The sequence below is a fragment of the Amycolatopsis sp. genome, from assembly GCF_025464955.1.
Lineage (GTDB): Bacteria > Actinomycetota > Actinomycetes > Mycobacteriales > Pseudonocardiaceae > Amycolatopsis.
In genome coordinates, this window is record NZ_JAODNM010000167.1 from 1 (window position 1) to 113,341 (window position 113,341).

The following is a 113,341-nucleotide window of genomic DNA, read 5'->3' on the forward strand; positions in this document are numbered from 1 at the left end:
CCCCCGGGCAACGCTGCCGTCTCGTGATGCGAGACCGCGGCTGCGCTTTTCCCGGTTGCAACAAGCACGCCAAACACACTGAGGGTCACCACATTGTTTTCTGGGCAGACGGTGGCAAAACAAACTATGAGAACCTCACCCTGCTATGCGGACGCCACCACCGATTAATTCACTGTGGTGGTTGGGAAGTGCGGATGGGCGGTGACGGGAGACCGGACTTCATCCCACCCGACTATCTTGATCCGCTTCGAAACCCCAGGCGAAACACCATGCACGGGTAACAAGGACAACCCGTACCAGGGCTCGTGAGTGCCGCGACCGGATCATCCGGCCGCGACACTGACGAGCCCTGACTGCGTTCCCGGCACAACAGCAACTCGCCGTCGACTTGCGAAAGCACTGCGGCAGTACTGAATCGGGGGATCCCTGGTACGAATCATTCGTACCAGGGATCCCCCGATACGAATGGAAGCGGGCGCGGCGAGCCCGCGGCAGCCTCAGTGATCACATCGACACCGGTGGTACCACCGCGTGACGGATGCGGCGCTCGGATCCGCACCGCAGTCCCTCGCCGCCCCGGTCCTTGCTTCAGTAAACGGAAGCTAGGCGCGCTCGATACCACAGCCTGACCCCACTCCGTACGTGCCTTTACCGCAACTCGCCGTCGAGTTGCGAACGCGCCGCAGGCAAAGACAGGCCAAACGCTCAGCCTTCGACTTCCTCGCGGCGGGGGGAGAGGGCGGCGCGGTCGGCGGCGGCGCGGCCGGCGCCCCAGCCGGCTTCGTTACTCACCGAGACGCGCTTTCCTACGGTGGAGGGGAACATCGTTTCGAAGGCCTGGTCGACCTTCTTCTGCTGGGAAGCCAGCACGGGGAGGAGGCGGGCGGCGTCGTGTGTTTCTTCGAGGGTGGCTTCAGCGGCGTGTTCGAGGCGTTCGCCGATCCGGGTCGCGTAGGCGACGAGGAATGACTGCCGGAACGAGCGAGTGCGGGATTGGCCGGTTTTCGAAGTGTGACCGCCGCTGGCGATCATCGCGCGGGTCGCCTGCAGCAGCAGCGACGTGGTGAGTATCTCGACGGAGTCCAGGTCGTTCTCGTCGCCGAGGATGCTGACGAACCCGTGTGCGGGATGGAAGATCGCACGGCAGCGGTTCGCCGACGCGACCACGTTCACCAGCAACGACTTCGCGTCCAGGTACGGCGTTTCGAGCCAGAGCCGCCGGGCCGACACGATGCTGATGATCGACGCGTCCGCCTCGACCAGGACCCGGTCGAGCGCGTGCCGGGTCATCAGCTCCTGCGCTTTCGCCGACAGTGCCTCCGCCTCCTCGGGGAAGGCACTCGACTCGGCCTTGGCGAGCAGCGCGCGGACGCGGCTCAGCATCTTTTCGTTGACGGAATGGTGCGCGACCGGCGCGTTCGCCCGCACCGTGCCGGGCAGCGGCAGGATCCGCTCCTGGTTCGGGAGCGTCATGAGGTTCGAGAACGTCTCGATCACCGTCGTGAGGGCTTCGTCGGTGACGAGGATGTGCTTGGCGGCCCACTGGCCCATGTGCGGCTGCTCGGACGACCACCAGACGTCGGCGCCGAGCTCGCTGACCTGGTCCAGCCAGGCCGGGTGCACGGTCGCCGGGGCATACGGGCGCATGAACGCCGCGATCCGGTCGACGACGTAGGCGACGGCGAACTCGTCGAGCTTGCGCCGGGTCACCTGGTAGAGGTCCTCGGGCAGCCAGCCGTACTCGAAAACCCGTTTCACGATCTCGGCGCCGGCCAGGTCCACGCCCTGTTCGACGAGCCGGAGCGGCAGCGTTCCCGAGGTCAGCTCGGCCACGCATTCCTTCACCGCGACGGGATACCCCTGCATGTTCGCCCGGGCCGCGGCGCCGATGGCGTTGGCGATGTCGGCGGCGGAGAACTGCGTTTGCTGCGCCGACCAGAACGCCGCGCCACCGGAGGATGAGGTACGTGCCTGGGCAGCTCGCTGCTTCGCTTTCGCCGCCCGTCGCTGACGGTTCTGCTTGCCCATGACTCCGAGTATCCCCGAAGCCCCCGAACACCCGACCGTCAGCCCTCGACCATCAAGGCCAGATAGACGTCGACCTGCGTGGTGAACTCGGTCAGGTCGACGCCGAGGATCTCACTCGCCCTCGTGATCCGGTAACGCAACGTGTTGACGTGCACGTGCAGCGCCTTCGCCGCCCTGGCCGGCGAGCCCGAGCATTCGAGGAATACGCGCACGGACCGCACGAGGTCACCGTGCTGCTCGACGTCGTAGGCCAGCAGCGGCCCGAGCACCCGCTCACGCAGCGCCGCGCGTAGTTCGTCGGGGGCGCCGGCCAGCAGAAGTCGATGGACGCCGACCTCCTCGCCGGACACCACCGCGACACGTGCGGCGTGGTTGGTGGCCGCGACCAGTGCGTGCCTGGCCTCCTCGCACGCCCCACGCAGGCCAGGGACGCCTGTCGGGCCGCCCAGTCCGAGCAGGATTCTCGACGTGCCGAGCAGCTGATCCACTGTGGACAGCGCGGTGGACGCGGTCGACGTCCAGCCCGACGGCCAGCTTTCGTCCGTTTCGGCGAGCGCGCAGGTTTCCTCGCCGATCGTCCCGAACACTGTCCTGAGTGGATGGTCGGCAAGCAGTTCCGCGAGCAGCTCGCGCCCGACGTTGGCACCGGGCGTGCGGATGAGCAGCACCCGGACGGAAGCCTGCGCGCGAAAACCGCTCGCGCTGAAGGCTGCCGCCAGGTCGGACCCGGTCGCCGTACCGTCACCGAGCAGTCGGAGGAGCGTTTCGGCGGAGTTGTCGGCTCGCTGGATCTGCTCGTCACGCGACCTGGCCAGGCCGATCAGCCCGGCGAGTTCCTCCGCGATCTCGGCGGCGGCCGGTTCGAGTTCGGCGTCGACCACCAGCAGCCACGGCACCGGGTTGCGACCGGTGATCGGCAGCTTCGTTCGCCCGGCGACCGGCGGAGTCCCGGCCACCAGCCGTCCCGTGCCCGACACCACCCAGCACGCCGCCCGGAGCTCGGCGCTCCCGTAGGCGAGCAGCGTGGGGACGGACGCGTTCTCGGTCGCGATCGACAGCAGCCGCCGCCGGGCGCCGGAGTCCCCGGTCAGCGCGAGCACAACCCGCTCGGTGACCAGCGAAAACGACACGTCGACCGGCACTTCGAGCAGCGGGATGCGGTGGCGGGCGCACGCCTCGACGACGTCGTCGGGGATGCCGCCGGAGTCCGCGCCGGACGCTGCCAGTGCCGCCGCGCCCGCCTGGACTAGCGCGGCCACGAACGGTTCCGCGTCACCCGGCCGGCGCCACCACAGCAACCCGCTCAGCACCAGCTCACCGGATGACAGGTACCGGCCGGGGTCGGGCAGTTCCGTTCCGTAGATCCTGGTGACCTCGCGGTCGAGCAGCTCGGCCCCGGTGCGCAGTCGCAAGCCGAGGCCGGGCAGGTCCAGAAGAGTTTTCAGCACTGTCATCGGACTTGTAGGAAAGCACAAAGACCCGGCTCCGCGCTGCCCCCGGTTCATACTTCGGCGCCGTTGCGGGCATGACCGCCGTCACTGTGTACTGACCCACATGGATTTCCTGCGTCCCACCACGCTGGCCGACGCGCTCGCCCTCAAAGCCGAGCGGCCGGACGCCGTGCCCATCGCCGGCGGCACCGATGTCATGGTCGAGCTCAACTTCGACCACCGGCGGCCCGCGGCGCTCCTCGACCTGACCGGGGTTCCGGAGCTGGCCGATTGGTCCTCAGTGTCCTCAGTGTCGTCGGCTGCTGACACCGTGCGGCTCGGCGCCGGCGTGCCCTACGTCCGGGTGATCGCTGAACTGGGTGACAAACTCCCTGGTCTGGCGATGGCGTCGAGGACGGTCGGGTCGCCGCAGATCCGCAACCGCGGGACCGTCGGCGGCAACCTCGGCGCCGCGTCGCCCGCCGGGGACACCCATCCGGTGCTGCTTGCGGTGGGTGCCAGCGTCGAGGTCGCGTCCGTGCGTGGCGTGCGCACCATCCCGGCCGACGAGTTCTACCTGGGGGTCAAGCGCAACGCGGTGGAACCCGACGAGCTCATCACGGCGGTCAACGTGCCGGTCACGGCCGCGCCGCAGCAGTTTTCCAAGGTCGGGACGCGCAACGCGATGGTCATCGCGGTCTGCTCTTTCGCGATCGCCCTGCATCCCGAACGGGAAGCGATCGGGGCAGCGGTCGGGTCCGCCGCACCGACGCCGCGTCGCGCGCTCAAGGCCGAAGCGTTCCTGGCCGGCGAGTTGACAGACAAGAAGCTGTGGGGCTCACGGGCACCGATCGCGGACTCCGTGCGCCGCCGGTTCGGCGAGTTGGTGGCTTCGGCGAGCGCGCCCATCGACGACGTCCGCGGCAGCGCCGACTATCGCCGGCACGCCCTCTCGGTGCTGGCCAGGCGGACGCTGACCTGGGCATGGAACGACTATCAGGGGAGTGACAGCGCGTGCGCGTGAACGTGACGATCAATGGCGAGCCACGCCAGGCCGACGACGTGTGGGAGGGCGAGAGCCTGCTCTACGTGCTGCGTGAGCGGCTCGGCCTCCCCGGTTCCAAGAATGCCTGCGAGCAGGGCGAATGCGGGTCGTGCACGGTGTACCTCGACCAGGTGCCGGTGTGCTCGTGCCTGGTCGCGGCCGGGCAGGTCGAGGGCCGCGAGGTCCGCACGGTCGAGGGACTCGCCGACGGCGACACGCTCGACCCGATCCAGCAGTCCTTTGTGGATGCCGGGGCCGTGCAATGCGGTTTCTGCACACCTGGTCTCGTCGTCGCGGCGCACGACCTGCTGAACCGCGTGCCCAACCCGAATGACGAGGAAATCCGCGAGGCCCTCGCCGGGAACCTCTGCCGCTGCACCGGATACGAGAAGATCCTCGACGCCGTGCGGCTCGCGTCGACGGTCAAGGGGGGTGCGGTATGAGGACCGTGATCGAGAACGCGGCCATCGCGACGGTCGACGCCGCGGGAACCGAGATCCACAGCGGACACGTCGTCGTCGACAACGAGGTGATCGTCGCCGTCGGCGAGGGCTCCGCCCCAGCCGGAGAAGCCGGCGAGCGGATCGACGGACGCGGCAAGCTGGTGACCCCCGGTTTGATCAACACCCACCACCACCTTTACCAGTGGGCCACGCGCGGGCTCGCCGCCGACCACACGCTCTTCGAGTGGCTGGTCGAGCTGTACCCGATCTGGGGCAGGCTCGACGCCGGGATCACGCACGCCGCCGCGACGGCCGGCCTCGCTCGGCTCGCGCTGACCGGCTGCACGACCATCGCCGACCACCACTACGTCTTCCCGCGCGACGCCGGTGACCAGGTCGAAGCGTTGGTCGCCGCCAACGACCGGATCGGCACGCGCATCCACGTCGTGCGCGGCTCGATGGACCGCGGCGAGTCCCAGGGCGGGCTGCCGCCGGACAACCTCGTCGAGGACACCGAGGCCGCGCTGCTCGGCACCGAGCAGGCGATCGACCGGTTCCACGACCGGTCCGCGAACGCCCGCGTCCAGATCGCCGCTGGACCGTGCTCGCCGTTCTCCGTCAGCGAGCGCCTGATGACCGGCGCCGCGGAGCTGGCCCGGCGCAAGGGCGTCCGACTCCATACCCATCTCGCCGAGACGATCGACGAGGAGCAGCAGTGCCTCGCCGAAGTCGGCTGCACACCTGCGGAGTACGCGGACAAGCTCGGCTGGCTCGGTGACGACGTCTGGTTGGCTCACACGATCCACCTCGCCCCCGACGCGATCCGCCGGATGGGCGCGACCCGCACCGGCTCCGCGCACTGCCCGACGTCGAACGGTCGCATCGGTGCCGGGATCGCGCCGGTCCGCGACCTGCTCGACGCCGGTGTGCCGGTCGGTCTCGGGGCCGACGGCGCGGCGTCCAACGAGTCCGGCGGGCTCGGCGAGGAGTTGCACGAGGCGTTGCTGCAGGCGCGTCAGCGCGGCGGACCCCGCGGGCTGACTACCCGCGAGGCGCTGTGGATGGGCACGATGGGTGGGGCGCGCTGCCTTGGCCGTGAAGGCGAAATCGGTTCCATCGAGCCGGGCAAGCTCGCAGATTTGGCGATCTGGGACCTCGGCGGCCTGCGCTACGCGGGTATCACCGATCCGGTCGCCGCGCTGGTCCTCGGCTCGGTCCCGCCCATACACCGGTTGCTGGTCGGCGGCCGGACCGTGGTGTCCAACGCGGAACTCCAGAACGCCGACGAGGACTCGATCGCCCGGGAACTCACCGTGGCGAGCGCGAAACTGCGGGAGACCCGATGAGTACCGCGACAGAGACGGTTACCGGCACGACGAACGGCGTCGGCGCGAGCCCGCTGCGCCCGGACGGCACGATCAAGGTGCGCGGCGAGTTCGCGTATTCCTCGGACCTGTGGCATGAGGACATGGTGTGGGGTGTGACGCTGCGGAGCCCGCATCCGTACGCCCGCATCCTCGGCATCGATATCACCGAAGCGCTCAAACTCCCTGGGGTGTCAGCGGTTCTCACCCATTCCGACGTGCCCGGCGTCAACCGCTACGGGCTGGAGCATCAGGACCAGCCCGTGCTGGCCGTCGATGTCGTCCGATATCAGGGTGAGCCGGTCGCGATCATCGCCGCGGACCACCCGGAAACGGCGCGTCGCGCGATGAAGCGGATCGTCGTCGACTACGAGGTCCTCGAGCCTGTCATCGACGTCGAAGCGGCAGTGGCCGGCGAGGGTGCGAAGCTGCATCCCGGTGGCAACGTCGTCCGGCATGTCCCCATCCGGCGCGGAAACGTCGACGTCGAAGCCGCCGTGGTCGTCAGCGGGACTTACGAGGTCGGCATGCAGGACCAGGCGTTCCTCGGTCCGGAGTCCGGTCTCGCGGTACCGGCCGAAGACGGTGGCATCGACCTTTTTGTTGCCACGCAATGGTTGCACGTCGACCAGCAGCAGATCATCGCCGCGCTGGGCCTGCCGAAGGACAAGGTGAGGCTGACGCTCGGCGGTGTCGGCGGCGCGTTCGGCGGCCGCGAGGACCTGTCGATCCAGGTGCACGCGTGCCTCCTCGCGCTGCACACCGGCAAGCCCGTGAAGATGGTCTACAACCGCGAAGAGTCCTTCTACGGCCATGTTCATCGGCATCCCGCGCGGATGTACTACGAGCACGGCGCGGACGTCGACGGCAAGCTGCTCTACGTCAAGGCACGCCTGTACCTGGACGGCGGTGCCTACGCGTCGTCGACCGGGGCCGTGGTCGCCAACGCGGCGACCTTGGGGGTCGGCCCGTACAATGTCGACAACGTGTCCATCGACTGCTGGGGCACCTACAGCAACAACCCGCCCTGCGGCGCGATGCGGGGCTTCGGCGCGGTCCAGGCCGGGTTCGCCTACGAGTCGCAAATGGACAAACTCGCCGAGGCGTGCGGACTCGACCCCGTCGAGGTGCGTGTGCGCAACGCGATGTCCGAAGGCAGTGTGATGCCAACCGGGCAGGTGCTCGACTCGGCCGCGCCGGTCGAGGAACTGTTGCTGCGCTTGCAGAACAAGCCGCTGCCGGCCGCCGAAGGCAAACTCGACCTGCGCCGGATGCCCGGCGGTGTGTCCAACACGACCCACGGTGAAGGCGTCGTCCGCGGTGTCGGTTACGCCGTCGGCATCAAGAACGTCTGCTTCTCCGAAGGTTTCGACGACTATTCGACGGCCCGCGTGCGGCTCCAGATCGTCGGCGGTGAGCCGGCCGCGATGGTGCACACGGCCGCGTGCGAGGTCGGCCAGGGCCTGGTGACGATCATGCAGCAGATCGTCCGGACCGAACTGGGCATCGAGCAGGTCACCATCCTGCCGATGGACACCACCATCGGCAACGGCGGCTCGACGTCGGCGTCGCGGCAGACCTACGTCACCGGGGGAGCGGTGCAGGCCGCGTGCCTGGCCGTGCGCGCGGAACTTTTCGCGCACGCGGAGGGGAAGCTCGGCGCGCGGGCCAGTGAACTGAGCGTCTCCGGCGGCAAGCTCGTCTCGTCGGCCGACGGCGTGCTCGCGGACCTCGTCGACGTGCTGGACACCGAGGTGTTCGACAAGACTGTCGAATGGCGCCACCGGCCCACCGAGGGCCTAGACCCGGAAAGCGGGCAGGGCAACGCTCACGTGCAGTACGGCTTTGCGGCGCATCGCGCGGTCGTCGACGTCGACACCGAACTCGGGCTGGTGAAGGTGATCTCGCTCGACTGCGCGCAGGACGTCGGCAAGGCGATGAACCCGCAGGCCGTACTCGGGCAGATCCAGGGCGGCTCGGCGCAGGGCCTCGGACTCGCCGTCATGGAGGAGATCCAGACCGTCGGCGGCAAGATTCGCAACCCGTCGTTCACCGACTACCTGATCCCGACCGTGCTGGACATGCCGCCGATGAGCATCGACGTCCTCGAGCTCGCCGACCCGCACGCCCCCTACGGACTGCGAGGTGTCGGGGAACCCCCGACCATCTCGTCCACCCCGGCGATCGTCGCGGCCATCCGCGCCGCCACTGGCCTCGCGCTGACCCGCGTCCCGGTCCGCCCCGAACACCTCACCGGAACCTAGGAGCGTATTCGTGAATTCCGACGAGCAGAAATGGCTGGAAGAGGCCGTCCGGCTCGCCACCGACAACGTGACGGCGGGCGGTGGTCCGTTCGGCGCGCTCATTGTGCGCGATGGCGAACTTCTCGCGACGGGAACCAACCAGGTGACCCCGAACCTCGACCCGACAGCGCACGCGGAAGTCGTCGCCATTCGCGCCGCGTGCCAGCTGATCGGTGATTTCAAACTCACCGGGTGTGTGCTTGTTTCCTCTTGCGAGCCTTGCCCTTTGTGTCTGTCCGCGGCCCTGTGGGCGCGGGTCGACAAGGTGATCTATGCCGCCGATCGTGATGACGCCGCCAAAGCGGGTTTCGACGATCGCGAGTTCTACGAGCTCTTTGGTAAACCCCGCGAGAGCTGGCCGATCGGTATCGACCAGGTCGGGATCGAGCAGTACTTCGAGCCTTTTCAGGCGTGGGTGTCGAAACCCGATAAGCGCGCCTACTAGGACTCGTGAGTGTTCCGGCTCGTTCTAACGAGCCGGAACACTCACGAGCTCTTTGTCCCCAGGTCGAGCACGCCCACATTGTCGTGGAGAGACTCATGACCCAATTACGCACCGACCGTCCCCACACCTCCCCCGAACCCGTTCCCCACAAAGTGTCCGTAGTGGACAAGTTCTTCAAGATCTCCTTTCGTGGCAGCACTTTCGGCCGTGAGGTCCGCGGTGGAGTCACCACCTTCGTCGCGATGTGCTACATCGTGCTGCTCAACCCGCTCATCCTCGGGGCGTCCGCCGACATCACCGGCGCGCACCTGAGCACCCAACAGGTCACCACCGCCACGGCGCTGGCGGCCGGCATCACCACGATCCTGATGGGCCTGGTCGGCAACGCGCCGCTCGCGCTGGCCGCCGGGCTCGGCGTCAACGGCGTCGTCGCGTTCCAGATGGCTCCGACGATGACCTGGGCGCAGGCGTTCGGACTTGTTGTCCTCGAAGGCGTCTGCATCGTTCTGATGGCCGTTTCCGGGGTCCGGGAACGGATCATCAATGCGATCCCGACCCCGCTGAAGATCGCGATCACCGTCGGGATCGGGCTCTACATCGCGCTCGTGGGCCTGGTCAGCTCCGGTTTCGTGACCAGGACCCCGGACGCCGCGCATTCGACGGTCCCGGTGCGGATGGGTATCGGCGGGCACCTGGTCGGCTGGCCGATCGCGATCTTCTGCGTCGGGCTGCTGCTGATGATCGTGCTGATCAGCCGGGCTGTCCCGGGCGCGGTGCTGATCAGCATCCTGGTCGCGACCGTACTCGCGGTCATCGTCAACAGCGTGTTCCACGTGCAGGGCTGGGGACTGGTCTCCCCGAACCTGCCGGAGCACATCGTCGCGAGCCCGGATTTCAGCCTGCTCGGGCACATCGACCTGTTCGGCGGCTTCGGCTCGGCGGGCGTCACTACCGCGATCGTCTTCCTGTTCACCTTGGTGCTGTCGGGTTTCTTCGACGCCATGGGCACGATCACGAGCGTTTCGGCGGAAGCGGGCCTGGTCAAGGACGGCCGTGTCGAGGGGATGGGCCGTATCCTGCTCGTTGACGGCATCGGCGCGTTCGCCGGCGGTTTCACCGGTTCGGCGCCGAACACCGTGTTCCTCGAATCCGCGGCCGGCGTCGGCGAAGGAGCGCGTACGGGCCTCGCGAGTGTGGTGACCGGCGCGTTGTTCACCGCGACGCTGTTCTTCACGCCTCTCGCGGCGGTCGTGCCGGCACAGGCCGCCGCCCCGGCACTGGTGGTGATCGGCGGGATGATGATGGCGCAGTGCCGTCGGATTCCTTGGGAGGACTTGGATTTCGCGATCCCGGTGTTCCTCACGATCGCGTTGATCCCCTTCACCTACTCGATCACGAACGGTATCGGCGCCGGGCTCGTCGCGTATGTGCTGATCCGGGTGTGCAAGGGAAAGGTGCGCGAGGTTGGCTGGCTGCTGGGCATCCTGGCCGTGGTGTTCACGGCGTACTTCGCGATCGAAGGGGTGACGTCGTGGTTCTGATGTTCCTCAACGGCGGCGGTATGCGTGGCGGTCCGCTGCACGCCCAGCTCCAAGGAGCGCCACTGCTGTGCACCGCGCGTTCGGCGCCGAAGTACCGTTATTTCTCGGTGGGGGACCGGTTCCCGGCGATGTACCAGGTTGCGTCGGGTGGCGCGAGCGTGGCGGGCGAGGTCTACGACCTGCCCCTCGACGTGCTGCGCGACCACTTGGTTCCGGCTGAGCCACCGGAACTCGAACTGGGCCTCATCGAGCTGGAGGACGGTGGTGCCTGCCTCGCCACAGTCCTCCGGGAGTCCGCTGTGGACTCTCCTGAGCTGATCGACATCACCGCCGTCGGTGATTGGCGGGTCTACCGCGGAGACTGAGCGAGGTGCCAGTGGCACCCGTTACCGGATAAGGATTCCCGGGGCGACCCGCGCGGAGACGATGCCGCGATCGGGCTTGCCAAGGCGGAACCGGACTTTGCCCTTCAGTACGGTTCCGGACTCCGCGAAGCCGTCGACGAGCTCCTCTCCGGGGAACAGGGTGAACGTCCAGTGCTCGTTGCTCTCGCAGTCCGGGAACACGTTTCCGCCCTGCAGCACCCGCGCGCCCCAGACTTGGCGGGTCATCATGCGGCGGGTGTCGATGCCGCCGACGGTGAACATCGACTCCGGTGCGGCCTTCACTTGCGTATAGCTGCCGAGCGAGGGGCCGTACCGGCCCGTCACGGTGGCGACCATCGTCCACGGCGTCCCACTTCGGGCACCCAGCGTCCCGGCGGGCAGGCGTTCGTCGAAGAAGTCGTCGCCGAGTTGCTGCCGCGCCACCGGCCGGCGCGTGTCCAGCTTCGCCGGGTCGGGCACGAGGAGGACGCCGTACGTCGTTTCCTCGGCGAACCGCGCGCCGGCGAACCGCTCCCGCAGCCCCGTGACTGCCGCCTCCGCCTTGCGCCACTGCTCAGCCGTGAACGCCTTGCCCAGGTATCCGCTCGTCACCGACGGGAGGTCGGCGACGGGACGTCGTGCCCACCCCGACTTCGCCAGGAACGCGATCTGGTCCGCCTTGAACGTCATCGGCGGGCCCCGGCGTCGAAGGTGCGGTCGACCTGGGCGACGCCAAGCGCCGTCCGGTCGTGGCGGAGTCGTTCGCGGAAGGCGTTGTACGTTTCTGCCCGTTCCAGGTCCTTCGCGCGAGGTTTCTCCGGTATTCGCCGCAGTACCTCGAGGAGCGCGGGTAGCTGGAGCTTCGGGCGGGAGTGAGGATCGAGCATCAACTCACGATAGGCCGTTCTAGCCCGAGCCTTCGGCCAATGCGGCTTTCGCAGCGAGCGCCGTGGTGGCACCGGCGACGGCGAGGGGTTCGGTGTCGCGGAGGGCGCGGCTCAGGACGAAGGCGCCTTCGAGGCTGTTCACCAGCGAGATGGTGAGCTTGCGCGCGGTGGCTTCTGGCAGGCCGAAAGGCTGGAACTTGGCTGTGCCGTAGTCGATCCAGGCAGTGAAGACCTCCGCGGTGGCCTTGCGCAGGGGTTCGTTGGTGCTGGCGACTTCCAGGGCGACGGTCGCTATCGGGCAGGCGTCGGCGTAGTCGGTTTCGCGCAGCGTGACCGCGGCGCCGGCGAAGGCGGCTTCGACGCCGTGGACGAGGTCGGTCTCGTTGTCGAAGAAGATGTCGAACAGCTGGAGGTACATCATCCCGGAGGCGTGGATGACCTCGACGCCGAGCTGCTCCTTGCCGCCGGGGAAGAAGTGGTACAGCGACCCGAAGGGCGCGCCGGCCGCGGTCACGATCTGCTTGAGGCCCGTGCCGGTGTAACCGTTGCGGCGAAACAGTTCCGCGCTGGCTTCCATGATGCGGTCCTTCGTGCCTGCCACCCGTGCTCCTCGCGTCAGTGTTGCGTCTGCGTCCGAGTGTAGGCTACTTTGTCGCTAGAGCGATCTATCAAATCGGGGGCGAGCATGTCCGAGATAGAACTTTCCGTCGGTCCGATCGAGTACGGGGACACCGGCGGAGACGGCCCGGTGCTGGTCTTCATGCACGGGCTGACCATGGACGGCTCGGTGTGGCGCAAAGTCGTCCCCGGCCTGCCCGGATACCGCTGCCTGACACCGACCTGGCCGGTCGGCAGCCACCGCAAGCCGATGCACCCGGACGCTGACCTCTCGCTGCGTAACCTCGCGTTGCTCATCGACGAGTTCCTCGCCGAGCTCGACTTGAGCGACGTCACGTTGGTTCTCAACGACTGCGGAGGCGGCCAGGTGTTGCTGTCCGAAGGCCGCGCGGATCGCGTCGGCAGGCTGGTCCTGACCTCGTGCGAGGCGTTCGACAACTACCCGCCGGGGTTGCCGGGCAAGCTGCTCATCGTCGCGTGCCGGATTCCCGGCGGCTTCCGATTCCTGATGAACCTGTTCCGCTTCAGGATCTTCCGCCGCGCTCCGACGTCATGGGGCTGGATGAGCAAGCGCCCGGTGCCCACCGAGGTGATGGACGACTGGTTCCGGCCTTCGCAGGACCAGCCCGAGATTCGCCGCGACCTGCTCAAGTACGTCCGGTCCGTGCCGCCGAAGGCGAAACTGCTCGAATGGTCCGCGCAGATGGCCTCCTTCGAGCGTCCCGTCCTGGTGGCGTGGGCGAAGGAGGACAAGCTGATGCCGATCGAACACGGAAGCCGGCTGGCCAAGCTCTTCCCCGACGCCCGGCTGGTCGAGATCGAGGACAGCTACACCCTCATTCCTGAAGATCAGCCAGACGTCCTCGCCGCCCTGATCCGCGACTTCGTCCCAGCCCACGTCCCCTAACCCCCGCAACTCGCCGTCGAGTTGCGATAGTTGAACCGCGCACCATCGCAACTCGCCGTCGAGTTGCGGTGCGGGTGGGTGCCGGGTGATGTGGACTGGCTCCGTTTTACCGCGGCAGGGATGCGGGGCGGGTGGTGTGGGGAAGGGATTCTGAAGGTCGGTTGGGGTGGCTGGGTGGTGTCGGTGTGGCTGGTGAGGTTTTTGAGGCCAGTGGGTGTGGTCGGCTGGTGGTGACTGTGGGACTCGTCGGCCTGAACGTGGGACTCGCCGGGCTGGAGTGTGGGACTCGCCGATGTGCTGTGCGAGTCCCACGTTCAGCGAGGGCGAGTCCCACGTTCAGACCGGCGAGTCCCACACCCGGCTCCGGACGCCGGCATTCGCCGTACACCGACACGACCCGGCCCTTGCTGCGGTAAAACGCAGCCAGTCCACAGCAACCAGCACCCACACATACGACCGAAGAGCCACAAAAGTACAAAAGTGCCCGCTCTAGAAGGTGGGGAGTGTGTGCCAGGCGAGGCCGGGGTCTTCGGCGTCGTCGCGCAGGATCGTGCCTTCGATGAGGCCGTACGGCCGGTCGGCGGCGTAGAAGACCTCGTTGTCGTTGCTCAGCCCGAACGGCTTGAGGTCGACCAGGAAATGGTGCTTGTTCGGCAGCGAAAGCCGGACTTCGGCGACCTCGGACCGGGCCTCGAGCACCGCTTCGCCCATTGCGTACAGCGTTTGCTGCAGCGACAGACTGTGTTTCGTGGCAAAGGTTTCCAGCATGATCCGGCGGACTTCGTGATGGCTCTTCGGCCAATCGATGTCCCAGTTGCCGTCACTGCCCTGGTAACGCCAACGCGCTGTCACGGCCGTCGCGAGAATGCGATCGGACGTCTCGGCGAGCGTGGTGTACTTGTCCCGCGGGAAACCGTGGAACTCCGAACCCGTCGACTTCAGCAGCACGAGGTCGTCCAAACCGGACACGACCCAGGCCCGGTCGCCGTCCACCGTCACCGCTGTGGTGCGTTTCTCGTTGCCCGCCTTGGAGAACGAGTGGTCGTGGGGTTTGCCGTCGACGGCGATCCGGTCCCAGCCGTGCTCGTCGATGAGGATCCGCGCGCCGCTGATGTGGCCGAACGAGTCGACGAAGTGCCGTCCGAGGCGCAGCGCGAAGTCCTCGATCTCACCGACTGGGCTTTCCTTGGCGAACGCGTAGACGGTGTTCTTCTGCGTGTCCGTCGCGACGACGTCGGCGTTGTCGCCGGTCAGGTGCGTGCTTTCCAGGCTGCCGCGCAACGACGTCGACACGGTCAGGTCCTTGACGTGGTGCACCGGGCCGGACCGGCTGACCGTGACGAGCCGGACTTCGGCCTTGCCGTACTGGTTGGGTCCCAAAACGATGGCCACCGGTTAGCTCCCTCGGTAGGTGGAATAGGAGAACGGGCTGAGCAGGACCGGCACATGGTGGTGCGCGCCGGGATCGAGGATCCGGAACGAGATAACGACTTCCGGGAAGAACGCGTCCGGCTCGAGGTATGCGCCGGTGTCGAAAGTCAGCCGGTAGACGCCCGCGTCGAGCCGCTCGGGCCCGAGGTCGCGGATGCGGCCGTCGTGGTCGGTGCGCCCCTCGGCGAGCAGGGACCAACCGTCGACACCCCGCGCGTCGAGCCGGACGTGGATGCCAGGAGCGGGTTTACCGACGGCGGTGTCGAGCACGTGCGTCGTAATGAGACTCATGCGGACACAGCTTTCTCCAGTCGCAGCTTCGCGATCTTCGCGAGTTCACGCCCGGCGATGGTGAGTTCGGTGTCGGGGTCGTTGCCGAGACGTCCGCGCAGGTCGTCGAGCAGTTCCTCGCCGCTGCGGCCGCTGGCGCACACGAGGTAGACGTGCCCGAACCGCTGTTCGTACTCGGCGTTCGCGGCGGCGAACTTCGCCGCCGTGGAACTGTCCACACCGGACTGTTCGGAGCGGGACCAGTTCGCGCCCGTACCGCTGCCGGACGCCTTTTCGCCGATCCGGGGGTGCGCGGCCATCGCCGCGCGGACCTCATCGGGTAGTAGCGGTGTCGCCGCATCGCACGCCGTGAGCAGCGCGTTCACGTCTGTGTAGGGGCGTCCGCTGAGCAGCGCGTCGACCCAGCGGGGGACGGCGAGACACGTCGTGAGCAGGTCTCGGACGTCGGACTGGTTGAACTCGGAGAGGGTAGGCAAGCGGGCTCCCGCGATTTTGCATGGTGGAAAAGTAATTCTGCCCAAACGGTACGGCCGACGCTCGTTGTCGTCAACAGTTTGTTGAAACCGAGCTACTCCGGCTCTCGGTTCAGGTAGTTGTAGACGGTGAACCGCGTGACGCCGAGCGCTTCGGCCACCGTGGCGACCGACTTGCGCAGCGTGAACGCGCCGCGTTCCTTGAACAGCCGGACCGCGTGCTGCTTGCCCGCGCGGTCGAGGCCGGCGAGCTTGCCGCCCAGCTCCCGCTCGACGTCGGCGATGAGTCGGTCGAGCGCGCTGTTGAGCTCGACGGGGTGAGCGGCCGGCGCGTCCGCGAGCCGGACTTGGAGCGTGAGGCGAGTCGCACCTGCCTCGATCGCGGCGCGGGCGATGTCGGCCAAGCCGCTGAGCACGGCATCCGCCGAGCCGCTGACGGTGGTGCCAAGCGGGCCGAAATTCGTGGTCAGCCCGGCTTTTTCGGCGGCCTCCCTGGCTCGGACGGCGTGCTCCGGCGGCTCGCCTTCGCCCTGGAACGGTTCGCTGGTGAATTCCGCTTCTAGCTCCACGGGGCGAGCGTAGCCCGTTGACGAGAGTCGCTCCACGGGGTTAGTCTCGTTATGCGAAAAGAAAATTCCGCACAGCGAAATTATACGGAGTTCCCATGGTCGACCATGCCGGGTCCCGGCACTCGCTGCCTTACGACGTCAACCTGTCGATCCTGTTCACCGAGCTCCCGCTCCTGGAGCGGGCTGAAGCCGCGCGCGCCCTGGGGTTCAAGGCCGTCGAGTACTGGTGGCCGTTCGACGTCGCCGTACCGTCGGACACCGACGTTGACCAGTTCGTCGCCTCGATCGTGGAGGCCAGGTTGACGCTGGTCGGGCTCAACTTCTTCGCCGGGGACATGGCTGCCGGCGAGCGCGGCATCGTCTCCGCGCCCGGTCGTGAAGCGGAGTTCGCGGACAGCGTCGCCATCGCGGTCCACATCGCCGAGCGCCTCGGCTGCCGCAGCTTCAACGCCTTGTACGGCAACAGGATCGACGGCGTCGACGCCTCTGCGCAGGATGAGGTCGCACTGTCCAACTTGGACGTCGCGGCGAACGCGGCCGCGCGGATCGGGGCCGGGCTGGTACTCGAACCGTTGTCCGGCCTGGAAAGTCACCCGCTGAAGACCGCCGCCGACGCGTTCGCGGTGATCGACAAGCTCGGCCGCGACGACGTCAGGCTGCTCGCGGACCTCTACCACCTCGCCACCAACGGCGACGACCTCGACGCGGTCATCGCCGAGTACACCCCGCGGATCGGCCATGTGCAGATCGCCGACGTACCCGGCCGCAACCAGCCGGGCACCGGCTCCCTCGACCTCGAGGGCTATCTCGAAAAGCTGCAGAACGCCGGCTACGCGGGCCATGTCGGAATCGAATACAAGCCACTGGGCGGCAGTGTCGAATCGTTCGGCTGGCTGCCGCAAACCCGAAGGGGACAACGATGACGAAGATCGCCTTCATCGGCTTGGGCATCATGGGCGGGCCGATGGCCGCGCACCTGGTCGCCGCCGAACAGGACGTCAGCGGGTTCGACCTCGGCGCCGACGCGCTGGGCAGGTTCGTGGCCGCGGGCGGACACGCCGCCGAGAGCGTCGCCGACGCCGTCGATGGCGCCGAGGTCGTGATCACCATGCTGCCGAACCACCCGCACGTCGAAGCCGTCGTGCTCGGTCCGGGCGGGGTCCTGGAGGTCGCGAAACCGGGAACCCTGCTGATCGACATGAGCACGATCCGCCCCGAGACCTCGCTCGAACTCGCGAAACTCGGCGGTGAAAAGGGAATCCGCGTACTGGACGCCCCCGTGTCCGGTGGCGAGGCCGGCGCGAAGCAGGCGGCGCTGTCGATCATGGTCGGCGGCGAGGCGGACGACTTCACCGCCGCGCGGCCGCTGTTCGAGATCGTCGGCAAGACCATCGTCCACGTCGGCCCGCATGGTGCCGGCCAGGTCGTCAAGGCGGCGAACCAGCTGGTCGTAGGCGGGATCTACGGCCTGGTCGGCGAGGCGATCGTGCTGATGGAGGCCTCCGGCGTCGACGCGGGAACCGGCCTCGACGTGCTCGCCGGCGGCCTCGCCGCCAACCGGATCCTCGATCTCAAGCGCGAGTCGATGGTCGCCCGGCGGTTCGAGCCCGGCTTCCGCATCGACCTGCACCACAAGGACATGGGCATCGCGCTCGCCGCCGCCCGCCAGGCCGACGTCTCCTTGCCGCTGACCGGGCTGGTCGCCCAGCTCATCGCGGCGGGGCGGGCGATGGGCTACGGCTCACTCGACCACTCCGCGCTGCTCAAGGTCACCGAAGCGCTCTCCGGACGTTCCCCAGAAAAGGACTGACCATGGCCAAGATCCCCGTTATGCAAGCCGTCGTGGAGATCCTCGCCAGCGAAGGGGTCGACACCGTTTTCGGCTGCCCCGGCGCGGCGATTCTCCCGCTGTACCAAGCACTTCAGGGCAGCGGCATCGAGCACCTCGTCGTCCGCCATGAAGAGGGCGCGACCCACATGGCCGACGGCTGGGCCCGGACCACCGGCGGGGTCGGAGTGGCGATCGGCACCTCCGGTCCCGCCGGCACCAACATGATCACCGGCCTCTACACCGCGCAGGCCGACTCGATCCCGATCCTGTGCATCACCGGCCAGGCAGACTCGCGCAAGCTGCACACCGAGGCGTTCCAGGCCGTCGACATCGTGGAGATCGCGAAGCCGGTGACGAAGTGGGCCGTGCAGGCCAAGGAAGCCGCGCAGCTGCCTTGGATCTTCCGCGAGGCCTTCCGGATCGCGCGGTCCGGCCGGCCGGGTCCGGTGCTGATCGACCTGCCGATCGACGTCCAGAAGCAGGAGATCGAGTGGGATTCCAGCCTCGACGCGCCGCTGCCGTACGTGACGCCGCAGCCCGCGGCCGCGCCGCTGGAACGCGCGTTGGACATGCTGCTGTCGGCCGAACGCCCGCTGATCCTGGCCGGCGGCGGCGTGGTCATCGGTGAAGCGAGCGAGCAGCTGCGGGAGATCGCGGTGAAGCTCGGCGTGCCCGTGCAGGTGACGCTGATGGGCAAGGGGAGCTTTCCCGAGGACCACGAACTCTTCGCCGGCATGGCCGGCATCCAGACGTCCCAGCGCTGGGCGAACGCCGCGTTCCTCGAGTCGGACCTGGTGCTCGCGCTCGGGGCGCGGTTCGGCGACCGCCACACCGGCGAGCTGGACGTCTACCGGGGTGACCGCAAGTTCATCCACGTCGACATCGAACCGACGCAGCTCGGCAAGGTCTTCGGGCCCGACCTCGGGATCGTGTCGGACACCGCAGCGTTCCTGGACGCGCTGCTCGAAGCGGCCGACAAGCGCACGATCGGCGTCGACCGGACGTGGGTCGAGCGGGTCGGCGAGCTGAAGGAGGCGCTGCCGCGGCGCGAGGACTTCGACAGCGTGCCGATCAAGGCGCCGAGGGTGTTCAAGGAGATCAACGAGTACTACGGCGACGACACGTACTTCGTCACCGCGATCGGGCTCTACCAGATCTGGTCCGGGCAGTTCCAGCACGCGCACAAGCCCCGGCACTACCAGGTTTGCGGGCAGGCGGGCCCGCTCGGCTGGGAGATCCCGGCCGCGATCGGGGTCAAGAAGGCACGGCCGGACGCCGAGGTCGTCGGTGTCGTCGGGGACTACTCGTTCCAGTTCCTGGTCGAGGAGCTCGCCGTCGCCGCGCAGTACGACGTGCCGTTCGTGCTGATCATGCTGAACAACGAGTACCTCGGGCTGATCCGCCAGGCCTCGATCGGGTACGACATGAACTTCCAAGTCGACATCCACTACGACGTCAGTGGCACCGACAACGTCAAGATCATGGAGGCCTACGGCTGCTCCGGGACCCGCGTTGTCGAGCCGGGCGAGATCCGCGCGTCGCTCGAATGGGCACGCAAGGAAGCCGACCGGACTAGCCGTCCGGTGCTGGTGGAGATCATGATCGAGCGCGAAGCGAACGCGGCCATGGGCAAGGCCCTCGACTCCGTGGTGGAGTTCGAGCCGGCGCCGTAGGGGAGGCGCAGCGGGGGTGGGTGGCTCGTGAGTGTTCCGGCACGCCCGGGTGCGGGTGTCCCGCAGGACACAGCAAGCGGCCGGAACACTCACGAGCCCTAGGCTGGAGTGAACGTCGGAAAGGGGTGTGCGCACGTGGAGTTGGTGATCAGGGCTCGGCGAGTCGTGACGGCCGAGGGCGAGGCGGCCCGCAGCGTCGGGGTCGAGGGCGGCCGGATCGTCGCCGTGGAGGCGTTCGACGCGGACTTGGTCGCGGACAAGTTTGTCGAGCTCGGGGACGACGTCGTCCTGATGCCGGGCCTAGTCGACACCCACGTGCACATCAACGACCCCGGCCGCGCCGAGTGGGAGGGCTTCGAGACGGCCACGCGCGCGGCCGCGGCCGGGGGCGTGACCACCGTCGTCGACATGCCGCTCAACAGCCTCCCGCCGACGGTCGACGTCGCCGCGCTCGACGTCAAGCGCAAGACTGCCCAGGGCAAGGTGCACGTCGACGTCGGTTTCTGGGGCGGTGCGATCCCCGGCAACCTCGGCGACCTGCGGCCGTTGCACGAGGCAGGGGTGTTCGGCTTCAAGAGCTTCCTGCTGCACTCCGGTGTCGACGAGTTCCCGCCGCTGAACCCGCAGGAGTTGGAAGACGCGCTGCGCGAGCTGAAGAGCTTCGACGCGCTGATGATCGTGCATGCGGAGGACTCCGACACGATCGAGCAAGCCCCGCAGCCGCACGGCGACCACTACACGGACTTCCTCGGCTCGCGTCCGCGCGTCGCGGAGAACCTGGCGATCGCGCGGGTCATCGCGCTGGCTCGGCGGACCGGCGCGCGGGCGCACGTACTGCACCTGTCGTCTTCGGACGCGCTCCGGATGATCGCCGACGCGAAGCGCGACGGTGTCCGGCTCAGCGTCGAGACCTGCCCGCACTACTTGACGTTCACCGCCGAGGAAATCGCCGACGGCGCGACGCAGTTCAAGTGCTGCCCGCCGATCCGCGAGTCCGAAAACCGGGACCGGCTCTGGCAGGGGCTCGCCGAAGGGGTCATCGACTTCGTCGTCAGCGACCATTCGCCGTGCACGCCCGAGCTGAAGCGTTTCGACATCGGCGACTTCGGCGAGGCCTGGGGCGGGATAGCGAGCCTGCAGCTCGGCTTGCCGGCGATCTGGACGCAAGCGCGGCAACGCGGGTTCGCGCTGACCGACGTCGTCCGCTGGATGGCCGAGCGGCCCGCCGCGCAGGTCGGTTTGAGCCGCAAGGGACACATCGCGCCGGGTTTCGACGCGGACTTCTGCGTGTTCGCCCCCGACGAGAGCTTCGTGGTCGACGTCGAGAAGCTGTACCACCGCAACCCGGTGAGCGCATACAACGGACGTCGGCTGGACGGAGTCGTGCGCGGAACCTGGTTGCGGGGTAAGGAAATCACCGGCGAGCAGCCGTTCGGCGAGCTGCTGAGCCGGCAGGACGACTGATGGAGGACGCAGTGAACGACCGTCCCGTGTGGACTTCCCAACCGGACCTGGCTTCACGTCGTTTCGGCGGAACGGTCATGTGGGCCACCGACGAGCTGTTCGCCGAGAAGGAGAACCTCGTCAACCCGTGGACGCCGGCGCACCGGGCGGAGACGTTCGGACCCAAGGGCCAGGTCTACGACGGCTGGGAGACGCGTCGCCACCGTGAACCGGGCGACGACCAGGCGATCCTTCGTCTCGGGCTGCCCGGGTTGATCTCGGGCGTAGTCGTGGACACGGCGTTCTTCAAGGGCAACTACCCGCCGCACGTCTCGGTCGAAGCCTGCGCTGTCGAGGGCTACCCGAGCGCGCCGGAACTGCAGGACGCGGCTTGGGAAACGATCGTGGACCGGGCCGCGGTCGCGGGACACATCGAGAACTTCATCCCGGTGTCCGGCTCGAAGCGCTTCACCCACGTCCGGCTGACCATGCACCCGGACGGCGGCGTCGCGCGGCTCCGCGTCCACGGCGAAGCCGTGCCCGACCCGCAGCTGCTCGACCTCGGCGCGCTCGACCTCGCGGCGCTCGAGAACGGCGCGATCTGCACCGGCTGCAGCAACATGTTCTATTCGTCGCCGAATAACCTCCTTTCCCCCGGGCTCGCCGCGCACCAGGCCGAAGGCTGGGAAACCGCGCGCCGCCGCGACGACGGCAACGACTGGGTCACCGTGCGGCTCGCCGGCGCGGGTGTCATCCGGTTCGCCGAGATCGACACGAGCAACCTCAAGGGCAACGCCCCCGGCTGGGCTTCACTGCAGGGCTCCGACGACGGCGGCGACACGTGGTTCGAGCTGCTGCCGCGCACCCGCCTGCAGCCCGACACGCGGCACCGCTTCGTGCTGGCCGGCACCCGTGGGGCCGCCGACGTCCGGTTGGACATCTTCCCTGACGGTGGCGTCGCACGCCTACGGCTCTTCGGCGCACTCAGCGACGCGGGCCGTAAGCACGTTACGAGCCGCTTCGAGGCGACTTCGTAACCGAGGAAGATCTGGGGGCGTGCGGAGGTTGGTGTTGGTATGGCTGAACCTCTGCGCGTCACCTTTGTCGGCGGCCCGACCGCGATACTCGAGATCGGTGGCCTGCGGCTGCTGACCGACCCCACGTTCAGCGCGGTCGGGTCTCACGGTCCGCGCGGGCTCACCAAGACCGAGGAGCCGGGGGTGGCGCGGCAGGCCGTCGGCCGGATCGATGCCGTCCTGCTCTCGCACGACGAGCACGCCGACAACCTCGACCCGGGTGGCCGTGAGCTGCTGGCAGAGGTGCCGTTGACGTTGACGACTCCTGGCGGTGCGAGCCGTCTCGGCGGCACCGCGCAGGGCCTCGAACCGTGGGAGCAGGTGCGCGTGGGCGAGCTGCTGATCACCGCGACGCCCGCGCTGCACGGCCCGGAGGGGTGTGAGCCGATTACCGGCGTGGTGACCGGGTTCCTCGTCCAAGGTGACGGTGCGACCGTCTACGTCAGCGGTGACAACGCTTCGCTCGACCTGGTCCGGTCGATCGCCGAGCGAACCGGGCCGATCGACGTCGCGCTCCTGTTCGCCGGAGCCGCCCGGACCTCCCTGTTCGACGGCGCGCCACTGACCTTGACCAGCGCCGATGCGGCCGAGGCGACCCGGATCCTGGGCGTTCGGCAGACCGTCGCGCTGCACACGCGTGGCTGGGCGCACTTCAGCGAGGGCCCGGACGTCGTCCGCAAGGCGTTCGCCGACGCCGGTCTCATCGACCGCCTCCGCCTGCTCAACCCCGGCGAGACCGCGGAGCTCTAAGCATCCTGGTTGGTGCAGGACGTGAAGGCCACCTTCACGGCGGATTGCGCAATGAAGGTGGCCTTCACGTCTGGTTCCGAGCCGTCAGCACGAGAGGCTCGCCGTCGGTGATGGCGATGGTGTGTTCGCTGTGTGCGGTGCGAGATCCATCGGCGGAGCGGAGGGTCCAGCCGTCGGGGTCGAAGATGATTTTATCGGTGGTGCGGGCGATCCAGGGTTCGAGCGCGAGCGTCAGCCCGGGCTTCAGCTTGAGCCCGCGTCCCGCGCGTCCGATGTTGGAGACGTGGGGGTCTTCGTGCATGGTGCGGCCGAGGCCGTGGCCACCGAACTCCGTGTTGACCGAGTACCCGTAGCCGGTGACCACGGCGCCGATCGCCGCGGAGATGTCGCCCAGGCGATTGCCGCCCAGCGCGGCGGCGATGCCTGCCTCCAACGCGCGCTCGGTGGCTTCGATGAGGTGCTTGTCCTCGTCACGCGCGACGCCGACGATCACACTTCGCGCAGAATCGGCGACCCATCCGTCGATCGACACCGCAATGTCCAGGCTCAGCAGGTCCCCGTCACGCAGCACGTAGTCGTGCGGAAGACCGTGCAGCACCGCGTCGTTGACCGACAGGCAGATGACGTTGCGGAACGGCCCCCGCCCGAACGACGGCGCGTAGTCCCAGTAGCACGACTCAGCGCCGCGCTCCTTGATCAGCTCGCGGGCTCGTTGTTCGAGATCGAGCAAGTTGACCCCCGGCTGGGCCCGCTGGGTGAGGTTGTCGAGCAGGCCCGAGATGAAGGCGCCCGTGACGCCCATCGCCGCGATCTCCCGCGGGGTCTTCAGTTCCAGCACCGGTGGTTCCTCCTGATGAGTCGATATGCGGTATTATAATACCACTATCGTGGGTCGGTGCTGGTAGGGGTGAGCTAGCGGGGGATGCTCAGACCCGCGAGGAACGTCCGCCACGAAGCCGGGCCGAAGGTCAGCGAGCCCGAGGCGCGGTCCTTGGTGTCCCGCACGTGCACGTCCGCAGGCGCCTTCGCAACCTCGACGCACTCACCTTGGTCGGCGCTGTAGCTGCTCTTCCTCCAGGTGAACGTCATTCTGGTCCTCTCCGTTGGCGTACAGCTCGGTCGCCAGGGTGGCTATCAGCTGCCTCGCTCTCCAGATAGACGATCGGGTCGAAATCGTCGAACTCCATCAGCGTGAATGAGCCCGCCATCCCTGCGTGGGCGCCGATCTCACAGGGGATAACCCGCAACTCGAGGCCCGAGCGTACCGACAGCCGCAGCAAGTGGTGAAGTTGATCGGACATCACTGCCGAGCTGCCAACAGGAAGCTTGAGCACTGATTCGTGAAGGTAGTAGGTGAAGATCGGGCGGCGAGAACGATTGAGGATGTCCTGTCTGGTTATGCGCGCATGCACGAGGACTTCGACCTCGTTGGCAGGTATGGTCGCGCTACGGCTGAGCATCGCGCGTATGTAGTTCTCGGTCTGCAGCATTCCGGGCAGTAGAGCCAGTTGGAAGTTGCGGATCCCAGTTGCTTTGTTTTCGTGGTCTACGTATGTCTTGAGCTGTGCTGGCAGTCGGGAGCCGTATTGCTGTGCCAGCCTTGGGTGCCGAGTTCGCGGCAGAGCTTCGTCAGGCGCTCGCGTTCCGCGCGTTCGACGTGGCAGGTGGCCAAGACCGTCACGACGTCCAGCTCGCTGCCCCCGCGTTTTCCGCTCAGCAGATGGGAAACACGGGAAGTCCCCCGAACAGGCGCGGTGGTGGCCCCGGGCCACCAGTCTTGGTTGGGGATGACTTCGGAGTGTCTATCGTCTTGCGTCTAGAGTTTTCGCCGTGATGGCGAAGAAGAGAACTCCTTCGATACGAACAGGTCCATCCTCAAACGACGCGCACGAGATCGTCTACTTCAAACGTCATCCCATGGACGACCCGACTGAGACCAAGCCGGCCCGTGATTTTCTCCGAAACGTCTGTCCCGGAACCGTTCGCGTGAAGATGCAAGCGGTACTGGCCGCTGTTGCCGCAGCGCCTCCCAAGCGTTTCGCCGGCGGCGGACGTTGGGAGGCGATGCATGGCATCATGACGGGCTGGTTCGAAGTGCGCTGCGATGGTCCAGGCAGGCATCACTACCGGCTGTTTTGCTTGCTGGATTACGACGCTCACGGTGTCGACAAACCGCTACTTGTGGTTGTTGATGGCCGAGACAAGCCGTTTAGGACAGAGCTGAAAGACAGTGACTACGCAGCTGTACGCGCGCTCGGTGGCGAGTACCGACTTCGCAATCCTCGATCCTTCGCGTGATCTACGCGCTCTCTGCGTACTTCCGCTTGTCGAGGATGCTCCGCGCAAGCTTCTCGGGGTCGTCCGTGGTCCCGGTCCTCAACGCCGTCGTTACGGTGGCGTGCTCCTCGGACGGCAGCGGTTCAAGAGTGATGCGCATACCCAGCGCTGCCGCAACCTCGGCGAGGGTTCCAATGGTGGGGTTCCGCTGGCCTGGCGACGACAGGAGCCGGCGCACGACCGAGGGAGTCTCGCTGATCGACCGGGCCAGCTCCGCTTTGGTCAAGTCGTCCGCCTGCCGGGCCTCATCCAGGCTGTTGATCAGGCGGTCGATGGTCTCGATGCGCACGCTCTCGACGACGTAAGCCCGCAGAAGCTCAGGGTCGCGCAGGTCGTCGACAAGGTCGTCCCAAAACTGGGAACGGGGAGACGTCATGATGGAAGCACCTCCAGCAGTGTGACATATATGCTACGCACCCCGGTTCATGATCGCAACCAGCAGGCATCTGGTGAACCGAAATCCGCTGCTAGGGCGTCGACTGGCGACGGGAGCTGATGACGCCGGTGTTGAAGCCGGCGACGTGGAGTCCGCCGGCGAAGCGGGCGTGCTCGATCTTCACGCAGCGGTTCATCACGACGTCGAGCCCGGCTTCCTTCGCACGCTTCGCGACAGGTTCGTGCCAGAGGCCGAGTTGCAGCCACAGCGTCCTCGCACCGGCGGCGATGACGTCCTCCGCTACGCCGGGGAGATCGTCGTGCTTGCGGAAGACGCTCACGAGATCGACGTCCGGGACGTCCGCGAGCGACGCGTACACCGGGTGGCCCAGCAACGTTTTCAGTCGCGGGTTCACGAAGTTGACTTGGTACTTGCTCGACGACAGCAGATACGTGGCGACGAAGTAGCTCGGCCGTGCCGGGTTGTCCGACGCCCCGACGATCGTCACGGATTTGGTGCGGGTAAGGATCCGCAGGCGTTCTGGTGCGGTGACTTCGAGGTTCACTTGGCCACCGCCTTGTCGAGTGCCTGGTCGATGTCCCACAGGATGTCTTCGACGTCTTCGAGCCCGACGGACAGCCGGATCAGGTCCGGCCCGACCCCGCCGGCCACCAGTTGCTCCTCGGAAAGCTGCTGGTGCGTGGTCGATGCCGGGTGGATGACGAGCGTCCGCGCGTCGCCGACGTTGGCCAGATGCGACAGCAACTCCACGGAGTCGACGAACTTCTCGCCTGCCGCGCGTCCGCCGTTGACACCGAAGGCGAACACCGCGCCCGGACCCGCTGGCAGGTACCGCTTCGCGCGTTCGTGGTGGGGGTGGCCGGGAAGGCCCGCGTAGTTGACCCACGCGACGCGCGGATCGGCTTCGAGGTACTCCGCGACGGCTTTGGCGTTGGCCACATGGGCGTCCATCCGCTGCGGGAGCGTCTCGACACCTTGCAGCAGAAGGAAAGCGGAGTGCGGCGCGAGGACAGCGCCGATGTCGCGGAGCTGCTCGGCACGCAGGCGTGTGCAGAACGCGTACTCGCCGAAGTTTTCCCAGTACTTGAGGCCGCCGTAACTCTCCACGACCTCGGTCATTCGGGGGAACTTTCCGTTGCCCCAGTTGAATTTCCCGCTTTCGACGACGATGCCGCCCAACGTCGTGCCGTGGCCGCCGAGAAACTTCGTCGCGGAGTGGAGCACGATGTCGGCGCCGAACTCGATCGGACGGCACAGGTACGGTGTCGCGAGCGTCGCGTCGACGACGAGCGGCAGGTCGTGCGCGTGCGCGAGGTCGGCCAACCCGGCGAGGTCGGCGATCGTGCCGCTCGGGTTGCCGATGACCTCGGTGTAGATCAGACGGGTCTGGTCGGTGATCGCGGCCGCGTAGTCGTCCAGCGAGTCACCGGGGACGAACGTCGTACTGACGCCGAAGCGCTTCAACGTGCCGGACAGCTGGGTGATCGTGCCGCCGTAGAGCCCGCTGGCCGCGACGATGTGCTCACCCGCTTCGGCGAGCGCGGAGAAGGTAAGGAACTCCGCCGCCTGGCCGCTGCTGGTCGCGACGCCGCCGATAGCGCCTTCGAGGCTCGCCAGTCGCTCCTCGAACGCCGCGACCGTCGGGTTGCCGATGCGGCTGTAGACGTTGCCGTATTTCTGCAGCGCGAAGAGGTTCGCCGCGTCGGCCGCGTTCTCGAAGACGAAACTGCTGGTCTGGTAGATCGGGACGGCCCGCGCGCCGGTGGCCTGGTCGGGCGTGCCGCCCGCGTGCAGGGCCCGGGTGCGGAACCCGAATGTGCGCTCACTCATGGTGCGCCCACGCTACCCACGACCCGGCCCCCCTGCCATCGCTCCCGCCAGCTGGTCCCGCCCCAATGCCCCTCGCAACTCGACGGCGAGTTGCGGGGCTCTGGGGTTAGCCGAAGGCGGCGTGGAGGCGGCGGGAGCGTTCGGCGGGGGTTTGCCGGGGGCAGCTGGTGCACTTGCCGCTGTTGGCCTCGTAGATCAGGCAGCACGACGATCGCCGGACGACCGGGTTCACGCCGACGCGCACGAAGCGCGGGGTCGGCATCCCCAGGCCCATGGCGCTGACCAGCGGTTCCGCGAGCGACATCGCGCGCTCGACGTCGTTCGTCCACAGCAGCCGGTTGCCGATGGAGTCAGTGGTGATGGCCCCCAGCGCGCGCTCGTGGGCGCCCGACGCGGCCGCGATCGTGCGGACGACCGGCCCGATGGCCGCGCCGAGCGCCGGCCCCAGCTCTCCGTCCAACACCCGCGACGAGCTCGCTGAGGTGAACCGGCCGTCCGACGTCAGGTCGAGGGTGACGGCGTCGAGTGCCGGATCCAGCGCGACCCCGGTGTTGACCAGCGCCTCGATCATCGGCCCGACCAGCACCGACGACAGCGAGTACCACCAGATCGTGCCGAGCACCTCGCGTCGCGCGCGTCCGTACACCCGCGTCGCGCCGTCGACCTGGGAACGCACCCAGTCGACGTCGGTGAGCTTGCTGCCGGGGACGTTCACCGCGGCGCCGGCCTGTAGACGGACACGGTGAACGAGGTCGTCACGGCCACCGGCTCGACTATCCGAGCCAACAGCCCCTGCCTGTCCTCCCGGTGCAGGTGGTGCGCGCTCGGTCCCATGCGCACGACCTGCCGCACCTGCTCGGGCGTCATCGACACCTCGCGGGTGACGTCCTGGCGCCCTTCCAACTCGAAGAACGCGGACAGCGTCGCGTCCAACCGCTCTTCCTTGCGGTCGTCGACCTTCACCATGTCGACCAGCGCGGCGAGCTCGCTCAGGTGGGCGGGGTTGGGCGTGGCCACGACGAGCGCGCCGTCGTCGCGCAGCACCCGCCGGAACTCGGCGCCGTTGCGCGGCGCGAAGACGTTGAGCACGACGGACGCGGATACGGACTTCACCGGCCAAGGCTCCCAGAGGTTCCAAACCGCCGCTCCGAGTCGAGGGTGCGCACGAGCCGCTCGCCGCAACGCCACCGCCGACACGTCGAGTGCGAGCCCGGTCGCTTCGGGCGCGGCGTCGAGTGCGCGAGCCAGGTAGTAGCCGGTCCCGGCGCCCGCGTCGACGACCAGACCGTCGCCGGCGAACGGCATCACGGAGCGTGCTATTTCGGTCGCCAAAGGTGTGTACAAGCCACCGTCGAGGAACTCGACCCGGGCGGCGACCATGTCCGGTGTGTCAGCGGTCCCGGCCGGGGTCTTCGCGTGGAGCAAGTTCACGTAACCGTGGCGGGCCAGGTCGAACGAGTGGCCGTTTTCGCAACGCACCGTGCGATCGACTAGGTCGACCGGGTTACTGCAGACGGAGCAGCGCAGTGCGTCGACGACCGATGGTGGCAGTGAGTGTTTGCCCGAGTCGGTCGAGGTCATGTCGCTATTCGACCATGACGTTTCGTGAACGGACACTGCGACCTGGGTATTGGGAAACCTGGTCGTAACAACTCGGCACCGACAGTTCACCTGGGTGAAACCTGGCACGCCGCCCGGTGAAACACCCCGAGCCAAAACTGCCCGCCAGTACTTCATCGCACAGGAGGACAATGTGCTGAACGCAGGAGACACTGCCTGGGTATTGGCCAGCGCGGCGCTGGTCATGCTCATGACACCGGGATTGGCGTTCTTCTACGGCGGAATGGTCCGTGCGAAGAGCGTCCTCAACATGTTGATGATGAACTTCATCTCCCTCGCCGTCGTCGGCGTGCTCTGGATCCTCTACGGGTTCAGCATGGCCTTCGGCAACGACGCCTTCGGCGGCTTCGTGGGTAACTTCAGCGAAGCCGGGATGTCCAACACCGTGGGCAAACTGGCCGGCTTCGCCACGGCGGCGGTGGGCAACGCGCCCGCTGTCGACTGGCCGGGCGCGGACGCTCTTCCCGTGCTCGCGTTCGTCATGTTCCAGCTGATGTTCGCGATCATCACCCCCGCCCTGATCTCCGGCGCGATCGCAGACCGCGCCAAGTTCTGGGGCTGGACGCTGTTCGTGGCCATCTGGGTCACCGTCGTCTACTTCCCGGTCGCGCACTGGGTGTTCTCGTTCAACGGCTTCCTGGGCAAGGACGCGGTCGGCGGCTGGATCGCGAACAACCTCAAGGCGCTCGACTTCGCCGGTGGTACCGCGGTCCACATCAACGCCGGTGCCGCGGGTCTGGCACTGGCGATCGTGCTCGGCAAACGCAGGGGCTGGCCCAAGGACACGGGGCGGCCGCACAACGTGCCGTTCGTGCTGCTCGGCGCGAGTCTGCTGTGGTTCGGCTGGTACGGCTTCAACTCCGGCTCGGCGCTGGGCGCGAGCGACCTCGCCGCGGTGGCGTTCACCAACACCACCGTCGCCACGGCGGCAGCCGTCCTCGGCTGGTTGGTCGTGGAACAGCTGAAGTTCGGCAAACCGACGACACTCGGCGCGGCGTCCGGCGCGGTTGCCGGGCTCGTCGCGATCACCCCGGCCTGCGGGTACGTGAGCCCGATGGCGTCGATCGTGATCGGTGTCGTGGCCGGCGCGGTGTGCGCACTGGCGGTCAGCCTCAAGTACCGGTTCGGCTTCGACGACTCGCTCGACGTCGTCGGTGTTCACCTGGTCGGCGGCATCATCGGCACCCTGCTGATCGGCTTCTTCGCCACCACCTCGGTCAACTCGACGGGCGCGAACGGGTTGTTCTACGGCGGCGGGTGGTCGCAACTGGTGAAACAGGCGGCCGCGGCGGGTTCGGTTCTGGTGTACTCGTTCGTGTTGACCTTCATCATCGGTTGGGTCATCAAGAAGGCAGGCGGCTTCCGAGTGAGCGCGGAGGCCGAAGTCAGTGGTATCGATGAAGCCGAACACGCGGAAAGCGCCTACGACTTCACCGGTGCGGCGGGCGGTCACGGTCTGCCGTCCACCATCCCGGTCCGGTCGGCCGAAGGCACGGGCAACCTCGAGGGGAGCAAGGCATGAAGCTGATCACCGCCATCGTCAAACCGTTCACCTTGGACGACATCCGAACCGCCCTCGAGCAGCTCGGTGTCCTCGGTATGACGGTCAGCGAGGTTCAGGGATTCGGCAGGCAGAAGGGCCACACCGAGGTCTACCGGGGTGCTGAGTACTCCGTCGACTTCGTGGCCAAACTGCGGGTCGAGGTCGTCACCGACGACCTGAACGTGGAGAAGGTGCTCGACGCGATCATCACCGCCGCCCACACCGGCAAGATCGGTGACGGGAAGATCTGGGTGACCGCGGTGGACACCGTGATCAGAGTCCGTACCGGCGAACGCGGTACGGACGCGCTGTAGACCGGGCGGGGGTCCAGTGGTAGCGGGGGAGTTGGTCAAGGCGACCGAAAGGTTGCTGGAAGGCCGGCATGGGAGGCTCGGCGCCGCGGCTTTGCGCGCGGCGCTGGTCGACCTGTACGAGTTCTGGCTCAGCAAGGCCGCCACGGCGGCCGGCGTGGACACCGCTGAACCCGGTGTCGCGCTGGTCGCCGTCGGCGGTCTCGGCCGTCGTGAGCTCGTGCCGTTTTCTGATCTCGACCTGATCCTCGTGCACAACGGGAACCCCGAGGTCGGGGCGATCGCCGACGCGCTGTGGTATCCGCTGTGGGACGCGCGCGTCGGTCTCGACCATTCCGTGCGGACCCCGGGCGAGGCGGTCCAGGTCGCGTCCGAGGATCTGCGGACCGCGATCGGCCTCCTCGACGCCCGTCACTTGGCGGGCGACGTGGAACTGACCGGGAGGCTGGCTTCGGCGGCGAAGGAGCAATGGCGACGTACCGCGCGAAAGCGCTTGCCGGAGCTCGCGGATTCGGTCCACAAACGCTGGCAGCGCAGCGGTGAGATCGCCCAGTCCGCCGAGCCGGATCTCAAGTACGGCAAGGGCGGGCTGCGCGACGCCGGGGTGCTGGAGGCACTCGCGGTGGCCCAGTTGACCGACCGCCCCGGTGAGGAGCTGATCGCGGCGAAGTCGCTGTTGCTCGACGTCCGCACCGAAATGCGCCGGGAGCTGCGGCGCGATCGGGACGTTCTCGGGGCGGCAGAGTCGGACCTGGTTGCCTCGGAACTCGGCCTGGGTGACCGCTTCAGCCTGGCACGTAAGCTTTCCAGCGCTGGACGTTCGATCGCCTACGCCGTCGACGTGGCATTGCGGGCGACTCCGGAGCCCTCGCGGTCCCGCTTCGGGCGTCGCCCTGCCCGGACGCCGCTGGCTGAAGGTGTCGTCTTGCACGGCAACGAGGTCGCGCTGGCCAGAGACGCGATCCCCGCGAAGGATCCCGCGCTGCTGCTGCGGGTCGCCGCCGCGTCGGCGCGCACCGGGAAGCCGATCTCGCACGGCACGCTGCGCACGCTTGCCGACTCCGCGCCGGAACTCCGCGCGCCTTGGCCCGCGGACGCCCGTGACGCGCTTACCGAGCTGCTCGGCGCGGGCGAGGGACTCGTCGACGCCGTGGAAGCGCTCGACCGCACAGGTCTGTGGGCGCGGCTGTTCCCTGAGTGGGGCGCGGTGCGGGACCTACCGCCGCGCTCGCCCGTGCACGCCTGGACAGTCGATCGCCATCTGGTGCGGACCTGTGTCGAGGCGGCCAAGCTGACGACCACCGTGTCGCGGCCTGACCTGCTGCTGGTGGGCGCGCTGCTGCACGACATCGGCAAGGGCCGGGACGTCGATCATTCCGAACTCGGCGCGGCGATCTCCGCGCAGGTCGCGGCCAGGCTCGGCCTGGCCAAAGCCGACGTCGCGCTGGTGTCGGCGATGGTCCGGCACCATCTGCTGCTCCCGCACACCGCGACCAGGCGGGACATCAGCGACCCCGCGACCGTACTGCGGGTGGCCAAGACGCTCGACGACGACGGCGTCCTGTTGGAACTGCTGCACGCGCTGACCACGGCCGATTCGCTCGCCACCGGGCCGGGAGTGTGGACCGAGTGGAAGGCGGGCCTGCTCGCCAACCTGGTGTCACGGTGCGCGGAAGTCATGCAGGGCAAGGGTTTCACCGCTCCCGAACCGTTGACAGAAGAGCAGCGCGAGCTGGTCTCGACGGCCGTGCGCACCGGCCGCGGCGAGGTGCTGATCAGCGCCGAGGGCAAAGTGCTGACGGTCGTGCTGGCGGTGCCGGCGCGCTCCGAGCTGCTCGCGCCTGCCGCGGGTGTCCTCGCGCTGCATTCGCTCGAGGTGCATACGGCCGTCCTGCGCGGCCACGACGGCGGCCGGGCCGGTGTGTTCACGGCGTCGCCGAAGTTCGGCTCGCCGCCCGATGCGACGTTGTTGCGAGAGCAGTTCTCGCGGGCCGTCGCCGGCGCCATGCCGCTCACCCAGCAGATCGCCGCCAAGGAACGCGACTACGAGGCGCCCGGCGCCGAGCCCGCGCCGCCGAAGGTGCTCTGGTTCGACGACGAGACGAGTGGTTCGGACACCGTGGTGCTCGAACTGCGAGCCTCGGACCGCATCGGCCTGCTGTTCCGCGTCGCGGGTGCCCTGCGCCGCTGCGAGGCCGAAGTGCGGTGGGCGAAGGTCGCGACGCTCGGCGGCGCGGTAGTCGACTCGTTCGCGGTGGCGCCCCGGTCGGGCAAGCTGGACCAGGCCTGGCGGGAAGCCGTCGAAGCCGCCGTTCTCACTGCCGCTTCTTGACCCGGGGTGTCGCACCGGCGTCGCGAGGGAGCGGTGGCAGTATCTTGCGGATGCTGCCCGTCACGGTTGTCGCCGCCCACCTGCGCACGTGCGCGGTGGAGCTGGCGGCCGCCGCGGAGGACGGTTCGCCGTGGGGTACCGCGGAGGACTTCGCCGCGGTCGTGGGCGACCTGCTGGCCGGGCAGCGTGCCGTTGCCCGTGCGCTTGACGCGCTAGCCGACCGTGTTCGTGCTGGTCAGGACGCCGGGGCGTTGGCGGAGGTGTCGCCGGTCGAGCTTCAGGTGACCACCGAGGTACTCCAAGCGGCGGCCACGGCGGTGGTCTGCTCGGCGGACGCGCTCGAAGAATCCGTTCCCTCGATCGAACGTATGGTCGAATCGATACCGGAAAATACCCATTTGTAGCTACGTAGCCCGACGGTGCCTGGATACGCTGGTGAAAACCGGAGGTGACCATGCGTGCGGTATGGAAAGGCACAATCGGCTACGGGGCTTTCGCGATCCCGGTGAAGGCGTACAGCGCCACCGAGGAAAGCGGCGTGAGCCTGCGTCAGCACCACCGGCACGACGGCGGGCGCATCAAGTACCGGCGGGTGTGTGAGGTCGACGACGCCGAGGTACCGGCCACCGAGATCGTCAAGGGCTACGAGATGCCCGGCGGGGACGTCGTCCTGCTGACCGAGGAGGACGTCGCCACGTTGCCGCTGTCCACCGCGCACCACATCGACGTGCGCGGGTTCGCCCCGCTGGAGCAGATCGACCCGATCTACTTCGCCAGAAGTTATTACCTGGAGCCGGAACCGGCGGGCACGAAGCCGTATGTCCTGTTCAGTGAGGCCTTGCAGCAGTCGGGCCGCATCGCGGTGGTGAAGGTGGCGCTGCGTCAACGCGAGACCCTCGGCGCGCTGCGCGTGCGCGACCAGGTGATCGTGCTGGAGACCATGCTGTGGGCGGACGAGATCCGCACGCCGGACTTCCCGTTCCTGCACGAGGACGTCGATGTCCGGCTGGGGGAGCTGCGCGCGGCCGTCACGATGATCGAGCACCTCGCCGGGGATTTCGAGCCCGAGCGGTATTCCGATCACTATCGGGAAGCCCTCGAAGCGTTGATCCAGGCCAAGATCGACGGCAGCGAGGTCGTCCAGCCGACGGCCGCGGCGCAGGACGCGGGTGTCGCCGAACTCCTCGCCGCCCTTCAGCAAGGCGTGGCGGAGCTACCGGAACAGGCGGGCGCCGACGCCGTCGGCAAAGCACGGCAAGCGGCGCGGAAGGCCGCCGGATCGTCCGCCGCCGCCCGCCGATCCGCCGCGAAAGCCAGTACCCCCGCCAAGTCCTAGAAGACGCCTAGTCCTCGGCGAGCGGATCATCAGCTCAGCCGCCAGCCGCAACAGTTCGCGTTCGGTCTCGCTGAACTTCTCTGTCATTGCGGCAGCTCCTCCATCGTCGCGAGTACGCGCGTGAGGGATTGCGGCTGGGTCCGCTCGGCCTCCGGAGGTCGGCATCGGCGTCAGTCTGCATGGGAGCGGACTAGGTCCTCGCTCAGCGAGCCGCTGGTGCCTGGCCCTGCGGCGCGCTCGCGGTCTGCGGGAGTGCGGCCAGCAACTGGTCGAACTCGCCGCGCCAGTAGCGGTGCACGTTGAGGCGCTTGGGCTTCGAGTGGCCGGCGAAATGCAGGTGCATCTTGCTCCACACCTTCGCCCGCTTGACGTCGGAGATCGGCGTCGCGTGCCGCGGGAACACCGTGACGATCTCACCGGGCCGGTTGGTGAAGCGGTTGGCCGAGATCACCACGACGGACGTGTTGGTGACAGCGATGAAGTAGAACTGCCTGCTCAACGCGACCGCCAGGCCGAGCAGCGGGATCTCGTCGAACACGGCGCCGAGCCACGGGCTCGGACCGGTCTCGCAGTGCACGCAGGCGAGGAAGGTCTCGCCGGGAGGCGCCATCGCCTCGAGCTTCTTGATAACCTGAGCTTTTTGTTTCGCGCGCCGAATAGCCATGTGTCCACCCCAGAGTATTTCGTCCCCATCGCGTGAGTCGCGAAGAAATCGGCAAAGGCTAACACCCGGTCCCAGCCGGTCGAGGCCGAGTTATACAACGGAAACTCGTTCCCTTTCCGGTTATTCGGCAACGGAACGCAAAGTGCGTGAACGCTGACTTTCCGTCGATCGACCCGGTCCATCGAGGCATTGACGAGTCGGCACCACGATCTGGTCCGCGTGTTCCACTGCGGACAATCAGTGCGCGATGGTGATGCTGGTGCGGTCGGTGAAGAGCCGGTCCAGCTCGGCCTGGACGGATCGTTCGGTCCGCTCGATCTCTTCGTCGAGGGAGCGCGACGATCCCGTCGTTGAGGTCGGCGCCGTCCACGCACACCCTGCCCTCGGTCGGTTCGTAGAGCCGGGCCACGAGGTGCGCCAGCGTCGTTTTGCCCGAGCCTGTGGACCCGACCAGCGCTGTCGTCGTCCCGGCGGGTACTTCGAGGTCGATCGCGCTCAGGGTGTCCGGGCTGTCGTCTTCGTAGCGGAACGAGACCGACACCCGCAGCTCGTTTCATCACCTGCTGGCCGATCGTGTTGGACAGGCTGGTGGTCGCCACGCTCAGCCCGTGATGCGCCGCAAGGGCACCCGGTCGTCGCGGTCCTGGTCCGGTTCGGCGAGCACCGCGCGGTCCCCTCGCCGGAACGACTACCCTCGGGGGGTGCCGGCCCACCTCGACCGAGGGCAGGCACGCAACGACGACCAGCTGGAGCGTGCACACCCGTGTTCGACACCCTCTCCGATCGGCTTACTTCCGCCCTTCAGACACTGACGCGCAAGGGCAGGCTGTCCGACGCGGACATCGACGCGACCGCGCGCGAAATTCGCATCGCGCTGTTGGAAGCCGACGTCGCCCTGGTGGTGGTCAAGGAGTTCATCGCCCGCGTCAAGGAACGCGCGAAGGGCGCCGAGGTCTCCGGCGCGCTCAACCCCGCGCAGCAGGTCATCAAGATCGTCAACGAGGAGCTCGTCACCATCCTCGGCGGGGAGACGCGGCGGCTTAACCTGGCGAAGAACCCGCCGACGGTCATCATGCTCGCGGGTCTCCAAGGCGCCGGTAAGACGACGCTCGCCGGCAAGCTCGCACTGTGGCTCAAGGGCCAAGGGCACGCGCCGCTGCTCGTGGCTTGCGACCTCCAGCGCCCCAACGCCGTCAACCAGCTGCAGATCGTCGGCCAGCGCGCCGGCGTCACCACGTTCGCGCCGGAGCCCGGCAACGGCGTCGGCGACCCGGTCGATGTGGCCCGCCGCGCCATCGAGGAAGCCAAGCACGCGCAGCACGACGTAGTGATTGTCGACACCGCGGGCCGCCTCGGTGTCGACGAGGAGCTGATGCGGCAGGCCGCGAACATCCGCGACGCCGTCCAGCCCGACGAGACGCTGTTCGTCGTCGACGCGATGATCGGGCAGGACGCGGTCACCACCGCCGAGGCGTTCCGTGACGGGGTCGGCTTCACCGGCGTCGTGCTGACCAAGCTCGACGGTGACGCCCGCGGTGGTGCGGCGCTGTCGGTCCGGCAGGTCACCGGCCAGCCGATCATGTTCGCCTCGACCGGTGAGAAGCTCGACGAGTTCGACATCTTCCACCCGGACCGGATGGCGAGCCGGATTCTCGGCATGGGCGACATGCTCAGCATGATCGAGAGCGCCGAGAAGGTCTTCGACCAGGACCAGGCCGAGAAGGCCGCGGCGAAGCTGACCAGCGGCCAGTTGACCCTGGAGGACTTCCTCGAGCAGATGCTCGCGGTTCGCAAGATGGGCCCGATCGGCAACCTGCTCGGCATGCTCCCCGGCGCCGGCCAGATGAAGGACCAGCTCGCCCAGGTCGACGACTCGCACCTGGACCGGCTGCAGGCGATCATCCGCGGCATGACCCCGGCCGAGCGCGAAGACCCGAAGATCATCAACGCGTCGCGCAGGCTGCGGATCGCGAAAGGGTCCGGTGTCGCGGTCCGCGAGGTCAACGACCTGGTCAACCGCTTCTACGACGCCCGCAAGATGATGCAGCAGATGGCCGGCCGGTTCGGCTTCGGCGCCGGTGGCGGCGGGAGCAAGACGCGCAAGGGCAAGAAGGGGAAGAAGGGCAAGGGGCGCGGCCCCACCCAGCCCAAGGTCCGCGGTGGCTTCCCCGGCGGCATGCCGATGCTGCCCCCCGGCGGGATGCCCCAGATGCCCACCGGCGGCGCGATGCCCGATCTGTCGCAGCTCGGCGGCATGAACGACGTCCCGGGCTTCGACCCGTCGAAGTTCAAGCTGCCCAAGAGCAAGTAGTTCCGTGGTCCTCCACCTGCGCGGGGTCGTGCTGCCCGGCGAGGAAAGCCGTGACCTGTGGATCTCCGAAGGCCGGATCGGGTTCGAACCCGTGTCCGGCGCCGAGACCGTGGTCGACGGCGGCTACCTCGTGCCGGGGCTGGTCGACGCGCACTGCCATCCCGGGATCGGTGTCGGCGGTCCCACCACCCTGGAGGAGGCCGTCAAGCAGGCGGAAGTCTCCCGGGATTCGGGCACGCTGCTGATCCGGGACTGCGGGGTGCCGATCGACATCCGGCCGCTGCAGCAGCGCGGCGACCTGCCGAGGATCATCCGCGCGGGCCGGCATCTGGCGCTGAGCAGGCGATACATCCCCGGCCTCGGGATCGAGCTCGAAGACCCGGAGCAGCTGCCCGACGCCGTCGCCGTGCAGGCGGCCGAGGGCGACGGCTGGGTGAAGCTGGTCGGCGACTGGATCGATCGGTCAGCAGGCGACCTCGCGCCGTTGTGGCCGGACGACGTCCTCGTCGAAGCGATCTCTGTCGCCCATGAGGCGGGCGCGAGAGTCACCGCGCATGTCTTCGGCGAGTCCGCGTTGCCAGGTCTGATCGACGCCGGTATCGACTGCCTCGAGCACGGCACCGGGCTCGGCTCGGATCAGCTCGCCGAGCTGGCACGCGGCCGGGTCGCGCTCGTGCCGACGTTGATCAACATCGAGAACTTTCCCGGTATAGCCGAGAAAGCCACCAAGTTCCCGACCTACGCGGCGCATATGCGGGCGTTGCACGCCGGGGTCGGGCCGATGGTCGCGGCGGCGATCGAGGCCGGGGTCGAGGTCTACGCCGGAACCGACGCGGGCGGACTCGTCGAACACGGCCGGATCGTCGACGAGATCGAAGCCCTGCACGCCGCCGGCATGACACGGACGCAAGCGCTGGGCTCAGCCTCGTGGGCCGCGCGCGAGTGGCTCGGCCACCCCGGGATCGTCGAAGGCGCCCCGGCCGACCTGCTGGTCTACGCCACCGACCCGCGAGAGGACCTCGGTGTCCTGCGCCATCCGTCCCACCTCATCCTGCGCGGCGAACTCCTGCCCCGCTGACTGCCTGTTCGATTTCACCTCAGATCCATCGTTTCAGATGTATCGTTAACGATGTGAAGACGAGCGAGCTCTACCTTCTGGGCAGGCACCTCACCGAGCTGGCCCGCCGGGGCATGGCCGACGCGGCCGATCCCGATACCCCGGAGGTCGACGCCGTCATCATCTCGGTGCTGGTCGAGGCCCGGGGCATGTCGATCAGCGACGTCACCCGGCGCACCGGGTTCGCCCAAAGCCACGTCTCGACGTCGGTGGCGAGGATGCGTGAGAAGGGTTACCTGCTCGCCGAGGTCGATCCCGCCGACCGGCGCCGCACGCTGATCCGTCCGATCGACGCCGTCTACGCCGCCGTGGCGCACCGCCAGCAGCGCGATGTCGAGCAGGTGCTCGCCGCGACGCTCGCCGAGGCCGGTGTCGACCCGGAGGTCGTGCCGGAGACCGCGGCGAGGCTCGCGGCTGCCGCGGACGAGCTTTACACCCTGCTGACCGCGCGTGCTCTCGGGCAGCACGGCGACGGTGTCCTGCCCCTGCACTCACTGACCGAACGATGGGAGAAGTCATGAGCTCCGCGCAGAAAACCGACGTCTACCCCTTTGTCCAGCAAGACCCGATGGAGTACTCGGCCGAGTTCGCCCGCCGACGCGTCGAGGAGCCGGTGAGCCGTGTCGAACTGGCGAGCGGGGAGACCGCGTGGCTACTCACTCGGTACGCGGACATCCGCGCAGTCCTCTCCGACGACCGGTTCCAGCCATGGGTGCCCGGCATGTCTGCCGACGACGGCTACGGGATGATCTTCACCATGTCCGGCCCCGGGCATGCGAGGCTGCGGAGGCTGGCCGCCCGCGCTCTCACGCCGCGACGCGTCGGGCTGCTGGAGCCGCGCATTCGCCGCCATGCGGACGACCTGGTCGCGAAGCTGGTCGCCAAGGGGCCTGGAGCTGATCTCCTCGAGAACCTTGCGCTGCCGCTCGCAATGAGCGCGCTGGGTGAGCTTCTCGGTGTCCCGGCAGGGGAGTGGGACCGCCTCGGGAACTGGGCGGGCGGGCTGTCCGAGGTCATCTCCGCGTCGACGGCCACCGAGATGGCCGAGCTCGGCGCCAAGCTCGGCGGGTACGTCGTAAGTCTCATCGAGGCCAAGCGCGCCGAACCCGGGGAAGACCTGCTCAGCGAGCTGATCGCTGTCGAGGACCAAGGGGATCGCCTGGAAGACGGCGAACTGACGAGCCTGGTCTTCGCGTTCTTCCTCGCCGGATACCTGCCCCCGGCCAACGCACTGGCGTCGGGTGTCCTCCAGCTGCTCCGCGAGGGTCGTCTCCGTGCGTCGGAGGCGGTTCCCGACGTCGTGGAGGAGCTCTTGGCGGCTGACCAGAGCTCGGCGACGGACCAGTCCAGGGTTGCCACTGAGGACGTCGAGGTCGGCGGGGCGCCGATCCGGGCCGGGGAGTTCGTCCTCGCCCCGCTTCGCGCCGCGAACCAAGACCCGGCCCGCGGCGAAGGCCCGCACCTGACCTTCGGCCACGGGCCGCACCGCTGCCTGGGCGCGGCGCTGGCGCGGATGGAGCTGACCTCGGGTCTCGGGGCGCTGCTCGCCGGACCGGGTGAATTCTCACTGGCGGTCCCGTGGGCAGACCTCGGGTGGCGGCCGCTGTTCCTGACTCTGCAGGGCCCGACAGCGGTCCCGCTCACTTGGTGACCCTCCGGAAACGCGGATAGGCTCCTTCACTACCGCGTAACTCACGGAGGATCGGCGTGACCGTATCTCAACCCAGGGAGCCGATCCCCGGCGTCGAACCCGGGCCGCTGGTGGGTCTCGAGCCGACGTCGGTGGCCACGGCCTCGACCTTGCCCTCGCATCGGTGGGGGTTCGGCGCGTTTCTCCTGGTCGAGGCCATCCTGCTGGCCTCAGCGGTGTTCGTCGTGGCCCTGCTCGGCCCGGCGCCGGCGGGCCAGCCGATCCCGGTCCGCGATGTCCTGGTCGGCACCATGGCGCCGACGATGGTCGCCGCGCTCGTGGCGCTGCTGATCACGAAGGTGCGGGGCAACGGCCCGGTCGTCGACCTCCGGCTCCAATGGCGCTGGGACGACGTCAAGGTCGGGCTGAAATTCGGGGTACTGGGCCTGGTCGTGACCACGATCGGCGCGTACGTCTGGACGAACGTGGTGGGCGCCGCCGATTCGAACTCGGCGATCAGCTCGCTGGTCGAGGACCAGAAGATGTCCGTGGCGGCGGCGATCGCGATGTTCGCCTACCTGTGGCTGCTCGGCCCGATCTGCGAGGAGATCATCTATCGCGGGCTGCTGTGGGGCGCGGTCGAGCGGCTGCAGTGGGGTGAGGACAAGTGGGGGCGCCTCGCGGCCTTCATGCTGTCCACGGCGGTGTTCGCGGCCAGCCACCTGGAGCCGCTGCGCACGACCCTGTTGCTGGTCATCTCGGTGCCGATCGGGCTCGCCAGGCTGCGGACCGGGCGGTTGCTCGGCAGCGTTGTGGCCCACCAGATGAACAACTTCCTGCCGGCGGTGGCCATCCTGCTGACTTCGGTCGGCGTGGCGTCCTACTAGCGTCCTTCCGGCCCGACCGGGGCCGAGCCAGGGGCGTCTGGCAGAATGTGCGCTTGACTGCGTCGGCCGGACCCTCTCACCGCGCCGATGCTTGCGAACCTGACCTCTGGACGCCTGCATCCGATGCCCCACTCGGATCGCGCGCGGCCGATCCTGCACCGAGAGAACTGAGGAGTACCCACACCCGTGGCCGTCAAGATCAAGCTCCAGCGCCTTGGCAAGATCCGTGCGCCGTACTACCGGATCATCGTGGCCGATGCGCGCACCCGTCGGGATGGCAAGGCCATCGAGACGATCGGCAAGTACCACCCGAAGGAAGAGCCGAGCTTCATCGAGGTCGACTCCGACCGCGCGCAGCACTGGCTCTCCGTCGGCGCGCAGCCGACCGAGCCGGTCCAGCGCCTGCTCGAGATCACCGGTGACTGGCAGAAGTTCAAGGGCCTGCCGGGCCAGGAAGGCACGCTCCGCGTCGCCGAGCCGAAGCCGTCCAAGCAGGACCTGTTCAACGCCGCACTGGCCGCCGCCGGTGACTCCGCTTCCTCCGAGGCCACCACGCCGAAGAAGAAGTCCACCCCGAAGAAGGCCGACGCTGACAAGGCGGAGGCCAAGGCCGAGGGCGAGAAGGCCGAGGCGTGACCTTTCTCGCCGACTCCCTTGAACACCTTGTTCGCGGAATCGTCGACAACCCGGACGAGGTGAAGGTGGAGCTCCTGACCACCCGCCGCGGCCGGACCCTCGAGGTGCACGTGCACCCCGACGATCTCGGCAAGGTCATCGGTCGCGGTGGTCGCACCGCGACAGCTCTCCGCACCGTCATGGGCGGTATCGGTGGTCGAGGCGTCCGGGTGGACGTCGTCGATACCGACCGCTGATCCGGGCGAAGAGGCAGAGAACATGGATGTCGTAGTAGGCCGCGTCGCCAAGGCGCACGGGATCACCGGCGAACTCGCCGTGGATATCCGTACCGACTCACCGGACCAGCGGTTCGCCGTGGGCACGGTGCTGGCGACCAGGCTGCGCGACGGCAGCACCAGGGAACTCACCATCGCAGCCGCCCGCTCTCACAGCGGGCGGCTGCTGGTGCGTTTCGGCGAGGTGCTGACCCGGGACGTCGCCGAGACCCTGCGTGGCGCGCTGCTCCTTGCGGACACGGCGAAGCTGCCGCCGCCGGAAGACCCCGAAGAGTTCTACGACCACGAGCTCGAAGGCCTTCGAGCCGAGCTCGCCGATGGCACCGTCATCGGGACGGTCAACGAGGTCCTGCATTCCCCTGGCGGCGAGCTGCTGTCGCTCGACCACGAGGGCCGGACCGTGCTGGTGCCGTTCGTGCACGCCATCGTCCCGGTCGTCGACGTCGCGGGCGGCCGAGTGGTCGTCGATCCGCCCGAGGGTCTGCTCGACGTCGAGTAGGTCCTGCGCGGAACCGGTGACCGACCAAACGATTGGTGATCTGTTGCGGATTGACGTCGTCACGATCTTTCCCGAGTACCTCGACCCGTTGCGGGCCGCGCTGCTCGGGCGCGCGATCGACCGCGGCCTGATCGAGATCGGCGTCCACGATCTGCGGAACTGGACCCACGACGTCCACCGGGCGGTGGACGACGCGCCGTACGGCGGCGGTCCCGGAATGGTGATGAAACCGCAGGTCTGGGGCCCCGCCTTGGACGAGGTCTGCGGTGAAGCTACCCGGCTCGTGGTACCCACGCCGGCTGGTCGGCCGTTCACCCAGGCCATGGCGCACACCTACGCCGCCGAAGAGCACCTGGTGTTCGCGTGCGGCCGGTACGAGGGCATCGACCAGCGCGTCATCGACGACGCCGCGCGCCGGATGCCGGTCGACGAGGTCTCGATCGGCGACTACGTACTGGTCGGCGGCGAGGCCGCGGTGCTGGTCATGGTCGAAGCCGTGGTCCGCCTGTTGCCCGGCGTCCTCGGCAATCCGATCTCCGCTGAGCAGGACTCGTTCTCCGACGGGCTGCTCGAAGGCCCCAGCTACACGCGGCCCGAGGTGTGGCGCGAGCTCGCGGTGCCGGACGTGCTGCGTTCGGGCAACCACGCGCTCGTCAACCGGTGGCGCCGTGACCAGGCCCTCGAACGCACCGTCTCGCGGCGGCCCGAGCTCATCGGCCAACTGCCCGAGGGTAGCCTCGACAAACACGATCGCGGGCTGCTCGAGCGTCTGCGCGAGGAGCCGCAGTAGGCCGGGGTGAGTCACCCGCCCGGCATCTGCAATACTTGACAGGTTGGCGTGAGTGGACAGCGCTGAAAATTGGCCGTCCGCCGCACCTGCCACCAGAGCCCCCGGGTAGATCGCAGTGAAGTGACTGCGCGCCCGGATGTACACAAGCCATACGAATGACGAGGACGGACCACCGATGAACACCCTGGACGCCCTGGACGCGCAGTCGCTGCGTTCCGACATCCCGGACTTTCGCCCGGGCGACACGCTGAAGGTTCACGTCCGCGTCATCGAGGGCAACCGCGAGCGCAACCAGATCTTCCAGGGTGTCGTCATCCGCCGTCAGGGCGGTGGCTTCCGCGAGACCTTCACCGTTCGCAAGGTCTCGTTCAGCGTGGGCGTCGAGCGCACCTTCCCGGTGCACTCGCCGAACATCGCCGAGATCGAGGTCTACAAGCGCGGCGACGTCCGCCGGGCGAAGCTGTACTACCTGCGCGACCTGCGCGGCAAGGCTGCCAAGATCAAGGAACGCCGCGAAGTCCGCGAGACGACGTCCGCTTCCTGAGTAGCCGAGCGGTTACCGGTAGCCTGGCATCGTGGTCGAACCCGTGCCGTTGAACGCTGCTGAGGATGATCCTGAACGTTCGGCCGACGGGGACTCTCCGGAGTCCCCTGACGCCGGTTCGGACTCCCGGTCGCGAGGCAAATCCAGCAAGAAGCGCTCGTTCTGGAAAGAGCTGCCGATCCTGATCGTCGTGGCACTCGTACTGACGATCCTGATCCAGCAATTCCTAGCCAAGGTCTACATGATCCCCTCGGGATCGATGGAGGCCACGCTGCACGGGTGCACCGGCTGCACGGGCGACCGGATCCTGGTCGACCGGATCACCTACGACTTCACCGATCCCTCACCTGGTGACGTTGTGGTCTTCAAGGGCCCGCCCGCGTGGACGCAGAACGAGGCCGTGCCGCCGCCGTCGAGCAATATCGTCGTGCGCGGCCTGCAGGGACTCGGTTCGCTGATCGGGTTCGCCCCGCCGGACGAGCGTGACTTCGTCAAGCGCGTCGTCGCCACCGGCGGCCAGACCGTCCAATGCTGCGATGCCCAGAACAGGGTGATCGTGGACGGCAAGGCGCTCGACGAGCCTTATATCCACTGGGAAGACGGCAGCCCGCACCACCAGCAGCCCTTCGCCCCGGTCAAGGTGCCCGATGGCAAGCTGTGGGTGATGGGTGACAACCGGAACAACTCCGAGGACTCCCGTTACCAGGGCGCCGACGGCGGCACGAGCTCGTCGCCCCCGGCCGGTAACGTCAACGGCGCCATCCCGGTCGACAACGTCATCGGCAAGGCCAGGATCATCGTGCTCCCGCCGAACCGCTGGGGCGGCGTGAGCGACCACGATCCGCAGACGAACGCGCAACCAGTGGCGCTCGGCGCCGCGGCGTGGCAGCAGGGCATCCCCCTTGGTGTCGGCGCGGTCGCCGCGGTTCCGGCGGTCATCCTCGGCCGCAAGCTCAGCGCCGGATTGCGGAAGACGGCCAAGCGGAAGCGTTAGAGCCTTGAGCGTCTTTGTCCCGCCAGGTCCCCTGAAGGTGTCAGCGCCCGTACGACCGCCCCGCGCGGTCGTACGGGGCGATGCCTTCTGGAGCTTGCAGGGCACGCTCGAACGGCGGGGGCTCGGTCCCGTGGCCGGGGTCGACGAAGCGGGACGCGGGGCGTGCGCCGGTCCCCTGGTCGTCGCGGCCTGTGTCCTCAGAAGCGGTGACGCCGCCCGGTTTCCTGAGCTCACCGACTCCAAGTTGCTCACCCCGCTCGCCCGTGATCGGGTGTACGACCAGGTCCTCGCGCGTGCTGTCGACTACGCGGTGGTGGTCGTACCGTCGCAGGAGGTCGACCTGCTGGGCATCCACGTCATGAACATCGAAGGCATGCGCCGCGCGGCGATGGGGCTGGCCAGTGCACCTGGTTATGTGCTGACGGACGGCTTCCGGGTGCCCGGGCTGCCTTCGCCGAGTCTCGCGGTGATCAAAGGCGACCGGGCCGTCGCCTGCGTGGCAGCGGCTTCGGTACTCGCGAAAGTCACCAGGGACAGGATCATGAGCGGGTTGCATGAAGAGCACCCGCGGTACGGCTTCGACGTGCACAAGGGCTACAGCACCGCGGAGCACAGCGCCGCCCTGACCCGTCACGGGCCGAGCGCCGTCCACCGCTGGTCGTATGCCAATGTCGCCAAAGCAGCCGGTGAACACGGGCACCTGCCGCCGCATCCCGTCGTGCTCACCGCGGCGGCGCTGGAATCACTGAGTGTGCCGGTGTATGCGGCCGGTGGTGGCAAGGGTAAGAATGGACGCTTCTCCGCCGGAGCACAGTCCACATCGCGAGGAGGGGCGCGGATTTCATGAGCGCAGAGGATCTCGAGAAGTACGAGACCGAGATGGAGTTGTCGCTGTACCGCGAGTACCGCGACATCGTCAGCCAGTTCTCGTACGTCGTGGAGACCGAGCGGCGGTTCTACCTGGCGAACGCCGTGGATGTCCAGGTGCGCGACGGTGGCGGTGAGGTGTACTTCGAGGTGCGGATGTCCGACGCGTGGGTGTGGGACATGTACCGGCCTGCCCGCTTCGTCAAGCACGTCCGGGTGATCACCTTCAAGGACGTCAACGTCGAGGAACTCGACAAGCCGGATCTCCGGCTACCCGAGGACGGCCCCTTCGGGGGTTGATCCCGCTGGTCTGCTGAGGCCTCCTTCACCGTGTTCGACGCGGTGAAGGAGGCTTTTTCATGCCCGCTCCGGTCTTCCAGCCGCCTACCAGAGACCACTGACAGTTCGTGGTGATCGGGTACCCGCCGGGCCGAGTTGTCCACAGCACCCCCGGTTGTCCACAGATTGCGAAATCGGTGGTGGTGCCCGGTGCCCTCACCCTGGCAGCGTTGCTCGGGTACGCACTGTGACGTTCCGAGGGGGCAACCGATGATGACAGCCGCGATGAGGGAAGCCGGGCTGATGGCAGCCGCGATGAGGGAAACCGTGGCGAGACCGAGAGCCGGCAGGGGCGCGGGCAGACGTCTCGAGCTGGGCCGCCGAGGCGAGGAGCTCGCGGCGACCCACCTGCGCAACCTGGGCCTGGTCGTGCTGTCCCGGAACTGGCGATGCCGGGAAGGCGAGCTGGACCTGGTCGCGACTGACGGGAAGACGCTCGTGGTCTGCGAGGTCAAGACCCGGTCCGGGGTCCGGATGGGGCTGCCCGCCGAGGCGCTCACCCCGGAGAAGATCGGCCGCATCCGCACCCTCGCCGGTTTGTGGCTGCGCGAGTTCCGGGTGGGCTGGTGCCCGATCCGGTTCGACGTCATCGCGATCCTCGCCCCGGCGGGGCAGCCGCCCCTGCTCAAGCACATCAAGGGGGCGTTCTGAATGTCGCTGGCGAAAGCGTGGTCGGTCGCCCTCCTGGGCATCGACGGCCGGGTGGTCGAGATCGAAGCCGATATCGGCGGCGGCCTGCCCGCCACCAAACTGGTCGGGCTGCCCGACGCGGGGCTGCGGGAATCGAAGGACAGGGTCCGCTCGGCGGTCCGGAACTCCGGGCACGCCTGGCCGGACGGCAAGGTGACACTGGGACTGTCCCCGGCGAACCTGCCGAAGGTGGGTTCCGGGTACGACCTCGGCATCGCGGCGGCGGTGCTCGCCGCGGACGGGAAGGTACCCGCGACGCGGCTCATCGGCTGCGTCCTGCTTGGTGAACTGGCCCTGGACGGCCGGATCCGCGTGGTCAGGGGCGTGCTGCCCGGATTGCTGGCGGCCCGCAAGGCCGGGGTACGCCGCGCCGTGGTGCCGGTCGGCTCCCTGTTCGAAGCCGCGCTCGTCGACGGGATCGAGGTTTCGGGTGCCACCCGGCTGAGCGACGTCGTGGCCTGGCTGAAAGGAGAGGCCGATCTGACTTCACCCGAACCGCCCACTCCGGGCAAACCGGCTCCGGTACCGGACCTGGCCGATGTCATCGGGCAGCCCGAAGCGCGATGGGCGCTGGAGGTCGCGGCCGCGGGAGGGCACCACCTGCTGCTCACCGGGCCGCCGGGAGTCGGCAAGACGATGCTCGCCAGACGGCTGCCCGGACTGCTGCCGAGCCTGTCGGCCGAAGAGTCCCTCCAGGTCACCGCCGTGCATTCGGTGGACGGTTCGCTCTCGCCCACGTCGCCGCTGGTGACCGTGCCGCCGTTCGTGGCCCCGCACCACTCGATCTCGGTCGCGGCCCTCATCGGGGGCGGCAGCGGGCTCGCCGTGCCCGGTGCGATCAGCCGGGCCCATCGCGGGATCTTGTTTCTTGATGAAGCCTGCGAGTTTGGCGCGGAGCGCCTCGAGTCGCTGCGCACCGTGCTGGAAGACGGCGAGGTGCGGATAGCCCGGACCAAGGGCGCGGTCTGCTACCCGGCGAGGTTCCAGCTGGTACTGGCGACAAACCCGTGTCCTTGCGCGCCACCTCGCGAGGAAAACTGCATCTGCTCGGCCGCCGCGCGTCGGCGGTACCTGGGCAGGCTTTCGGGGCCGTTGCTGGACAGAGTCGATCTCAGGACCAAACTGCGCCCCCTGACCGCGATGAACGCTCACGACGGCACCGAGCCGGAGTCCACCGAAGTGGTACGGGGACGCGTCCTGCAGGCCAGGAACCGAGCACTGGCGAGATGGTCGGGACCGGGTTGGCAGTCCAACGCGGAGGTGCCCGGTCCGGTGTTGCGGCGCGAGTTCGCCTTGCCGACGGAGGCCACCGCGTTACTCGACCGGAGTCTCGATCGGGGCGCGTTGACCGCTCGTGGCGCCGACCGATGCCTGCGAATCGCCTGGACGCTTTCGGATCTCGCCGGAGCGGATCGGCCGGACGCCGAACACGTGGCGGCGGCACTGGACTTCAGAGATCGGACGGCGGCATGACCGGCGAAGATCCGCGAAGACTTGCCAGGGCCTACCTGCTGCGTGTCGCCGAGCCACCTGCACCCGCGTTGGCCGCGTTCGTCGCCGAGCACGGGGCCCTGGCCGCGGCGAAGCTGGTCCGCGAGGCGGATTGCCCGCCGAAGGTCCGCGACGAGACACGTGCCCGTCACGACGTGATCCTCGTCGAGCACGACTTTGCGAAGGCGACCGCGGCCGGCGCGCGGCTGGTGACCCCCGAAGACTCCGAGTGGCCGGCCTGGCCGCTGCTGTCGCTGTCGGTGGCCGGCGATCGCGGCGTCGCAGGCATGGCGCCACCGCTCGCGCTCTGGGTGCGGGGTCCAGCGAGGCTCGACAAGGCCGTCGAGGCGGCGGTGGCGATCGTGGGAGCGCGGGCGGCCACCGGTTACGGCGAACACACAGCGGCCGAATTCGCCTACGGACTGGCTTCGCGGGGAGTGCCGGTGTTTTCCGGTTCCGCATACGGCATCGACGGGGCGGCTCACCGAGGGGCGCTCGCTTCGGAGGGGATCACGGTCGCCGTGCTGGGTTGCGGACTCGATGCCGGGTATCCAGCCGGGCATGTCGCCCTGCAGCACAGAATTGCCGCGCGCGGTGCCGTGATCAGCGAGTACCCGCCGGGCACGACACCGGCACGGCACCGGTTCCTGGTGCGCAACCGGCTTATCGCCGCGCTCACCGAAGGGACCGTCGTGGTCGAAGCGGGCCTGCGGAGCGGTGCGAGGAACACTGCCGCCACTGCTGGTGCGCTCGGCAAGGTCGTCATGGCGGTACCGGGGCAGCTCGGCTCCGCGATGTCCGCCGGTTGTCACGAGCTGATCCGGGAAGCGCACGCGACCCTGGTGACGTCGGTCGCGGACGTCATCGACGCGACAGGCAAGTTCGGGCTGGCCCGTCCCGAGGAGGCGAGGCCCACCCGCCGGACCGACGGCCTGGAACCGTCCGCGATGAGGGTGCACGAGGCGCTCGTGGCGAAGGGCGGTAAGTCCGCCGAAGCGCTCGCCACCGAATCGGGGGTTCCGTTGGCGCGGGTCCGCGCGGTGCTGCCGGCCCTGGAAATGGACGGGCTCGCCGAGCGCTGCGAGTCCGGTTGGCGGCGCGCGGCATGAGCGGTCCGCCGGGCAGTGTTCGTCGAAAGGTCAGGAAAACGACGAGCAACACGGGAAAGCGGTGTGGCGATGCTTGACCAGCGACGGTGGTTCGCGCAGCGTCAACACCATGTCCTCAGCCAGCGCGCGTCGATCGCCGCCCGAGCGTGCCGGAAAACGGCCCCGGATCGACCTGATGCGCACGAGGACGGTCCTGCCGGCTGCGGCGGCGGTCCTCGTCGGCGAGTACGAGCGCCACCTGCGGCTCGAGCGGGGCCTCTCTGAACACACGGTCCGGGCATATGTCGGCGACGTGGTGTCGCTCCTCGGTTTCATGTACGGCGTGACGGCCGAGGACATCGAGAGCGGTGTTCCGCCCGTGGAGGACGGCGCGCGGGAGCTTCATGAACTCGATGTCGCGGAGCTGCGGGCGTGGCTGGCCGGCCAGCGTTCGTCCGGTGCGAGCCGAACCACTTTGTCGCGACGGGCCGCGTCGGTCCGCACGTTCACGGCTTGGGCGCATCACCACGGTGCGCTGAAGGGCGATCCAGGCGCGCGCCTGGTCGCTCCGCGGCCGCACCGGAAGCTGCCCGGGGTGCTTCGTGCCGATCAGGCCGGTGAGGTGATGAGGGCGTCGAGTGCCGGGGCGGCCCAACTCGATCCGGTGGCTCTGCGTGACCACGCGATCCTGGAGCTGCTGTATGCGACGGGTGTCCGGGTCGCCGAACTCTGCGGTCTCGACCTCGGCGACGTCGATTTTCCGATGCGTGTCGTCCGGGTGCTCGGCAAGGGCGACAAGGAGCGCACCGTGCCGTTCGGCGTCCCGGCCGAGGCAGCGCTGCGCCGATGGATCGAGCTCGGCCGTCCCGAACTGCCCGACACGCAGGGCGGATCCGTGGAAACAGCACTCTTCTTGGGGGTCCGCGGGCGGCGGCTCGATCAGCGCGCGGTGCGCCGAATGGTCCACGACGCGGTCGGTTCGGTGCCCGGGGCGGCGGATATGGGACCACACGGCCTCCGCCATTCGGCGGCAACTCACCTACTCGAAGGGGGAGCCGACCTTCGCAGCGTTCAGGAACTGCTTGGTCACGCTACGCTCGCCACGACGCAGCTCTACACTCACGTGACCGTCGAGCGGCTGAAGGCGATCCATGACCGAGCACACCCGCGGGCCCGATGACGCCGAGGGATGTCCGGCCGGTTCTGCCCACCAGTCGGCGCGCGAGAACTGTTACGAGCACGGAGAAAAACCTGACCACCATGCCGAGGACAGCGGTCCAGTGACCGCCGATCCCCATCTGACCGAAGTCGCCGGACGCGCCGAGACGCGCTCCGACGGCGATGGCGCGGTGGCCGCGAAACCCGAGCGCCCCGCCGGCTACGACGTGGACGCCTCGATCCAACTGCTGTGGAAACAGTTCACCGACTCCCCGCAGCAGCCCCTGCGAGACAGGCTGGTGCTGCACTACGCGCCGCTGGTCAAGTACGTCGCCGGCCGGGTCGGTACCGGCCTGCCGACCCATGTCGATGTCGGAGACCTGGTGCAGTCGGGCATCTTCGGGCTGGTCGACGCCATCGAGAAGTTCGAGCCCGCGCGCGGGCTTCGGTTCGAGACCTACGCCATGCAACGCATCCGCGGCGCCATTCTCGACGACCTGAGATCCCAGGACTGGGTGCCCAGGGTGGTGCGCAGCCGCGCCCGCGAGGCCGAGCGGGCACTGGAACGGCTCGGTGCCCGCCTGCACCGCACGCCGACGGACGCTGAGCTGGCCGCCGAGCTCGACATCACCCTCGACGAGCTGCGGGACCTCTACGGCCAGGTCAAGCTGACCAACGTGGCCGCGCTCGAAGACCTGGTCGCCGCCGGCAAGGACAGCGGCTCACTGGTCGACACGCTGCCCGACGACGACGCGGTCGACCCGGTCGCCGCCCTCGTCGACCAGGACAACCGCCGCCAGTTGGCCGAGGCGATCGCCCAGCTGGCCGAACGCGACAGGGTCGTGGTGAGCCTCTACTACTTCGAGAGCTTGACCCTTGCCGAGATCGGCAAGGTCCTCGGCGTGACCGAGTCGAGGGTCAGCCAGCTGCACACCCGGGCCGTCATGCGCCTGCGCGCGAAACTCGTCGAACAAGCCGGTAGCTGAGCGCGCGTCCGCGGAGGTTCAGCCGTCCCAGGGCTTCAGCCGGAGCGCGTAGGCCGTCGCGATGTACTCCAGCGGGTTCACGTACTCGTCACCGCGGCGGACGCCCCAGTGCAGGCAGGCGGCGACCGTGCACCCTGGATGCCCGGCGAGCACGGTCCCGAGCGGTTGCCCCTGGTAGATCTGGTCGCCGACCGAGACGTCGGGAGTGACGGGTTCGTATGTGGTGCGCAGGCCGCCTTCGTGGTCGACGGACACGACACCCCGGCCCGCCAGCGTTCCGGCGAACACGACCACGCCCGGTCCGGCAGCCAGCGCCTGCTGGCCGGGGGCGGCGGCGAGGTCCACCCCGCGGTGACCGGCACCGTAGGCGTCGGCCGGGGGTTCGAAACCCCGCGTCACTGCCGGGGTGGGGGACAAGGGCCAGGTGAAGCGGGGTTCGTCGACGGTGGCCGATCGGGCGGGTGCTGCCGCTGCGGACACGAAGGCCACCGCCGTGAGCAGGGTCGCCAGGACGTGTCTTCGCCACTGGATCCGGCCAGGTCGCCGATGTCGGCCGGACGTGCGGGCGGGCGAGCGTAAGGGGCCGGGTGAACCGACCGTGATCGTTTCCATCGGTCCAGCGTCACCGAGCCGAAGCCCCGGTGGGTGGCCCGTGGACAATCTGTGGACAACTCGGGTCCGCGAGGCCTCCCTGTGGACAAACAGCCACGTTGACCACCGCCGATGGGAGTGCGCGGGGGTGACGGAGTAGACTATTTTGCGCGGTCCGCTTATGGCGGGCTGACTTCGCGTGCACGTGCGCGTTCCAGCTTTCCGACTTACCTGATCAGGTGGTCGGCGGCCGGAGTACACGGCGCCCGGCGGTCCCGGCGATCAGTGAATCGGCGGGTCCGGGCATCGGCACTGCACCAGGGCTACCGGCCACCCGGCCGGCGGCGACAAACCGCACCGCGTACCTGGTACGCACAACACAGAAGAGGTACGAACCGGCTATGGCCGTCGTAACCATGAAGCAGCTGCTGGACAGCGGCGTGCACTTCGGGCACCAGACCCGTCGGTGGAACCCGAAGATGAAGCGCTACATCTTCACCGAGCGCAACGGCATCTACATCATCGACTTGATGCAGACGCTCACCTACATCGACAAGGCGTACGAGTTCATCAAGGAAACCGTCGCCCACGGTGGCACGATCATGTTCGTCGGCACGAAGAAGCAGGCTCAGGAAGCCATCGCCAGCGAAGCGCTCCGCGTGGGCATGCCCTACGTGAACCAGCGCTGGCTCGGCGGCATGCTGACCAACTTCCAGACCGTGCACAAGCGGTTGCTGCGCCTCAAGGAGCTCGAGTCGCAGGAGCAGACCGGCGGTTTTGTCGGGCTGACCAAGCGCGAGATCCTGACGCTCACCCGCGAGAAGGACAAGCTCGAGAAGACCCTCGGTGGTATCCGGGACATGGCCAAGGTGCCCAGCATCGTGTGGATCGTCGACACGAAGAAGGAGCACATCGCCGTCGGCGAGGCGCGCAAGCTGAACATCCCGGTTGTCGCGATCCTCGACACCAACTGCGACCCGGACGAGGTCGACTACCCGATTCCGGGTAACGACGACGCGATCCGCTCCGCCGCGCTGCTGACCAAGGTCGTGGCCGAGGCCGCCGCCGCCGGTCTGCTCCAGCGCTCGAGCCGCAACGGCTCGGCCGCCGAGAAGCCCGAGCCTGGCGTTTCCGCCGAGCCGCTGGCCGAGTGGGAGAAGGACCTCCTGGTCTCCGGTTCCGAAGGCGCCACCGCTGACGTCGCCGAGGCCGTCGTCGCCGAGCCCGTCACCGAAGCGAAGACCGACGAGGTCGAGGCCGCCGTCGAGGCGACCTCCACCGAGCAGGTTTCCGCTTCCAGCTGATCAGCCGATCCCGGGTGGCCACCGTACCCACGGTGGCCACCCGGGGCGCGGATCACCCCGAAAATTTCCGCGCGTACCCCGAAGAAGGACGGAAAACGCACGATGGCGAACTACACCGCGGCGGACGTGAAGCGTCTCCGCGAGCTCACCGGCGCCGGCATGATGAACTGCAAGAAGGCGCTGGAGGAGAACGACGGCGACTTCGACAAGGCGGTCGAATTCCTGCGCATCAAGGGTGCCAAGGACGTCGGAAAGCGCGCTGAGCGCTCCACCGCCGAAGGCCTGGTGGCCGGTGGCGGCGGTGTCCTCATCGAGCTCGACTCGGAGACCGACTTCGTCGCCAAGAACGACGAGTTCCAGAAGCTCGCCGCCAAGATCGTCGAGACGGCCAAGGCCGTCAAGACCGACGACGTCGAGAAGCTGAAGGCCGCCGACCTCGGCGGCAAGCCCCTGAACGAAGCCGTCCTTGAGATGGCCGCCCGGCTCGGCGAGAAGCTCGAACTCCGCCGCGTCGTGGCCTTCGAGGGCCAGACCGAGCTCTACCTGCACCGTCGTGGCGCCGACCTGCCGCCCGCCGTCGGCGTGCTCATCGAGTACACCGGTGACGACGCGGCGGCCGCCCGCGCCGCCGCGATGCAGGTCGCCGCGCTCAAGGCGAAGTACCTCACCCGCGAAGAGGTCCCGGCCGACGTCATCGAGAACGAGCGTCGCGTCGCCGAGGCCACCGCACGCGAAGAGGGCAAGCCGGAGCAGGCCATGCCGAAGATCATCGAGGGCAAGGTCACCGCGTACTACAAGGACAACGTCCTGCTCGACCAGCCGTCGGTCAAGGACAACAAGAAGTCCGTGAAGGCGCTGCTCGACGAGGCGGGTGTGACCGTGACGCGGTTCGCGCGCTTCGAGGTCGGACAGCACTAAGAGCGTTCAGGCCGTTACTGTGCCCCGTCTCCGCCCACTTCGGGGGACGGGGCACAGTTAGGTCTCAGGTCCAAGAGTTGAGCTCGACGACAATCAGGTCCACAGGTCTTAGGGAGGCGACATGGGTGATCGGGTCGACGGCGGCTATCGACGAGTGCTGCTCAAGCTGGGCGGCGAAATGTTCGGTGGTGGCTCAATCGGTGTCGATCCCGATGTCGTGCACTCCGTGGCATCGCAGATCGCGGCGGTGGCGCGGACCGGGGTGCAGATCGCGGTGGTCATCGGTGGCGGCAACTACTTCCGTGGCGCGGAGCTCTCCCAGCGCGGGATGGACCGCGACCGCGCCGACTACATGGCGATGCTCGGCACCGTGATGAACTGCCTCGCGCTGCAGGACTTCCTGGAGAAGGAGGGCCTGCCCACCCGCGTGCAGACCGCGATCACGATGGGCCAGGTCGCCGAGCCCTACATCCCGCGCCGCGCGGAGCGCCATCTGGAGAAGGGCCGCGTCGTCATCTTCGGCGCGGGGGTCGGCATGCCGTACTTCTCCACCGACACAGCCGCCGCGCAGCGCGCGCTGGAGCTCAGCTGCGAGGCCGTACTGATGGCGAAGGCCGTCGACGGGGTCTACACGGCCGACCCGAAGGCCGACCCGGACGCCGAGATGTTCCGCGAGATCACTCACCGTGAAGTACTCGAACGAGACCTCAAGGTCGCGGACGCGACGGCGTTCACCCTCTGTATGGACAACAATATGCCGATTATCGTGTTCAACCTGCTCACCGAGGGGAACATTGCCCGTGCGGTCCGTGGTGAGAGGATCGGCACCCTGGTGAGCACCCCCGCCGACGGGGCGTCGGCTTAGACCTGCTGGGATCTCCTCCAGCCTGAACAACAGAAAGCGGGAGCAACCGTGATCGACGATACCCTCCTCGATGCCGAGGAGAAGATGGAAAAAGCGGTCTCCGTCGCGAAGGACGACTTGGCCTCGGTCCGCACGGGCCGCGCCACCCCGTCGATGTTCTCCCGCATCCTCGTCGAGGCGTACGGCGCGCTGACCCCGCTGAACCAGGTCGCCGGGGTGAACATCCCCGAAGCGCGGATGGCGATCATCAAGCCCTACGACGCGAGCCAGCTCACCGCGATCGAGAACGCGATCCGGGTCTCGGACCTCGGCCTGAACCCGAGCAACGACGGCGCGATCATCCGGATCGTCATCCCGCAGCTCACCGAAGAGCGGCGCAAGGAGATGGTGAAGGTCGCCAAGACCAAGGGCGAGGACGCCCGCATCACCATCCGCAGCATCCGTCGCAAGGCGAAGGAAGAGCTGGACCGCATCCAGAAGGACGGCGAAGCCGGCGAGGACGACGTCATGCGTGGTGAGAAGGAGCTTCAGCACCTCACCGACACCTACGTCAAGCAGGTCGACGAGCTCGTGAAGAACAAGGAAGCAGAGTTGCTCGAGGTCTGATGACTCAGATGAGTGAGGAACGCGGAGGAGCCGCCGCGGCGGCCGACGGGCCACCGGCCCCGGAGAAGAAGGCATCCCGGGCGGGCCGCGACCTGCCCGCGGCCATCGGGGTCGGCCTGGTGCTGGGCGCGGCCGTCGTCGCGTCGCTGCTGACCGTGCGCTACCTGTTCCTCGCCATCATCGCCGCGGCGATCGCGATCGGGACCATCGAGCTGGCCGGCGTGCTCCGGCGGGCGGCGAACATCCGGATCGCGATGGTCCCGGTGCTCGTCGGCGGCCAGGCCATGATCTGGCTGGGCTGGCCGTTCGGTCGGGACGGCGTGCTCGCCTCGTTCGCGCTGACGGTGCTCGTGTGCCTGCTGTGGCGTCTCCCCGGGGGCGCCGAGGGGTACCTGCGAGACATCAGCGCGTCCATTTTCGCCGGCGCGTACCTGCCGCTGTTCGGCGCGTTCGCGGCGATGCTGGTGCTGCCGCACGACGGCGCGGCCCGGGTGCTGACCTTCATGATCGGGGTCGTCGCCTCCGACACCGGTGGTTACATCGCCGGGGTGCTGGGCGGCAAGCACCCGATGGCGCCGAGTATCAGCCCGAAGAAGTCCTGGGAAGGGTTCGCCGGTTCCGTGGTGGCGGGCATCATCGCCGGTTCGCTGACGGTCAGCCTGATGCTGCACGGCCACGCCTGGCAGGGCGTTCTCTTCGGCATCGCGATCGTGCTCACCGCGACGCTGGGCGATCTGGTGGAATCGCTGATCAAGCGGGACCTCGGCGTCAAGGACATGGGCACGATGCTCCCCGGTCACGGCGGTCTGATGGACAGGCTCGACTCGCTGCTGCCGTCCGCCGTGGTCTCCTGGCTCCTGCTGTCGCTGTTCATCCCTGCCTGACGCGCGGCTCAGTCGTCGTAGGGGTCGTCCACCTCGGCGCGGCCCCAGTCCTGGTGCACCTGGGTGTGGTCGATGATCGCGAACACGGCGCCTTCCGGGTCGGCGAGGATGGCCATCCGCCCGAACGGTGTGTCGTACGGCTGGATGACCACGGTGCCGCCCAGCATGAGGGCGTGGCCGGCGGCCGCGTCGGTCCCGCGTGCCGGGTCGACCTCGAAGTAGACCATCCAGTGCGGCGGGGTGTCCGGCAGGTATTCCGACCCCATCACGTAGCGGTAGAGCACCGGCTCGTTGGCCAGCAGCCATTCCACGTAGTCGACACTGGCACTGGTGCCGATCTGGCGGGTCGTGTAGTTGAACAGCTTGCGGTAGAAACGGTCCGCCGCTTCGCCGTCGTGCGTGTTGAGGTCGGCGCCGACGAACGTGTTGGTCGCGCCGGCGCCGAAATCCCAGCTGACCGGCGGTCGCCAGAACACGATCGGCGCACCGCTGGCGTCGACCGCGTGCAGGATGCTTCCGCGCTCCGGGATCTCGACCGGTCCGAGCGTGACGCGCCCGCCGAGCGTCTCGACCCATTCCGCCGTGCTCGCGGTGTTCTGCACGGCAAGGTGGATGGTCCAGCCCGCGGGGCCGCCGGCGCCGACGCGGTAGCACCCACCGACCGGTACGCCGCCGAGTGTCGCGACGGCGTACCGGCCGGTCGGCGCGGCCGGATCGCGCCTGAGTTGGTACTGCCAGCCGAAAAGGCCGTTGTAGAAGTGCTGGATGGTGGCTTCGTCGTTGCACCCGAGCTCGACCCAGCACGGGATTCCGGAGGGCAGGACCGGTTCGCTGGCCGGGGAACTGAGAGACATACTGAGCTCCTTGAGGATCTTCGGGTGAGTCTACTTGTTCACCGGAGGATCTTCGGCGCGAAATAGTGTCGATCGGCGTGGAACCGCCGAGGGCATCTCGACGTTGGAGCATCCGTGCGCTGGTTTCCCCGATCCGACCCGGCAAGGCTGCCGAGTCGTGCCCCGCGCAAGGCGGATGTGGTGCCCAGCCCGAACATCTGGTACTACACAACGGCTTACGAGGTGGAGAACCAGGCTCAGGACGTCGACGGTGCGATCTGGCGTGCGCTGGGCGAGGAGTTCGACTGGACCGGTCGCGACGTTCTCGACATCGGCTGTGGCGACGGGTTCCACCTGCCTCGGTTCGCCGAGACCGCGAAGTCGGTGCTCGGGGTCGAACCGCACGAGCCGCTGTTCCGCGGTGCGGCCAAGAGGGTCGTGGAGATGCCGTCGATCGAAGTGCGGCATGGTTCCGCGCAGCGGCTGCCGGTCGCGGACGCGAGTGTCGACCTGGTCCACGCGCGCACCGCGTACTTCTTCGGTCCTGGTTGCGAGCCCGGCCTGCGTGAGGCGAACCGGGTGCTGCGGCCGGGCGGTGCGTTGGTCATCGTGGATCTCGACGTCCGCAGCGAGCCCTATGGCCGCTGGATGCGTGCCGACTTGCCGAACTACGACCCGCCGGCCGTCGAGAGGTTCTTCGCCGACGCTGGTTTCGCCTGCCGCCGGGTGAAGACGGAATGGCGGTTCGCCGACCGCGCGAGCATGGAGTCGGTGCTGAAGATCGAGTTCAGCCCGAAGGTTGCTGAACGAGCCATCGCGGATGTGGTGCGCGACAACGCTTTGCGGGCACGCTTAGGCGCGGGCGGCGCCGGGGTGACGCTGCCGGTGGGCTATCGGGTGCATACCCGGTTCAAGCCCACCGGCCTCGTCCTGCCTGGTCACTCGTCGTCTTCCGGCGCCGAGTCTTCCTCGACCTCGCCGAGGATTCCGTAGATCGCCCGCCGTGCTTCGTTCAGCACGTCGACGGCCCTGGCCTTCTGGCCGGGTGTGCCGGCCTGGGAGACCTGGATCGCCGCGGCCATCAGGGTCGCGCCGGCTTTGCGCAGGCTGACCTCGTTGGGGTCGACGTCGTGGGCGATGTGCTCCCACGGCGGGACCGAGTCCTGGCTCTCTGCCGCGGCGCGGCCGGTGTCGGTGAGTTCGAAGAGGCGTTTGCCGCCTTCTTCCTTCACCGTCACCAGGCCTTCGTCGGCCAGCAGCTGCAGCGTGGGGTAAACCGAGCCGGGGCTCGGCTTCCAGAAGCCGCCGCTGCGCTCACCGATCTCGCCGATGATCTCGTAGCCGTGCCTCGGCTGCTCGGCCAGCAGCGCCAGGATCGCCGCGCGGACATCGCCGCGCCGTCCGCGCCTGCCGCCGTGCCCTCGCGGTCCGCCGTGACCTCGGCCCTGTCCGCCTCGTCCGCCCGGGCCACCAGGGCCCCAGCCGGGAGGGAACTCGCCGAAGCCGCCGCGGCCACGGGGACCGAACGCTTCTCGTACATGGGGGGGTGGGAATGGCTTTCTCATATCGTTTGTCCTTCCAAGTTGTGTTCCGACATGCTTACGATATATCGGAACCGCTCGTTGTGCAACCTCGGTCGGAAAATGCGAGTGCTTCCGCTGGTCAGCGCGCGTAGGCAATAGGCGACGTACCTCGTCACGTAGATCGGCATGGCGACCTCCGTCGCGGACAGCACGGCGACAGCGCAGCCGTAGCCGAGTAACCAGCGTCGGCCGCGTTGTGGACCACACCACCACGGCCACGGACGAGCAGCCGGAAGTCGATCGGCTCCTCACCGCCCTCGGGCAGCGGCAGGCCGAAGGCGGTGAGCACCCGCGCCGGCGCTGTCGGCGACACCACGTCCACGACGTCGACGAGCTTGGTGTCCGGCAGGATCCGGTTGAGCATGTAGAAGCTCTTGTCGGGGCGGTCACTCGCCTCGACCTTCATCGGATTGCGCCAGTTGGGCTCGAGCCGCGTGTAGGGGACCGTGCCCTCTTCGGAGAAGTCCCTGGCGAGCACGGTCACCTTCGGCGAGTGGTGCGAGTCGCAGCGCGCCATCACCCCGTCGACATTGGCCGTCACGTTGCGCAGACCCCACAGCGGCCGTGGCGTCTCGACCACGGTGCGGTCGGACCCGTCGGCCTTCATCCGCAGGATTGCGTCGATCCGCCCGCGTTCGAGGTCGGCGATGGCGCTGAGGTAGACCAGGTCGTCGCGGCCGATCGACAGCCGTGCCGTTTTGCCCGTCAGAATCGCGTGATCGAGGGAGACCACCTGGCGAACGGTATGCATGCGGCCAGTCAACCGGGACCGGTTCCTGGTCACAGCGGGCGATCGGGCAAGGGATCGGGTGAGCGGGCTACGCCAGGTGCTGTGTCATCAGGATTTCATCGGTCATCGCTACCTTGGGAATCCGTAGTCCCGATCATGCCGATTCCGATCAGGAGTTCCTGGTGAGCGAGTACCGACCCACCCGCAGAAGTGTCTTGAAGACCGCCGGTGGAATAACCGCGGCGATGGCGCTCAGCGGCATAGCCAGTGTTGCGATGGCGTCGACGGCGAGCGCGGCCGACGACGGCTTCGGGCTGCACATCGTGGACCGGAACGAAAACGACGCCCGCATGTGGTACTACCGCTTCCAGACCGACGCGATCGGCTGGAATCCCGCCGTCAACGTCCTGCTCCCGGACGACTACCACACCAGTGGTCGTACCTATCCCGTCCTTTATCTGTTCCACGGCGGACTGGAAGATTTCATTTCTTTCGACCAAAAAGGAATCCGTGACTGGACGGCCGGAAAGCCGATCATCGTCGTGATGCCCGACGGTGGCCAGGCAGGCTGGTACGCCAATCCCGTCAGCTCCAACGTCGGACCCCGGAACTGGGAGAACTTCCACCTCACGCAGTTGCTCCCGTGGATCGAGGCGAACTTCCGGACCTTCGCCGAGTACGACGGCCGCGCGGTCTCCGGGTTCTCGATGGGCGGCTTCGGCGCGTTGAAGTACGCGGCCAAGTACTGGGGCACCTTCGCTTCGGTGAGCGCGCACTCCGGACCGGCCAGCCTGCGCCGGGACGCCGGCGCGGTGGTCCACTGGGCCAACGTGTCCTCCGCCGTCAAGGACCTCGCCGGAGGCACGATCTACGGCGTGCCGCTGTGGGACGAGGCGAGGGTCACCGCCGACAACCCGGTCGAGCGGCTCGAGAGCTACCGCAACAAGCGGGTCTTCCTGGTCGCCGGCACCAGCCCCGACCCGACCAATCCGTTCGACCAGTTCAACGAGACCGAGGTGCTCGCCGGCCAGCGTGAGTTCCGTGGTCTCCTCGACAACGCCGGCATCCCGCACGAGTGGCACGAGGAGCCGGGCGGCCACTTCGTCCGCGACTACCTGTTCAAAGCGGACCTCGACGGCATCATCGGCCGGCTTCGTAAGGCGTAGACCGGCCGCTACCTCGTCTCCGCTTGCACAGCAGGCGGAGACGAGGTCGTCTCAGCCCGCTGACCAGCCCATCTATCTGCTGTGCGCGGCGGCATGGGACACTAGCAGACGCTATGACTGTCCTCCCGCTTGTTTTCGATGCCCCGCGCCGCGGGCTCCCGCCGCGCCACCTTGCCGACCTCACCTCCGCCGAGCGTGCCGCCGCCGTGGTCGAGCTGGGTGAGAAGCCCTTCCGAGCCAAGCAGCTGTCGAACCACTACTTCTCCCGGCTGACCGTCGACCCCGAGGCGATGACCGACATCCCGGCCGAGTCTCGCCAGCGCCTGGTCGACGAGCTGATGCCGCCGCTGCTCACCGAGGTCCGCGCGATGGCCTGCGACGATGGCAGCACCCGCAAGACCCTGTGGCGCGCCCATGACCGCACGCTGATCGAGACCGTGCTCATGCGCTACCCCGACCGTGCCACGCTGTGCATCTCCAGCCAGGCCGGGTGCGGAATGGCCTGCCCGTTCTGCGCTACCGGCCAGGGCGGCCTCGAGCGCAACCTGTCCACCGCGGAGATCGTCGACCAGGTCCGCTCCGCCGCCGCCGTCATGCGCGACGGCCTGATGGCCGACTCCACCGGCGTGCCCACCCCCGGCCGCCTGTCGAACATCGTCTTCATGGGTATGGGCGAACCGCTCGCGAACTACAAGCGTGTCGTCGCGGCGGTGCGTCGGATCACGGAGCCTGCTCCGGATGGTTTGGGGATTTCGCAGCGTTCGGTGACGGTGTCGACGGTGGGTCTGGCGCCGGCGATCCGGAAGTTGGCGGACGAGAAGATGCAGGTCCGCTTGGCGGTGTCGTTGCACACTCCGGATGACGAGCTTCGGGACACGTTGGTGCCGGTGAACAACCGGTGGTCGGTGGATGAGGTTCTGTCCGCGGCTCGGTATTACGCGGATACGTCGGGTCGTCGGGTGTCGATCGAGTATGCCTTGATCCGGGATATCAATGATCAGCCGTGGCGTGCGCAGTTGTTGGCGAAGGTGTTGAAGAAGCACTTGGGGCATTTGGTGCATGTGAACGTGATTCCGTTGAATCCGACGCCGGGTTCGAAGTGGGATGCGGCGCCGAAGCCGGTTGAGCGGGAGTTTGTGCGCTTGGTGAATGCCGGTGGTGTGCCGTGCACGGTTCGTGACACCCGCGGCCAGGAGATCGCCGCAGCCTGCGGGCAGTTGGCGGCCGAGGGCTGAGTTCTCCTTCGTTTACCAGGGCACGACCTGCCCTCGGTAGTCGAGAAACTGCAGATCCGGCTCACCACTGTGGCGATCGATCGTGTCCGTTGGCAGCGAGCAGAACGTCGCCTGCCTGCCCGCAACCCACCCCGCTCGCCCGCCGGCGGACGTTGGTCATGGCGGACCTCGACGCTGAAGAGATCCTCGGCGCGCAAATCCGTCGAACCACCTCGGTCGAGGCGAAGTTCGAACTCATCGCCGCCGGGCACGGCATCTCGCCACGCTGGGCGACCAGGAACGGACGGAGACGGCCGCTATTTGACTGGATTCTGAACGGCCGCGGTCAAGATCACGGACAGCCGAGAGGAGCCGTCCGTGCCTGTGACCGTGGTGCTCGCCTGCACCCCAGAACACCGCCCTGAGCTGCGCCAGCTGCTGAGGGCTGCGGGTATCACCGTCGTCGCCGAGGAGGATGGCGCCGCGGAAGCCGAGAGCGCGGTCCGGCAGCTCCGGCCCGACGTGCTCGTCCTGGCGGGGCTCCTGCCCGGGGCGACCGTTCCAGGGGCGCCGGCGCTTGCCCTTTTGGGCAGAGATGACGAGGACGCTCTGCTCGCCGCGATCAAAGCCGGGTGCCGCGGTTTCCTGAGCGTCGACGTCGCAGCCGACGACCTCGCCCGCGCGGTCCGGAGCCTCGCGTCGGGGGCGGCGGTGTTCGGCGCCGACGTCGCCGATCGGGTCACCCACTGGCTGACGGGCCCGCTTCCACCTGCGGATCCGGTGCTCAGCGTCCGGGAGCGCCAGTTCCTCGACCTCGTGTCGAGCGGCCTTTCGGATGCCGCGATCGCGGTCCGACTGGGCATCGCGGTGAAGACTGTCCGCAACTACCGAGCACTCGCCTACCGGAAGCTGGGCGTCCAGAGCAGGACGGAGGCGATGGCCAGGTTGGCCCGCGTGGCCAGTTGATCGCGTCGAGCCGGGTTGACCAGCATTGGACCGGTCCAGCACGCTGACCGCATGCCGCCCGTTCGAGAGGTACCTCCAGCTGTTCCCACCGCACCTGTACCCGAGGTCTGAAGCCGAGGGGTGGCATGGAACTGCGGTTACTGGGGGCGGTGGAGGCCCGTGAGGGCGCTGACGTCGTCCCGCTCGGGCCCCGTCAGCGACGGCTGGTCCTCGCGGTGCTCGCGTGGGAAGTCAACCGAATGGTCCCGCTCGACCGCCTGGTCGATCTGATCTGGCCGGACGCCCCGCCGCCGGCCACGGCCACGCACGCCGTCCGGGTGTGTGTCTCGCAGCTGCGTTCGCTGCTGGCCGGCAACGGCGACCTCGAGCTGCTGACGGAGGGCCCGGGGTACCTGCTGCGCGCGGACCCGCAGCTGATCGACGTCCACCGGTTCCGGGCGTTGACCGCGCAGGCCCGCGAGACCGGCGAAGATCAGCCAAGAGTGGAGTTGCTCGACGAAGCGCTGAGCCTGTGGCGGGGTCCAGCGCTGGCCGGGACGGCGTCGTGGCTGACGCGTGAGCGGTTGTGTTCCGGTGTCGAAGAGGTTCGGCTGCTCGCTGTCGAGGATCGGCTGGACGCCCTGCTGCGGCTCGGCCGCCACCACGAGATCATCGACGAGTTGACGTCCCTTGTGGACACTCATCCGACCCGTGAACGATTGGTGGGGCAGCTGTTGCTCGCGCTCTACCGAGGCGGACGCGCGGGCCGTGCGCTGGAGGTCTCGCGGCGTATCCGCGCCCACCTCGCCAACGAGCTGGGCATCGATCCGGGGGCTGAGCTGCAGCGGCTCGAACAGGCGATTCTCCGCAACGACGCCGAACTCGACATCCCGCGTCCGGTGCCGCCGCGTCCCGTGCCCGCGATGCTGCCGCCCGCGGTCGCCGGTTTCACCGGTCGTGCCGAAACCCTGGCCCGGCTGGACGCGGCGGCCGCGCATCCGCTGTCGGCGGTCGTGATCGCCGGGACGGCGGGGGTGGGCAAGACCGCGTTGGCCGTGTTCTGGGCCCACCGCGTCCGGGATCGATTCCCGGACGGTCAGCTGTACGTCAACCTGCGCGGCTACGATCCGGATCCGCCGCTGGCGCCAGAGCAGGCGTTGTTCGGTTTCCTGCGCGCGCTCGGCGTGCCGCCGCCCGATGTCCCGCCTGACCAGGCTGAGGCAGCCGGGCTGTATCGGAGCATACTGGCCGACAAGCGCATGCTTGTGTTACTGGACAACGCTTCCGGAGCCGAGCAGGTCAGGTCGCTCCTCCCGGCGGGGCCAGGTTGCGTCGTCGTAGTCACCAGCCGGAACCGCCTCGACGGACTGGTCGCGATCGATGCCGCACGCCGGGTCCCACTGGACGTACTGAGCGAGCGTGAGGCCATCGTTCTGCTCGGCCGGATGATCGGCGCGGACCGCGTCGGCGCCGAACCGGAGGCGGTCGCCGAACTCGCGCGAACGTGCGCGTGCCTGCCGCTCGCGTTGCGCATCGCCGCGGCGCAGGTGGTCGGTCAGCCCGGTCGCATCGAGGACTACGTGGCGCGGCTGCGCGACGACGACCTCCTGGCGGCTCTCGCCGTCGACGGAGACACCCAGACCGCTGTCCGCGCCGCGTTCGGATTGTCCTACGCCGGTTTGGCGCCAGATGCGCAGCGCGCGTTCCGATTGCTGGGAGTGCTGCCCGGCCCGGACCTCAGCGTGGTTTCCACCGCCGCGCTGACCGGCCTGCCGGCGGGTGGGGCGGCGCGGGTGCTCGACCAGCTCGTCGTGGCTCACCTCGTCGAGCAGCGCACCCCTGGCCGGTACACCTTGCACGACCTCCTGCGCCGGTACGCCGTCGAATGCGCACTGGAACTGGAGTCCGTGGATGAGCGAACCGCCGCATTGACCCGACTGGTCGCCCATTACCTCGGGTACGCCGACGCCGCGGCCGTGTTGCTCTATCCGTACATGCTCCGCCTGCCGGTCGTCGGGGCCGAACCCCCGGTAACCGGTTTCACCGACCACCCCGCGGCACTGTCCTGGTTGGACACTGAGCGGGCGAACCTGGTCGCGGCGGTCGGCCACGCGCCGCGTCCGTTCGGCTGGCTGCTGGCGGACACTCTGCGTGGCTACTTCTATCTGCGACGCGACTTCCCGGACTGGTTGGCCACGGCGAACATCGCACTGGCCGCGGCGTCGGGCGAACCGAGGGTCGAGGCCGCGCTGCAGTTCGGACTTGCACTGGCCGACTACGCGCGGAACCGCTATGAGGAGGCGAGTGCCCGCTACCTGAACGTGCTCGAACTGTCCCGCGACAGCGGATGGGTGCTCGGGCAGGCGGCCGCACACACCAATCTCGGCCTGATCGACGAGAGCCAGGGCGACCTGCGCCGAGCTGGGTTTCGCTACACCGAGGCGCTCGCGTTGTTCCGGGAAGTGGACGCTCCCCACAGCGTGGCGATCGCGCTGGTAAATCTCGGCTGCGTTCTTGAACACAGCGGAGAGCTGGACTCGGCGGCCGCGCACTACGCGGAAGCTCTCGCCATGCACCGGGAACTCGGCGGTCGGCATGGTGAAGCCGATGCCCACTACTACCTGGGGTCCGTTGCGTGGCAACGAGGTGAGCTGGTCGACGCCACCAAGCACGTCACGACGGCGCGGGATATGTATCGGGAAATCGGTGCCCGCAACGACGAAGCGCAGGCGCTGGCCCTGCTGTCCCAAGTCCACTACGACGCCGAGGAGTATGCCGAAGCCCTCGACGACGCGCATTCGGCTGTCGCACTTGCCGGTGAGACTTCGGACCAGCGCACGGAAGCCGCCGGCCGCGGCGCGTTGGGGGCGGCGCTGAGTGCCCACGGCGAGCACCGGCAGGCACTCGACCACTTCGAGCGCGCCCTGGACCAAGCCCAGGAGATCGACGCACAGGTCGAGGAGATCCAAATCCGGCTAGGGACGGCCGCGACCTGGCTTCGGTTCGGCGATTCCGTGCAGGCCGTCGAGCATGCAGGGCCGGCGCTGGCTCTCGCCCGGCAGACGGGGTACCGCGTGCTCGAAGGCCTGGCACTCACTGCTCTCGCCGAAGGCTGGTCGGCCGCTGGTGGCACCGCTGAAGCCGTCAGGCACGCCCGCGAGGCCCTCGTCGTGCACTGCGAGACCGGCCACCTGTTCGGTGAGCAACGGACGCTGGCCGTCCTGGCGACGAGCACGGCAGGTATTGCCCGCGACTGAACGTCTGCCGGATCTGGTCGGTTTCGGCCTGTTGGTCCCGGTCGGCGGGCACAGCCGGCTCACGTCTGACTCCATGTTGTCAGTGCACGCCGGGGCAGCGGCGAAAACGGCACCCCGGCGGCGGTCCCGATGCGCGCGGATGGTTCGGTCATAGGTCTGGGCGTACAACGGGAGTTCGGCTGCCGGGCGCGAACGAGCCCGGCGCCTGCGGGCTTCTTACCGTTGCCACACGCCGCTGCGGACAGGCTGGGCGAAATTCGTGACGGGAAAGGACACCGGGGACTGTGCGTGATCGACCACGGCCTCAGGGAGCACTGCGCGCGGGCAAGATCGCGGTCGCGGTGTTGTCCGTGCTGGTGGTGACGGGTGCCGGAGTGGCCTGGTCCCAGGTGCGCAACCTGCAGGACGGCCTGACCACCGCCGACGTCATCGACCCCGGCGCCGCGAGTTCGGCTGGTCCCGCCGAGGAGCAGAACATCCTGCTCGTCGGCCTGGACACCCGGACCGACGCGCAGGGCGTCCCGCTGCCGCAGGCGATTCTCGACCAGCTGCACGCGGGTTCCGGCAGCGACGGCGGAGACAACACCGACACGATGATCGCGATCCACATCCCGGCCGGTGGCGGCGGAGCGACGGCGTTTTCGATCCCGCGTGACTCGTATGTGCAGCTGGCCGGTGGGTATGGGAAGCACAAGATCAACTCGGCTTACACCTATGCTCAGGTCGCGGCCGCGAGCAAGCTGCGCGCACAAGGGGTAAGCGGCCCGCAGCTGAACGTGCAGGCGGCGCAAGCGGGTGCGAAGAACGCGATCCAGACCGTCCAGCAGTTCACCGGGCTCACGTTCAGCCATTTCGCGTCGGTCAACCTGGTCGGGTTCTACGACATCAGCCAGGCCATCGGCGGGGTTCCGGTGTGCCTCAACGCCGCCGTGCACGATTCGTACTCCGGTGCGAACTTCCCGGCGGGACCGCAGACCATTTCCGGCGCGCAGGCGCTGGCGTTCGTGCGGCAGCGGCACGGGCTGCCGGGCGGGGACCTGGACCGGATCAAGCGCCAGCAGGTGTTCATGGCCAGCCTGGCGAAGTCCGTGCTTTCCGGTGGCACGCTGACCAGCCCGGCGAAGCTGGGCAGCCTCATCGACGCGGTGAAGAAGACCGTCACGCTCGACCAGAACTGGGACGTGCTCGGGTTCGCCCAGCAGATGCAGAGCATGAGCTCGGGCAAGATCGCCTTCCAGACCATCCCCGTGCTCAACGTCGCGTTGCGCACCCCGGGCGACGGCGAAGCCGTACAGGTCGACCCGAGCCAGGTGCAGGCCGCGATCAAGGCCGCGATCAGCGCGGCCGGCGACAGCGGTACACCCGCCGGTACGGCCCCGGCCCCGGCTGCCACTCCGAGCGCGCCCCCGGCCGCCGCGCCCACGACCGGCGACGAGAACGTCACCGTCGACATCCGCAATGCCAGTGGTACCAAGGCACTCGGCGACCAGGTCCGGCAGAGCCTCACCGCGCAGGGCTACGGCACCGGAACCGTGTCGGACGTCGCCAGTCGCCGGACGTCGACGCTCGACTACCCCAGCGGTGACCTGGCCGTCGCCCGCCGTGTGGCGGAGGCACTGGGCGGCGACATTCCGCTCGCCGCCGATTCCAGCCTCGCGGCGGGGCATCTGCGGGTCTACCTCGGTGGGGACTACAGCGCCACGGACCTCGACACCGGCACCGCGCAGTCGACCGCGCCGCCGGCTCCCGCGCCGGCCGCGATCACCGCCGGTGGCCAAACCTGCGTGAACTGACCCCGGTCCCGGCCGCTGACCTGTGGTTCGGCTGTCAGGTGCTGTGACTGCGCTGTGCATTCGGGCATTCACGTTTCACCTGCGCTGCAGCGAAGCTAGGCTCCGAACAGGTTGTCCAGTTCTCAGCCCCGGAGGTTCCCGTTGGCACACGGCAGGCGGAAGGTCGCGATCGTCGGGGCCGGAGCTTCGGGTGTCATCGCCGCTGTCCGGCTGCTGACGACCGCCGAGGAACGTCGTATCGCGCTTGACGTCCTGCTGGTCGATCCGGCGAAGTCGACCGGTCGCGGCGTGGCGTATTCCACGCGTGAGTCCAGCCATGTGCTGAACGTCCCGGTGGGCACCTTGAGCGCGGTCGCCGGTGATCCGGACCATTTCCTGTGCTGGGCCCGCATTCGGCTGGGCCGTGACGTCGAAGCGGGGGAGTATCTGCCGCGGCGATATTTCGGGACCTACCTTGACGAAGTGCTCGAGGAAACTGAACAACGCGGTGGCACTGCACGGTTGCGCCGAGTGCGCGAGCGGGCGGTCGGCGCCGAACGCCGTGCCGGCGGGATCGCGCTCAGCCTGTCGTCCGGCGCCGTCGTCGAAGTGCAGGCGGCTTTGCTCGCGATCGGTGTCTTTCCGCCCGGCTGCGACTGGGCGCCTGCCGAAGTACGCGCGTCGTCCAGGTTTGTCCGAAACCCTTGGGCGCCAGGAGCGCTCGCGTCCATTTCGGACACCGAGGACGTTCTTCTGGTCGGGACCGGGCTCACCATGGTCGACATGGCACTCGCGCTCGACCGGCCACAGCGGACACTGCACGCGGTGTCCCGGCACGGACTGCTGCCACGGCGTCATTCGTCGACCCCGGTTCCCGACTTCCCGGCACCTGATCTGTCGGATTGCGCCGACCTGGAGTCCTTACGCGGCGCGGTTCTCCAGCACGTGCGGACGTCGGCGCGAGACGGGCTCGGGTGGCGGGCGGCCATCGACAGCTTCCGGCCGGTCACCGCGCGGGTCTGGAGTGGACTGTCCGAACCCGACCAGGAGCGGTTCCTCGGTTCGCCGTCCCGGTTGTGGGAGATCCACCGGCACCGGATGGCCCCGGCCGTCGCCGATCAGGTTCGGCGCATCCGCACCGAGGACAGGCTGCTGGTACGGGCCGGCCAGGTGCTCACCGGCGAAACCGACCGTGACGGCTTGCGGGTCGTCCTCTCCGACGGTCGTGCCGTGCGCGTCGGCGCCGTCGTCAACTGCACCGGACCGGAACGGGATCCGCGGGCGGTCCGCGATCCGCTGCTCTCCGGTCTGCTCGACAGCGGGCTTGCGCGGGCCGGGCCGCACGGCCTCGGGCTGGACACGGCTGAAGACGGCAGGTTGCGGACGGCAGGACCGGCGGCGGTTCCGTTGTGGACACTGGGTTCGCTCCGGGCGGGAAATCTCTGGGAGACGAACGCGTTTCCGGAGATCCGCGAGCAGGCGGACGTCGTTGCCGACGGCATCCTGTCCTTATTGGACGCGCCGAAAACGACTCGCAAACCCCGCGACCGTTACGGCCTCCCCTTGAGTACGACACGGCAGGCGGCCGAGGCCTTCAACGAAGGCGTCGATCGTATTCTTCGCGGTCAGCATGGAGCTCTGGAACGCTTCGCCGACGCGGTGGCTGCCGATCCCGGTTTTGTGGTCGGCCACGCCACGATCGCCCTGCTCGGCCACGAATGGGGCGCGCCGGTGGATGTCGCGTCGAGGATGCGGTCCGCGGTCGACGCCGGAGTCGTCCGCACCGACGAGCGTGAGCAAAGTTTCGTCGCCGCGGTGACCGCGCGGATGGCGAATCCCGCGGCGGGTGGCCGCGCGCTGCTCAGCCACATCGTCGACCACCCCCGTGACGCGCTCGCGATCAGCGTTGCCGTGCCGACCATCGCGTTCGGCGGGATCACCCGGGGCAAGGATTCCTGGTCGCTGGTCGAGAGCTTGGGCCGGACCTACGGTGACGACTGGTGGTATTCGAGTCAGTTGGCCTTCGTCCGGCAGGAGCAGGAACGGTGGGAGGAAGCGGAAACGCTTGCCGCCGGAGCGCTGGCGGAGGAACCGGCGTCCGGACACGCGGTGCACGCCCGCGCGCACGTCTTCTACGAAACCGGCGCACACCGGCCTGGCCTCGCCTGGATCGACCAGTGGATCCGGCAGTTCGGCGCGTCGGCGGACGGGCGTGCGCATTTCTCCTGGCATGCCGCGCTGCACGAGTTGATGCTGGTCGACGACACGGCCGTGCGACGCCGTTATGCGCGCGATCTCGCGCCCCCGTCGGTCACCGGCGCCCGTGTGCTGGTCGACTCGGCGTCCCTGCTGTGGCGGTGCGAAGTGACCGGCCGGCCCGACGACGAAGCCGAGGTCGAACCGTTGCTCGAGGCGGCACCCGCGGAGTGGCTGGTCCGCCCGCCGAGCCCGTTCGCGGCGATGCACGCGGCTATCGCGTTCGCCGCGGCCCACGACGCGGATAGCTTGGTGCGCCTGCAGCGTCATGCACGCGACCACACGTCGTCCACTTTCGCCGAAGTGGTTGCGCCATTGTGTGCGGGCCTGGCGGCGATTGTGGAGCAGCGCTGGACGACCGCGGTCGACATGCTTCGGTTTGTGCGGCCGAAGCTGAGCCGAGTCGGTGGAAGTGACGCACAACGGGAAGTCGTCGAAGATACTTTGGTGCATGCCCTGATCCGCGCCGGCCGTCAGGCCGAGGCGGCCGACATGTTGTCCGCGCGCCTCGACCGGCGACCTTCCCCGCTCGACGAGCTTCGGCTGTCCGAACTACCCGTGCGACACGCTGACTGAGCCCATCGGGTCGATCGGCGTCAGCCGTCCGGTGACCGTCTCGATCACCGCGGCGGCATCGAACAGGAGGTTCTCTTCGAAGCGGCCGCCGATCAGCTGGACCCCGGTCGGCAGTCCTTCGTGGACTCCGGTCGGTACGGCGACGGCGGGGAAACCCAGTACGGGTACCGCGGTCATCGGCCATTGCGCGGCGATGAGTTCCCGTGTCCGGTTCGGGCCGGTCAGGTCGGCGTCCTGTTCGAACGGTGGTTCGGCGGAAACCGGGGTCAGCAGGAGGCGGTCCGAACCCAGTAGCTGCTGGAGCTGGGTGATCAGTGTCCCGCGCCTGGCCATTCCGTTGCCGTAGGCAGCGAAGTCCAAGCCATCGCCCCAGATTTCGGACCTGATCGCGAGCTGCGAGGCGAGCGACTCCCGGACCGAGTCGTCGCCGAACTCCTCGACCGTCGGCATCATCAGGCCGATGTCGCCGATGACCAGCAAGGACCAGAGCCGTGCGGCTTCGCCGAGTAAGGGGAGTTCGATCTCTTCGACCACGTATCCGGCGTGTTCGAGCCGTTCCGCGGCAGCGGAAAGCGCGGCATCGACCGCCGGATGCGGTTTCGCCAGCCCGACATCGCGGACGACGCCGACTTTCGGCAGTCCGTCGCCCGGTTGCGGGCTGCCGGAGCGGGAACGCTGAACGGGTCGCGAAGATCCACTGTGGACATGACGTCGAACGCGAGCCTGACGTCGGACACGGTGCGGGCCATCGGCCCGTGCACGGCCATGCACTGGAACGACAGTGGACTGTCCATTCCGGACTTGTCGGCGTCCGACCAGATCGGCATCCGGCCGACGGTCGGGCGGATGCCGACCACGCCGCAGGAGTACGAGGGGTAGCGGATCGAGCCGCCGATGTCGTTGGCCTGGGCGAGTGGGACCATTCCGGACGCGAGCGCGCTGGCCGCGCCGCCGCTGGAGCCGCCCGGGGTGCGGCCGGGGTCCCACGGGCTGAGTGTGCGGCCGTGCAGGTCGTTCGTGGAGAACCAGCGCAGGGCGAAGGCCGGGCTGTTGCTGCGGCCCAACATGATCGCGCCTGCCGCGCGGAGCTCGGCAACGCAGAACGCGTCGCCGTCGGAGATCGTGTCGGCGAACGCGGACACGCCCATCGACGTGGCGTGCCCCGTCTGCTCGGTGTTGATCTTGACGGCGACCGGCACTCCGTGCAGCGGCCCGACGTCCTCGCCCGCGGCGATCGCCTGGTCAGCGTGCCGGGCGGCCGCCAGCGTGTCGCGCTCGGAGATTCCGGACAGCGCGTTCAGCGCGGGGTTGACCTCGGCGATCCGGTCCAGGCATGACCTGGCCGCCGCCTCGGCCGAGACCTGTCCGGTCCGGATCCCGGTGGCGAGTTCGGTGGCGGACCAACGCCAGAGGTCGTCCATGAGCACTCCTTGAGCGGGCGTGGCAACGTTGTTGTACAACGACGTTGCATATGATGTGCAACAGTGTTGTACCTGCTCGGTGGCCTGTCAACCCTCGGACTAGAGTGTCCGCATGCCCGTGGACGTCGACACCTCCCAGCGGCTGGACGCGATCGCGTCGGCCACCATCGCCGTCGCGAAGGAGTCGGGCGCGCGAGCGGTCACGATCCGCACGGTGGCCGGGCACCTCGGCGGTTCGACGACGGTGGTGACGCACTATGTGCGCAATCGCGCCGACCTGATGGCCAACGCCGCCCGCTTCGCGCTGAGCATCTGGCGCCAGGAGATGGAAACCCGACTCGACGGCCTCGTCGGCCGCGAGCGCCTGCTCGCCTTCGCCCGCTACTGGACCACCACCACGCCCGACGACCGCGCGCTGCGTTCGCTCTGGATCGAGATGCTGTCGATGAACGACCCGGACTCCATCGCGCGCGACGCCGTCCGCGAGGAGGCGAAACAGGAGCGTCTCGGCATCCTCGAACTCCTGCTCGGCGAAAACATCCCACACCCCGAACGTGCCGCGGACATCCTGTACCTGCTTATGCGCGGGTTTCTCATTTCCAGCGTCGAAGACCCGGATGGCTGGCCCTCCGAACGCGTCGCCGACGCCGCCGCCATCGTGCTGCAACTGCTGGCTACGGTGTGAGGTTCAGTCCGTTCTAGATCGCAACTCGCCGTCGAGTTGCGATAGTTAGCGTCCGCAAGGATCGCAACTCGCCGTCGAGTTGCGGTGAGGGACGCCCCACTGTGCGCTTTTGTGGGGTGGTTGAGCCTTCAAGGAGGGCACTTTTCCACAAAAGTGCCGTGCTTGAGGGCTCAACCAGGGCGCTTTTGTGGAAAAGTGCCGTCGTTGCGGGGGTCGGGGCGGTAGATCGGGCCGCGGGCGATGACCGGGCGCAGGAGGTCCGGGTCCACCGGCGAGTCCAGGTCCGCGGGGGCGGCGACTCGGCCGTGGTAGCCGATGCGGTCCTGGACGGACTTGTCCAGGAAGTACGCCCCGGCCACGATTTCCCCGAGTGCGGCGAACGTCGACGGCTGTTCGGCGCGCAAGGCGGCGAGTGCTTGGTCCGGTTCCGTTGCCGCGTCCGGGAAACCCAGCGCGGACAGTAGTGGCTCGACGAGGTCCGGGCGCACCGAAAGCACGTAGTCGACGCCGCTTCCGGCCACGGAAACCTCGCTCGCGCAAGGCATTCCGACGCCGGCCGGAATCAGGCCGTCCGCCAGCGCGGCGAGCGTCGCGCGCTGGGTGTCGTCCAAGGTGGTCACGCCGGGACCTCCTGACCACGTCGTGCCGTGATGAGCTGTTCGGTGCACCGCAACGCCATCGCCATGATCGTGGCGGTCGGGTTCATCCCCGACGACGTCGGCCAGTTGCTGCCGTCGAAGACATACAGGTTCGCGACGTCGTGCGTGCGCCCAGAAGGATCGACGACCGACTTGTCCGGGTCGGTGCCCATCATCGCGGTACCCAGCTGATGCCAGCCGGTTTCGCGGATCTGCGGCGCGACGAACGTGTGGTACGCGCCGGACGCCACAAGCGATTCGCGTGCCCGGTCGAGGTGGAAGTCCATGATCCGGCGGGAGTTCTCCCCGATCCGGTAGGTGATCTTGGGCGCCGGGATGCCGTGGGAGTCGGTCAGCTCGGTGTCGAGCGTGACCCGGTTGGCCTCCTCCGGGAGGTCCTCGGCGACGATGCCCCACATCGCGGAATGGTTGAGTCGCGATTGGACACCCTGGTGGAAATCGGTGCCCCACACGGTGTTGTGTTCGCCCCACGGCCACGCGCGGGTGGCGTTCACCGGTCCACCGGTCGGTTGCAGGCCCCATTTCGCCCCGCGCACGAACCCGCGGTCCGTGTCGGTTTCGTAGAACTGCAGCGAATGCAGGTGCTGGCCCCAGGCTCCGCGCGAGCTCTGCAGGTCTTCGGAGAACAGCCCGGTCACTACCCCGAACGGATGCAGCATGAGCCGTTTCCCGACCAGTCCCGACGAGTTCGCGAGCCCGTCGGGATGGCCTTTCGTCGCCGACAGCAAAAGCAGCCGCGGCGTGCCGATACCGTTCGCGGCCAGGATCGTCACCGCGGCGCGGGTCCGGTGCTCGTGCCCGTCGCGGTCGAACCACAGCGCTCCCTCCGCGAGCCCGCTATCGCCGACTTCGATGCGGTGCACCCGGGCGCCGGTGATGAGCCGGACACCGCGGTCGACGGCGAGCGGCCAGTGCGTGCGGTCGGCGCTCGCCTTCGCGCCGTCCGCGCAGGCCCACAAGCAGGCCGCTCGCTGCTGACACGGTCCCAACGCGCCGTACGCCCTGGTCGCGATCGCGTTCGGGCCTGGCCACCAGTGCCAGCCGAGCTCGTTGTGCGCCCGCGCGACCCGGGCGCCGGCGAGGCCGAGCGGCACCGGCGGCATCGGGGGACCGTCGCCCTCGGGGAACGCCGGGTCGCCCGCCAGCCCGGACACGCCGAAAGCCCGTTCCACGCGCTCGTAGTACGGCTGCAGCTCGCGGTAGCCCAGCGGCCAGTCGTCGGCGACGCCGTCGAGGGTCCGGACGCAGAAGTCCGACGGCAGGTTGCGCTGCCACTGCGCGGCGTAGACGACCGAGCCGCCGCCGACCGCGTTGTAGTTCAGGACGTCGATGGCCGAATCCGCGCCGTTGATCGGGTAGTCCCCGGCGAGGCCGCGGACGTTGGGATCCCACGCCCAGGTCGAGCCCGTGTTGATCTCGAAGTCCGGACTGGCCGCGCGGGCGAATTCGTAGTCGGGCCAGTCGCCCTGCTCCAGCACGACGACCTCGAACCCGGCCTCTGCCAGCCGTAAGGCGGCAACGGCCCCGGCCGGCCCCGCGCCGACTATGCAGACGTCGGCCTGGTCTGATGAAACCGTCAAGGTCACCCCTTCAGTACGGGTAAGCCACGGGAGTCCGCTGGAGTCCGATCCATCGGCGTTCGGTGAACTCGTCCAGGTTCGACGCGCCGCCGGCCCGCCCGCCCGAACCGGACAGCCCGAACCCGCCGAACGGGACATGCGCTTCGTCCAGGCAGGTCGTGTCGTTGACGTGCACCATGCCCGCGCGCACCTGTTCGGCGAACGCCAGCCCGCGCGCCTGGTCCCCGGTGAACACCGAATGCACCAGCCCGTAGCTGCTGTCGTTGGTCAGCCGCAGGGCCTCTTCGTCGCTGTCCACCACGATGACCGGCGCTACGGGTGCGAACACTTCTTCAAGGTATACCGGCATTTCCGGGGTGACCCCGCTCAGCACGGTAGGCCGCACGAAGAGGCGGTCGAAGGTGCCGCCTTCGACGAGTTCGGCACCCTGGTCGACCGATCGCTTGACGAGGTCGAGCCCGCGGTCGCGCTGTGTCTCGCTGATCATCGGGCCGAGGTTGACGCCGTCGTCGAGCGGATTGCCGACCACGATGCCCTTCGCCCTGGCGGCGAGCGCGGCGATGTAGGCGTCAGCGACGGAGGCAGCGACGATGTGGCGGCTCGCGCTGATGCACGCCTGGCCCGAGTAGTGGAACGACGACCAGGCGCCGACCATGCTCGCGGCTTCGACGTTAGCGTCGTCGAGTACGACGAACGCGTTGTTTCCGCCCAGCTCCAGCGAGACCTTCTTCAGCATGCCCCCGGCGACGCTCCCGATGTGCTGGCCGACCCGGCTGGACCCGGTGAAGTGGATCATCGTGGTGCCCGGATGGCGCACCAGCGCCTCTCCTGCCTGCGGCCCGAGCCCGGTGAGCACCTGGAGGACGTCCGGGGGAGCGCCGGCGTCGGCGAAGAGCTCGGCGAGCAGGAACCCGCCGGTCACCGGGGTCAGCTCAGCGGGTTTGAGGATCACGGTGTTGCCGAGCGCGATCGCCGGCGCCACCACTCGCATCGCGAGTACCAGCGGGAAGTTCCACGGTGTGATGGCCGCGACCACGCCGACCGGCACGCGCTGGACCAGGTTCAGCTTGCCGGTGTTGTGGGACGGCAGGACCTCGGCCGTGGCGTGGCTGGTCAGCGCGGCGGCCTCGTACAGCTCGTTGCAGGCGGCGCCGACCTCGTATTCGGCCTTGCCCCTGATCCCGCCGGTCTCGCGGATGAGCCAGTCGACGTAGTCGTCGGCGCGATCTTCGAGGAGCCTTGCGACGCGGCGCAGCAGCCCGGCCCGGACGTCGTAACCTGCTGCCGCCCAGCCCGGTTGCGCCGTGGTCGCCGCGGTGACAGCGGCGTCGACGTCGGCCTCGGTGGCCAGCGCCTGCGACGCCAGCGTCCGGCTGGTGGATTTCTCCTGGGAGGCAAGGGTTTCAGTGCCCAGGCCGGGCAGCCACGAACCCGAGCGGAACAGCTTGCCGTCCCAGCGCGTCGCGGCCGTTGCTGTCGGGTCGGTCATCGTTTCTCCCAGCGTCAGTGTCTGGTGAAGGCGTCTGGTGAAAGCGCTTTCTCATGACACCGTTGCGCTGAAGGCGGCTCCCTGTCAAGGCTGGGGAGCACGGCTTCGAGGGCCAGCCGTCGTACCCCATGCGGCGGCTGACCCTCGTCCCCAGCCCGGTCGGCTGGAATGGCCTCGTTGCCTTCGCCACCGGTACTTGCCGACGTTAGGTGAGGAGGGTGTACCGGTGCCTGTACTGCGGCTGGACCGCGATTGCCTCTTGTCCTGCCTGCTCTGAGCTGCGAAAACGCGAAGACCCTGCACTCGGGGGTGGTGCGGAAGCGGCACTTTCGCAAGACTGCATGGGTAGGTTGTGCGGCAGGGGTCGCGAAAGGACCAGCGATTGTGGGTGACGACCGGCCGTTCGACCGTTCGCTTCGTGACCGGCGGGTACTCGCGGGGCTGACGCAGGCGCAACTCGCCGAGCGGGCCGGGGTCAGTTTGCGAGCGGTTCGCAACGCCGAGCTCGGCACTGTCCAGCGGCCCCGGCAGGAGACGGTCCGCCGGTTACTGGCCGTGCTCGACGCCGCGGGCCCGGACACCGGCAGGCTCGTCCGGATCGGCGTGCTTGGCCCGCTGACCGTGCGGCGGGGGATCCAGGATATCGACGTCGACGCGGCGAAGCAGCGCTGGCTCCTCGCGCTGCTGGCCTTGCAACCGAACCACGTCGTGCGCCGCGACGAGATCGTCGACCTGCTCTGGGACGAGCGTCCGCCGGCTTCGTGCCTGGAACTGGTCCACACCTATGTCGCACGGCTGCGCAAGGCGCTCGAACCCGGGCGCGGCCCGCAGGAACCCGCGCGGACGATCATCACGGCCAACGGCGGCTACCTGCTCGCGGTCGGCGAGGACCAGCTGGACGTCCTGCAGTTCGAAGCGCTGGTGACCCGCGCCGGGCAGGCGTCGGCAGCGGGCGAGCCGGCCGCCGCGTCCAGCTTCTACCTGTCCGCGCTGGGGCTTTGGCGCGGCCCGGTGCTGGCCGGGCTCGATCGGTTTCGGCATCATCCCGCCGGTCGCGCGTTGGCTGGACGTCGTACCGCGGCCGTGTTGGCTTTCGCGGATGTCGCGCTGTCGCAAGGAGAGTACGACGTGGCCGCGACGCAGTTGCGCGCGCTGACCGTCGAAGAGCCGTTGCACGAACCCGCGCACGCCCGGCTGATGTTCGCCCTCGCCGCCTCCGGACAGCGTGCCGCCGCCCTCGAACTGTACGACGAGATGCGGCGCCGCCTGCTCGCCGAGTTCGACATCGAACCTGGCGCGGAACTGAGGCAGGCGCAGCTTTCGATACTGCACAACGACAATCGCGCCGGGACCTCGAGCGCCGCCGTCCAGCGCCGGCCTGCTCAACTGCCCGCGGACGTCGCCGGGTTCCGCGGCCGTGCGGGGCAACTGGCCGAGCTGGGCCAGCTGGCTACCGGCGGGGGAGACGTGCACATCGCGGTACTTTCAGGCACCGCCGGGGTCGGCAAAACCGCCGTTGCCGTGCACTGGGCGCATCGCGCGCGTGAGCTGTTCCCTGACGGGCAGCTGTACCTCGACCTGCGCGGTTACGGACCCGGCAGGCCCGTCGAGCCAGGCGACGCGCTGTCCGGATTCCTGCGTGCGCTGGGGGTCGAAGGCGGCGAGATCCCGGCCGAACCGGACGAACGCGCGGCGAAGTACCGGACGGTGCTGAACGGGCTGCGCATGCTGGTGGTCCTGGACAATGCCGGTTCCGCCGACCAGATCCGCCCGCTGCTGCCCGGCTCTTCGTCGTGCTTCGTGGTGGTCACCAGCCGCGATGCGCTGCCCGGCCTCATCGCGCGGCACGGCGCCCGCCGGCTGCCGCTCGACGTCCTCGGCCAGGAGGAAGCTTTCGACCTGCTGTGGGCGTTGCTTGGCTCCCGTGTGGACGTCGAGCCCGACGCCGCGCGTGAGCTGGTCGCGTACTCCGCGCGCCTGCCGTTGGCGCTCCGCCTGATCGCCGAACTCGCCAACAGCCGCCCGGGGGCGAAGCTACGCGCGCTGGTCGCCGAACTCGCCGACGAACGCGGCCGGCTCGACCTCCTCGACGGTGGTGGCGACCCGGGCACGGCGGTGCGGCCGGTGTTCTCCTGGTCCTATCGGCACCTTCCGGCGGACGCGGCCCGGGTGTTCCGGATGTGGGGCTTCCATCCCGGCCGGGACTTCACCCCCGGCGCGACCGCGGCGCTCGCCGACGTCAATGTCGACGAGGCGCAGCGGCTGATCGACGTGCTCGTGCGCGCGCACCTCGTCGGGGAAACGGTTCCCGGCCGGTACCAGCTGCACGATCTGCTGCGCGTGTACGCCGGCGAGGTCGCCGAGGAGACCGAAGCCGGCGGGCGCGAGGCGTTGACCCGGCTGTTCGACTACTACCTCTACGCCGCGTCGCGAGCGGTGGACGTCCTTTCGCCGCAAGAGAAGTACCTCCGTCCGGACGTCGGAGAGCCGGCTCTCGCGATCGACGACTGGCCTGGTCCCGCGAACGCCCAGTCCTGGCTGGAGGCCGAACGGCCCAACCTGATCGCCGTCGCCGCCCACGCCACCCGGAACGGCTGGCCGGACCATCTCCGCAGGCTGTCCACGATCCTGTGGCACTACCTCGACGCCGGCGGTTATCACGAGGATTCGCTCGTGTTGCACACCCACGCGACGGCCTTGGCGCACGATGCCGGCGACCGCGCCGGCCAGGCGGATCCGCTGACTCTGGTCGGCCTGGGGCATTGGCGCGTGGGCCGGTCACGCGAGGCGCTGCACTATCTGGAGGAAGCGCTCGTCATCGCCACGGACACCGGCAACAGGAGCACGGAAACCTACGTTCGGACCACGCTCGTCCTGGTCTGCCGCGCGCTGGGACGGTTCACCGAAGCCCTGGACTACGGAACGCAAGCGCTTGCGCTCGCCCGCGAGGCCGGTGACCGCACCGGCGAAGGCCTGGTGCTGGTCGTGACGGGGCTCGCCTGCCGTGAACTGGGGCGAGTCGGGGACGCGCTCGACTATCTGGAACAGGGTCTCGAGGTCACCCTCGAGACCGGCGACCGCACCGCGGAAGGGTATGTCCGGACCAATCTCGGCGACGTGTTCGCGGCGCAGGGACGCTACGACGACGCCATCCGGTCGCTGGAGGAAGGTATGGACCACCTCCGCGCGACCGGGACACGCACAAGTGAGGCCTACGCGCTGTGTTTACTCGGCGCCGTCCACCGGGCACTCGGGCACTATGACAAGGCCGTCGAATGCCTGGAGCAGGCACTGGTGATCGCCCGCGAAACCGGTGGCCGCACCAATGAGAGCGTCGCGTTGAAGAACCTGGGCGACGTCCACCAGGAACTCCGGCACTACGAAGACGCCGCACGCTACCTCGACGACGCGTTGGTCATCGCGCGGGAGTGCGGCGACCGGGGCGTGGAAACGCGGGTACTCAACAGTTTGGGGGCACTTGCCCGTGCCCGCGGATCCGCCGACGCGGCGATCGACCACTACCGGCAGGCCTTGGCCATCGCCCTTGAGACAGGAGCGCGAGGGGAGCAGGCGCTGGCACGACAAGGACTCGTGAGTGTTCCGGCCGGTTAGAAGCGGCCGGAATGCTCACGAGTGGTTCGGCGGCTGCTGAGCGACCTGCGGCTCGTACTGCACCGGGGGCTGCTGCATGGCAGGCTGCTGGCTCGCGCCCTGGGCCTCGGCCTGCAGCGCCTGCTCCTTGGTCAACCTGTTCGTCGCCCCGCAGAACGTGCACTGCGTGGTGTACTTGACGTTGATCGGGAACAGCGGGATGAAGAACAGCGTGAACTTCATGACGGCCTTGCGCAGCGCGTGCGCCGCGGGATTGCCGCACCTGCCGCACAGGAACGTCACCATGGCCAGCTGCAGGACCCTGGTCCGATAACCCCAGATCAAAAGCACGTGTACTCCTGTTGACTCGTTCGGCTGAGCGACAGCCTCGCACGCGGTTCCCCTTGTCCGTGGTGGAATACCGAAATCACGGCGGGTTCCGATGGCGAGCCGTGACCTGGTTAGGCCGTTCGGACTACCGCACCGCCGCGGCCAGGCGTCGGAAGCCTTCGGCGATGTCGCGCTGTTGGATCGAGCCGTACCCGAGCACGAGCCCGGGTTGCCCGGGATCGACGTCGCAGTAGCCGGCCAGGCTTTCCACCGCCACGCCCGCCTCCCTGGCTCGCCGCACCCAGCCGTCCACTTCGACTGTCGTTTGTGGAGCGATGCGGGTGCACAGGTGCAACCCCGCCGTCGATGGCACGACATCGAGCCGTCCGGCGAAATCGGCCTGCAGGATTCTTTCGATCTGCTCGCGCCTGGACGCGTATTCACGCGTCGCCTTGCGCACATGGCGGGCGAGGAGCCCCTCTTCGATGAACCGCGCCAGGGTGGCTTGGCTGACGAGGTCGCCGTGCCAGTCGGTGAGCTGCTTCGCCCACTTCAACGCGGGCCGCAGTGACGCGGGCGCGATCAGGAAACCCAGACGCAGCATGGGAAGCAACGTCTTCGAGAACGAACCGACATAGATCACCCGGCCGCTGCGGTCGAGGCGCTGCAACGGTTCGAGTGGGCGGTCGGAAAACCGGAACTCGCTGTCGTAGTCGTCTTCGATGACCACGGCGTCGTGCCGCTCGGCCCACTCCAGCAGCGCGGCCCGGCGAGTCAGGGACATCGACGTACCGAGCGGGAACTGGTGCGACGGCGTGGTGTAGACCAGCCGGGTGCCGTCGGGGATCGCGCTGACGTCGAGGCCTTCGGCGTCGACGGGGACCCCGGTGACCCGGGCGCCCAGGGAACGGAACAGCAGCCGCGCCGGCGGGTATCCCGGTTCTTCGACGGCGACGCGGTCGCCCGGCTCGATCAGGATGCGGCCGACGAGGTCCAGCGCCTGTTGCGCGCCTTGGGTGATGAGCACGTCGTCGGCACCGGCGAGGACGGACCTCGACGTCCCGATGTGCCGCGCGATCGCGGCCCGCAACCCGGCGTGCCCGGCGGAATCGCCGTACGTCGTGGTGCGGACGGCCGACGGCCGGAGCACGTGCGCGACCAGTCGCCGCCAGGTTTCGAGCGGGAACATCAGCGGGTCGGGCACTCCCACGGAAAAGTCGTAAGTCGCCGGAGAAGGTGCGGACTGCGCGAAGGCGGGGATGGACCGCCACTGGGCACGCGGCCGGACACCGGCGCCGGCGGGTGCGGTTCGGGGCCGGACGTGGTCGAGCGGACCAGTGTGGACGAACGTGCCGGCGCCGACCCGGCTGGTCAGGAAGCCTTCGGCGGTGAGCCGTTCGTAGGCGGTGGCCACCGTGTTGCGGGAGACGTCCAGCCGCTGCGCCAGCTCGCGAGTCGGCGGGAGCCGCTCGCCGCGGTGGAGCCGGCCGTCGAGCACGGCTTCACGCAGCTGGCGGTAGATCCGGGCGGTCAGGTCACCGCGCCCGCTGAGGCTGACATGGAAGTCCACTGCCCGACCGTACATTGGCCCAACTCGAATCGCTCAAATTGGTACTGGGGTATGGCCAATCCGACTCGTAGCGTGGCAGTCGACAGAAGGAGAAAAGCCCGTGACGATCGCGGACCTGTGGTTCGACCCGAAGTGCCCGTGGGCGTGGATCGCTTCGCGCTGGCTGCTCGAAGTGGAGCAACTACGCGACGTCGAGGTGCGGTTCCACGTGCTGAGCCTGTCGGCGCTCAACGAAGGCCGCGAAGGACTCGAGGAGTGGTACCGCGAGTGGTTGGACACCGGTTGGGGACCGGCGCGTGTCGCGAAGGCTGTCGAGCTCAAGTACGGCCCTGACGAGGTGCGGGACCTCTACACCGCGCTCGGCACTCGGATCCACCTCAAGAAGGAACCGCTCTGCCGCGGCCTCTATGCCGCCGCGTTGGCCGAGGTCAGCCTGCCGGAGAACTTCGCCGATGCCGCCGAGAGCGAAGACCTCGACGACGCTCTGCGGGCGGGCAACGAAGCCGGTCTCGGCCCGATCGGCGAAGACCTCGGCACCCCGGCGATCCACGTGAGCACCCCGGACGGCCGCCGCACGGCGTTCTTCGGCCCGGTCGTCACGCCGGCTCCTCGCGGCGAGGCCGCGGGCAAGCTTTGGGACGGGATCCTGCTCGTGGCGGGCACGGAAGGTTTCTACGAACTGAAGCGGGCCCGCACCAGCGGCCCGGTCGTCGGCTGAACGGGCGGACATGATGCGCGCCAGGATGGATCGTCCGATCCGCGTGCTCGCCGTGGCACAGGTGACCAGCTCGCTCGGCGACGGCGCCTACCTTGTCTGCTCGGCGCTGTACTTCACCTTGATCGTGGGGCTTTCGCTGGCGCAGGTCGGGCTGGGCCTCACGCTCGGGTGGGGCGTCGGTTCGGTGGCGGGTGTCGCGCTGGGGCATCTCGCCGACCGGCGGGGGCCGCGCGGCGTGGCCGTGCTGATGGCCGTCGCCACCGCGTCGGCGGTCGGCTCGTTCCTGTTCGTCCGGTCGTTCGTCCTGTTCGTGGTGATGGCGTGTGTGTACGCGAGCTGTCAGAGCGGCCTCGCGGCGGCCCGGCAAGCGCTGCTCGTGGGGCTGGTGGCCGAGGACGAGCGGACCGGGGTCCGGGCGGCGATGCAGTCGAAGACCAATGCCGGTCTCGCTATCGGAGCGGCACTCGGCGGGTTGGCTCTGCACTTCGGCACTCGCGAGGCGTACTTGGTGGTCTTCGCGATCGATGCGGCAAGTGTCGCTGTCGCCGCGCTGGTCCTCTCCCGGCTCCCGAAGGTCGCGCCGGTAGCCGCGCGCCGTGGTGAGCGCTCGCTGGCCGTGCTCCGGGACCGCCCGTACGCATTGCTCACCCTGCTGAACATGTTCATGGTGCTCTACATGCCGTTGTTCACCTTCGTCATTCCACTGTGGATAGTGCGGCGGACGCACGCGCCGGTGTGGACGGTCTCGGCGATGTTGGTGCTGAACATGGTCAGCGTCGTGTTGTTCCAGGTACGGGTGGCGCGCCGGGTGTCCGACCTGCGCGGCGCGGCCCGCTTCAGCCGCTACGCCGGTCTCGCGATGCTGGCCGCGTGCGCGGTGTTCGCCGTGTCGGCAGCAGGGACGTCGGCATGGCTGGTCGCGGCGATCCTGATCTCCGGCGCGTGCCTTCAGGTCATCGGCGAGATGATGCAGGCGGCCGGTAGCTGGCAGCTCAGCTTCACCTTGGCGCCGGCCGGTAAGCAGGGGCAGTACCAAGGCTTTTTCGGTGCCGGCGCGCCAGTCGCGAGGATGCTCGGGCCGCTGCTGCTGTCGACCGTCATCCTATCCTGGGGAGTCCCGGGTTGGCTGTTACTGGGCGGGCTGTTCGCGCTTGCCGGCTGCGCGACGGGACCCGCTGTCCGTTGGGCGGAGGGGCAGCGGACCCAGGCAGCCGTCGTTCCCGTGTTGGTCGCGCTCAGCCCATGCCGGTGAGGTTCGCGCTCACGTTCCACAGCTGCTTGACGGCGGTGAGGTTCTCGACGACGGCCGCGGCGTGGGCCGGTTCGGACTTCTCGTTGTAGTAAGCGCCGTTGAAGACCTTCTGTCGCATACACAACCGAGCGACAACGCGGGCGCCTTCGACGGCGGGCCGTCCGGCCTCGCTGTAGGTGGGCAGCAGCGCGGTGTCGAGGATCCCCGGGTGCACGCTGATCGCGGTCGAGCGCGCCGCCCCGTACATCGTCAGGCCCTTGGTGAACATGGTGAGCGCGAGCTTCGAACGCGAGTACGCCGAGTGGGGCGAGTAGCGGTGCATCTCTTTCAGCGCAGCCGGTTCGAGGCTGGCCCACACGTGGTGCGAAGACGACACGTTGACCACACGGCTCCGCGGAGTCGCGGCGAGTCGGCGCTCCAGCATCGTCGTCAGCAGGTACGGGGACAGGTAGTTGATCTGCCAGGTCCGCTCGTAACCGTCCTCGGTCAGCTCCCGGTGTTCCGCGCCGGCGATGGCGGCGTTGTTGACGAGCACGTCGAGGCGCGGATGGGCCTTGCTGACCAGGTGCGCCATGGTGGCGACCTCGTTGAAGCAGGCGAAGTCGGCCACCGCGCTGTGCAGCCGCAGGGGGTCGATACCGTCCTTGACCAGCCGCTCCATGGCGTCGTCGACCTGCCCGGCGGTCCGGCCGTGCACGATGACGTCGTGGTCGGCGGCCGCCAGCAACCGGGCGGTCTCGTAGCCGAGCCCGTCGGTGGCGCCCGTCACGAGGACAGTGCGGAGGTCTTCTTCTGCGGTGCCAGGCATCGGTGGTCCATTTCGACGGGTGACGCGGTTCTTGCTTCTTCCACTGAACATCCGCCCGCGCGTGTCCGCCGTGGCCTGCACGCCGTCGTGACAATGAAGGTCAACTTCCTAACGCTTCCCTGACGGCCTGTGACTTGTCTCTCCCTTTACTTAGTTGCCACACGCAAAGAAATTGCTTAGCCTTGCTAAGGGAAATGGGTAGGAGGATTCACTGTGTCGGATCGCAGGCAAAGGTCGGCGGAAGAGCTGGGCCCGCGCTACAAATGGATCGCGTTGTCGAACACGACGCTCGGGATGCTGATCGCGACGATCAACTCGTCGATCGTGCTGATCGCGTTGCCGGACATCTTCAAGGGCATCGGAATCAACCCCCTAGAGCCGGCGAACACGAGCTACCTGCTGTGGATGCTCATGGGCTTCATGGTCGTCACCGCGGTACTGGTGGTGAGCTTCGGCAGGCTCGGCGACATGTTCGGCCGCGCCAAGATGTACAACCTGGGTTTCGCGATCTTCACGGTGTCGTCGGTTTTCCTGGCCATTACGTGGTTCCAGGGTGACGCCGCCGCGCTGTGGCTGATCGGCTGGCGCATCGTCCAAGGGGTCGGCGGCGCGTTCCTGATGGCCAACTCCTCGGCGATCCTGACCGACGCCTTCCCGGCCAACCAGCGCGGGATGGCACTGGGCATCAACGGGGTCGCCGCGATCGCCGGGTCGTTCCTCGGGCTGGTCATCGGCGGGGTCCTCGCGCCGGTCAACTGGAACCTGATCTTCCTGGTCTCGGTGCCGATCGGGATCGTGGGCACCATCTGGGCCTACCTGAAGCTGCACGACACCGGCATCCGCAAGCACGCCCGCATGGACTGGTGGGGCAACATCACCTTCGGCGTCGGCCTGGTCGCGGTGCTCGTCGGCATCACCTATGGGATCCAGCCCTACGGCAGCTCCCAAACCGGTTGGGGCAGCCCGTTCGTGCTGACCTGCATCCTCGGCGGCCTCGTCGTGCTGGTCGCGTTCGTGGTGATCGAGCTGAAGGTCGACAACCCGCTGTTCACCCTGTCGCTGTTCCGGATCAGGTCGTTCACCTTCGGCAACATCGCCAACCTCTCGGCGTCGCTCGGCCGCGGTGGGCTGCAGTTCGTCCTGATCATCTGGTTGCAGGGGATCTGGCTGCCGCAGCACGGGTACAGCTTCGCGCAGACGCCGTTGTGGGCCGGGATCTACATGCTGCCCATGACCGTCGGGTTCCTGTTGTCCGCGCCCGCGTCCGGCATTCTGTCCGACCGCATCGGCAGCCGGATGCTCGCCTCGGGTGGTCTGGTCATCACCGCGATCACCTTCGGCCTGCTGATCATGCTGCCGGTCAACTTCGACTACTGGGCCTTCGCCAGGATCCTGCTGCTCAACGGAATCGGCATGGGCATGTTCTCCTCACCCAACCGCGCCGAGGTGATGAACAGCCTGCCCGCCGACGCCCGCGGCTCCGGTTCGGGCATGATGACGACCTTCCAGAACTCCGCGATGGTCCTGTCGATCGGCTTCTTCTTCAGCCTCATCATCGCCGGTCTGTCGTCGACCTTGCCGGCCACGATGAACCAGGGCCTGGTCGCGCACGGCGTCTCGGCGGCGCAGGCCGGTCAGATCGCCGGACTGCCCGCGGTGTCGATCCTGTTCGCCGCGTTCCTGGGCTACAACCCGATCCAACAGCTGCTGGGCGGTCAACTGAGCCAGTTGACGCCGGATCAGGCGAGCTTCCTGACCGGGCGCAGCTTCTTCCCGAACCTGATTTCGGGGCCGTTCTCGGAAGGTCTGTCGGTCGCGTTCGGCTTCGCGATCGTGGTCTGCCTCATCGGCGCTGTCGCGTCGCTGCTGACGAAGGACAAGAAGCCCGCCCCGGGCGTCGAACACGAATCCGTCGGCGCCGAACTGGCCGCCGTCGCCGGTGAATCCGGCATCGGCCCCAGCGAGCTCGTCCGGTAGGTGCCTGGCGTTCCCTCAGGGCCACCCCTGTGGCGTTCAAAGCCACAGGCGTGGCCCTGAGGGGTTTTTCGCAACTCTCAGCCGAAGGTGACGCGCTCGATCTTCACCGGCTTGGCGGGGGAGCCGTCGAGGGGGCCGCGGTCGCTGGGGATGATCCCGGCGGCGACGATCCGGTCGAGGACGTCCATGCCGTGGACGACCTTGCCGAGCACCGAGTAGTTCGCCGGGATGTTGGCGAACGAGTGCACGATGAAGAACTCGCTGCCGTTGGTGCCGGGGCCCTGGTTGCCCATCGCGATCGTGCCGCGCGGGTAGGTCTCCTTGCCGGTGACCTCGTCGGGGAACTGGTAACCAGGTCCGCCCTTTTCGACCTCGAAGATGTCCCCGCACTGCAGTACGCCGAGGCGGGTGGAGTTCGTCAGGCGCCAGCACTGGCTGTTGTTGTAGAAGTGCTGAAGCACCAGGCTCAGCATGTTGTGCACCGCGCACGGCGCCGCACCGGAACGGTCCAGCTCGACGGTGACCGGGCCGTAGTTGGTGGTGAACGTGACGTCGGCGTGCCCGATGGTCAACGCGAACGGCAGCGGCGGCAGCACCGGCCGCGCGGCCGGGTTGTCCGGCGCGGTCGGGGTGAACTGGCAGCTCACGATCGGCTTCGTCGAAACGGAGGCGTCGGCCGCGGGGGCCATGACGAGCCCAGCGGCGAGTACGGGAATGGCGGCGGCAAGAGCCCAGCGCAGCTTCATGCCCGGGAATATAGCCGCGGCGCGCAGCGCCTCCGTTGAGGGTGGTGGCGGGAGACGGGCGGGCTTAGATCGTCAGGAGCTACTTACGCCAGGCGGTGCGCTGCTTGCGGATGTCCAGCACCAGCGCGAACGCGAGCAGGATCGCAAGACCGACGAGCCACACGTTCTCCGTGTCGTTCTCGTGGTTGCCCTTGAGCATCAGCAGCAGCGCGACGACGCTGAACCAGCCGGCGATCCGGGTCGCCTTGGGGAAGGAACCGTGCCAGCCCCACTTGACCGAAGGCTCGTCATGGGGGTCCACCTCGGGTCGCTTTTCGACCGCCTTGCTCGCCACGCTGACTCCTCGCCGAACCTGTTTCCGCTGACTTCACCCATGATCCCACACGCCCGCGTCACTTCGGGTGAGGACCCGCGCGAGCTGGGACCCGGGCAGGGGACAATATCCGTGATGACTACTTCGCGAAGCGTCCTCGTACTAGGTTCCACCGGTTCGATCGGTACCCAGGCCCTCGACATCGCCGCCCGGAATCCCGGGCTCTTCCGGGTCGCGGGCATCGCCGCTGGCGGGTCGGATCCGGCCGCGCTCGCCGCGCAGGCGATCGCGCACCAGGTCGAGGCCCTCGCCGTGATCAGGCCGACGGTGGTCGAAGACCTGCAGCTCGCGCTGTATGCCGAGGCCCAGCGCCGCGGCTACTCGCGCGGAGAGTTCCGGCTGCCGCGCATCTTCGCCGGGCCCGATTCGGTCATCGAGCTGATCGACGCGATCTCCGTCGACGTCGTGCTCAACGGCATGCCGGGTTCGCAGGGCCTCAAGCCGACGCTGCGCGCGCTGGGCACCGGGTCGATCCTCGCGCTCGCCAACAAGGAGTCCCTGATCGCCGGGGGGCCGCTTGTGCTCGACGCGGCGAAGCCGGGCCAGCTCGTCCCGGTGGACTCCGAGCACTCGGCCATCGCGCAGGCGCTGCGCGGCGGGAGCGCCGATGAGGTCGCGCGGCTCGTGCTCACCGCGTCGGGCGGCCCGTTCCGCGGCCGCACCCGGGAGCAGATGGCCGGGGTCACCGTCGAGGCGGCGATGGCCCACCCGACCTGGGCGATGGGCCGGGTCGTCACCATCAACTCGGCGACCCTGGTCAACAAGGGGCTGGAGCTGATCGAAGCCCAGCTGCTCTTCGGCATCCCGGCCGACCGGATCGACGTCGCCGTGCACCCGCAGTCGATCATTCACTCGATGGTGACCTTCGTCGACGGCTCGACGCTGGCGCAGGCGAGCCCGCCGGACATGCGGCTCCCGATCGCGCTCGCGCTCAACTGGCCGAACCGGGTTCCCGGCGCCGCCGCGGCCTGCACCTGGGAAAAGGCGGCGTCGTGGACCTTCGAGCCGCTGGACAACGGCGCGTTTCCGGCCGTGGAACTCGCGCGGCACGCCGGTACGGTCGGCGGGTGCCTGCCGGCGGTGTTCAACGCGGCCAACGAGGTGCTGGTGGACGCCTTCTGTGCGCAGAACACCAGCTTCACCTCCATCGTGGACACTATTAGCGAAGTGGTGGAAGCCGCTGACGAATGGCGTCGCGTGCCTCGTGACGTGGATGATGTGTTCGCGGCGGAGCACTGGGCCCGTGCCCGTGCCGCCGAAGTGATGTCTGGGAGGAAGTAGCGCGTGATCGCCTACATTGTCGGCGTTGTCGTGTTCGCGCTGGGCATCTGTATCTCGGTCGCGCTCCACGAGGCCGGCCACATGCTCACGGCGAAGGCCTTCGGGATGAAGGTCCGGCGGTACTTCATCGGCTTCGGTCCCAAGGTGTTCTCGTTCCGGCGCGGCGAGACCGAGTACGGCGTGAAGTGGATCCCGCTCGGCGGGTTCTGCGACATCGCGGGCATGACCGCGCTCGACGAGGTCACCCCGGACGAGGCTCCCCGGGCCATGTGGCGGTACAAGACCTGGAAGCGCACCGTCGTGCTCTCCGCGGGCTCGTTCACGCACTTCATCCTGGGCTTCCTCGTGTTGTACCTGATGGCGATCACGATGGGCCTGCCCAACATCAACGACAAGCCGGTGCTGAACTCCGTCAGCTCCTGTGTCACGGGGGCCACGACCATCGCCGAGGCCAACAACCCCGTCTGCAAGCCCGGTGATCCGGCGCCGGCCAAACAGGCGGGCCTGCTGCCCGGAGACACGGTGACCTCGGTCGCCGGCAAGGCGACGCCGACTTGGACCGACACCTTCAATGCCATCCAGGCAGCCTCGGGCCCGACAGCCTTCGTAATCCAGCGGGACGGCGACACCAAGAGCCTCACCGTCGACGTTGCCCGCGAGCTGAGGCCCAAGGTCGACGACGCGGGCAAGGTCGTCGGGACGACGACAGTCGGCGCGATCGGGGCAGGCCGCACGTCGAGCTTCGCCTACAACGGGCTGTCCGCGTTCGGTGGCGCCACCAGCTTCGCCGGGAACATGTTCGAGCAGACCTGGAACGGGTTGTTGGCCTTCCCCAAGCGGATTCCGGCCACCGTGCACTCGATTTTCGGCGGCGTACGTGACCCGAACACCCCGGTCAGCGTCGTGGGTGCGAGCCGCATCGGCGGCCAGGCCGTGGAGCAGGGCCTCTGGCAGGTCTTCTTCCTCCTGCTGGCCAGCCTGAACTTCTTCGTCGGCGTGTTCAACCTGCTGCCGCTCCTGCCGCTCGACGGCGGGCACATCGCGGTCGTCTGGTACGAGCGGATTCGCGACTGGTTGCGGAAGGTCCGGGGGAAGAGCGCGGCGGGGCCGGTCGACTACACAAAGCTGTCGGCGATCACGCTTGTTTTCGTGTTTCTCGGGGCCGCCGTTACGTTGCTCACCGTAACGGCTGACATCGTGAATCCCCTGCGGATCCCGTAGGTACGCTGAACGTGTGACTGTTGCGCTCGGTATGCCCGCCCTCCCGCCGCCCGTCCTCTCCGAACGTCGCAAAACCCGGCAGCTGCATGTCGGTTCGGTCGGGGTCGGCAGCGAGTCGCCGATCTCTGTCCAGTCGATGACCACCACCCTGACCTCGGACGTCAACGCCACGCTGCAGCAGATCGCGGAACTCACCGCGGCCGGCTGCGACATCGTGCGCGTGGCGTGCCCGTCGGCGGACGACGCGGAGGCGCTGCCCGCCATCGCGCGGAAGTCGCAGATCCCGGTGATCGCCGACATCCACTTCCAGCCGAAGTACGTTTTCGCCGCGATCGAGGCCGGCTGTGCCGCGGTGCGCGTCAACCCCGGCAACATCCGCAAGTTCGACGACCAGGTCAAGGAGATCGCGAAGGCCGCGAAGGATCACGGCACACCGATCCGGATCGGCGTCAACGCCGGTTCGCTGGACAAGCGGATCCTGGACAAGTACGGCAAGGCCACGCCCGAGGCGCTGGCCGAGTCGGCGCTGTGGGAGGCGTCGCTGTTCGCCGAGCACGACTTCCACGACATCAAGATCTCGGTCAAGCACAACGACCCGGTGGTCATGGTGCGCGCGTACGAGTTGCTCGCCGAGCAGTGCGACTACCCGCTGCACCTCGGCGTCACCGAGGCAGGCCCGGCGTTCCAGGGCACGATCAAGTCCGCGGTCGCCTTCGGTGCGCTGCTGCGCCAGGGCATCGGCGACACGATCCGCGTCTCGCTGTCCGCGCCGCCGGTCGAAGAGGTCAAAGTCGGCATCCAGATCCTGCAGTCGCTCAACCTCAAGCAGCGCAAGCTGGAGATCGTGTCCTGCCCGTCGTGCGGCCGCGCGCAGGTCGACGTCTACACCCTCGCCGAGCAGGTCACGGCCGGTCTCGAGGGGATGGAGATCCCGCTGCGGGTCGCCGTCATGGGCTGCGTCGTCAACGGGCCCGGCGAGGCGCGCGAGGCGGACCTCGGCGTCGCTTCGGGCAACGGCAAGGGCCAGATCTTCGTCAAGGGCGAGGTCATCAAGACCGTGCCCGAGCACATGATCGTCGAGACGCTCATCGAGGAAGCCATGCGCATCGCCGAAGCTGCCGAGGCCGACGGCGCCGTCAGCGGCGAGCCCGTCGTCACCGTGAGCTGAACCGGCAGGGCTCACCCAGGGCCTACGCTGAACGGGTGCCGGAGGAGAACTTCGCCTGGGCAGTCGGTGAGCCGCATCCCATGCTGCGGCCCTGGGTCGAGCGCTACGTCGGCTATGTCCAGCGCGACGTCACGCTCGGCGTGCACCGCGGCCTCCCGTCGCGGCACGTCACCCTGATCATCAGCCTGGATCAGCCGATCCGGGTGACCGGGATGCCGCTGCCGGGGGAGTCCCCGGTGTGCCTGCAGGCGATGGTCGGCGGGATGCACGTCGGCCCGGTGCTGATCGCTCAGGACCGGTTCCAGGCCGGGATCCACCTCGAGCTCAACCCGTTGGGCACCCGGGCACTGCTGGGCGTGTCCGCCGCCGAACTGAGCGGCCACGTCGTCGGGCTCGACCAACTCGGCACGCCGGGGCTGGCCGAACTCCCCGCGCGGCTGGTCGAGGCGCGCGACTGGCCCGCTCGCTTCGCCTTGCTGGACGACACGCTGGCCGGCGTGATCGCCGACGCCGAAGACCCCGCCGGCGAGGTCGGCTGGGCCTGGCAGCGGATGCGCGCGGCGCGCGGGCGGGTCCGGGTCGCCACGCTCGCCGAAGAAGTCGGCTGGAGCAGGCGGCATTTCGGGGAACGGTTCCGGGCGGAGATCGGGCTCTCCCCGAAGCAGGCCGCGCGGGTGCTGCGGTTCGAACGTGCCGGGCAGGTGCTCCGGCAGCGGGGCAGGGTCGACCTGGCGGGCCTCGCCGTCGGCTGCGGCTACTACGACCAGGCGCATCTGACGAACGAGTGGCGTGCGCTCGCCGGCTGTTCACCGGGGACCTGGATCGCCGAGGAGCTCCCATTCTTGCAAGACGGGGGCGTCTTCAGCGGCGAAGACTGACGCGTATGACACAACCGCAGCCCACAGTTTGGCCCGCCCTCCGCTACGACGACGCTCCCGGCGCCGTCCGCCTCCTCGTCGACGTCTTCGGCTTCCGCGCGGCACTCGTCGTGCCTGGTGAGGGTGGCGACGTCGTGCACGCCGAACTCCGCTGGCCTGAGGGCGGCGGTGTGATGCTCGGCAGCACCAAGTTCTGCGAAGGCGTCCACGCGGCGATGAAGCCGGGCGCGACCTCGGTCTGCGTGGTTTCCGACCACGTCGACGAGATCCACGAGAAGGCCGTCGCGGCCGGTTTGGCGATCGTGGAGGAGATCCAAGACACCGACTACGGCTCTCACACCTTCACCGCGCGGGACCCCGAGGGCAACCTTTGGACCTTCGGGACGTACCGAGGTGCTCCCTAAGTAGTCACTTTTGACTATTGTTCCCAGCGTGTCGGAGCCCTCGCGTTCCGTTGTGAGCGTTTATCTGGCACGCTGGAGGAGTGTTGCGGCTAGCAGGTGCGCGGCTGCTTGATGATCGGGACTATCCGGCGGTCCGTGCCGCGCTCGCCGCCGACCCGGTGGGTAGCTGCATGGTCAGCGCCCGGGTGGAGGTCGCCGGTCTCGATCCTTGGCGCCTTGGTGGCGAGCTGTGGGCCGCCGACGCCCGGCCCGTGCGCACCGGCCGGATCCAGGGCCTGTGCTTTTCCGGCCCCAACCTCATTCCGCTCCGGGGCAACGCGACGGCGTTGCGCTCCTTCGCCGATCGCGCGCTGCGCCGCCAGCGCATCTGTTCGTCGCTCGTCGGGCCCGCCGAGCAGGTGCTGGGCCTGTGGGACGAGCTGTCGCCCGAATGGGGTCCGGCGAGGGAAGTCCGGGACGAGCAGCCGCTGATGGCGCTCGACTCCCTGCCCCGGCTGCCCGGGGACCCGGCGGTGCGAGCCGTCCGGCCCGAGGAGCTCGACAGGTACCTCCCGGCCGCGATAGCCATGTTCATCGAGGAGGTCGGCGTCGACCCCCGCGCCGGTGATGGCGGTGCCAGCTACCGCGCCCGGGTCGCCGAGCTGATCGCCGGCGGTCGCGCGTTCGCCCGGTTCGAAGGCGGCGAGGTCGTGTTCAAGGCCGAGATCGGGGCGATGTCGGCGACCGTCGGCCAGATCCAGGGCGTCTGGGTGCATCCCGACCGCCGCGGTGAGGGTCTCGGCGCCACCGGGACCGCCGCTGTCGTGACCCGCCTCGTGCGGGGCATGGGGCGCACAGCGAGCCTGTACGTCAACGCCTACAACGCCGCCGCGCTCGCCGCGTACCGCAAGATCGGCTTCCAGCAGGTCGGCGAATACGCCACCGTCCTCTTCTGACGCCCCACACCGTCCCCGGACCGCAACTCGACGGCGAGTTGCGATGCCCTCGTGCCTGGTCTTCACCCGTCAGTGGCGGGGAGTGGACGGCGTTTCGGGTCGGGATGGGGACCGCCGGGGGCAATAATCCGCGGTTGTGCGGGGAAGACGTTTCGGGAGCTTGACGCTGGTCGGCGCGCTGGTCATGACGCTGGCCGGGTGCGGCCTGTTCGGTTCCGGCCCCGGCCCCGACGACGTCATGGGCGCGTTCCTCGGCGGATTCTCCTCCGGTGACACCGCCCGCGCGTCGGGTTCGACGGACGCACCCGCCGACGCCAAGTCGCTGCTCGACAGCGTGCGCAAGGCCCTCGCGCCGGAGTCGATAGATACCGGGGACGTCCAAGTGCACGAGAATTCCGGCAACGACACCGCGACGGCGGCGTACCGGATCACCTGGCACCTCCCGCACCGCCGGCTCTGGTCCTACACAGCCAACGCCCAGCTCTATTCCGCGCAGGGCGGCTGGAAGGTGCGCTGGGTGCCGTCGGTCGTCCATCCCCAGCTCGGCGCGCAGCAGGGCCTTGCCTTCAAGGTGGACACGCCGCCGCTCGCCCCCGTCCTCGACCGCGACGGTGTGCCGTTGCTCGCGCCGCAGACCGTCATCGGGGTCATGGTCGACCCGGCGAAGGCGGGCGATCTCGGGTCGGTGGCCGGGAAACTGGCGGGCGCGCTCAACCGGTACGAGCCGACGGTGACCAAGCAGTCCATTTTGGACGGTGCCAAGGGGCTGCGGCCCGGGCTCGCGTACCCGGTCGTCAGCCTGCGCTCGAACGACTACCAGCAGGCGAAACCCGTTATCTACGACCTCCCGGGAGTGCGATTCACCGAGCAGGACCGGTTGCTCGCCCCGAGCGCCGACTTCGGCAAGCAGGTGCTGCCGGCCGTGCGTTCGCTCGTCGAGAGCCAAGCCGTCGGCCAGGCCGGCTGGCGCGTGGTGACCGTCGGGCCCAACGGCGAGGAGCTCACCGAGCTCTACGCCCGGCCTGCCGCGGCGGCGGCCGCCGTGACGAGCACGCTGAGCGGCAAGATCCAGGCGGCCGCCGAGTCCGCGCTGACGGCGGTGCCCGGCCCGGCCGCGATCGTGGCGGTCCAGCCGTCCACCGGGGAGCTGCTCGCCGTCGCCCAGAACGAGCAGGCCGGCGCACAGGGACCGATCTCGCTCATCGGCCGCTACCCGCCGGGTTCGACCTTCAAGATCGTCACGGCCGCGGCGGCGCTGACCGCGGGACTGGTGAAAATCGACACACCCGTGGACTGCCCCGGCACGGTGACCTTCGACGGCCGGACCGTGCCGAACGAGGGCAAGTTCGCGCTGGGCACGGTTCCGCTGTCCACGGCGTTCGCGAAGTCCTGCAACACGACGTTCGCGAAGCTCGCCAGCCAGCTCCCGCCGGCCGCGCTGACCGACGCCGCGAAGAGCCTCGGCATCGGCGCCGACTTCGTCGTGCCGGGGCTGACCACGATCACCGGGTCCGTCCCGCCCGCCGGCTCCGTCGTGCAGCGGGCGGAGAACGGGTTCGGCCAGGGAACCGTGGTGACCAGCCCGTTCGGCATGGCGGTGGTCGCGGCGACCGTGGCGTCGGGCAAGCTCGTCGCGCCGACCCTGCTGCGGGGAACCCCGACGGTGTCTCAGAATCTGGGCGCGCCGCTGCGACCGGACGTGCTCGACGCCCTGCGGACGATGATGCGCGACGTCGTCACCGCGGGCACCGCGACGGGCCTGCGGAATTTGCCGGACGTGCGGGGGAAGACCGGAACGGCGCAGTTCGGCGACGGGACGAACTCGCACGGCTGGTTCGTCGGCTACGCCGGGGACCTGGCGTTTTCGGTCCTCCTGGTGGGTGCCGGTTCGTCCACGCCCGCGGTGAAAGTAGCGGATCGGTTCCTGAAAGTACTCGGCTGACCTACTCGTCGTAGGGTGGAGGCATGCCCGATCGTGCCCCCCTTGAGCCCGGCGTCCAGACGTCGCGCCGCGCCGTCCCCGCCAGCATCACCCGTCCCGAATACGTGGACAAGCCTGCCCCCCAACGGGATACCGGCAACGGGGTGCGGACGCCCGAGGTGATCGAGGCCATGCGGCTGGCGAGCAGGATCGCCGCGCAGGCGCTCGAAGTCGGCGGCCAGACCGTCAAGCCCGGTGCCACCACCGACGACATCGACAAGGTCGTCCACGAGTTCCTGCTCGACAACCGCGCGTACCCCTCGACGCTGGGTTACCGGCATTTCCCGAAGTCGTGCTGCACCTCGCTCAACGAGGTCATCTGCCACGGCATCCCCGACTCGACGGTCATCGAGGACGGCGACATCTGCAATATCGACGTCACCGCGTACATCGGCGCCGTCCACGGGGACTGCAACGCGACGTACCTCGCCGGTGACGTCTCCGACGAGGCCCGCCTGCTCGTCGAGCGCACGCACGAAGCCACCATGCGCGCGATCAAGGCAGTGCGCCCCGGCCGCCAGCTCAACGTGATCGGCCGAGTCATCGAGGCCTACGCGAAGCGGTTCGACTACGGCGTGGTGCGGGACTTCACCGGCCACGGCGTCGGCCCCGCGTTCCACACCGCGCCGACCGTGCTGCACTACGAGGAGCCCAACGTCACCACGGTGATCGAGAAGGGCATGACCTTCACCATCGAGCCGATGATCACCCTCGGCACCATCGACTACGACGTCTGGGACGACGACTGGACCGTCACCACGAAGGACAAGAAGTGGACGGCCCAGTTCGAGCACACCCTCGTCGTCACCGACGACGGCGCGGAGATCCTGACGCTTCCGTAAGCGTTAGTTGATTTCCGTCGCGTCCAGATCCATCCCGGCGAGCAGTTCGTCGAGGAAGCCGGCGGCTTCGGCGGCCGCGGCGGCGGGGTCCTGCTGGGCGATGGCGTGCAGCAGGCCTCGGTGCTCGATGGTCCCGGAGTAAGTCGGGTGCTCGCTCGAGGTCGCCGCGACGCTCGCCGTGACCACCTCGGTGAGTCCGCGGTAGAGCTCGGTGAGCAGCGTGTTGTGCCCGCACTGGACGACGGTGAGGTGGAACTCGGCGTCGGTGCGGACGAAGTCGTCGAACCGCCGTTCGCGCTCGGCGGCGTCCCGTTCGTCGAGCAGGGCCGTGAGACTGCTCATTTCCCCTTCGGTGCGGGCCGCAGCGGCGAGCCGGGCGCCTTCGACCTCGAGGGTGCGTCGAACCTGGAGGACCTCGCGCAGTTCGTCGCCGCAGAGGCGCCGGACAGCGCCGGAGACCTCGCTGGTCGCGCGGACGTAGGTGCCATCTCCCTGGCGTACTTCCAGCAACCCGCTGTGAGCCAGCGCGCGCACGGCTTCACGGACGGTGTTGCGGCCGACGCCGAGCTGGGCGGCGAGTTCGGGCTCGGTCGGGATTCGCTGCCCGATGGGCCATTCCCCCTGCCTGACCGCGTCGCGGAGCTGCTCGATGGCCTGGTCGACCAGGCCGGTCCGCCGCGTGGTGGCCAATGGCACAGAAATTTCCTTTCATCCAATCATCCTACGTATGTCATAGTAGCTCACGTGCCCGTCGACTCCTGGAATCTCCCGTCCTCCTCCACCGGTCTCGAGCTCGAGCTGGCCGGAGCTTCCGAGCCGGTGCCGGATAGTCGCAAGACAGTACTGGCCGCCGGTGCGCTGCTGGGCCTCGCGGTGGTCCTCACCGCGCTGAACCTGCGTCCGGCGATCACCAGCGTAGGCCCGTTGCTTGCCGAAATCCGCGGGTCTCTCGGGGCGTCCGCCACGTGGGCCGGGGTGTTGACGACGGTGCCGGGGCTGTGTTTCGCCGGCGCCGGCCTCGTCGCGCCCGTGCTGTCACGCCGGTTCGGCATCGGCCGGGCGATCGCGGTGGCCCTGACCGTGATGAGTGCCGGGCTGGTGCTGAGGGTGCTGGACGGGCCACTTGTCCTGATCGGCGGGACACTCGTCGCGACGGCGGGCATCGCGCTGTCGAACGTCCTCATCCCTGTGGTGATCAAGGATTCGTTCCCGGCGAAGGTCGGCCTGATGACCGGCGTGTACACCGCCGCCTTGCAGGGCGGCGGGGCACTCGGCTCGGCGGTGACCCCGCGGCTGGACGACGCTTTCGGCGGCTGGCGTCCCGCGCTGGGCAGCTGGGCCGTGCTGGGCGTCGTCGCGCTGGCGGTGTGGATGTTCGCCGCCCGGCGGCACACCGCCGGCGAGAGCAGCGGATCCGGACCCGCCGGAAGCGGCAGGTCGCTGCTGCGCAGTCCGCTGGCGTGGACCGTCACGCTGTTCTTCGGGCTGCAGTCGTTCGTGGCCTACGTCGTGATGGGCTGGCTGCCGCAGGTGCTGATGGATGCCGGGGTGAGCAAGGGCGACGCGGGGCTGCTGCTCGGCCTGATTTCGCTGATCGCCGTGCCGATCAGCCTGGTCATCCCGCCGATGGCCGCGAGGCAGGGGAGCCAGAGCGTCTGGATCGTCGTGCTGGGCCTGTTCGGGCTGGCCGGGATGATCGGTTTGCTGATCGCGCCGGGGGAGTACCCGCTGCTGTGGAGCGTGTTCGTCGGGTTCGGGATGAGCGTGTTCTCGCTGGGGCTCACCGTCATCGCGCTGCGGGCCAGGACCGGGGAGGAAACCGCGCGCCTGTCCGGGATGGCCCAGGGCTTCGGCTACCTGCTCGCGGCGCTCGGCCCGTTCCTGTTCGGCCTGCTCCACCAGCTGACCGGCGGCTGGACCGTCCCGTTCATCATGGTCATCGGCGTCCTGCTGGCGCAGATCTTTTTCGGCGCCCTCGCCGGCCGCCGCCGCTTCGTCTGAGGGGTTCGGCTGCCGTTGCGGTTCTGTGCAGAGCAGCGAGGACTGAGGTGGATGGGTGCTGGTAGCGGAGTTGAGGGCCAGTCGCGTTGTGCAGGTGGTGCTGTGATCGCGAGGTGACTGCTGGGGGCTCGTGTAGGCACTTTCGGCAGGGCAGGGACGCCGCGAAGGCCTAGTTGAGTGCGCCTTACGCCGTGAAGGTGGCCTTCACGACAGGTCACACCGACGCGACGCAACAGGCCCTCCGGCGCCCTTGCTGGAGTAGAGCCGAACCCGCCGTCTCAACCGACCAACCACCGGAGACCCCTCAGGGCCACCCCTGTGGCTTTGAACGCCACGGGGGTGGCCCTGAGGGAACGCTAGAAACGCGGCCGCAGCCAGGACTTCTGTCAGCGCTAGGGGTGCGGTCAGTCCAGGGGCAGGTTCAGGAGGGCGTTCTCGACGAGCTCTGGCATGGCCGGGTGGATCCAGTACTGGCCCCGGGCCATGGTGCGGGCGTCGAGGCCGAAGCTCATCGCCTGGATCAGCGGCTGGATGACGGTCGGCGCCTGTGGGCCGATGACGTGGGCGCCCAGCAGCTGCCCGGTGACGGGGTCGGCGAGCAGCTTGAGGAAGCCGGTCGTGTCCTCCATCGCCCAGCCATACGCGATGCCCGCGTAGTCCTGCTTCGACACGACGTAGTTCACGCCGCTCGAGAACGCGTCTTGCTCGGTGAGCCCGACCGACGCGATCTGCGGCGAGCCGAACACGGCGTGGGGCACGAAGCGGTGGTCGCTGGCGACCTTGTCGTCCGGGTGCAGCAGGTTGTGCTGCACTACTCGCTCTTCGTGGTTGGCGACGTGCTTGAGCTCGTACTCCGACGACACGTCACCGAGCGCGTAGATGCCGTCCACGCCGGTCTGCTGGAACTCGTCGACGACGATCTTGCCGTTGTCGCGTGTGGACAGTCCGGTGGCTTCGACGTCGAGCAGGTCCGAGTTCGGCGTGCGGCCGACGGCGACCAGGATCTGGTCTGTTTCAACGGTTTCAGCGCCTTCGGGGCCTTCCAGATCGACGCTCACGCCACTGTCCGAACGGGATACGCGCACGGTTTTGCGGTTCAACCGGACGTCGTACTTCTGGCTCGCCAGCTCGGTGTACCGGGTGCTGATGTCCTCGTCCTCGCTGCGCAGCAACGCGCCGGAACGGGCGATCAGCGTGACCTCCACGCCGAGTGAGGAGAAGACGTGCGCGAACTCGGCGGCGATGAACCCGCTGCCGATGATCACCATCCGCGCCGGCAGCTCGTCGAGCCGCATGACGCTGTCGGAGGTGTGGAAGCCGGCCTCGACGAGCCCCGGGACGTCCGGCACGATCGGGCGCCCGCCCGCAGCGAGCACGAACCGGTCGGCCGTGACCGTCTCGGGAGCGCGTCCGTCCGGATAGGACACGACGAGCTCCTTGTGCCCGACGAAACGGCCTTCACCGCCGTACACGGTGACGTTCGCGTTGTCCTTGTGCTCGGTGCGGTACTCGCGCCCGCCGGCGGAGATCGGGTCGATGCGGCCGAAGATGCGGTCGCGGATGTCACGCCAGCGCACCCCGCGCAGCTCTTCGTCCACCCCGAAACGTGAGCTGAACGACGGCGTCGCGGCCACGTCGGCGGCATAGACGAACATCTTGGTGGGGATGCAGCCGACGTTGAGGCAGGTGCCGCCGAAAACGCCCTTCTCGACGATCGCGGTCTTCCAATCGGCGAAGCGGGGGTCGAGGATCGAATTCCCCGATCCGGTACCGACGATCACCAGGTCGTAGTGGGGCACGCTGTTTTCCTCCGCGGTTCTGAAAAAAAGGGGTTCCTGCTTGTCAACTCGCTCCCGCGACCGCTTGTTCCCGGCTCATTCGCCGGTCGCGGTGAAGTGCATGCGGTCTTTCGGGCTGGTCCACGACCCGCCCCACCTCCACCCGATCGAGGCGAAGGCACGCACGGTCGAGTCACCCGCGAGGATCATGCCAGGGCGGACGTTCGACCGGTCGACATAGGCGGACGCGAGCTCGGGCAGCACGAGCGAGCCTTTGGTATAGGGGTTGCAGAACGGGTTGACGTCGACGGCGAGCCCGTAGGCGTGGGCCGACCAGTTCGTCTGGCCGCGCACCGGACGGCAGACGAACGCGCTGGTGCTGTTGCCGTCCCCGGTCGGCGGAGCGGTCAGCTCGTCGGGCCGCGTGACGCGCATCTCCTCCAACGGGAACCGCGCGGCGAACAACTGCCCGAAGGCCTTGGTCACACCCTGGGCCGCCGACGCGTTGACGATCATCTCGCCGGTGTGCGCGCGGCCGTCGAAGCCCCAGAACGACATCGTCAGGTACCGCAGCGCCGTCGACGTGACCGGGCACGCGGCCTGCCAGGTGCTGCGCGCGAGGACCTCGGCCGGGATGGGCTGGACGGTCGCGGCGTACCTCCCGTCGGGCGGCGGCGGTAACACGTCCTCGGTCGGCAGGGAACGGTTCACCAGTATGGGTGGTGTGGGCTCGATCTCGCCGAACCCGTCGGACCGCCGGGGGAGGGGATGGGCGCCGACCTGCCAGACCGGGTTCCGCGCGCTGGACGTGGTCGGCTGGCTCGGCACCGGGGCCTGCTGCGGGACGCCGGTTGACGTTGTCCCCGCCGTTGTCCCCGCGGTCGCCGCGGTCGCCGGTGCGCCGGACACCTCGGCCGAGCAAGCCGCCAGGCTCGCGGTCGCCAGGACGACCATCACGGAGGCACGCAGGAACGCAGCAACGGGTCGCACGCGCGTCAGCTTGTCAGAACTTGACGGTCGGCGCGCGAGACCACCCGATTCAGTGACACCGTTTCGAGCGCATCCCGACTAGGGTAATTCCGGCTGCCCGTTCACGCGCTGGAGTCGAACAACCGCCCAGCGCCACTTTCGGCGCCACCAGTCGTGACTGAAGCACCGTTCCTGGGTGAAAGGACGCTCCCATGCCAGTGAAGTCTCGTCGCAAAGCCCTGATGGCGGCCGGAGCGCTGGTCGCCACGGCCGCGATCGTGGCGCTCACGGCTGCGAGCGCGGCGGCGGCCCCCGACACGGCCGCCCAGCCCCGGATCGTCGGCGGCGGCCAGGCTTCCCTCAGCGACTATCCGTACGCGGTGTACCTGACCGACCAGAACGGCTACCAGTTCTGCGGCGGGGTCATCGTCAGCCCGACGGCGGTGGCCACGGCGGCCCACTGCGCGCTGGCCGTGAAGAGCGGAAACCTGCGCGTCGTGGCCGGCAGGCAGGACGAGACGTCCACGGACGGCGTGGTCGAGTCGGTGTCGAAGGTCTGGGTCCACCCGGACTTCTCCGACCCGCTCAAGGGCGACGACATCGCCGTGCTCACCGTGCTCGGCAGCCTGCCGTACCCGGCCGTGCAACTCGCCGATTCGACCGATCGCGCGCTCTACGCCGAGGGTTCCCAGGCAACCGTGGTCGGCTGGGGCCGCACCTCGGATGGTGGCGCCCGGTCGAACGTCCTGCGTAGCGCCCCGGTTCCGGTGATCGGCGACCAGAGCTGCACGGCGAGCTACAGCAACTACGACCCCGGCACCATGCTGTGCGCGGGGTACACCCAGGGCGGGATCGATGCCTGCCAGGGCGATTCCGGCGGCCCGCTGGTCGAGGGCAACACATTGGTAGGCATCGTCTCGTGGGGCGAAGGCTGCGCCGTGGCTGGTAAACCCGGCGTCTACACCCGCGTTTCGGCGTTCGCGAGCCAGATCGCCAGCCAGTCCAGGTCCGGCCTGTTCGGCTGATCATCGGGCCGTGCTAAGCATGTCCCGTGCTCGACAACAGTGACAAGCTGCCCGCGGTGTCCGCGGCCTCCGGTGACGGACTGACCGCGGCGCAGGTCCACGCCATTCTCAAACTCCGGGTCGACGTCTTCGTGGTCGAGCAGAAATGCCCGTATCCGGAGATCGACGGATGCGACCTTCTGCCGTCCACCCGGCACTTCTGGGTCGACGGCTTCGGTTCCTATCTCCGGATACTCGCCGAGTCGGATGGCGCCGGGCGCATCGGCCGCGTCTGCACGGCAGCCGACGCGCGCGGCCGCGGTCTCGCCGCGCGCCTGATGCAGGCCGCCCTCGAAACCGGACCCGAGCGTGCCTGGGTGCTCGACGCGCAGACCTACGCGCAGGGCTTCTACGCCAAGTTCGGCTTCCGGCCGGAGGGCGAGCCCTTTGACGAGGACGGCATCCCACACATCACCATGTGGCGCAGGTGAAGGATTTCGTGTTTTTCCGGGAAATGTGAACCCGCGCTCGCCGACGTATCGTCTGCCCATGAGGAAGATCGATTCGGTGACGGACCTGGAACCGCAGCTCGCCAACGCACGCGACTACTGGCTCGGCTGGGGTGACGCCTTTCGGCAGGACGGCGATCTGGTGATCTTTCGCAGCGGTGTCGCCCACCAGGTCTTCAACGGGGTGTTCCGGCTGACCGGCACGCAACCGACGAGTGACGCACTCGAGGAGGCATCGCGTCGGCTCGACGGAGTGCCGTGGATGTGGCATGTGGGGCCGGACAGCCGTGAAGGGCTCGTCGACGACCTGGTCTCGCTTGGTGCCACTCTGGGTGGAACGTCGCCGATCATGTCCGTGGACCTCGACCGCGTCATCGAGCAGGACGGGCCGCCGGAGCTCAAGATCGAAGAGGTTGACACGCCCGAGGCGCTGGGAGAATGGGTCGAGGCGTACGTGCCTTTATTCGGTGTCATGCCGGACCAGAACGACACCGTGAAGCAGGTGGAAGCCAACTACGCGGGGGCGCCCGGCAGCTTGGTGCGGTTCGCCGGCCGGATCGACGGGCGAGTGGCAGGCACTGCCGCGCTGTTCGACAAACACGGCGTCGCCGGTGTCTACGTGGTGGCCACGGGGAGCGGCGACCGGCGTCGGGGGATCGGCACGCGGCTCACCGCCGCGGCACTTCGCGCGGGCCAGGAACGAGGCCTGCGGGTCGGCACGCTGCAGGCCAGTAGCACGGGCGCGCTGGTCTACCGCCGAATGGGGTTCGAGAAGGTGGCGGAGTACCAGCTGCTGGCGCCCCCGAAACGCTGACAGCTCAGCTGAAGGCGCCGCGAGGGGCGGCGGCGGTGATCACCTTGACCGCCCTGTCCACATCGGACTCGGTGAGGTCGGCGCGGGCGGTGAGGCGCAGCCGTGAAATGCCGTCCGGCACCGAAGGCGGGCGGAAACAGCCGACTCGGATGCCCTGTTCGGCGCAGGCCGCGGCCCAGGCGACAGCCTCGTCGGCCGACGGCGCGCGCACCGAGATCACGGCGGCGTCGGGGGAGCTGGCGGCCAGCCCGGCGGCCTTGAGCTGCATGGCCAGGTTCACCGCCGCGTCCTGCACTCGGGTGGCGAGCTCCGGCTCGGCCTTCAGCGCGTTGAGCGCGCCGAGCGCAGCCGCGGCGCTGGCCGGGGCGAGCGCGGTATCGAAGATGAAACTGCGCGCGGTGTCCACCAGGTGCCGGATCACCCGGCGCGGCCCGAGGACAGCGCCCCCTTGCGCGCCAAGGGATTTCGACAACGTGATGGTGGTGACGACGTTCGGCGCGGCGGACAGCCCAGCCGCGTGCACCGCGCCCCGGCCGCCTTCGCCGAGGACACCGAACCCGTGCGCGTCGTCGACGAGCAGCGCCGCGCCGTGCTGGCCGCACATGGCCGCCAGGTCGGGGAGCGGGGCCAGGTCGCCGTCCACGGAGAAGACCGAGTCGGTGACCATCAGCGCGCGGCTCTTGCGCCGTGTCGACAGCGCGTGTGCCATCGCCTTCAGGTCCCCGTGCGGCATCGCGGCCACGTCCGCCCTGGACAGCCGGCAGCCTTCGATGAGCGACGCGTGGATGTACTTGTCCGTGACGATGGCGGACTCCGCGCCGGACAAGGCCATCACCGCGCCGAGGTTCGCCATGAAGCCGGACGAGAACACCAGCGCCGCTTGAACCCCGCAGAACCGTGCCAGGTCTTGCTCGAGCTCCGCGTGCAGTTCTGTCGATCCGGTGACGAGTCGTGAACCTGTCGAGCCCGCGCCCCAGCGAAGGGCGGCCGCGGCGGCGGCTCCGGCGACGCGCTTGTCCCTGGCGAGCCCGAGATAGTCGTTGCCTGCCAGGTCGAGCTCGGTGGAGTTCGGTGACCGGGGGCGCAACCGCCGCACCAGACCCGCGTTCGTGCGCTTCTCGGCCTCGACGTCGAGCCAGTCGAAGACCTGCTCGGGATCGTTTCGCGCGACAGCGGGGCCAGGTTCGTTCACGCCTCGCAGTGTCGCACTCGGTGCGGTGGGCGAAAGAGTGCGGGTACGAAGAAAGCGCCGCGAGTGACCGGTCAGGCCACCCGCGGCGCTTTCAGCGCTTAGCTATTTTCAGTTGTCGAAGCTACGACGCGGCCCACGGCTCGGACGGCCATTGCCGCCACCCGCTCCGCTGCCACCGTTGCCGAAGCGCGGCGTACGACCGCGGCCGGCGTAACCGCCACCACTGCCGCTGCCCGAAGGACGGCCGCCTTCACGCGAACCCTGGTAACCGCCGCCTTCGCGGTTGCCCTGGTAACCGCCACTGCCGCCCTGGCCGCCACCGAAACCGCGACCGCCACGACGAGGCGGGGCTTCCCGACGGAGCTCGGGGACCGGCTGGCCGCTGGGCTGCTGGGCACCGGTGATCCGGGCCAGCTCGGCGTCACCCGGGCGGACGTTCGTGCTTTCGGCACGCACCCCCGCGCGGTCGGTCATCCGGCGGACCAGGCGACGCTGGTCGTTGGTGACGATCGTGACGACGGTGCCCGAGGCGCCGGCGCGAGCCGTACGACCCGCGCGGTGCAGGTAGTCCTTGTGGTCGGCGGCCGGGTCCACGTGCAGGACCAGGGAGATGTCGTCGACGTGGATACCGCGGGCGGCGACATCCGTGGCCACCAGGACCGGGGTGTTGCCTTCCTTGAAGTCGGCGAGCACCCGGTTGCGCTGACCCTGGGTCTTGCCACCGTGCAGCGCCGCGGCCTGGACGCCGTTCTCGCGCAGACGCTCCGCGAGCCGGTCGACGTGGTGCTTGGTGCGCACGAACATGATCGTGCGGCCGTCGCGGGCACCGATCTCGGTGATGACGTCCTGCTTCTCCTGGTGGGTGACCTGGAGAACGTGGTGGTCCATCGTGGTGACGCTGGCGGTGACCGGCGCGACCGAGTGCCGGACCGGGTCGGTCAGGTACGCCCGGACGAGGCGGTCGACATCACCGTCGAGGGTCGCCGAGAACAGCAGGCGCTGGCCGGTACGCGGGGTCAGGTCGAGGATCTCGCGAACCTGCGGCATGAAGCCCATGTCGGCCATCTGGTCGGCCTCGTCGAGCGCGATGAAGTCCGTCTCGGAGAGGTCGCAGGTGCCCTGGCGGACGTGGTCGGAGAGCCGGCCCGGGGTGGCGATCAGCAGATCGACTCCGCGGGCGAGCGCGTCGGCCTGGCGGTTGAACGCCATGCCGCCGACGGCCACGCGGCACCACAGGCCGAGCGACTTGGCCAGCGGGGTGAGCGAGTCCGCGACCTGCATGGCCAGTTCCCGGGTGGGGACCAGCACGAGGGCGCGGGGCTTGCGGGCCTTCGCCCGGCCGCCGTTGAGCCGGGTCAGCATCGCCAGGCCGAAGGCCAGGGTCTTGCCGGAACCGGTCTGGGCGCGGCCCAGTACGTCGCGACCCGCCAGTGCGTCCGGGATGGTCGCGATCTGGATGGGGAACGGCGAGGTGATGCCGGCCTCGCGCAGCGCGGCCAGCAGGGGCTCGGGGAGACCGAGCTCGGCGAAGGTCTTGACGGCCACCGACTCGACAGCCGAGTCGGAGTTCGGCTGGTTGTCGCTGCCCCCGCGGTTCACGGGCTTGCGGCTGGGACGGGCCGAGTGCGATGAAGAGTTTGAAGAATCGAGCGTGACTGTCACAAATACCTCTCGGACGTGGTACGTCACAAGGGAGGCCCGGCTGCCCGCACGCAGGCAGGGCAAGATGGTGTGCAGTGGGCTTTCACAGGGACGAACCCGACGCACGCCGCCCTGGTTGGGCCTTGCACGCCATTTGGCTGAATGAATACCGCGAGCCATATCTGTTGGCTTTGGAGGCGACGGACACCACTCATCCACGCCGCCGGTTGCGGTCTGTGACTACTGTACCCGACTCGTCCGCCGTCACCCAATCCGAGCCGCCAACTGTGGGCAAGGACGCAACCGGGAATTTCCTGGTGGACGCGGTGAACGGGGCTTTCGGGCCCGAAACGGGAGCGAAAACCCCGCTCACCGGGCGTGCTCAGCGCAGCCCTGCCACCTCCCGCAGGTCCCTGACCAGCACTTCTTCGTCGGCGAGCCGAGGATCGAGGCCCTTGCCGCGGAACCAGCCCGCGATGTTGCGGACGTCCCTGGCGAGGAACTCGCCGCCGGCCGGGTTGGCGACCACGTCGACGATCTGCGGTAGGTCGATCACCACTACCCGTCCCTTGTGGACGAGCAGGTTGTACGCGGACAGGTCGCCGTGGCAGAGCCCTTCGGCGGCAAGGAGTTCCACCGCGGACACGGTCTGGTGCCAGAGCTCGGTCAGTTCGTCCGGACCGGGCCGGGACTCGGCCAGCCTCGGTGCCGCGATGCCTTCGCCGTCACCGAGGAATTCCAGCAGCAGTTCGGTGCCGTGCTGCTGCACCGGGTAGGGCACCGGGGCCCCGACCGTCCACAAACGACTCAGTGCGGTGAACTCCGCGGCCGCCCACTGCTCGGCGATCAGGTTGCGGCCGAACGCGCTGCGGCTCTCCATCGCGCGCATCTCGCGGGAACGCCGCACTCGGCGTCCTTCGAGGTAACCGGCGTCACGGTGGAAGAGTCGGTGTTCGTCGCTGCGGTAGCGCTTGGCCGCGAGCAAACCGCCTTTCGAGCCGTCGGGCAGCTCCCGGCGGACGAGGTGGACGTCGGCCTCTTTGCCGGTTTTGAGCACCCCGAGTTCGGTGTCCACGGCGGCCAGTTCGGTGACCACCCAGTCGGGCCGGGGCCGCGGGCCGCGGACGGCGTCATCCCAGGTCGACCAGCGGTCTCCGCCGCCGGGGATGGCGTGCTCGGTATAGGCGTCCTCGCGCAGCCTGGCCAACCTGGCGCGTTCGTCCAGGGTGAGGCGTCCGCTTCGGTTGGGCGCCGGTTCGTCGTCGAAACGGGCGCGCCGGGACTTGCGCCGGCCGGCCGGGTCGGTGTCGGGGTGGTTGTCGAGATAGTCGAAATCGTGCTCGCGCACTGGTGGGCTCCTAGAACAGGAAGGGGTGCCCCACCGGGCGAGCGGAAAGCGCTACCGGCCCCGGGGGGCGGATGGGCAGGGGACGTCGACGCCCCGGACAGTCGGCTCCACAGGGCACCTCCTCGCTGCGCACACCCGGCTTCCTGCCGGACACGGGCGATTTTTCCCGCCCGCGCGCCGGGGCGCAACCGAATTAACCTGGGCTCGGCACACACCGATGAGCAGGAGGCGTGGATGAAGTCCTACGACGTGGTGATCGTCGGCGGCGGGCACAACGGCCTGGTCGCGGCGGGCTACCTGGCCAAGGCGGGGCGCTCGGTCCTGGTGCTCGAACGCCGCGGGGAGGTGGGCGGCGCGGCGGTGTCGTTCCGGGCGTTCCCCGGGGTCGACGTGCGGCTTTCGCGGTACTCGTACCTGGTCAGCCTGCTGCCGCGCAAGATCATCGCGGAGCTGGGGCTGTCCGTCGACCTGCGCCGGCGTCGGATGTCGTCCTACACGCCGGTCGGTTCGGCCGGGCTGCTCGCCGACACCGGCGACGAGGCGCGGACGGCCGCGTCCTTCGCCGCGGTCAGCGGGTCGCCGAAGGAGTTCGACGCGTGGCAGCGGTTCTACGCGATGACCGCCCGGGTCGCCGAGCGCACCTTCTCCACGCTCACCGAACCCCTGCTGGGCAAGGAAGAACTGCGCGCGCGAGTCGACGACGAGCAGGCGTGGTCGTCGCTGTTCGAACGGCCCGCCAGCGAGACGCTCGAAGCGATGTTCGGAAACGACACCGTGCGCGGCGTCGTACTCACCGACGCGCTCATCGGCACCTTTGCCGCCGCGGACGACGTCGACCTGCGGCAGAACCGGTGCCTGCTCTACCACGTGATCGGCAACGAGACCGGCGACTGGGATATCCCGGTGGGCGGGATGGGCGCGGTGACCGGCGCGCTCGCCGAGTCCGCCCGCCGCGCCGGCGCGGAGTTCCGGACCGGCGCCGAGGTCGTCGCGATCGATCCGGACGGTGAGGTGCGGTTTCGCCACGACGATGGCGAACAGGATGGCGAACAGGTGGTGCACGGCGGACGCGTCCTCGCGAACGTCGCCCCGTGGACACTGGCGAGGCTGCTCGGCGAGGAAGCCGGGGACTCGCCCGAAGGCGCGCAGCTCAAGGTGAACATGGTGCTCAAGCGGCTGCCTCGGCTGCGGGAGACCGGTCTCGACCCACGGGAGGCGTTCGGCGGGACCTTCCACGTCAACGAGGGCTACACGCAGCTGGCGACGGCGTTCGCGGAGGCGGACTCCGGGCGGATCCCGTCGTTGCCGCCGTGCGAGATCTATTGCCACTCGCTGACCGATCCGTCGATCCTCGGCCCGGTCGAACGCGCGGCCGGCGCTCAGACGCTGACACTGTTCGGTCTGCATATGCCCGCGAGGCTCTTCGCTGGACGTAACGACCAGGCCCGCGCGGAGGCGTTGAAGGCGACGCTGGCTTCGCTCAACAGCGTGCTGGCGGAACCGATCGAGGACTGCCTGTGGACCACACCCGACGGCGAACCGTGCGTCGAGGCGAAGACACCGGTGGACCTCGAGGAGGAACTAGGCCTGCCGGCCGGGCACATCTTCCATCGCGACCTGTCGTGGCCCTTTGCCTCGGATCCTGAGCAGGTGGGGAAGTGGGGCGTCGAAACGGCCCACCCGCGGATCCTCCTGTGCGGCGCGGGCGCCCAACGCGGCGGCGGAGTCAGCGGTATCCCTGGCCACAACGCCGCCATGTCCGTCCTCCACCCCTGACCCGGGCTCGCACGCGGGCTCCCGAGCGGGCACTTTTGTACTTTTGTGCCCCTTCGGTCGTATCCGTGGGTCCGCGACGCCTCAGTGGGTGCGGGGTGATGTGGCTGGTGAGGTTCTCGAGGTCAGCGGGCGTGGTCGGCTGTCGGTGACTGTCCCACGCTCAGCTCCGGACACCGGCTTTCGCGGTACACCGACGCGACCGGCTGGCCTTCGCACCTGCCAGGGTCTCCTCGCCCGCCCCGGTCCGTGCTGCGGTAAAACGCAGCCAGTCCATATCAACCAGCACCCACGGATAGCTCAGGAGAGCCACTTTTGTGCCGTCGTTGAGCCTTCAAGCAGGGCACTCTTGTGCAAAAGTGCCCTCGTTGCACGCGCGTGTAACCCGCGCGCGCAAGGACCGCAACTCGACGGCGAGTTGCGGTGGCCGGCGCCCCCGGCCGACGACTTCTCGCCGGCGAGGTTCAGTCCCCGGTGAGCAGCTCCAGGCTGTACTCGCCGGTCCGCTCGACCCGTAGCCCCGCGCGGGAAACCACCGTCAGCAGTTGGTCCACAGTGGAGGGATCGCGCGGGGACCTGGCCAGCACCGCGGCCAGTTTTCCCTTGTAGGCCTTGTTGAAGTGGCTGACCGTCGTGCGATTGCCCGCCGCGTCCTCGGTGACGACGCGGACGGTCACCGCGTCCGGGCGCAGCTTCGCCAGCGCCGCGTACGTACCCGAGCGCAGGTCCACCACGAGTCCGTCGATCCCGCGAAGTACCGGCTCGAGCGTCGGCTTCCACAGACTGCGGATGGTGCCGAGCGCGGGCAGCGAGCTGCCGCCGGAAAGCCGGTAGGCCGGGATCCGGTCGGTGCCGGAGACGACGCCGAACAGCGCTGAAGCCACCGCCAGCCGGCGTTTCGCCTTTTCCAGCGCGGGCTTGCGGAAGCTCTTCAGGTCGAGCGCGTCGTAGAGGACGCCGGTGTAGCGCCGCAGCCCCGGCATGGTCGGGGACGTCCACAGCTCGGTGTTGCGCGCGACCTCGTCCGCCTGTCGCTCGGTGATGCCGAGCGCGGTGAGGCTGGCCGGCACGTCGGCGGCGAGGTCCACCAGTGCTTCGGCGAGCTTGCGCCGGACGGGGGTCAGTTCGGGGAACGCCAGCGAGTCGAGATCGAGCGGCGGCCCGTCGCCGCCGTCGGCCTTGGTCTCGGAAGGGGGGAGCAGCACCAGCACCCATCCAGGGTACGGCGGGATAAATCGGATGCGGCGGCCGGAGGCGGGAACCTAGGCTCGGCGGATGGACCTCCTCTGGCGCCCGCTGACCTTCGACGACATGGCAGCGTTGGCCGAGATGTATGCCACCGCCGAGGTGGTGGACCCGACCGGCGAGCACTACAGCGCCGAGGACCTCGCCGAGGAGCTGTCCGCCCCGGGGATAGACCTCGCCTCGGCCAGCACGTCGGCTTGGGACGGCGAGCGGCTCGTCGCGTATGCCTACCCCGTGGTGCGTGCCGCGGCCGATCCGGTCCACCTGCTCCGGTCCGACGCCCTCGTGCACCCGGACTATCGGGATGAGGCCATCGGAACTCACCTGATCGAGTGGCTTGTCCAGTCGGCCAAGGCCGTGCACGAACGCGCCTTCCCCAGCGCGCCGTTGGAACTGCATGCCGGGGCCTATGACAGCCAACAGTGGTACACGGGAGTTCTTCAGGCGGCCGGGTTCGAAGTCTCGCGGACCTTCGCCGACATGCGGGCCGACCTCGCCGACTTGCCGCCGGCGCAGCCGTTGCCGAGTGAGTACCCACTGGTGCGGTACGAGCAGAAGTACGAAGAGCTGATGCGGCAGGCCCGCAACGACACCTTTTCCCGTCATTGGGGCAGCACGGTCCAATCGCCCGAAGGCTGGCGGCACCTGATCACCGGAAGCAAGGACTTCGTCCCCGAGCTGACATTCCTGCTGCTGTCAGAGGCCAAGGACGAGGTGCTCGCCTTCGTGCAGAGCTCGTTCTACGCCTCCGATGCGGCCGCGACCGGGGTCCGCGAGCTGCACATCGGCCACGTCGGCACCCGCGACGCACTGCGCGGACGTGGTGTCGCGACGGCTCTGCTCGGCTACACACTCGCCGAGGGGAAGGCCGCAGGCTACGAACGCGCTTCGCTCTCTGTGGACGTCGAAAACGCCGGCGGTGCGCTTGGCATCTACGAGCGCTGCGGCTTTCACGTGGCCCAGCGCACCTTCGTCTACATCAAACCGCTGTAACGAGGTTCAGGAGGTCCTCACCGGCGGCGAAGCGGCGGAGCTGCTCTTCGACGAGCCGCTTCGCGCGCGGATAGAACGACGCCGAACCGCCGGCGATGTGCGGCGTGATGATGACGCCCGACATTGTCCACAAAGGATGGTCGCGCGGCAGCGGCTCGGGGTCGACGACGTCGAGCGCGGCGCGGATCCGGCCGGTGGAGACCTCCTTGAGCAGGGCGTCGGTGTCGATCGCGGTACCGCGGCCAACGTTGACGACCAAGGCGTCTTCGGGCAGCGCGGCGAGTTCCGCCGCCCCGATGATCCCGCGGGTGGCCTCGGTGTCCGGCAGGATCAGCACCACGATGTCGGCTTCGGGGAGCAGCTCGGGCAGCTCCGCGATCCCGTGCGCACCCGGCCGTGCCGTCGACGCGACCGGTACGACGACGGCCTCCGCGGCCAGCAACTGTCGCTCGATGGCCTTGCCGATCGACCCGTGGCCCACCAGCAGCACGCGGCTGTCGGCCAGCGAGCGGGTGTGCTCGCGCTCCCACGAACCGCTCGCCTGCTGCCGGATCCACCGCGGCAGGTCGCGCTGCGCGGCGTGGATGAGCGCGAGCGCGTGCTCCGCGACGCTGAGATCGTGCAAGCCCCGACCGTTGGCGAGTCTGACCCCGGTGGGCATGAGCGGCAGGAGCGTGTCCACCCCTGCCGACAGCGACTGCGCGAACCGCAGCGATGGCAGCCGCGCGATGAGCTTCGCCGGCTCGGAACCGCTGTCATACGGCAGGACGTAGAACTCGACACCGTCGACGTCGTTCGGCGGCGCGCCGGTGGCGTCCCAGACCTCGACCGGCAGCCCCGCCGGGATCGCGATATCGGACCAGGGGATCAGCGCGCGGCTCGTCATGGGTCCATTAGACCTGCTGGACGGCGAGCCGCCACAAGGTGACCTCTTCCGCGGCCCGGGCGGCGGCGAGGTGGTCTTCGCCGTCGTACGAGCGGGGGTGATCCGGCCGGGTCGTGGTGTGGCCGAGCACCGTCAGCCCGGCTTTGCCGAACAGGTCGAGCAGGACTTCCCGGGTGCGCAGACCGAGCAGCTCG

111 protein-coding genes and 2 pseudogenes (1 of these 113 cut by a window edge) are annotated in these 113,341 nt (G+C 68.6%); 70 read left to right on the forward strand and 43 right to left on the reverse strand.

What is annotated here, in order from left to right:
- Positions 1 to 281 (forward strand): HNH endonuclease signature motif containing protein (locus tag JWQ81_RS41705; RefSeq protein WP_297540040.1); only part of this gene is annotated, 281 nt, incomplete at its 5' end.
- Positions 282 to 705: 424 nt separating this feature from the next.
- Here JWQ81_RS41705 and JWQ81_RS41710 read toward each other — a convergent pair.
- Together JWQ81_RS41710 and JWQ81_RS41715 are read right to left on the reverse strand one after the other, a co-directional pair.
- Positions 706 to 2,028 carry a DUF2786 domain-containing protein gene (locus JWQ81_RS41710; RefSeq protein ID WP_297550821.1) on the reverse strand — a complete coding sequence of 441 codons (1,323 nt, stop codon included), beginning with the start codon at positions 2,026 to 2,028 and terminating at the stop codon, positions 706 to 708.
- A 38-nt stretch (positions 2,029 to 2,066) separates the two neighbouring features.
- On the reverse strand, positions 2,067 to 3,482 hold the full coding sequence (locus JWQ81_RS41715; RefSeq protein ID WP_297550823.1) for a PucR family transcriptional regulator: 1,416 nt from the start codon (positions 3,480 to 3,482) through the stop codon (positions 2,067 to 2,069).
- Between the two features lie 100 nt (positions 3,483 to 3,582).
- Here JWQ81_RS41715 and JWQ81_RS41720 point away from each other — a divergent pair, with 100 nt between their 5' ends.
- The 7 genes from JWQ81_RS41720 to JWQ81_RS41750 all read left to right on the forward strand — a co-directional run bounded on the left by JWQ81_RS41720 (position 3,583) and on the right by JWQ81_RS41750 (position 10,964).
- Entirely contained in the window at positions 3,583 to 4,482 is a 900-nt protein-coding gene (locus JWQ81_RS41720; protein ID WP_297550825.1) for an FAD binding domain-containing protein, read from the forward strand.
- Positions 4,473 to 4,946 carry a (2Fe-2S)-binding protein gene (locus JWQ81_RS41725; protein ID WP_297550827.1) on the forward strand — a complete coding sequence of 158 codons (474 nt, stop codon included), beginning with the start codon at positions 4,473 to 4,475 and terminating at the stop codon, positions 4,944 to 4,946. The genes JWQ81_RS41720 and JWQ81_RS41725 overlap by 10 nt, the downstream gene beginning before the upstream one ends.
- Entirely contained in the window at positions 4,943 to 6,292 is a 1,350-nt protein-coding gene (locus JWQ81_RS41730; RefSeq protein WP_297550829.1) for an 8-oxoguanine deaminase, read from the forward strand. The genes JWQ81_RS41725 and JWQ81_RS41730 overlap by 4 nt, the downstream gene beginning before the upstream one ends.
- Entirely contained in the window at positions 6,289 to 8,574 is a 2,286-nt protein-coding gene (gene pucD / locus JWQ81_RS41735) for a xanthine dehydrogenase subunit D (protein WP_297550831.1), read from the forward strand. Before JWQ81_RS41730 ends, pucD begins: the two co-directional genes overlap by 4 nt.
- A 10-nt stretch (positions 8,575 to 8,584) precedes the next feature.
- Positions 8,585 to 9,058 carry a nucleoside deaminase gene (locus JWQ81_RS41740; RefSeq protein WP_297550833.1) on the forward strand — a complete coding sequence of 158 codons (474 nt, stop codon included), beginning with the start codon at positions 8,585 to 8,587 and terminating at the stop codon, positions 9,056 to 9,058.
- Between the two features lie 95 nt (positions 9,059 to 9,153).
- A complete protein-coding gene (locus JWQ81_RS41745; RefSeq protein WP_297550835.1) occupies positions 9,154 to 10,599 on the forward strand; it encodes an NCS2 family permease in 1,446 nt (481 codons plus the stop codon).
- Entirely contained in the window at positions 10,590 to 10,964 is a 375-nt protein-coding gene (locus tag JWQ81_RS41750; protein ID WP_297550837.1) for a gamma-glutamylcyclotransferase, read from the forward strand. Before JWQ81_RS41745 ends, JWQ81_RS41750 begins: the two co-directional genes overlap by 10 nt.
- A gap of 21 nt (positions 10,965 to 10,985) precedes the next feature.
- On the opposite strand, the gene JWQ81_RS41755 is transcribed toward JWQ81_RS41750, so the two are convergent.
- Genes JWQ81_RS41755 through JWQ81_RS41765 form a run of 3 tightly spaced genes read right to left on the reverse strand, consistent with a single transcriptional unit; the run spans position 10,986 to position 12,428 of the window.
- Positions 10,986 to 11,654, reverse strand: a complete 669-nt coding sequence (locus JWQ81_RS41755; protein WP_297550839.1) for a hypothetical protein — start codon at positions 11,652 to 11,654, stop codon at positions 10,986 to 10,988.
- Complete coding sequence (locus JWQ81_RS41760; RefSeq protein ID WP_297550840.1) at positions 11,651 to 11,851, reverse strand: hypothetical protein; 201 nt, start codon at positions 11,849 to 11,851, stop codon at positions 11,651 to 11,653. The genes JWQ81_RS41755 and JWQ81_RS41760 overlap by 4 nt, the downstream gene beginning before the upstream one ends.
- A 19-nt stretch (positions 11,852 to 11,870) precedes the next feature.
- Positions 11,871 to 12,428: a TetR/AcrR family transcriptional regulator gene (locus JWQ81_RS41765; RefSeq protein WP_297551064.1), complete on the reverse strand. Its 558-nt coding sequence runs from the start codon at positions 12,426 to 12,428 to the stop codon at positions 11,871 to 11,873.
- A gap of 108 nt (positions 12,429 to 12,536) precedes the next feature.
- Here JWQ81_RS41765 and JWQ81_RS41770 point away from each other — a divergent pair, with 108 nt between their 5' ends.
- On the forward strand, positions 12,537 to 13,376 hold the full coding sequence (locus JWQ81_RS41770; RefSeq protein ID WP_297550842.1) for an alpha/beta hydrolase: 840 nt from the start codon (positions 12,537 to 12,539) through the stop codon (positions 13,374 to 13,376).
- A 489-nt stretch (positions 13,377 to 13,865) separates the two neighbouring features.
- Here JWQ81_RS41770 and pucL read toward each other — a convergent pair whose 3' ends face one another.
- The 4 genes from pucL to JWQ81_RS41790 form a co-directional block, all read right to left on the reverse strand.
- The gene (gene pucL / locus JWQ81_RS41775) at positions 13,866 to 14,768 is read right to left on the reverse strand and encodes a factor-independent urate hydroxylase (protein WP_297550844.1); all 903 of its coding nucleotides are present in this window, start codon (positions 14,766 to 14,768) and stop codon (positions 13,866 to 13,868) included.
- Between the two features lie 3 nt (positions 14,769 to 14,771).
- On the reverse strand, positions 14,772 to 15,098 hold the full coding sequence (gene uraH, locus JWQ81_RS41780; protein WP_297550846.1) for a hydroxyisourate hydrolase: 327 nt from the start codon (positions 15,096 to 15,098) through the stop codon (positions 14,772 to 14,774).
- Positions 15,095 to 15,574 carry a 2-oxo-4-hydroxy-4-carboxy-5-ureidoimidazoline decarboxylase gene (uraD, locus tag JWQ81_RS41785; RefSeq protein ID WP_297550848.1) on the reverse strand — a complete coding sequence of 160 codons (480 nt, stop codon included), beginning with the start codon at positions 15,572 to 15,574 and terminating at the stop codon, positions 15,095 to 15,097. Before uraD ends, uraH begins: the two co-directional genes overlap by 4 nt.
- Before the next feature lie 92 nt (positions 15,575 to 15,666).
- Positions 15,667 to 16,140: a helix-turn-helix domain-containing protein gene (locus JWQ81_RS41790; protein WP_297550850.1), complete on the reverse strand. Its 474-nt coding sequence runs from the start codon at positions 16,138 to 16,140 to the stop codon at positions 15,667 to 15,669.
- A 95-nt stretch (positions 16,141 to 16,235) separates the two neighbouring features.
- Between JWQ81_RS41790 and JWQ81_RS41795 the strand changes: the two genes are divergently transcribed.
- From JWQ81_RS41795 to JWQ81_RS41820, 6 genes are all read left to right on the forward strand, one after another.
- The gene (locus tag JWQ81_RS41795; RefSeq protein WP_297550852.1) at positions 16,236 to 17,063 is read left to right on the forward strand and encodes a TIM barrel protein; all 828 of its coding nucleotides are present in this window, start codon (positions 16,236 to 16,238) and stop codon (positions 17,061 to 17,063) included.
- Complete coding sequence (locus tag JWQ81_RS41800; protein ID WP_297550854.1) at positions 17,060 to 17,950, forward strand: 2-hydroxy-3-oxopropionate reductase; 891 nt, start codon at positions 17,060 to 17,062, stop codon at positions 17,948 to 17,950. Before JWQ81_RS41795 ends, JWQ81_RS41800 begins: the two co-directional genes overlap by 4 nt.
- Positions 17,951 to 17,952: 2 nt before the next feature.
- Positions 17,953 to 19,644, forward strand: coding sequence for a glyoxylate carboligase (gene gcl, locus JWQ81_RS41805; protein WP_297550856.1), 1,692 nt, complete (start codon positions 17,953 to 17,955; stop codon positions 19,642 to 19,644).
- Positions 19,645 to 19,779: 135 nt separating this feature from the next.
- Complete coding sequence (gene allB / locus JWQ81_RS41810; RefSeq protein WP_297550858.1) at positions 19,780 to 21,108, forward strand: allantoinase AllB; 1,329 nt, start codon at positions 19,780 to 19,782, stop codon at positions 21,106 to 21,108.
- On the forward strand, positions 21,108 to 22,124 hold the full coding sequence (alc, locus tag JWQ81_RS41815) for an allantoicase (RefSeq protein ID WP_297550860.1): 1,017 nt from the start codon (positions 21,108 to 21,110) through the stop codon (positions 22,122 to 22,124). The genes allB and alc overlap by 1 nt, the downstream gene beginning before the upstream one ends.
- A gap of 39 nt (positions 22,125 to 22,163) precedes the next feature.
- Positions 22,164 to 22,913, forward strand: coding sequence for an MBL fold metallo-hydrolase (locus JWQ81_RS41820; protein WP_297550862.1), 750 nt, complete (start codon positions 22,164 to 22,166; stop codon positions 22,911 to 22,913).
- Between the two features lie 64 nt (positions 22,914 to 22,977).
- Here JWQ81_RS41820 and map (JWQ81_RS41825) read toward each other — a convergent pair whose 3' ends face one another.
- From map (JWQ81_RS41825) to JWQ81_RS41835, 3 genes are all read right to left on the reverse strand, one after another.
- Entirely contained in the window at positions 22,978 to 23,751 is a 774-nt protein-coding gene (gene map / locus JWQ81_RS41825; protein ID WP_297550864.1) for a type I methionyl aminopeptidase, read from the reverse strand.
- Positions 23,752 to 23,825: 74 nt separating this feature from the next.
- The gene (locus tag JWQ81_RS41830) at positions 23,826 to 24,002 is read right to left on the reverse strand and encodes a DUF397 domain-containing protein (protein WP_297550866.1); all 177 of its coding nucleotides are present in this window, start codon (positions 24,000 to 24,002) and stop codon (positions 23,826 to 23,828) included.
- Positions 23,999 to 24,685, reverse strand: coding sequence for a DUF5753 domain-containing protein (locus JWQ81_RS41835; protein WP_297550868.1), 687 nt, complete (start codon positions 24,683 to 24,685; stop codon positions 23,999 to 24,001). The genes JWQ81_RS41830 and JWQ81_RS41835 overlap by 4 nt, the downstream gene beginning before the upstream one ends.
- Positions 24,686 to 24,743: 58 nt before the next feature.
- On the opposite strand from JWQ81_RS41835, the gene JWQ81_RS41840 reads away from it, so the two are divergent.
- Positions 24,744 to 25,211, forward strand: a complete 468-nt coding sequence (locus tag JWQ81_RS41840) for a hypothetical protein (RefSeq protein WP_297550870.1) — start codon at positions 24,744 to 24,746, stop codon at positions 25,209 to 25,211.
- A gap of 1 nt (position 25,212) precedes the next feature.
- On the opposite strand, the gene JWQ81_RS41845 is transcribed toward JWQ81_RS41840, so the two are convergent.
- The 5 genes from JWQ81_RS41845 to JWQ81_RS41865 all read right to left on the reverse strand — a co-directional run bounded on the left by JWQ81_RS41845 (position 25,213) and on the right by JWQ81_RS41865 (position 29,058).
- Positions 25,213 to 25,626 carry a helix-turn-helix transcriptional regulator gene (locus tag JWQ81_RS41845; protein ID WP_297550872.1) on the reverse strand — a complete coding sequence of 138 codons (414 nt, stop codon included), beginning with the start codon at positions 25,624 to 25,626 and terminating at the stop codon, positions 25,213 to 25,215.
- 91 nt (positions 25,627 to 25,717) lie between these two features.
- Positions 25,718 to 26,191, reverse strand: coding sequence for a CoA-binding protein (locus tag JWQ81_RS41850; RefSeq protein ID WP_297550874.1), 474 nt, complete (start codon positions 26,189 to 26,191; stop codon positions 25,718 to 25,720).
- Entirely contained in the window at positions 26,188 to 27,477 is a 1,290-nt protein-coding gene (locus JWQ81_RS41855) for an O-acetylhomoserine aminocarboxypropyltransferase/cysteine synthase family protein (protein ID WP_297550876.1), read from the reverse strand. Before JWQ81_RS41855 ends, JWQ81_RS41850 begins: the two co-directional genes overlap by 4 nt.
- A 106-nt stretch (positions 27,478 to 27,583) precedes the next feature.
- Positions 27,584 to 28,192, reverse strand: a complete 609-nt coding sequence (locus JWQ81_RS41860; protein WP_297550878.1) for a (2Fe-2S)-binding protein — start codon at positions 28,190 to 28,192, stop codon at positions 27,584 to 27,586.
- On the reverse strand, positions 28,189 to 29,058 hold the full coding sequence (locus JWQ81_RS41865; protein ID WP_297550880.1) for a putative RNA methyltransferase: 870 nt from the start codon (positions 29,056 to 29,058) through the stop codon (positions 28,189 to 28,191). Before JWQ81_RS41865 ends, JWQ81_RS41860 begins: the two co-directional genes overlap by 4 nt.
- 172 nt (positions 29,059 to 29,230) lie before the next feature.
- Between JWQ81_RS41865 and JWQ81_RS41870 the strand changes: the two genes are divergently transcribed.
- The 5 genes from JWQ81_RS41870 to JWQ81_RS41890 are packed head-to-tail and all read left to right on the forward strand — an operon-like array spanning position 29,231 to position 34,619.
- Positions 29,231 to 30,619 (forward strand): ammonium transporter, encoded by a 1,389-nt coding sequence (locus tag JWQ81_RS41870; protein ID WP_297550881.1) that lies wholly within the window; start codon positions 29,231 to 29,233, stop codon positions 30,617 to 30,619.
- Positions 30,616 to 30,954: a P-II family nitrogen regulator gene (locus tag JWQ81_RS41875; RefSeq protein WP_297550883.1), complete on the forward strand. Its 339-nt coding sequence runs from the start codon at positions 30,616 to 30,618 to the stop codon at positions 30,952 to 30,954. The genes JWQ81_RS41870 and JWQ81_RS41875 overlap by 4 nt, the downstream gene beginning before the upstream one ends.
- Before the next feature lie 16 nt (positions 30,955 to 30,970).
- Positions 30,971 to 33,283, forward strand: a complete 2,313-nt coding sequence (locus JWQ81_RS41880) for a [protein-PII] uridylyltransferase (protein ID WP_297550885.1) — start codon at positions 30,971 to 30,973, stop codon at positions 33,281 to 33,283.
- A gap of 50 nt (positions 33,284 to 33,333) precedes the next feature.
- The gene (locus tag JWQ81_RS41885; protein ID WP_297550887.1) at positions 33,334 to 33,687 is read left to right on the forward strand and encodes a hypothetical protein; all 354 of its coding nucleotides are present in this window, start codon (positions 33,334 to 33,336) and stop codon (positions 33,685 to 33,687) included.
- A 50-nt stretch (positions 33,688 to 33,737) separates the two neighbouring features.
- Entirely contained in the window at positions 33,738 to 34,619 is an 882-nt protein-coding gene (locus JWQ81_RS41890) for a Ku protein (RefSeq protein WP_297550889.1), read from the forward strand.
- 202 nt (positions 34,620 to 34,821) lie between these two features.
- Here the strand turns inward: JWQ81_RS41890 and JWQ81_RS41895 are convergent, their stop codons facing one another.
- Together JWQ81_RS41895 and JWQ81_RS41900 are read right to left on the reverse strand one after the other, a co-directional pair.
- Positions 34,822 to 35,283, reverse strand: coding sequence for a hypothetical protein (locus JWQ81_RS41895; RefSeq protein WP_297550891.1), 462 nt, complete (start codon positions 35,281 to 35,283; stop codon positions 34,822 to 34,824).
- Between the two features lie 240 nt (positions 35,284 to 35,523).
- Positions 35,524 to 35,818: pseudogene (locus JWQ81_RS41900) on the reverse strand (ATP-binding cassette domain-containing protein); the annotation flags it as partial.
- A gap of 228 nt (positions 35,819 to 36,046) precedes the next feature.
- Between JWQ81_RS41900 and ffh the strand changes: the two are divergent.
- From ffh to JWQ81_RS41990, 18 genes are all read left to right on the forward strand, one after another.
- On the forward strand, positions 36,047 to 37,594 hold the full coding sequence (gene ffh / locus JWQ81_RS41905; protein WP_297550893.1) for a signal recognition particle protein: 1,548 nt from the start codon (positions 36,047 to 36,049) through the stop codon (positions 37,592 to 37,594).
- 4 nt (positions 37,595 to 37,598) lie between these two features.
- Positions 37,599 to 38,672 (forward strand): amidohydrolase family protein, encoded by a 1,074-nt coding sequence (locus tag JWQ81_RS41910; protein ID WP_297550895.1) that lies wholly within the window; start codon positions 37,599 to 37,601, stop codon positions 38,670 to 38,672.
- 53 nt (positions 38,673 to 38,725) lie between these two features.
- Complete coding sequence (locus JWQ81_RS41915) at positions 38,726 to 39,232, forward strand: MarR family transcriptional regulator (RefSeq protein ID WP_297550897.1); 507 nt, start codon at positions 38,726 to 38,728, stop codon at positions 39,230 to 39,232.
- Positions 39,229 to 40,362 (forward strand): cytochrome P450, encoded by a 1,134-nt coding sequence (locus JWQ81_RS41920; protein ID WP_297550899.1) that lies wholly within the window; start codon positions 39,229 to 39,231, stop codon positions 40,360 to 40,362. Before JWQ81_RS41915 ends, JWQ81_RS41920 begins: the two co-directional genes overlap by 4 nt.
- Positions 40,363 to 40,469: 107 nt before the next feature.
- A complete protein-coding gene (locus tag JWQ81_RS41925) occupies positions 40,470 to 41,228 on the forward strand; it encodes a type II CAAX endopeptidase family protein (protein ID WP_297551066.1) in 759 nt (252 codons plus the stop codon).
- Between the two features lie 186 nt (positions 41,229 to 41,414).
- Positions 41,415 to 41,864, forward strand: coding sequence for a 30S ribosomal protein S16 (gene rpsP, locus JWQ81_RS41930; RefSeq protein ID WP_297550901.1), 450 nt, complete (start codon positions 41,415 to 41,417; stop codon positions 41,862 to 41,864).
- Positions 41,861 to 42,100, forward strand: coding sequence for an RNA-binding protein (locus tag JWQ81_RS41935; protein WP_297550903.1), 240 nt, complete (start codon positions 41,861 to 41,863; stop codon positions 42,098 to 42,100). Before rpsP ends, JWQ81_RS41935 begins: the two co-directional genes overlap by 4 nt.
- 22 nt (positions 42,101 to 42,122) lie before the next feature.
- Complete coding sequence (rimM, locus tag JWQ81_RS41940; protein WP_297550905.1) at positions 42,123 to 42,638, forward strand: ribosome maturation factor RimM; 516 nt, start codon at positions 42,123 to 42,125, stop codon at positions 42,636 to 42,638.
- A 43-nt stretch (positions 42,639 to 42,681) separates the two neighbouring features.
- The gene (trmD, locus tag JWQ81_RS41945) at positions 42,682 to 43,428 is read left to right on the forward strand and encodes a tRNA (guanosine(37)-N1)-methyltransferase TrmD (RefSeq protein ID WP_297550907.1); all 747 of its coding nucleotides are present in this window, start codon (positions 42,682 to 42,684) and stop codon (positions 43,426 to 43,428) included.
- 175 nt (positions 43,429 to 43,603) lie between these two features.
- A complete protein-coding gene (gene rplS, locus JWQ81_RS41950) occupies positions 43,604 to 43,972 on the forward strand; it encodes a 50S ribosomal protein L19 (RefSeq protein WP_297550909.1) in 369 nt (122 codons plus the stop codon).
- A 31-nt stretch (positions 43,973 to 44,003) separates the two neighbouring features.
- The gene (gene lepB / locus JWQ81_RS41955; protein WP_297550911.1) at positions 44,004 to 44,966 is read left to right on the forward strand and encodes a signal peptidase I; all 963 of its coding nucleotides are present in this window, start codon (positions 44,004 to 44,006) and stop codon (positions 44,964 to 44,966) included.
- Positions 44,967 to 45,003: 37 nt separating this feature from the next.
- The gene (locus tag JWQ81_RS41960) at positions 45,004 to 45,813 is read left to right on the forward strand and encodes a ribonuclease HII (RefSeq protein WP_297550912.1); all 810 of its coding nucleotides are present in this window, start codon (positions 45,004 to 45,006) and stop codon (positions 45,811 to 45,813) included.
- On the forward strand, positions 45,810 to 46,133 hold the full coding sequence (locus tag JWQ81_RS41965; protein ID WP_297550915.1) for a DUF2469 domain-containing protein: 324 nt from the start codon (positions 45,810 to 45,812) through the stop codon (positions 46,131 to 46,133). The genes JWQ81_RS41960 and JWQ81_RS41965 overlap by 4 nt, the downstream gene beginning before the upstream one ends.
- A gap of 294 nt (positions 46,134 to 46,427) precedes the next feature.
- Complete coding sequence (locus tag JWQ81_RS41970; protein WP_297551068.1) at positions 46,428 to 46,823, forward strand: YraN family protein; 396 nt, start codon at positions 46,428 to 46,430, stop codon at positions 46,821 to 46,823.
- Positions 46,824 to 48,335 carry a YifB family Mg chelatase-like AAA ATPase gene (locus tag JWQ81_RS41975; RefSeq protein WP_297550917.1) on the forward strand — a complete coding sequence of 504 codons (1,512 nt, stop codon included), beginning with the start codon at positions 46,824 to 46,826 and terminating at the stop codon, positions 48,333 to 48,335.
- A complete protein-coding gene (gene dprA / locus JWQ81_RS41980) occupies positions 48,332 to 49,462 on the forward strand; it encodes a DNA-processing protein DprA (protein ID WP_297550919.1) in 1,131 nt (376 codons plus the stop codon). The genes JWQ81_RS41975 and dprA overlap by 4 nt, the downstream gene beginning before the upstream one ends.
- Positions 49,463 to 49,637: 175 nt before the next feature.
- Positions 49,638 to 50,621 (forward strand): tyrosine recombinase XerC, encoded by a 984-nt coding sequence (locus JWQ81_RS41985; RefSeq protein WP_297551070.1) that lies wholly within the window; start codon positions 49,638 to 49,640, stop codon positions 50,619 to 50,621.
- A 100-nt stretch (positions 50,622 to 50,721) separates the two neighbouring features.
- Positions 50,722 to 51,585: a FliA/WhiG family RNA polymerase sigma factor gene (locus JWQ81_RS41990; protein WP_297550921.1), complete on the forward strand. Its 864-nt coding sequence runs from the start codon at positions 50,722 to 50,724 to the stop codon at positions 51,583 to 51,585.
- 18 nt (positions 51,586 to 51,603) lie between these two features.
- Here JWQ81_RS41990 and JWQ81_RS41995 read toward each other — a convergent pair whose 3' ends face one another.
- Positions 51,604 to 52,197, reverse strand: a complete 594-nt coding sequence (locus JWQ81_RS41995; protein WP_297550923.1) for a M23 family metallopeptidase — start codon at positions 52,195 to 52,197, stop codon at positions 51,604 to 51,606.
- A 380-nt stretch (positions 52,198 to 52,577) separates the two neighbouring features.
- Here JWQ81_RS41995 and rpsB point away from each other — a divergent pair, with 380 nt between their 5' ends.
- The 5 genes from rpsB to JWQ81_RS42020 all read left to right on the forward strand — a co-directional run bounded on the left by rpsB (position 52,578) and on the right by JWQ81_RS42020 (position 56,753).
- Positions 52,578 to 53,480, forward strand: coding sequence for a 30S ribosomal protein S2 (rpsB, locus tag JWQ81_RS42000; protein ID WP_297550925.1), 903 nt, complete (start codon positions 52,578 to 52,580; stop codon positions 53,478 to 53,480).
- 102 nt (positions 53,481 to 53,582) lie between these two features.
- Positions 53,583 to 54,398, forward strand: a complete 816-nt coding sequence (gene tsf, locus JWQ81_RS42005; RefSeq protein WP_297550926.1) for a translation elongation factor Ts — start codon at positions 53,583 to 53,585, stop codon at positions 54,396 to 54,398.
- A 121-nt stretch (positions 54,399 to 54,519) separates the two neighbouring features.
- Entirely contained in the window at positions 54,520 to 55,263 is a 744-nt protein-coding gene (pyrH, locus tag JWQ81_RS42010) for a UMP kinase (RefSeq protein ID WP_297550928.1), read from the forward strand.
- A gap of 48 nt (positions 55,264 to 55,311) precedes the next feature.
- Positions 55,312 to 55,869 (forward strand): ribosome recycling factor, encoded by a 558-nt coding sequence (frr, locus tag JWQ81_RS42015; RefSeq protein ID WP_297550930.1) that lies wholly within the window; start codon positions 55,312 to 55,314, stop codon positions 55,867 to 55,869.
- Positions 55,869 to 56,753 (forward strand): phosphatidate cytidylyltransferase, encoded by an 885-nt coding sequence (locus JWQ81_RS42020; protein ID WP_297550932.1) that lies wholly within the window; start codon positions 55,869 to 55,871, stop codon positions 56,751 to 56,753. The genes frr and JWQ81_RS42020 overlap by 1 nt, the downstream gene beginning before the upstream one ends.
- 8 nt (positions 56,754 to 56,761) lie before the next feature.
- Here JWQ81_RS42020 and JWQ81_RS42025 read toward each other — a convergent pair whose 3' ends face one another.
- Positions 56,762 to 57,607 (reverse strand): VOC family protein, encoded by an 846-nt coding sequence (locus JWQ81_RS42025; RefSeq protein WP_297550934.1) that lies wholly within the window; start codon positions 57,605 to 57,607, stop codon positions 56,762 to 56,764.
- 177 nt (positions 57,608 to 57,784) lie between these two features.
- Here JWQ81_RS42025 and JWQ81_RS42030 point away from each other — a divergent pair, with 177 nt between their 5' ends.
- Complete coding sequence (locus JWQ81_RS42030) at positions 57,785 to 58,579, forward strand: class I SAM-dependent methyltransferase (protein WP_297551072.1); 795 nt, start codon at positions 57,785 to 57,787, stop codon at positions 58,577 to 58,579.
- Here JWQ81_RS42030 and JWQ81_RS42035 read toward each other — a convergent pair.
- Both JWQ81_RS42035 and JWQ81_RS42040 read right to left on the reverse strand, forming a co-directional pair.
- Positions 58,525 to 59,151: a PadR family transcriptional regulator gene (locus JWQ81_RS42035; protein ID WP_297550936.1), complete on the reverse strand. Its 627-nt coding sequence runs from the start codon at positions 59,149 to 59,151 to the stop codon at positions 58,525 to 58,527. The two genes, JWQ81_RS42030 and JWQ81_RS42035, sit on opposite strands and share 55 nt — an antisense overlap.
- Before the next feature lie 130 nt (positions 59,152 to 59,281).
- A complete protein-coding gene (locus JWQ81_RS42040) occupies positions 59,282 to 59,902 on the reverse strand; it encodes a hypothetical protein (protein ID WP_297550938.1) in 621 nt (206 codons plus the stop codon).
- A 179-nt stretch (positions 59,903 to 60,081) separates the two neighbouring features.
- Between JWQ81_RS42040 and JWQ81_RS42045 the strand changes: the two genes are divergently transcribed.
- Entirely contained in the window at positions 60,082 to 61,065 is a 984-nt protein-coding gene (locus JWQ81_RS42045; protein ID WP_297550940.1) for an alpha/beta hydrolase family protein, read from the forward strand.
- A gap of 101 nt (positions 61,066 to 61,166) precedes the next feature.
- On the opposite strand, the gene JWQ81_RS42050 is transcribed toward JWQ81_RS42045, so the two are convergent.
- Entirely contained in the window at positions 61,167 to 61,322 is a 156-nt protein-coding gene (locus JWQ81_RS42050) for a hypothetical protein (RefSeq protein ID WP_297551088.1), read from the reverse strand.
- On the opposite strand from JWQ81_RS42050, the gene rlmN reads away from it, so the two are divergent.
- The 5 genes from rlmN to JWQ81_RS42075 all read left to right on the forward strand — a co-directional run bounded on the left by rlmN (position 61,272) and on the right by JWQ81_RS42075 (position 71,085).
- Complete coding sequence (rlmN, locus tag JWQ81_RS42055) at positions 61,272 to 62,300, forward strand: 23S rRNA (adenine(2503)-C(2))-methyltransferase RlmN (RefSeq protein WP_297551074.1); 1,029 nt, start codon at positions 61,272 to 61,274, stop codon at positions 62,298 to 62,300. The genes JWQ81_RS42050 and rlmN overlap by 51 nt on opposite strands.
- A 357-nt stretch (positions 62,301 to 62,657) precedes the next feature.
- A complete protein-coding gene (locus tag JWQ81_RS42060; RefSeq protein ID WP_297550942.1) occupies positions 62,658 to 63,245 on the forward strand; it encodes a response regulator transcription factor in 588 nt (195 codons plus the stop codon).
- Positions 63,246 to 63,370: 125 nt separating this feature from the next.
- Positions 63,371 to 66,481 carry a BTAD domain-containing putative transcriptional regulator gene (locus tag JWQ81_RS42065; RefSeq protein ID WP_297550944.1) on the forward strand — a complete coding sequence of 1,037 codons (3,111 nt, stop codon included), beginning with the start codon at positions 63,371 to 63,373 and terminating at the stop codon, positions 66,479 to 66,481.
- 284 nt (positions 66,482 to 66,765) lie between these two features.
- Entirely contained in the window at positions 66,766 to 68,274 is a 1,509-nt protein-coding gene (locus JWQ81_RS42070; RefSeq protein WP_297550946.1) for an LCP family protein, read from the forward strand.
- Positions 68,275 to 68,415: 141 nt separating this feature from the next.
- The gene (locus JWQ81_RS42075; RefSeq protein ID WP_297550948.1) at positions 68,416 to 71,085 is read left to right on the forward strand and encodes an FAD/NAD(P)-binding protein; all 2,670 of its coding nucleotides are present in this window, start codon (positions 68,416 to 68,418) and stop codon (positions 71,083 to 71,085) included.
- Here the strand turns inward: JWQ81_RS42075 and JWQ81_RS42080 are convergent.
- Both JWQ81_RS42080 and JWQ81_RS42085 read right to left on the reverse strand, forming a co-directional pair.
- Positions 71,062 to 71,856, reverse strand: a complete 795-nt coding sequence (locus JWQ81_RS42080) for an amidase family protein (protein WP_297550950.1) — start codon at positions 71,854 to 71,856, stop codon at positions 71,062 to 71,064. The two genes, JWQ81_RS42075 and JWQ81_RS42080, sit on opposite strands and share 24 nt — an antisense overlap.
- Positions 71,748 to 72,506: pseudogene (locus JWQ81_RS42085) on the reverse strand (amidase family protein); the annotation flags it as partial. The pseudogene JWQ81_RS42085 and the gene JWQ81_RS42080, both read right to left, overlap by 109 nt.
- Before the next feature lie 112 nt (positions 72,507 to 72,618).
- Between JWQ81_RS42085 and JWQ81_RS42090 the strand changes: the two are divergent.
- A complete protein-coding gene (locus JWQ81_RS42090) occupies positions 72,619 to 73,191 on the forward strand; it encodes a hypothetical protein (protein ID WP_297550952.1) in 573 nt (190 codons plus the stop codon).
- A gap of 170 nt (positions 73,192 to 73,361) precedes the next feature.
- Here the strand turns inward: JWQ81_RS42090 and JWQ81_RS42095 are convergent, their stop codons facing one another.
- Genes JWQ81_RS42095 through JWQ81_RS42105 form a run of 3 tightly spaced genes read right to left on the reverse strand, consistent with a single transcriptional unit; the run spans position 73,362 to position 76,919 of the window.
- Complete coding sequence (locus JWQ81_RS42095) at positions 73,362 to 73,811, reverse strand: hypothetical protein (protein ID WP_297550954.1); 450 nt, start codon at positions 73,809 to 73,811, stop codon at positions 73,362 to 73,364.
- Complete coding sequence (locus JWQ81_RS42100) at positions 73,808 to 75,430, reverse strand: GMC family oxidoreductase (protein ID WP_297550956.1); 1,623 nt, start codon at positions 75,428 to 75,430, stop codon at positions 73,808 to 73,810. Before JWQ81_RS42100 ends, JWQ81_RS42095 begins: the two co-directional genes overlap by 4 nt.
- Positions 75,431 to 75,440: 10 nt before the next feature.
- Positions 75,441 to 76,919, reverse strand: a complete 1,479-nt coding sequence (locus JWQ81_RS42105) for an aldehyde dehydrogenase family protein (protein WP_297550958.1) — start codon at positions 76,917 to 76,919, stop codon at positions 75,441 to 75,443.
- A 384-nt stretch (positions 76,920 to 77,303) separates the two neighbouring features.
- On the opposite strand from JWQ81_RS42105, the gene JWQ81_RS42110 reads away from it, so the two are divergent.
- The gene (locus JWQ81_RS42110) at positions 77,304 to 80,531 is read left to right on the forward strand and encodes a tetratricopeptide repeat protein (protein WP_297550960.1); all 3,228 of its coding nucleotides are present in this window, start codon (positions 77,304 to 77,306) and stop codon (positions 80,529 to 80,531) included.
- 15 nt (positions 80,532 to 80,546) lie between these two features.
- On the opposite strand, the gene JWQ81_RS42115 is transcribed toward JWQ81_RS42110, so the two are convergent.
- Positions 80,547 to 80,861: a zinc-ribbon domain-containing protein gene (locus JWQ81_RS42115; protein ID WP_297550962.1), complete on the reverse strand. Its 315-nt coding sequence runs from the start codon at positions 80,859 to 80,861 to the stop codon at positions 80,547 to 80,549.
- A 124-nt stretch (positions 80,862 to 80,985) separates the two neighbouring features.
- Positions 80,986 to 82,410 carry a PLP-dependent aminotransferase family protein gene (locus JWQ81_RS42120; protein ID WP_297550964.1) on the reverse strand — a complete coding sequence of 475 codons (1,425 nt, stop codon included), beginning with the start codon at positions 82,408 to 82,410 and terminating at the stop codon, positions 80,986 to 80,988.
- A 100-nt stretch (positions 82,411 to 82,510) separates the two neighbouring features.
- On the opposite strand from JWQ81_RS42120, the gene JWQ81_RS42125 reads away from it, so the two are divergent.
- Complete coding sequence (locus JWQ81_RS42125) at positions 82,511 to 83,128, forward strand: disulfide bond formation protein DsbA (protein WP_297550966.1); 618 nt, start codon at positions 82,511 to 82,513, stop codon at positions 83,126 to 83,128.
- 25 nt (positions 83,129 to 83,153) lie between these two features.
- A complete protein-coding gene (locus JWQ81_RS42130; protein WP_297550968.1) occupies positions 83,154 to 84,380 on the forward strand; it encodes an MFS transporter in 1,227 nt (408 codons plus the stop codon).
- On the opposite strand, the gene JWQ81_RS42135 is transcribed toward JWQ81_RS42130, so the two are convergent.
- A complete protein-coding gene (locus JWQ81_RS42135) occupies positions 84,364 to 85,188 on the reverse strand; it encodes an SDR family NAD(P)-dependent oxidoreductase (protein ID WP_297550970.1) in 825 nt (274 codons plus the stop codon). The two genes, JWQ81_RS42130 and JWQ81_RS42135, sit on opposite strands and share 17 nt — an antisense overlap.
- A gap of 213 nt (positions 85,189 to 85,401) precedes the next feature.
- Here JWQ81_RS42135 and JWQ81_RS42140 point away from each other — a divergent pair, with 213 nt between their 5' ends.
- Entirely contained in the window at positions 85,402 to 87,165 is a 1,764-nt protein-coding gene (locus JWQ81_RS42140; protein ID WP_297550972.1) for an MFS transporter, read from the forward strand.
- Positions 87,166 to 87,242: 77 nt separating this feature from the next.
- Here the strand turns inward: JWQ81_RS42140 and JWQ81_RS42145 are convergent, their stop codons facing one another.
- Together JWQ81_RS42145 and JWQ81_RS42150 are read right to left on the reverse strand one after the other, a co-directional pair.
- Positions 87,243 to 87,911 (reverse strand): peptidylprolyl isomerase, encoded by a 669-nt coding sequence (locus JWQ81_RS42145; RefSeq protein WP_297550974.1) that lies wholly within the window; start codon positions 87,909 to 87,911, stop codon positions 87,243 to 87,245.
- Between the two features lie 79 nt (positions 87,912 to 87,990).
- Positions 87,991 to 88,245, reverse strand: a complete 255-nt coding sequence (locus JWQ81_RS42150; RefSeq protein WP_297550976.1) for a DUF2631 domain-containing protein — start codon at positions 88,243 to 88,245, stop codon at positions 87,991 to 87,993.
- A gap of 114 nt (positions 88,246 to 88,359) precedes the next feature.
- Between JWQ81_RS42150 and dxr the strand changes: the two genes are divergently transcribed.
- From dxr to map (JWQ81_RS42190), 8 genes are all read left to right on the forward strand, one after another.
- Positions 88,360 to 89,565 (forward strand): 1-deoxy-D-xylulose-5-phosphate reductoisomerase, encoded by a 1,206-nt coding sequence (dxr, locus tag JWQ81_RS42155; protein WP_297550978.1) that lies wholly within the window; start codon positions 88,360 to 88,362, stop codon positions 89,563 to 89,565.
- 3 nt (positions 89,566 to 89,568) lie between these two features.
- The gene (locus JWQ81_RS42160; protein WP_297550980.1) at positions 89,569 to 90,786 is read left to right on the forward strand and encodes an RIP metalloprotease; all 1,218 of its coding nucleotides are present in this window, start codon (positions 89,569 to 89,571) and stop codon (positions 90,784 to 90,786) included.
- 31 nt (positions 90,787 to 90,817) lie between these two features.
- Complete coding sequence (gene ispG, locus JWQ81_RS42165) at positions 90,818 to 91,954, forward strand: flavodoxin-dependent (E)-4-hydroxy-3-methylbut-2-enyl-diphosphate synthase (protein ID WP_297551076.1); 1,137 nt, start codon at positions 90,818 to 90,820, stop codon at positions 91,952 to 91,954.
- 80 nt (positions 91,955 to 92,034) lie between these two features.
- Complete coding sequence (locus JWQ81_RS42170; RefSeq protein ID WP_297551078.1) at positions 92,035 to 92,832, forward strand: helix-turn-helix domain-containing protein; 798 nt, start codon at positions 92,035 to 92,037, stop codon at positions 92,830 to 92,832.
- A gap of 5 nt (positions 92,833 to 92,837) precedes the next feature.
- Positions 92,838 to 93,236: a VOC family protein gene (locus tag JWQ81_RS42175; RefSeq protein WP_297550982.1), complete on the forward strand. Its 399-nt coding sequence runs from the start codon at positions 92,838 to 92,840 to the stop codon at positions 93,234 to 93,236.
- 80 nt (positions 93,237 to 93,316) lie between these two features.
- Entirely contained in the window at positions 93,317 to 94,171 is an 855-nt protein-coding gene (locus JWQ81_RS42180; protein ID WP_297550984.1) for a GNAT family N-acetyltransferase, read from the forward strand.
- 184 nt (positions 94,172 to 94,355) lie between these two features.
- Positions 94,356 to 96,113: a penicillin-binding transpeptidase domain-containing protein gene (locus JWQ81_RS42185; RefSeq protein ID WP_297551080.1), complete on the forward strand. Its 1,758-nt coding sequence runs from the start codon at positions 94,356 to 94,358 to the stop codon at positions 96,111 to 96,113.
- A gap of 23 nt (positions 96,114 to 96,136) precedes the next feature.
- Complete coding sequence (gene map, locus JWQ81_RS42190) at positions 96,137 to 96,994, forward strand: type I methionyl aminopeptidase (RefSeq protein ID WP_297550986.1); 858 nt, start codon at positions 96,137 to 96,139, stop codon at positions 96,992 to 96,994.
- 3 nt (positions 96,995 to 96,997) lie between these two features.
- On the opposite strand, the gene JWQ81_RS42195 is transcribed toward map (JWQ81_RS42190), so the two are convergent.
- Positions 96,998 to 97,690, reverse strand: a complete 693-nt coding sequence (locus tag JWQ81_RS42195) for an FCD domain-containing protein (protein WP_297550988.1) — start codon at positions 97,688 to 97,690, stop codon at positions 96,998 to 97,000.
- A gap of 102 nt (positions 97,691 to 97,792) precedes the next feature.
- Between JWQ81_RS42195 and JWQ81_RS42200 the strand changes: the two genes are divergently transcribed.
- Complete coding sequence (locus tag JWQ81_RS42200; RefSeq protein WP_297551082.1) at positions 97,793 to 98,995, forward strand: MFS transporter; 1,203 nt, start codon at positions 97,793 to 97,795, stop codon at positions 98,993 to 98,995.
- 404 nt (positions 98,996 to 99,399) lie between these two features.
- Here the strand turns inward: JWQ81_RS42200 and JWQ81_RS42205 are convergent, their stop codons facing one another.
- Complete coding sequence (locus JWQ81_RS42205; protein WP_297550990.1) at positions 99,400 to 100,794, reverse strand: mycothione reductase; 1,395 nt, start codon at positions 100,792 to 100,794, stop codon at positions 99,400 to 99,402.
- A gap of 75 nt (positions 100,795 to 100,869) precedes the next feature.
- The gene (locus JWQ81_RS42210; protein WP_297550993.1) at positions 100,870 to 101,763 is read right to left on the reverse strand and encodes a M15 family metallopeptidase; all 894 of its coding nucleotides are present in this window, start codon (positions 101,761 to 101,763) and stop codon (positions 100,870 to 100,872) included.
- A gap of 191 nt (positions 101,764 to 101,954) precedes the next feature.
- Between JWQ81_RS42210 and JWQ81_RS42215 the strand changes: the two genes are divergently transcribed.
- Genes JWQ81_RS42215 through JWQ81_RS42225 form a run of 3 tightly spaced genes read left to right on the forward strand, consistent with a single transcriptional unit; the run spans position 101,955 to position 104,069 of the window.
- On the forward strand, positions 101,955 to 102,767 hold the full coding sequence (locus JWQ81_RS42215; RefSeq protein WP_297550995.1) for a serine protease: 813 nt from the start codon (positions 101,955 to 101,957) through the stop codon (positions 102,765 to 102,767).
- A gap of 26 nt (positions 102,768 to 102,793) precedes the next feature.
- A complete protein-coding gene (locus JWQ81_RS42220; RefSeq protein WP_297550997.1) occupies positions 102,794 to 103,237 on the forward strand; it encodes a GNAT family N-acetyltransferase in 444 nt (147 codons plus the stop codon).
- 58 nt (positions 103,238 to 103,295) lie between these two features.
- Positions 103,296 to 104,069, forward strand: a complete 774-nt coding sequence (locus JWQ81_RS42225) for a GNAT family N-acetyltransferase (RefSeq protein ID WP_297550999.1) — start codon at positions 103,296 to 103,298, stop codon at positions 104,067 to 104,069.
- Between the two features lie 4 nt (positions 104,070 to 104,073).
- Here JWQ81_RS42225 and JWQ81_RS42230 read toward each other — a convergent pair whose 3' ends face one another.
- The 3 genes from JWQ81_RS42230 to JWQ81_RS42240 all read right to left on the reverse strand — a co-directional run bounded on the left by JWQ81_RS42230 (position 104,074) and on the right by JWQ81_RS42240 (position 108,250).
- Positions 104,074 to 105,261 (reverse strand): 8-amino-7-oxononanoate synthase, encoded by a 1,188-nt coding sequence (locus JWQ81_RS42230; RefSeq protein WP_297551001.1) that lies wholly within the window; start codon positions 105,259 to 105,261, stop codon positions 104,074 to 104,076.
- Between the two features lie 108 nt (positions 105,262 to 105,369).
- A complete protein-coding gene (locus JWQ81_RS42235) occupies positions 105,370 to 106,923 on the reverse strand; it encodes a DEAD/DEAH box helicase (RefSeq protein ID WP_297551002.1) in 1,554 nt (517 codons plus the stop codon).
- A gap of 361 nt (positions 106,924 to 107,284) precedes the next feature.
- Positions 107,285 to 108,250 carry an RIO1 family regulatory kinase/ATPase gene (locus tag JWQ81_RS42240; RefSeq protein ID WP_297551004.1) on the reverse strand — a complete coding sequence of 322 codons (966 nt, stop codon included), beginning with the start codon at positions 108,248 to 108,250 and terminating at the stop codon, positions 107,285 to 107,287.
- A 234-nt stretch (positions 108,251 to 108,484) separates the two neighbouring features.
- On the opposite strand from JWQ81_RS42240, the gene JWQ81_RS42245 reads away from it, so the two are divergent.
- Positions 108,485 to 110,026 carry an NAD(P)/FAD-dependent oxidoreductase gene (locus tag JWQ81_RS42245; protein ID WP_297551005.1) on the forward strand — a complete coding sequence of 514 codons (1,542 nt, stop codon included), beginning with the start codon at positions 108,485 to 108,487 and terminating at the stop codon, positions 110,024 to 110,026.
- Between the two features lie 461 nt (positions 110,027 to 110,487).
- Here JWQ81_RS42245 and yaaA read toward each other — a convergent pair whose 3' ends face one another.
- Positions 110,488 to 111,234, reverse strand: coding sequence for a peroxide stress protein YaaA (yaaA, locus tag JWQ81_RS42250; protein WP_297551007.1), 747 nt, complete (start codon positions 111,232 to 111,234; stop codon positions 110,488 to 110,490).
- A gap of 64 nt (positions 111,235 to 111,298) precedes the next feature.
- Between yaaA and JWQ81_RS42255 the strand changes: the two genes are divergently transcribed.
- Positions 111,299 to 112,261: a GNAT family N-acetyltransferase gene (locus tag JWQ81_RS42255; RefSeq protein WP_297551009.1), complete on the forward strand. Its 963-nt coding sequence runs from the start codon at positions 111,299 to 111,301 to the stop codon at positions 112,259 to 112,261.
- Here the strand turns inward: JWQ81_RS42255 and JWQ81_RS42260 are convergent.
- A complete protein-coding gene (locus tag JWQ81_RS42260; protein ID WP_297551011.1) occupies positions 112,248 to 113,147 on the reverse strand; it encodes a 2-hydroxyacid dehydrogenase in 900 nt (299 codons plus the stop codon). The genes JWQ81_RS42255 and JWQ81_RS42260 overlap by 14 nt on opposite strands.
- Before the next feature lie 7 nt (positions 113,148 to 113,154).
- On the reverse strand, positions 113,155 to 113,341 hold the end of the coding sequence (locus JWQ81_RS42265) for a class I SAM-dependent methyltransferase (RefSeq protein ID WP_297551013.1). It continues 950 nt past the right edge of the window; 187 of the gene's 1,137 nt are visible here — the last part of the coding sequence; its start codon lies off the right edge, out of view; the stop codon is at positions 113,155 to 113,157.

Excerpts from the sequence above, each read along its gene's own strand:
- dxr (WP_297550978.1), top strand. The coding sequence starts at position 88,360 with ATGACTACTTCGCGAAGCGTCCTCGTACTAGGTTCCACCGGTTCGATC.
- tsf (WP_297550926.1), top strand. The coding sequence starts at position 53,583 with ATGGCGAACTACACCGCGGCGGACGTGAAGCGTCTCCGCGAGCTCACC.
- JWQ81_RS41755 (WP_297550839.1), bottom strand. The coding sequence starts at position 11,654 with ATGACGTTCAAGGCGGACCAGATCGCGTTCCTGGCGAAGTCGGGGTGG.
- JWQ81_RS41975 (WP_297550917.1), top strand. The coding sequence starts at position 46,824 with ATGTCGCTGGCGAAAGCGTGGTCGGTCGCCCTCCTGGGCATCGACGGC.
- JWQ81_RS42065 (WP_297550944.1), top strand. The coding sequence starts at position 63,371 with ATGGAACTGCGGTTACTGGGGGCGGTGGAGGCCCGTGAGGGCGCTGAC.
- ispG (WP_297551076.1), top strand. The coding sequence starts at position 90,818 with ATGCCCGCCCTCCCGCCGCCCGTCCTCTCCGAACGTCGCAAAACCCGG.
- JWQ81_RS42130 (WP_297550968.1), top strand. The coding sequence starts at position 83,154 with ATGGATCGTCCGATCCGCGTGCTCGCCGTGGCACAGGTGACCAGCTCG.
- JWQ81_RS42245 (WP_297551005.1), top strand. The coding sequence starts at position 108,485 with ATGAAGTCCTACGACGTGGTGATCGTCGGCGGCGGGCACAACGGCCTG.
- JWQ81_RS41730 (WP_297550829.1), top strand. The coding sequence starts at position 4,943 with ATGAGGACCGTGATCGAGAACGCGGCCATCGCGACGGTCGACGCCGCG.
- JWQ81_RS42185 (WP_297551080.1), top strand. The coding sequence starts at position 94,356 with ATGACGCTGGCCGGGTGCGGCCTGTTCGGTTCCGGCCCCGGCCCCGAC.
- JWQ81_RS41890 (WP_297550889.1), top strand. The coding sequence starts at position 33,738 with ATGCGTGCGGTATGGAAAGGCACAATCGGCTACGGGGCTTTCGCGATC.
- JWQ81_RS41800 (WP_297550854.1), top strand. The coding sequence starts at position 17,060 with ATGACGAAGATCGCCTTCATCGGCTTGGGCATCATGGGCGGGCCGATG.
- JWQ81_RS41820 (WP_297550862.1), top strand. The coding sequence starts at position 22,164 with ATGGCTGAACCTCTGCGCGTCACCTTTGTCGGCGGCCCGACCGCGATA.
- JWQ81_RS41795 (WP_297550852.1), top strand. The coding sequence starts at position 16,236 with ATGGTCGACCATGCCGGGTCCCGGCACTCGCTGCCTTACGACGTCAAC.
- gcl (WP_297550856.1), top strand. The coding sequence starts at position 17,953 with ATGGCCAAGATCCCCGTTATGCAAGCCGTCGTGGAGATCCTCGCCAGC.
- map (WP_297550986.1), top strand. The coding sequence starts at position 96,137 with ATGCCCGATCGTGCCCCCCTTGAGCCCGGCGTCCAGACGTCGCGCCGC.
- JWQ81_RS41770 (WP_297550842.1), top strand. The coding sequence starts at position 12,537 with ATGTCCGAGATAGAACTTTCCGTCGGTCCGATCGAGTACGGGGACACC.
- JWQ81_RS41845 (WP_297550872.1), bottom strand. The coding sequence starts at position 25,626 with ATGACGTCTCCCCGTTCCCAGTTTTGGGACGACCTTGTCGACGACCTG.
- JWQ81_RS42035 (WP_297550936.1), bottom strand. The coding sequence starts at position 59,151 with ATGAGAAAGCCATTCCCACCCCCCCATGTACGAGAAGCGTTCGGTCCC.
- JWQ81_RS42255 (WP_297551009.1), top strand. The coding sequence starts at position 111,299 with ATGGACCTCCTCTGGCGCCCGCTGACCTTCGACGACATGGCAGCGTTG.
- JWQ81_RS41965 (WP_297550915.1), top strand. The coding sequence starts at position 45,810 with ATGAGCGCAGAGGATCTCGAGAAGTACGAGACCGAGATGGAGTTGTCG.
- JWQ81_RS42020 (WP_297550932.1), top strand. The coding sequence starts at position 55,869 with ATGACTCAGATGAGTGAGGAACGCGGAGGAGCCGCCGCGGCGGCCGAC.
- JWQ81_RS41830 (WP_297550866.1), bottom strand. The coding sequence starts at position 24,002 with ATGACGTTCACCTGGAGGAAGAGCAGCTACAGCGCCGACCAAGGTGAG.
- JWQ81_RS41720 (WP_297550825.1), top strand. The coding sequence starts at position 3,583 with ATGGATTTCCTGCGTCCCACCACGCTGGCCGACGCGCTCGCCCTCAAA.
- JWQ81_RS42135 (WP_297550970.1), bottom strand. The coding sequence starts at position 85,188 with ATGCCTGGCACCGCAGAAGAAGACCTCCGCACTGTCCTCGTGACGGGC.
- JWQ81_RS42170 (WP_297551078.1), top strand. The coding sequence starts at position 92,035 with ATGCTGCGGCCCTGGGTCGAGCGCTACGTCGGCTATGTCCAGCGCGAC.
- JWQ81_RS41895 (WP_297550891.1), bottom strand. The coding sequence starts at position 35,283 with ATGGCTATTCGGCGCGCGAAACAAAAAGCTCAGGTTATCAAGAAGCTC.
- JWQ81_RS41855 (WP_297550876.1), bottom strand. The coding sequence starts at position 27,477 with ATGAGTGAGCGCACATTCGGGTTCCGCACCCGGGCCCTGCACGCGGGC.
- JWQ81_RS42025 (WP_297550934.1), bottom strand. The coding sequence starts at position 57,607 with ATGTCTCTCAGTTCCCCGGCCAGCGAACCGGTCCTGCCCTCCGGAATC.
- pucD (WP_297550831.1), top strand. The coding sequence starts at position 6,289 with ATGAGTACCGCGACAGAGACGGTTACCGGCACGACGAACGGCGTCGGC.
- JWQ81_RS41765 (WP_297551064.1), bottom strand. The coding sequence starts at position 12,428 with ATGGAAGCCAGCGCGGAACTGTTTCGCCGCAACGGTTACACCGGCACG.
- rpsB (WP_297550925.1), top strand. The coding sequence starts at position 52,578 with ATGGCCGTCGTAACCATGAAGCAGCTGCTGGACAGCGGCGTGCACTTC.
- dprA (WP_297550919.1), top strand. The coding sequence starts at position 48,332 with ATGACCGGCGAAGATCCGCGAAGACTTGCCAGGGCCTACCTGCTGCGT.
- JWQ81_RS41760 (WP_297550840.1), bottom strand. The coding sequence starts at position 11,851 with ATGCTCGATCCTCACTCCCGCCCGAAGCTCCAGCTACCCGCGCTCCTC.
- alc (WP_297550860.1), top strand. The coding sequence starts at position 21,108 with ATGGAGGACGCAGTGAACGACCGTCCCGTGTGGACTTCCCAACCGGAC.
- JWQ81_RS41885 (WP_297550887.1), top strand. The coding sequence starts at position 33,334 with ATGCTGCCCGTCACGGTTGTCGCCGCCCACCTGCGCACGTGCGCGGTG.
- JWQ81_RS41865 (WP_297550880.1), bottom strand. The coding sequence starts at position 29,058 with ATGACCTCGACCGACTCGGGCAAACACTCACTGCCACCATCGGTCGTC.
- JWQ81_RS42105 (WP_297550958.1), bottom strand. The coding sequence starts at position 76,919 with ATGACCGACCCGACAGCAACGGCCGCGACGCGCTGGGACGGCAAGCTG.
- JWQ81_RS42090 (WP_297550952.1), top strand. The coding sequence starts at position 72,619 with ATGCCCGTGGACGTCGACACCTCCCAGCGGCTGGACGCGATCGCGTCG.
- JWQ81_RS41970 (WP_297551068.1), top strand. The coding sequence starts at position 46,428 with ATGAGGGAAACCGTGGCGAGACCGAGAGCCGGCAGGGGCGCGGGCAGA.
- pyrH (WP_297550928.1), top strand. The coding sequence starts at position 54,520 with ATGGGTGATCGGGTCGACGGCGGCTATCGACGAGTGCTGCTCAAGCTG.
- JWQ81_RS41745 (WP_297550835.1), top strand. The coding sequence starts at position 9,154 with ATGACCCAATTACGCACCGACCGTCCCCACACCTCCCCCGAACCCGTT.
- JWQ81_RS42175 (WP_297550982.1), top strand. The coding sequence starts at position 92,838 with ATGACACAACCGCAGCCCACAGTTTGGCCCGCCCTCCGCTACGACGAC.
- JWQ81_RS42225 (WP_297550999.1), top strand. The coding sequence starts at position 103,296 with ATGAGGAAGATCGATTCGGTGACGGACCTGGAACCGCAGCTCGCCAAC.
- JWQ81_RS41995 (WP_297550923.1), bottom strand. The coding sequence starts at position 52,197 with ATGGAAACGATCACGGTCGGTTCACCCGGCCCCTTACGCTCGCCCGCC.
- JWQ81_RS41985 (WP_297551070.1), top strand. The coding sequence starts at position 49,638 with ATGCGCACGAGGACGGTCCTGCCGGCTGCGGCGGCGGTCCTCGTCGGC.
- uraH (WP_297550846.1), bottom strand. The coding sequence starts at position 15,098 with ATGAGTCTCATTACGACGCACGTGCTCGACACCGCCGTCGGTAAACCC.
- JWQ81_RS41710 (WP_297550821.1), bottom strand. The coding sequence starts at position 2,028 with ATGGGCAAGCAGAACCGTCAGCGACGGGCGGCGAAAGCGAAGCAGCGA.
- JWQ81_RS42260 (WP_297551011.1), bottom strand. The coding sequence starts at position 113,147 with ATGACGAGCCGCGCGCTGATCCCCTGGTCCGATATCGCGATCCCGGCG.
- JWQ81_RS41875 (WP_297550883.1), top strand. The coding sequence starts at position 30,616 with ATGAAGCTGATCACCGCCATCGTCAAACCGTTCACCTTGGACGACATC.
- rplS (WP_297550909.1), top strand. The coding sequence starts at position 43,604 with ATGAACACCCTGGACGCCCTGGACGCGCAGTCGCTGCGTTCCGACATC.
- rimM (WP_297550905.1), top strand. The coding sequence starts at position 42,123 with ATGGATGTCGTAGTAGGCCGCGTCGCCAAGGCGCACGGGATCACCGGC.
- JWQ81_RS41920 (WP_297550899.1), top strand. The coding sequence starts at position 39,229 with ATGAGCTCCGCGCAGAAAACCGACGTCTACCCCTTTGTCCAGCAAGAC.
- JWQ81_RS42215 (WP_297550995.1), top strand. The coding sequence starts at position 101,955 with ATGCCAGTGAAGTCTCGTCGCAAAGCCCTGATGGCGGCCGGAGCGCTG.
- JWQ81_RS42145 (WP_297550974.1), bottom strand. The coding sequence starts at position 87,911 with ATGAAGCTGCGCTGGGCTCTTGCCGCCGCCATTCCCGTACTCGCCGCT.
- JWQ81_RS41715 (WP_297550823.1), bottom strand. The coding sequence starts at position 3,482 with ATGACAGTGCTGAAAACTCTTCTGGACCTGCCCGGCCTCGGCTTGCGA.